Origin of the sequence: Youngiibacter multivorans, from assembly GCF_017873395.1 — a bacterium.
Lineage (GTDB): Bacteria > Bacillota > Clostridia > Clostridiales > Clostridiaceae > Youngiibacter > Youngiibacter multivorans.
Window position 1 is genome coordinate 114,237 of the sequence record NZ_JAGGKC010000002.1, and the last position, 82,501, is coordinate 196,737.

Annotated in this window: 83 protein-coding genes (1 of these 83 running past the window's edge); 35 read left to right on the top strand and 48 right to left on the bottom strand. The window is 46.0% G+C overall.

All coding sequences use genetic code 11. The features are described 5' to 3' along the window. On the bottom strand, positions 1-594 hold the 5' portion of the coding sequence (zupT, locus tag J2Z34_RS02140; RefSeq protein WP_209458206.1) for a zinc transporter ZupT. Its footprint begins 219 nt before the window's first position; the window shows 594 of its 813 coding nt (coding positions 1-594); it begins with the start codon at positions 592-594; its stop codon lies beyond the left edge, outside the window. Positions 595-914: 320 nt separating this feature from the next. On the opposite strand from zupT, the gene J2Z34_RS02145 reads away from it, so the two are divergent. Next, the gene (locus J2Z34_RS02145) at positions 915-3,005 is read left to right on the top strand and encodes a glutamine synthetase III family protein (RefSeq protein ID WP_209458207.1); all 2,091 of its coding nucleotides are present in this window, start codon (positions 915-917) and stop codon (positions 3,003-3,005) included. Between the two features lie 135 nt (positions 3,006-3,140). Beyond that, entirely contained in the window at positions 3,141-4,169 is a 1,029-nt protein-coding gene (locus J2Z34_RS02150) for an AI-2E family transporter (RefSeq protein ID WP_209458208.1), read from the top strand. A gap of 57 nt (positions 4,170-4,226) precedes the next feature. Here the strand turns inward: J2Z34_RS02150 and J2Z34_RS02155 are convergent, their stop codons facing one another. Genes J2Z34_RS02155 through J2Z34_RS02170 form a run of 4 tightly spaced genes read right to left on the bottom strand, consistent with a single transcriptional unit; the run spans position 4,227 to position 8,111 of the window. After that, positions 4,227-4,907 (bottom strand): ABC transporter ATP-binding protein, encoded by a 681-nt coding sequence (locus J2Z34_RS02155; RefSeq protein WP_245250467.1) that lies wholly within the window; start codon positions 4,905-4,907, stop codon positions 4,227-4,229. Between the two features lie 15 nt (positions 4,908-4,922). Beyond that, positions 4,923-5,435: a hypothetical protein gene (locus J2Z34_RS02160; RefSeq protein WP_209458209.1), complete on the bottom strand. Its 513-nt coding sequence runs from the start codon at positions 5,433-5,435 to the stop codon at positions 4,923-4,925. A gap of 28 nt (positions 5,436-5,463) precedes the next feature. Continuing rightward, entirely contained in the window at positions 5,464-6,708 is a 1,245-nt protein-coding gene (locus J2Z34_RS02165) for an ABC transporter permease (RefSeq protein WP_209458210.1), read from the bottom strand. Continuing rightward, the gene (locus tag J2Z34_RS02170) at positions 6,705-8,111 is read right to left on the bottom strand and encodes a permuted SH3 domain-containing protein (RefSeq protein ID WP_209458211.1); all 1,407 of its coding nucleotides are present in this window, start codon (positions 8,109-8,111) and stop codon (positions 6,705-6,707) included. Before J2Z34_RS02170 ends, J2Z34_RS02165 begins: the two co-directional genes overlap by 4 nt. Before the next feature lie 301 nt (positions 8,112-8,412). On the opposite strand from J2Z34_RS02170, the gene J2Z34_RS02175 reads away from it, so the two are divergent. From J2Z34_RS02175 to J2Z34_RS02190, 4 genes are all read left to right on the top strand, one after another. Continuing rightward, complete coding sequence (locus tag J2Z34_RS02175) at positions 8,413-8,865, top strand: DUF2975 domain-containing protein (RefSeq protein ID WP_209458212.1); 453 nt, start codon at positions 8,413-8,415, stop codon at positions 8,863-8,865. A 10-nt stretch (positions 8,866-8,875) separates the two neighbouring features. Further along, a complete protein-coding gene (locus J2Z34_RS02180) occupies positions 8,876-9,085 on the top strand; it encodes a helix-turn-helix domain-containing protein (RefSeq protein ID WP_209458285.1) in 210 nt (69 codons plus the stop codon). 89 nt (positions 9,086-9,174) lie between these two features. Further along, entirely contained in the window at positions 9,175-10,155 is a 981-nt protein-coding gene (locus J2Z34_RS02185) for an SH3 domain-containing protein (protein WP_209458213.1), read from the top strand. Between the two features lie 206 nt (positions 10,156-10,361). After that, on the top strand, positions 10,362-10,856 hold the full coding sequence (locus tag J2Z34_RS02190) for a ferritin-like domain-containing protein (RefSeq protein WP_209458214.1): 495 nt from the start codon (positions 10,362-10,364) through the stop codon (positions 10,854-10,856). 100 nt (positions 10,857-10,956) lie between these two features. Here the strand turns inward: J2Z34_RS02190 and J2Z34_RS02195 are convergent, their stop codons facing one another. The 9 genes from J2Z34_RS02195 to J2Z34_RS02235 all read right to left on the bottom strand — a co-directional run bounded on the left by J2Z34_RS02195 (position 10,957) and on the right by J2Z34_RS02235 (position 20,220). Beyond that, the gene (locus tag J2Z34_RS02195) at positions 10,957-11,874 is read right to left on the bottom strand and encodes an SDR family NAD(P)-dependent oxidoreductase (RefSeq protein WP_209458215.1); all 918 of its coding nucleotides are present in this window, start codon (positions 11,872-11,874) and stop codon (positions 10,957-10,959) included. Positions 11,875-11,888: 14 nt separating this feature from the next. Beyond that, positions 11,889-12,365 carry a nuclear transport factor 2 family protein gene (locus tag J2Z34_RS02200; RefSeq protein ID WP_209458216.1) on the bottom strand — a complete coding sequence of 159 codons (477 nt, stop codon included), beginning with the start codon at positions 12,363-12,365 and terminating at the stop codon, positions 11,889-11,891. Beyond that, positions 12,365-14,110 (bottom strand): phytoene desaturase family protein, encoded by a 1,746-nt coding sequence (locus J2Z34_RS02205; RefSeq protein ID WP_209458217.1) that lies wholly within the window; start codon positions 14,108-14,110, stop codon positions 12,365-12,367. The genes J2Z34_RS02200 and J2Z34_RS02205 overlap by 1 nt, the downstream gene beginning before the upstream one ends. Positions 14,111-14,284: 174 nt before the next feature. Beyond that, on the bottom strand, positions 14,285-15,877 hold the full coding sequence (locus J2Z34_RS02210) for a ClC family H(+)/Cl(-) exchange transporter (protein WP_245250468.1): 1,593 nt from the start codon (positions 15,875-15,877) through the stop codon (positions 14,285-14,287). 218 nt (positions 15,878-16,095) lie between these two features. Beyond that, entirely contained in the window at positions 16,096-17,169 is a 1,074-nt protein-coding gene (locus J2Z34_RS02215) for an oxidoreductase (protein ID WP_209458218.1), read from the bottom strand. Beyond that, positions 17,166-18,023 carry a polyamine aminopropyltransferase gene (gene speE, locus J2Z34_RS02220; RefSeq protein WP_209458219.1) on the bottom strand — a complete coding sequence of 286 codons (858 nt, stop codon included), beginning with the start codon at positions 18,021-18,023 and terminating at the stop codon, positions 17,166-17,168. The genes J2Z34_RS02215 and speE overlap by 4 nt, the downstream gene beginning before the upstream one ends. 20 nt (positions 18,024-18,043) lie before the next feature. Further along, a complete protein-coding gene (speD, locus tag J2Z34_RS02225; RefSeq protein ID WP_209458220.1) occupies positions 18,044-18,856 on the bottom strand; it encodes an adenosylmethionine decarboxylase in 813 nt (270 codons plus the stop codon). 96 nt (positions 18,857-18,952) lie between these two features. After that, on the bottom strand, positions 18,953-19,345 hold the full coding sequence (locus J2Z34_RS02230) for an MTH938/NDUFAF3 family protein (RefSeq protein ID WP_209458221.1): 393 nt from the start codon (positions 19,343-19,345) through the stop codon (positions 18,953-18,955). Further along, on the bottom strand, positions 19,345-20,220 hold the full coding sequence (locus J2Z34_RS02235) for an aldo/keto reductase (protein WP_209458222.1): 876 nt from the start codon (positions 20,218-20,220) through the stop codon (positions 19,345-19,347). The genes J2Z34_RS02230 and J2Z34_RS02235 overlap by 1 nt, the downstream gene beginning before the upstream one ends. Positions 20,221-20,378: 158 nt before the next feature. On the opposite strand from J2Z34_RS02235, the gene J2Z34_RS02240 reads away from it, so the two are divergent. From J2Z34_RS02240 to J2Z34_RS02260, 5 genes are read left to right on the top strand one after another with little or no spacing between them, the layout of a single operon-like run. Continuing rightward, on the top strand, positions 20,379-21,263 hold the full coding sequence (locus J2Z34_RS02240; RefSeq protein WP_209458223.1) for an efflux RND transporter periplasmic adaptor subunit: 885 nt from the start codon (positions 20,379-20,381) through the stop codon (positions 21,261-21,263). Next, positions 21,263-21,946: an ABC transporter ATP-binding protein gene (locus J2Z34_RS02245; protein ID WP_245250469.1), complete on the top strand. Its 684-nt coding sequence runs from the start codon at positions 21,263-21,265 to the stop codon at positions 21,944-21,946. Before J2Z34_RS02240 ends, J2Z34_RS02245 begins: the two co-directional genes overlap by 1 nt. Then, entirely contained in the window at positions 21,946-23,118 is a 1,173-nt protein-coding gene (locus J2Z34_RS02250) for an ABC transporter permease (protein ID WP_209458224.1), read from the top strand. Before J2Z34_RS02245 ends, J2Z34_RS02250 begins: the two co-directional genes overlap by 1 nt. A gap of 22 nt (positions 23,119-23,140) precedes the next feature. Further along, entirely contained in the window at positions 23,141-23,815 is a 675-nt protein-coding gene (locus tag J2Z34_RS02255; RefSeq protein WP_209458225.1) for a response regulator transcription factor, read from the top strand. Then, on the top strand, positions 23,812-24,873 hold the full coding sequence (locus J2Z34_RS02260; protein WP_209458226.1) for a HAMP domain-containing sensor histidine kinase: 1,062 nt from the start codon (positions 23,812-23,814) through the stop codon (positions 24,871-24,873). Before J2Z34_RS02255 ends, J2Z34_RS02260 begins: the two co-directional genes overlap by 4 nt. 56 nt (positions 24,874-24,929) lie before the next feature. Here the strand turns inward: J2Z34_RS02260 and J2Z34_RS02265 are convergent, their stop codons facing one another. The 3 genes from J2Z34_RS02265 to J2Z34_RS02275 all read right to left on the bottom strand — a co-directional run bounded on the left by J2Z34_RS02265 (position 24,930) and on the right by J2Z34_RS02275 (position 28,306). Continuing rightward, on the bottom strand, positions 24,930-26,999 hold the full coding sequence (locus J2Z34_RS02265) for an oxidoreductase (RefSeq protein ID WP_245250470.1): 2,070 nt from the start codon (positions 26,997-26,999) through the stop codon (positions 24,930-24,932). Between the two features lie 276 nt (positions 27,000-27,275). Beyond that, positions 27,276-27,611, bottom strand: a complete 336-nt coding sequence (locus J2Z34_RS02270) for a branched-chain amino acid transporter permease (RefSeq protein WP_209458227.1) — start codon at positions 27,609-27,611, stop codon at positions 27,276-27,278. Next, a complete protein-coding gene (locus J2Z34_RS02275; protein WP_245250471.1) occupies positions 27,608-28,306 on the bottom strand; it encodes an AzlC family ABC transporter permease in 699 nt (232 codons plus the stop codon). The genes J2Z34_RS02270 and J2Z34_RS02275 overlap by 4 nt, the downstream gene beginning before the upstream one ends. A 263-nt stretch (positions 28,307-28,569) precedes the next feature. Here J2Z34_RS02275 and J2Z34_RS02280 point away from each other — a divergent pair, with 263 nt between their 5' ends. Then, entirely contained in the window at positions 28,570-30,627 is a 2,058-nt protein-coding gene (locus J2Z34_RS02280; RefSeq protein ID WP_209458229.1) for a DUF2079 domain-containing protein, read from the top strand. Positions 30,628-30,712: 85 nt separating this feature from the next. Here the strand turns inward: J2Z34_RS02280 and J2Z34_RS02285 are convergent, their stop codons facing one another. Further along, positions 30,713-31,783, bottom strand: coding sequence for a branched-chain amino acid aminotransferase (locus tag J2Z34_RS02285; RefSeq protein ID WP_425348032.1), 1,071 nt, complete (start codon positions 31,781-31,783; stop codon positions 30,713-30,715). A gap of 475 nt (positions 31,784-32,258) precedes the next feature. Between J2Z34_RS02285 and J2Z34_RS02290 the strand changes: the two genes are divergently transcribed. Both J2Z34_RS02290 and J2Z34_RS02295 read left to right on the top strand, forming a co-directional pair. Continuing rightward, on the top strand, positions 32,259-32,822 hold the full coding sequence (locus J2Z34_RS02290; RefSeq protein ID WP_209458230.1) for a M15 family metallopeptidase: 564 nt from the start codon (positions 32,259-32,261) through the stop codon (positions 32,820-32,822). A 94-nt stretch (positions 32,823-32,916) separates the two neighbouring features. After that, complete coding sequence (locus tag J2Z34_RS02295) at positions 32,917-33,717, top strand: EFR1 family ferrodoxin (protein WP_209458231.1); 801 nt, start codon at positions 32,917-32,919, stop codon at positions 33,715-33,717. Positions 33,718-33,799: 82 nt separating this feature from the next. Here J2Z34_RS02295 and J2Z34_RS02300 read toward each other — a convergent pair whose 3' ends face one another. Continuing rightward, positions 33,800-34,489, bottom strand: a complete 690-nt coding sequence (locus J2Z34_RS02300) for a response regulator (protein ID WP_209458232.1) — start codon at positions 34,487-34,489, stop codon at positions 33,800-33,802. After that, positions 34,490-35,965 (bottom strand): ATP-binding protein, encoded by a 1,476-nt coding sequence (locus J2Z34_RS02305; RefSeq protein WP_209458233.1) that lies wholly within the window; start codon positions 35,963-35,965, stop codon positions 34,490-34,492. It abuts the gene before it with no gap. 218 nt (positions 35,966-36,183) lie between these two features. On the opposite strand from J2Z34_RS02305, the gene J2Z34_RS02310 reads away from it, so the two are divergent. The 5 genes from J2Z34_RS02310 (at position 36,184) to J2Z34_RS02330 (ending at position 40,046) form a co-directional block, all read left to right on the top strand. Next, positions 36,184-36,573, top strand: coding sequence for a tetratricopeptide repeat protein (locus J2Z34_RS02310; protein WP_209458234.1), 390 nt, complete (start codon positions 36,184-36,186; stop codon positions 36,571-36,573). A gap of 18 nt (positions 36,574-36,591) precedes the next feature. Then, on the top strand, positions 36,592-37,245 hold the full coding sequence (locus J2Z34_RS02315) for a potassium channel family protein (RefSeq protein ID WP_209458235.1): 654 nt from the start codon (positions 36,592-36,594) through the stop codon (positions 37,243-37,245). After that, positions 37,242-37,922, top strand: a complete 681-nt coding sequence (locus tag J2Z34_RS02320; RefSeq protein ID WP_209458236.1) for a potassium channel family protein — start codon at positions 37,242-37,244, stop codon at positions 37,920-37,922. The genes J2Z34_RS02315 and J2Z34_RS02320 overlap by 4 nt, the downstream gene beginning before the upstream one ends. 91 nt (positions 37,923-38,013) lie before the next feature. Beyond that, complete coding sequence (locus J2Z34_RS02325; protein WP_209458237.1) at positions 38,014-39,561, top strand: TrkH family potassium uptake protein; 1,548 nt, start codon at positions 38,014-38,016, stop codon at positions 39,559-39,561. Continuing rightward, entirely contained in the window at positions 39,525-40,046 is a 522-nt protein-coding gene (locus J2Z34_RS02330) for a hypothetical protein (protein ID WP_209458238.1), read from the top strand. Before J2Z34_RS02325 ends, J2Z34_RS02330 begins: the two co-directional genes overlap by 37 nt. Before the next feature lie 69 nt (positions 40,047-40,115). Here the strand turns inward: J2Z34_RS02330 and J2Z34_RS02335 are convergent, their stop codons facing one another. The 8 genes from J2Z34_RS02335 to J2Z34_RS02370 form a co-directional block, all read right to left on the bottom strand. After that, the gene (locus J2Z34_RS02335) at positions 40,116-40,952 is read right to left on the bottom strand and encodes a hypothetical protein (RefSeq protein WP_209458239.1); all 837 of its coding nucleotides are present in this window, start codon (positions 40,950-40,952) and stop codon (positions 40,116-40,118) included. A gap of 409 nt (positions 40,953-41,361) precedes the next feature. Beyond that, the gene (locus J2Z34_RS02340) at positions 41,362-41,856 is read right to left on the bottom strand and encodes an HD domain-containing protein (RefSeq protein ID WP_209458240.1); all 495 of its coding nucleotides are present in this window, start codon (positions 41,854-41,856) and stop codon (positions 41,362-41,364) included. Between the two features lie 102 nt (positions 41,857-41,958). Next, the gene (locus J2Z34_RS02345) at positions 41,959-42,153 is read right to left on the bottom strand and encodes a hypothetical protein (protein ID WP_209458241.1); all 195 of its coding nucleotides are present in this window, start codon (positions 42,151-42,153) and stop codon (positions 41,959-41,961) included. Positions 42,154-42,282: 129 nt separating this feature from the next. Continuing rightward, positions 42,283-42,615, bottom strand: a complete 333-nt coding sequence (locus J2Z34_RS02350; protein ID WP_209458242.1) for a nucleoside triphosphate pyrophosphohydrolase — start codon at positions 42,613-42,615, stop codon at positions 42,283-42,285. Positions 42,616-42,619: 4 nt separating this feature from the next. Beyond that, positions 42,620-45,106, bottom strand: a complete 2,487-nt coding sequence (locus tag J2Z34_RS02355) for a DEAD/DEAH box helicase family protein (RefSeq protein ID WP_209458243.1) — start codon at positions 45,104-45,106, stop codon at positions 42,620-42,622. A gap of 269 nt (positions 45,107-45,375) precedes the next feature. Further along, positions 45,376-45,933: a DUF6155 family protein gene (locus tag J2Z34_RS02360; protein ID WP_209458244.1), complete on the bottom strand. Its 558-nt coding sequence runs from the start codon at positions 45,931-45,933 to the stop codon at positions 45,376-45,378. Between the two features lie 220 nt (positions 45,934-46,153). Beyond that, entirely contained in the window at positions 46,154-46,438 is a 285-nt protein-coding gene (locus J2Z34_RS02365; protein ID WP_209458245.1) for a toxin-antitoxin system YwqK family antitoxin, read from the bottom strand. Between the two features lie 38 nt (positions 46,439-46,476). Continuing rightward, complete coding sequence (locus tag J2Z34_RS02370; RefSeq protein WP_209458246.1) at positions 46,477-47,349, bottom strand: AraC family transcriptional regulator; 873 nt, start codon at positions 47,347-47,349, stop codon at positions 46,477-46,479. Between the two features lie 188 nt (positions 47,350-47,537). On the opposite strand from J2Z34_RS02370, the gene J2Z34_RS02375 reads away from it, so the two are divergent. Then, positions 47,538-48,779 carry a M48 family metallopeptidase gene (locus J2Z34_RS02375; protein WP_209458247.1) on the top strand — a complete coding sequence of 414 codons (1,242 nt, stop codon included), beginning with the start codon at positions 47,538-47,540 and terminating at the stop codon, positions 48,777-48,779. Positions 48,780-48,902: 123 nt separating this feature from the next. Here J2Z34_RS02375 and J2Z34_RS02380 read toward each other — a convergent pair whose 3' ends face one another. Next, positions 48,903-49,889: a DUF4003 family protein gene (locus J2Z34_RS02380; protein WP_209458248.1), complete on the bottom strand. Its 987-nt coding sequence runs from the start codon at positions 49,887-49,889 to the stop codon at positions 48,903-48,905. Positions 49,890-50,074: 185 nt separating this feature from the next. Then, on the bottom strand, positions 50,075-50,815 hold the full coding sequence (locus tag J2Z34_RS02385; RefSeq protein ID WP_209458249.1) for an alpha/beta fold hydrolase: 741 nt from the start codon (positions 50,813-50,815) through the stop codon (positions 50,075-50,077). A 192-nt stretch (positions 50,816-51,007) separates the two neighbouring features. On the opposite strand from J2Z34_RS02385, the gene nadA reads away from it, so the two are divergent. The 4 genes from nadA to J2Z34_RS02405 are packed head-to-tail and all read left to right on the top strand — an operon-like array spanning position 51,008 to position 54,536. Beyond that, a complete protein-coding gene (nadA, locus tag J2Z34_RS02390; RefSeq protein ID WP_209458250.1) occupies positions 51,008-51,934 on the top strand; it encodes a quinolinate synthase NadA in 927 nt (308 codons plus the stop codon). Next, the gene (locus J2Z34_RS02395) at positions 51,921-53,204 is read left to right on the top strand and encodes an L-aspartate oxidase (RefSeq protein ID WP_209458251.1); all 1,284 of its coding nucleotides are present in this window, start codon (positions 51,921-51,923) and stop codon (positions 53,202-53,204) included. Before nadA ends, J2Z34_RS02395 begins: the two co-directional genes overlap by 14 nt. Continuing rightward, positions 53,188-54,033 (top strand): carboxylating nicotinate-nucleotide diphosphorylase, encoded by an 846-nt coding sequence (nadC, locus tag J2Z34_RS02400; protein ID WP_209458252.1) that lies wholly within the window; start codon positions 53,188-53,190, stop codon positions 54,031-54,033. The genes J2Z34_RS02395 and nadC overlap by 17 nt, the downstream gene beginning before the upstream one ends. Then, a complete protein-coding gene (locus J2Z34_RS02405) occupies positions 54,030-54,536 on the top strand; it encodes a transcription repressor NadR (RefSeq protein WP_209458253.1) in 507 nt (168 codons plus the stop codon). Before nadC ends, J2Z34_RS02405 begins: the two co-directional genes overlap by 4 nt. 88 nt (positions 54,537-54,624) lie before the next feature. On the opposite strand, the gene J2Z34_RS02410 is transcribed toward J2Z34_RS02405, so the two are convergent. After that, positions 54,625-55,095, bottom strand: coding sequence for a flavodoxin family protein (locus J2Z34_RS02410; RefSeq protein ID WP_209458254.1), 471 nt, complete (start codon positions 55,093-55,095; stop codon positions 54,625-54,627). 147 nt (positions 55,096-55,242) lie between these two features. Between J2Z34_RS02410 and J2Z34_RS02415 the strand changes: the two genes are divergently transcribed. Further along, positions 55,243-55,719, top strand: a complete 477-nt coding sequence (locus J2Z34_RS02415; RefSeq protein WP_209458255.1) for a glutathione peroxidase — start codon at positions 55,243-55,245, stop codon at positions 55,717-55,719. 126 nt (positions 55,720-55,845) lie between these two features. Here the strand turns inward: J2Z34_RS02415 and J2Z34_RS02420 are convergent, their stop codons facing one another. The 3 genes from J2Z34_RS02420 to J2Z34_RS02430 all read right to left on the bottom strand — a co-directional run bounded on the left by J2Z34_RS02420 (position 55,846) and on the right by J2Z34_RS02430 (position 59,880). Then, complete coding sequence (locus J2Z34_RS02420; RefSeq protein WP_209458256.1) at positions 55,846-56,955, bottom strand: anaerobic sulfatase maturase; 1,110 nt, start codon at positions 56,953-56,955, stop codon at positions 55,846-55,848. Between the two features lie 77 nt (positions 56,956-57,032). Continuing rightward, on the bottom strand, positions 57,033-58,529 hold the full coding sequence (locus J2Z34_RS02425; protein WP_209458257.1) for a sulfatase family protein: 1,497 nt from the start codon (positions 58,527-58,529) through the stop codon (positions 57,033-57,035). 37 nt (positions 58,530-58,566) lie between these two features. After that, on the bottom strand, positions 58,567-59,880 hold the full coding sequence (locus tag J2Z34_RS02430) for a PTS sugar transporter subunit IIC (protein WP_209458258.1): 1,314 nt from the start codon (positions 59,878-59,880) through the stop codon (positions 58,567-58,569). A 510-nt stretch (positions 59,881-60,390) separates the two neighbouring features. Here J2Z34_RS02430 and J2Z34_RS02435 point away from each other — a divergent pair. After that, positions 60,391-61,176, top strand: a complete 786-nt coding sequence (locus J2Z34_RS02435) for a MurR/RpiR family transcriptional regulator (protein ID WP_209458259.1) — start codon at positions 60,391-60,393, stop codon at positions 61,174-61,176. A 285-nt stretch (positions 61,177-61,461) separates the two neighbouring features. Next, positions 61,462-63,204, top strand: coding sequence for an ammonium transporter (locus J2Z34_RS02440; RefSeq protein ID WP_209458260.1), 1,743 nt, complete (start codon positions 61,462-61,464; stop codon positions 63,202-63,204). Positions 63,205-63,319: 115 nt separating this feature from the next. On the opposite strand, the gene J2Z34_RS02445 is transcribed toward J2Z34_RS02440, so the two are convergent. The 8 genes from J2Z34_RS02445 to tnpA form a co-directional block, all read right to left on the bottom strand. Continuing rightward, positions 63,320-64,240 carry an immunoglobulin-like domain-containing protein gene (locus J2Z34_RS02445; RefSeq protein ID WP_209458261.1) on the bottom strand — a complete coding sequence of 307 codons (921 nt, stop codon included), beginning with the start codon at positions 64,238-64,240 and terminating at the stop codon, positions 63,320-63,322. A 133-nt stretch (positions 64,241-64,373) separates the two neighbouring features. Beyond that, positions 64,374-64,913, bottom strand: coding sequence for a hypothetical protein (locus tag J2Z34_RS02450; RefSeq protein ID WP_209458262.1), 540 nt, complete (start codon positions 64,911-64,913; stop codon positions 64,374-64,376). 80 nt (positions 64,914-64,993) lie between these two features. After that, the gene (locus tag J2Z34_RS02455) at positions 64,994-65,614 is read right to left on the bottom strand and encodes a YdeI/OmpD-associated family protein (protein ID WP_209458263.1); all 621 of its coding nucleotides are present in this window, start codon (positions 65,612-65,614) and stop codon (positions 64,994-64,996) included. Positions 65,615-65,626: 12 nt separating this feature from the next. Further along, entirely contained in the window at positions 65,627-66,235 is a 609-nt protein-coding gene (locus J2Z34_RS02460) for a sugar O-acetyltransferase (RefSeq protein ID WP_209458264.1), read from the bottom strand. Positions 66,236-66,253: 18 nt separating this feature from the next. Then, positions 66,254-66,637, bottom strand: coding sequence for an iron chaperone (locus tag J2Z34_RS02465; protein ID WP_209458265.1), 384 nt, complete (start codon positions 66,635-66,637; stop codon positions 66,254-66,256). An 88-nt stretch (positions 66,638-66,725) separates the two neighbouring features. After that, positions 66,726-67,832, bottom strand: coding sequence for an SLC13 family permease (locus J2Z34_RS02470; RefSeq protein ID WP_209458266.1), 1,107 nt, complete (start codon positions 67,830-67,832; stop codon positions 66,726-66,728). Positions 67,833-68,139: 307 nt separating this feature from the next. After that, positions 68,140-69,288: an IS200/IS605 family element RNA-guided endonuclease TnpB gene (tnpB, locus tag J2Z34_RS02475; RefSeq protein ID WP_209458267.1), complete on the bottom strand. Its 1,149-nt coding sequence runs from the start codon at positions 69,286-69,288 to the stop codon at positions 68,140-68,142. A 37-nt stretch (positions 69,289-69,325) separates the two neighbouring features. Continuing rightward, the gene (gene tnpA, locus J2Z34_RS02480) at positions 69,326-69,727 is read right to left on the bottom strand and encodes an IS200/IS605 family transposase (RefSeq protein WP_209458268.1); all 402 of its coding nucleotides are present in this window, start codon (positions 69,725-69,727) and stop codon (positions 69,326-69,328) included. A gap of 226 nt (positions 69,728-69,953) precedes the next feature. Between tnpA and J2Z34_RS02485 the strand changes: the two genes are divergently transcribed. After that, on the top strand, positions 69,954-71,018 hold the full coding sequence (locus J2Z34_RS02485) for a DUF5050 domain-containing protein (RefSeq protein ID WP_209458269.1): 1,065 nt from the start codon (positions 69,954-69,956) through the stop codon (positions 71,016-71,018). Positions 71,019-71,122: 104 nt separating this feature from the next. Here the strand turns inward: J2Z34_RS02485 and J2Z34_RS02490 are convergent, their stop codons facing one another. Beyond that, positions 71,123-72,901, bottom strand: a complete 1,779-nt coding sequence (locus tag J2Z34_RS02490; RefSeq protein ID WP_209458270.1) for an SH3 domain-containing protein — start codon at positions 72,899-72,901, stop codon at positions 71,123-71,125. A gap of 238 nt (positions 72,902-73,139) precedes the next feature. Next, entirely contained in the window at positions 73,140-74,120 is a 981-nt protein-coding gene (locus tag J2Z34_RS02495) for an aromatic ring-hydroxylating oxygenase subunit alpha (RefSeq protein WP_209458271.1), read from the bottom strand. Between the two features lie 346 nt (positions 74,121-74,466). Between J2Z34_RS02495 and J2Z34_RS02500 the strand changes: the two genes are divergently transcribed. The 6 genes from J2Z34_RS02500 to J2Z34_RS02525 all read left to right on the top strand — a co-directional run bounded on the left by J2Z34_RS02500 (position 74,467) and on the right by J2Z34_RS02525 (position 78,531). Beyond that, complete coding sequence (locus J2Z34_RS02500) at positions 74,467-74,829, top strand: Na-translocating system protein MpsC family protein (protein ID WP_209458272.1); 363 nt, start codon at positions 74,467-74,469, stop codon at positions 74,827-74,829. A gap of 155 nt (positions 74,830-74,984) precedes the next feature. Beyond that, positions 74,985-76,247, top strand: a complete 1,263-nt coding sequence (locus J2Z34_RS02505) for an OFA family MFS transporter (protein ID WP_245250473.1) — start codon at positions 74,985-74,987, stop codon at positions 76,245-76,247. A gap of 165 nt (positions 76,248-76,412) precedes the next feature. Next, complete coding sequence (locus J2Z34_RS02510; RefSeq protein WP_209458273.1) at positions 76,413-76,901, top strand: GNAT family N-acetyltransferase; 489 nt, start codon at positions 76,413-76,415, stop codon at positions 76,899-76,901. Positions 76,902-76,982: 81 nt separating this feature from the next. Further along, positions 76,983-77,486: a hypothetical protein gene (locus J2Z34_RS02515; RefSeq protein WP_209458274.1), complete on the top strand. Its 504-nt coding sequence runs from the start codon at positions 76,983-76,985 to the stop codon at positions 77,484-77,486. Between the two features lie 22 nt (positions 77,487-77,508). After that, entirely contained in the window at positions 77,509-77,946 is a 438-nt protein-coding gene (locus tag J2Z34_RS02520) for a hypothetical protein (RefSeq protein ID WP_209458275.1), read from the top strand. Positions 77,947-78,003: 57 nt separating this feature from the next. After that, on the top strand, positions 78,004-78,531 hold the full coding sequence (locus J2Z34_RS02525) for a chromate transporter (protein WP_209458276.1): 528 nt from the start codon (positions 78,004-78,006) through the stop codon (positions 78,529-78,531). 117 nt (positions 78,532-78,648) lie between these two features. Here J2Z34_RS02525 and J2Z34_RS02530 read toward each other — a convergent pair whose 3' ends face one another. The 4 genes from J2Z34_RS02530 to J2Z34_RS02545 all read right to left on the bottom strand — a co-directional run bounded on the left by J2Z34_RS02530 (position 78,649) and on the right by J2Z34_RS02545 (position 81,365). Next, entirely contained in the window at positions 78,649-79,446 is a 798-nt protein-coding gene (locus J2Z34_RS02530; RefSeq protein ID WP_209458277.1) for an ABC transporter permease subunit, read from the bottom strand. Further along, complete coding sequence (locus J2Z34_RS02535; RefSeq protein ID WP_245250474.1) at positions 79,447-80,334, bottom strand: ABC transporter ATP-binding protein; 888 nt, start codon at positions 80,332-80,334, stop codon at positions 79,447-79,449. A gap of 241 nt (positions 80,335-80,575) precedes the next feature. Further along, on the bottom strand, positions 80,576-80,878 hold the full coding sequence (locus J2Z34_RS02540) for a hypothetical protein (RefSeq protein WP_209458278.1): 303 nt from the start codon (positions 80,876-80,878) through the stop codon (positions 80,576-80,578). 16 nt (positions 80,879-80,894) lie between these two features. Further along, complete coding sequence (locus J2Z34_RS02545; protein ID WP_209458279.1) at positions 80,895-81,365, bottom strand: universal stress protein; 471 nt, start codon at positions 81,363-81,365, stop codon at positions 80,895-80,897. Between the two features lie 297 nt (positions 81,366-81,662). Between J2Z34_RS02545 and J2Z34_RS02550 the strand changes: the two genes are divergently transcribed. Then, the gene (locus tag J2Z34_RS02550) at positions 81,663-82,379 is read left to right on the top strand and encodes a hypothetical protein (protein ID WP_209458280.1); all 717 of its coding nucleotides are present in this window, start codon (positions 81,663-81,665) and stop codon (positions 82,377-82,379) included. The last annotated feature ends 122 nt before the right edge of the window (positions 82,380-82,501 follow it).

The following is an 82,501-nucleotide window of genomic DNA, read 5'->3' on the forward strand; positions in this document are numbered from 1 at the left end:
GGTGAGTCCTGATGCAAAGGACATCGCAACTGCCTTTCTCTTGCTTCCTGTCGCGCAGTGAACTGGCACAGCAATGGCTATCCCTTCCGGTATGTTGTGTATTGCGACAGCAAGGGCTATGGGAATTCCAGTAGCAGGATTCTGCATTGCTGATATGAATGTGGCTATGCCTTCAGGGAAGTTGTGCGCGGCTATGACAAGTGCAGTCACCGCTCCGACCCTCAGGAGCTTCCTGTCGCTATGCTTCGGGTCGCAGGAATCCAGATCCTCGATGGTTATCGCCTCATGTGGATTCTCATAAGATGGAATGAGCTTGTCAATTATAGCTATCAGCAGCATTCCTCCGAAAAAGGACGAAACGTTGATTATGCCTCCAACATTCGGACCGTACGCAGCAGATAGAAGATCTCCCGACTGGGCGAAAAGCTCAACGAAGGAAACATAAATCATGACACCGGCTGAAAGTCCCAGTGCATAAGAAAGAAGCTTCTTGTTGGTGCTTTTGAAGAATATGGTGAATAGACCCCCGATGCCCGTTGAAAGTCCTGCAAAAAGTGCAAGGCCTACAGCCAGAACCAGATTGTTGCCTGTCATAAAAGCCACCTCCTTCCTCTAATTCAATTGTGCCCCGTTGTGGTTCAATGTCAAGTGGGCTTGGCGTGAAATGAGAATAAAATTCAATGTGAAGTCTCATAAAAGTTGCTCAGCAGACTACGCTAGGTTCCGGATTCCCTATTATTCGAATCAGCTTCAAATTTATTTTCAAATTTATTTTTTCACGAAAGTTGAAAAAATTGTTGACATTAACCTTCGTCCTAAATATAATATCGAGTATACAAGCAACGGCGCTTGAAGACAGTAGTCTTCGAGCGCCTTTTTTTTGCTTGCAACAGAAATCAAAGGAGTTGTGTATTATGTGCAGAGTACCGGAATTATTTGGGAGCATGGTCTTTAACGACACAGTAATGAAAGAGAGGCTTACCAATGACACTTACGTATCGCTTAAGAAGACAGTACAGGATGGAAAGACGCTGGACCTTACCGTAGCAAATGCAGTAGCTGCAGCAATGAAGGACTGGGCAGTAGAAAAGGGAGTCACCCATTTCACGCACTGGTTCCAGCCAATGACAGGAATAACAGCAGAGAAGCATGACAGCTTCATAACTCCGGTTGATGGCGGAAAGGTCATGATGGAGTTCTCAGGCAAGGAGCTCATCAAGGGCGAGCCTGATGCATCATCATTCCCTTCAGGCGGACTGAGAGCAACATTCGAGGCAAGAGGATATACCGCATGGGATCCTACATCATTCGCATTCATCAAGGACAATGTCCTTTGCATACCTTCAGTCTTCTGCTCATATACAGGCGAAGTGCTGGACAAGAAGACACCGCTTCTCAGGTCGATCGAAGTCATGAACATCCAGTCTTTAAGGATACTGAAGCTATTCGGAGACATGGAGGCAACTAGGGTCATTACAACAGTCGGACCTGAGCAGGAATACTTCCTCGTTGACAAGGCCCTCTTTGAAAAGAGGAAGGACCTCAAGTATACAGGAAGGACACTCTTCGGAGCTAAGCCACCCAAGGGCCAGGAGCTCGAAGACCATTATTTCGGATCCATAAAGCCAAGAGTCGCAGCCTTCATGGAGGACCTGGACAAGGAGCTCTGGAAGCTTGGAATACTGGCAAAGACCGAGCACAACGAGGTCGCGCCTGCGCAGCATGAGCTGGCTCCAATATTCACAGACACAAACCTTGCCAGCGACCACAACCAGCTGACTATGGACACTATGAAAAAGGTCGCTCTGCAGCACGGACTCGTCTGCCTGCTTCATGAGAAGCCATTTGCAGGAGTCAACGGTTCAGGAAAGCACAACAACTGGTCGATATCTACAAACACAGGCAGGAACCTTCTTGACCCAGGTCATACACCGCACCAGAACGCTCAGTTCCTCCTGTTCCTCTCGGCTGTAATCAAGGCCGTTGACGAGTATCAGGACCTCCTGAGGGTATCAATAGCATCCGCGGCAAACGACCACAGGCTTGGAGCCAATGAGGCGCCGCCTGCAATAGTATCCATATTCCTTGGCGACGAGCTTACAGCGATAATGGATGCCATAGATTCAGGAAACCTCTACAAGCACAGGGAAAGGACCCAGATGACAGTAGGAGTTGATGTTCTCCCATCCTTCCCGAAGGATACGACAGACAGGAACAGGACTTCACCTTTCGCCTTCACAGGCAACAAGTTCGAGTTCAGGATGCTCGGTTCGTCACAGTCGATATCAGGACCGAACATAATACTTAACACAATAGTCGCTGAGGAGCTCAGGCAGTTCGCAGATATCCTGGAGGCAGCACCTGACTTCACGAAGGCTATGGATGCCCTGGTCAAGAAGACCATAAGGGATCACAAGAGGATCATATTCAACGGAAACGGATATGAGGACGCCTGGGTTGTCGAGGCTGAAAAGAGAGGACTACTTAACCTCAAGTCAACACCTGAAGCTCTCCAGACCTTCATAGCAGAAAAGAACCTTGACCTTTTCAACAGGCACAAGATATTCTCGGACGAAGAGACCCATGCAAGGTACGAGATAACCATGGAGACATACACGAAGACCCTTAATATAGAAGCTCTTACCATGATAGACATGGTCAAGAAGGAGATCCTTCCAGCTGCAAACACCTACATCAAGGAGCTGAGCAAGACAGCAATCGCAGTCAGGACCCTCATACCAGACATGGCATGCGAAAGCCAGCTCAACATGATATCAGAGCTTTCAGCCCTTACAGACAGCGTATACGCAAGGACCAACGCCCTTGAGAGCGCACTTGATTCAGCAAAGGACTGCAAGGATGCCGCTGATTGTGCATTCTACTTCAGGGAGAACGTATTCCCTGCCATGGTAAGCCTAAGGGAGGCAGCCGACGAAATAGAGATACTCGCCGGAGAGAAATATTGGCCATACCCGACCTACGGAACACTGCTGTTCAGCGTATAGCGCTTGAGCATATAACACACAAACTGGAGCGGCTTTATCCTACCCCAAAGGGAAGGAGCCGCTCCCTCCTTTTTTCTTCCCGCTATGATATATATGTTGTATACTTAGAAAAGAAGAACGAAAAGGGGCGATAAGATGTCAAATGCCAAACTTCTTGCGATATCAGTAGTCTGCCTGATTTTAGGGTGGATTCTCATACAGGCTTCACCGGCACTCGTAACGGTTGTAATCGCCATTGTCACAGCTTATCTCCTTAACCCTCTGGTTGACGCTTTGGAGAAAAGGCTCAAAGGAAAACGGAAGCTCGCCATAGGGCTTGTCCTTATAGCATTCCTTCTCATAATGGCACTTATCATAAACCTTATACTGCCTCCTGTGATAAACCAGGCATCACAGTTCGTGAATGAGTATGATACCATAAGCGCGAATCTTGGAAATGCAATCGCAGGAGCTCTGGAATTCCTGAAGGACAGCGGCATCCCAGAATCAGTGCTTGCTGAGGTACAGAACGTCCTGGCTTCGCTTCTTTCATGGCTCGGCTCACAGATAGCAGCAGGTATCTCCAAGGCTCTCGGGTACATATTCGGGATAGTTGACTTGGTACTTGTGGTTATAATGGCGGTTTACTTCCTGTCATCAGGAAAATCAATGGTTAGGAACCTTTACGGCTCATCACCTGAATGGCTTAAGCCAACTCTCAGGAACCTAAGGACCGAGACCCATACCATAATTTGGAGCTATGCCAAGACGCAGCTCATCATAGCAGTAGTGGTAGGAATAGTGTCCACCATAGCATTCATGGTAATCGGGGTGCGTTACTCAGTACTCCTCGGACTACTGAATGGAATCCTGAACTTCATACCGCTCTTCGGGTCCCTTATAGCAGGAGCATTCGCCACAGTCGTCTCTTTGGTTACCGGAGGCCTAACCCAGGCAATCATAACCCTGGGTGCAGTGCTTGTTATACAGCAGACTGAAGGCAACCTCATTACTCCAAAGCTTCAGGGAAAATCCACAGGATTACACCCGGTGTTCATCATGATAATAATCCTTGTTGCAAACGAGATGTGGGGAGTCGCGGGTATGTTCATTGCAGTCCCCCTATTCGGACTAGCAAGGCTCTTCTTCAAGGAAGCTGTCTCCCTCATCGGACAAATGAAATAGGATCAGCAGTTTAAAGAGCCGCTTCTTCCATTGGACATGGAGGAAACGGCTCTTGTTCTATGATTGATATGGATCTATCATGCCATCCTCAACCCTGATTACCCTTTTTGCCCTGGTAGCAATTCCCGGGTCATGGGTAATCATCACGATGGTCTTGCCCTCGTTGTTAAGCTCCATGAAGAAATCCAATATTTCCTCACCCGTCTTCTTGTCCAGGGCACCCGTGGGTTCATCCGCAAGTATCAGCGGACAGCTTCCAACTAGGGCTCTCGCTATAGCCACCCTCTGCTGCTGTCCTCCGGACAGCTGGTTTGGACGGTGATGCTGCCTGTTGCCAAGGCCCACCTTCTCAAGAGTCAATACGGCAGCCTTCTTTGCATCCCTATAGCTCATCCCCCTGTGGAGAAGCGGCAGCGCCACATTATGCAGCGCGTTGTATTTCGCTATCAGGTTGAACTTCTGGAACACAAATCCGATCTTTTCATTCCTGAGCCTTGAGTATACTCTATCAGGCTGGTTGTGGGCGCTTGTACCGTCAATGTAGTATGTCCCGCTGTCGGGCTTGTCAATAAGGCCTATGATATTCATAAGCGTTGTCTTACCGGATCCCGAGGGTCCAAGTATTGCAATGAATTCACCCGGATAGACTGTCAGGGAAACATCCTTCAAGGCGAAAACCTTGTTCTCACCCTTGCCGTAGGTCTTGCTGACATGGCTCATCTCAATTATCGGTTCCATAAGAATACCTCCACATCAGTTCCTTGGTGGCTGGACGATTATCTTCTCAATATTTGTTGTGTTCTCGTAGTAGAATATCTTCAGTGTAGAGCCTTTTGAAAGTTCCTTTAGCGATACCTCTGTCTCAACCGGACCTGTACCAGTGCCTGTGCCAGTCTCCCCTGTACCGCTCTGGGGAACCCTTTTGACCATTGGAGTACCCACCGGTATGAGTATTGTCTTCTCCTCACCTGTATACTCCCTGACTACATCCGCTCCTCCGTTTCCTCTTCTCATCCCGGTGCCTGCTTCTGCTTCTGATTGAATCTCCAAGAGAAGCAAGGTGACCTCATTGCCTGCGATGTCCTTGATCTCTCCGAACAATCCCGGTATCCCGGTGTTGCCAAGGCCCAGCGTCTCTCCTGTAGGGGCCTCAGTAGCAGCAGGTGCTGCAATTCCAACAGGGGCTGCCGGAGCTTCACTGCTGGAACAGCCTGCAGCAATCATTGCGAACGCTGCCAATACAAGTATCATTGATTTATATTTCATGATAATTTCACTCCCATCTTTTATTTATCTATTCGTAGTTAAGTGCGTCTATGGGTTCCAGACCCGAGGCTTTCGCTGCAGGATAGAAGCCGAAGAATATGCCTGTTATCACTGAAAATCCTATACCAAGCAATATTCCATCGATTGATGGCTCAAATGCAAGGTCGGTCATAGACAGAAGCGACGGTGCCGCAAGGCTAAGGACAGCTCCCAGCATGCCTCCGAATACGCTTATCATGGCAGCCTCCAGAAGGAATTCGACCATTATGGTCCTCCTTGATGCGCCGATGCTCTTAAGGATGCCTATTTCCCTGGTTCTTTCCTTTACAGCCACCAGAAGCACATTCATGATTCCTATGCCGCTGACCACCAGCACTATTACTGCTACTGCAAGCAGCAGCGACGACAGTGTCTTTGCTGTTGCCTGGGCAGACTCAAGCACGTTGCCTGCATCAGTCACTGTGTATGCCTCACTCGTTCCTATAGTCTCAAGGATATATTCCTTGATCTCGCTGATAGCAGCATCCACGCTGTTTATGTCCTCAGCCAGGGCTATGTAGCTTACCTGGTTTGCGCTTGAGGCAGTGTTCCTGCTGGTCGTTCCCGATGTGTACTTCACTGCTACATCGTATGGGATGAAGGCCATATCATCCACTGAACCTGAATCAGCCTGGGAGGTAGCTGTCACTCCACCTGAGCCTCCCACCCTGTCGAGAACTCCTATCACCTCGAAGGAGGATCCCTTGATCATGACAGTATCTCCTACAGAACCTTCGATGTCCCCGTCAAACAGGTCACTGGCAATGTTGTTTCCAAGCACCACATACCTTGACCTCATCTGAGAGTCCTCATTTGTTATCATGACTCCGTACAAGACTCTAAGCCTCGTAATTTCGGCATACTCCTCGGTTATCCCCTGGATAGTTATTGAACTGGACATTCCGTTTGCTGCAACATCAGCTACCACCCTTGTAGCCACACCAACGCTCCTTACGTTCATAAGGACCTCCGGCATCATCAGCGCATCATCCTTGGACAGTATTGCAGTCGTTGCGGATGACTGTCCCATGCCTCTGGCTCTTGCTATAGTGATGCTTTCCACAGATAGCCTGCTATACTGCTCTGATACTGCAGTCTCTCCAGCTTTTCCAATACCAACCACCAGGATTATCGTCAGGGTTCCTATTATGATTCCAAGAGAAGTCAAAAATACCCTGAATTTGTTGGAAGAAATGCTGAGAAGGACAGATCTCAATATCTCAAGCGGTCTCATTTCACTATACCGCTGGTAACTACTGTCTCACCGACTTCAAGCCCATCAACAACTTCACTTTGCGAACCATTTGTGAGCCCGGCTGTGATGGACCGTTTTTCAATGGTACCGTCCTCTTTCCTGACCTGCACATACTGCTTTCCTTCCTCAATGAATATGGCCTTGTTCGATATGAGAAGGACATTGGTCTTTTCCTTCTTTATGAATGTCACGAACGCGCTCATGCCGTCATAAATTCTTTCATTCGGCTTGTCAAGAACCGAAGTGACCGTGTAAGAAACTATCCCGCTATTGTCTATTTTCGGAACTTCACCTAGCCCGCTTACCTTTCCTTCAAGTCCTATCAGACCCAGAGCTTCGATATTTGCCTTTATAGACTGTCCGGCCTCTAGGTCGGAGATATCTCCCTCGTTGATACTGGCAGTAATGCTCATGACTGAGGTATCTGTTATGGTTATGAAGGCTGAAGCAGAGCTTGTTCCTGATGAGTCTCCAGTCCTTCCGCTTACGAAATCACCTGCCTTGCCGTTGACCAGCACAACCTTCCCTGATATGGGAGAATAAAGCCTGGCCTTTTCAAGGTTTGCATTGGCAGAATCAAGTTTTGACTGGGCGGTGCTCACTCCATATTCCGCATTAGTTACAGAAAGTGATGAAGCTGCAATGCTGTCGTATTTAAGCTTCTGCAGGTCATAGCTCTCCTTAGTGGCTGCCTTTTCAACAAGATATTTTGAATATGCGCTGTCATAGGCTTTTTGAGCTGAAGATAGTGAGGCCTCCGCTGAAAGCCTCGCATTTTCTGCAGCTTCAACCTGTTTCTGTGCTTCTGCCAGCTCAGGCCCTGAAGCTCCAGCAGCAACAGCTTCATCATATGCTGAAGTTGCAGTCAAATGTTCAGCTGACTTTTCATCCAGCCTTGCCTGAGCCGCATCAAGTGCTTCCTTTAACTCGGCATCATCAAACGGTGCCTTGTATTTCGAATACAAGGAATCGAGCTTAATCTTTTCCGATGAAAGCGAGTACTTCCGGCTGCTCACCGCATCATTATAAGTCGCCCTGGCCTTGTCAAGGTCCCTCCTTGCACTTGCAACAGCATCACTTAACTCCGACTCGTCAAGCACCGCAAGGAGCTCTCCTGCCTGAACTGTCTGTCCTGCTACGACCTTCACCTCTGTCAGCTTTCCAGAAATCTCAAAGCTAAGGTTTGCTGATGACATTGCAACCCTTCCGTCGGCATATGAACCAACAACAAGGTTTCCAAGCTTTACCTCCTGTGTGCTTATCTTTGCAGCTGCAGCAACATCATCCGACTTGGTACAGCCTGAAAATACCAGCATAGCTGCAAATGCGGCAATAAGCATTATCTTTTTGGGATTACTCTTTTCCTCAATTAAACTATCCATAAAATGACCACCCTCCACGACCTTTATAACCTTTATTATCATTCTATTGAAAATCAGGATGCTTTGTGTGGGATTTCTGTGGCAATAAAGACATTTGTAACAAATGAATTGCATATTGTCGCTGTTAACTGATTTTTCTCATCTCAAGCGCCTGATAAAGCACTAAGCCATGCTTACAATCAGAGGACTCGCTTAGTTCACAGAAATAATTTATTGATAATCGATAAACTTGTGGTATCCTATATTTAGAAATTAAAAGTGATTTGAAACGAGAAATTCTGATCACAGCGAGGTGCTAAACTTGAAAAAATATTCAACATTATTCCTAAAATCAGCAGTTGTTCTGATGAGCTTGCCTGTACTTGCCCTTTGCGTACTCTGGCTACCTTCATCAGCAGATTATTTCCATTATCCGGTACTCTTCGGACTTTACCTGACTGCATTGTTCTACTTCATTGCCCTCTATCAGACCATGAAGCTTCTTGGATACATCGACAGGAACCTGGCCTTTTCAGACCTGTCCGTAAATGCCCTTAAGAACATAAAGCATTGTGCGGCAGCGATCGCCGTAACCTACTCAGTCATGCTGCCCCTTATTTATCCGATAGCAGATGCTGACGATGCCCCGGGAGTCCTTGCGATTGCGATAATATTCGTATTCGCTTCAGCAGCTGTTGCGGTTTTTTCAGCGGTACTCCAGAGGCTTCTTCGGGATGCCATAGACATCAAGTCAGAAAATGACCTGACGGTTTGAGGTGATAATGATGGCAATAATAATCAACATAGATGTAATGCTGGCGAAAAGGAAGATGAGCGTCACGGAGCTTACAGAGAAGGTCGGTATAACCATGTCCAACCTTTCCATACTCAAAAACGGCAAGGCCAGGGCAATCCGGTTCTCAACCCTTGAGGCAATCTGCAGGGCACTGGACTGCCAGCCTGGAGACATATTGGAATACAGGAAAGAGGACTGAAGATTGTTCACACAATTGCAATCGCTTTGTTATACTGATGTGCAAACCAGATGGTACATTATAGGTGAGAAAACAAAGAAGGTGTGAATATGGTTAGAAAGAGATATATGCTTATTGCATCGCTCGCACTGTCGCTTATATTTGCTGCATCCTGTGCCAACTCACCAGAGCCGAAGCCAACTGATGGAACCCCCACTGAGACAGTGCCATCTGCAACAGTACCTTCGGTCACTGAACCATCCAAAGAGATTCCAATTCTGGAACCTCTGGAGAATCCTGGTGAAAACACATACGACGATATGATTACTGAAGGTACTATAACCACTCTATCCAAGCATTTCGATCTGGACAGTGACGGGACAAAGGAAAAGATAATCCTCGTTGCCCGTGACACCAGACCAGATGCTGCAAGCTCCGAGGTTGTCATGTACTCAGAATTTGAGCTTAAAGTAAATGAATTGATCAGCGTCATGAAGTCTGACGCAATGACCATAGACCTTTTCGAACCTAGGTTCAACATAACAGATATCGATGACACCGACCCTTATAGGGAGATTGCGGTCAGCTGGTACGGGGAGGATGTCTATTCAGGCACCGTCTTCTACAGGTATGATGGAAATAGCCTCACAGAGCTTGGACAAATAGGCGGTTTCTTCGGTAAGTGGTTCGTTGGCGGTGCTGTCGATGATGGTGCAGTTAAGATTGACGGTTCCGGCATAGTCAGGACAATATCACTGAGTTCAATCCTCATGCCATGGTTCTACGATGACGAATATTCTGTTGAGTCTGGTAAACTTGTTCGAATACAGAAGGACATCTACCCGCTTGAGCACAGTGTCACTGTCATAAAGGACCTGACGCTAAGGAACTCAAGGACTGACAATTCTGACGGGATAACTCTCAAGGCAGGTGAATCCTGTGTGATCACTGGTTCAGACAACAAGGAGTGGTTCTCAATAAAGAACAGTTCAGGCGAAACCGGATGGTTCGCTGTAGATGACTACCATATGATAAGAGGAACAGGTCTTCCAGCTGAAGATTACTTCAGCGGGCTTATCAATGCAGGTTAGGAACTTCAATGGCAAGGTTACTGATAAAGTATAGATCTCAAAATTCAAAGGTTTATCTTAATGTGGTATGATGATATTAAGTAATTCATGAAAGAATCCGAATGACTTTCAATCATCATTATTTCAACCTTCAACAAAAGATAGTGCAGGAGTTAATATGTTGCTCCTGACCAAATAGAACTAATTGCTGCGATTAGGAGGGAATTATGGAAAAGGATGAGCAAAGGATCATAGCACAGGCCATACTCAACGAGGTGGAAGGCAATGAATTCTACAGGATGGCCGCAAATGCCACTAAGTCTGAAGAGACTAAAGAGACATTCCTTAGGCTTGCTGCAGAGGAACTGAGCCATGTAAAATACCTTACCGACCTCAGAAAGAAGCTTGGAGAAGGCCTCGACCCATCAATTGAACAGATCATGGACATAGGGCCAGTCCCATCCCCAGACATCTATAAATGGGGAAAAGTAACGGTTGAGGATTCATCGCTTGCACTTTCCGCACTCAGCATAGGCATGAAGCTTGAAAAGGATTCTGTGGATTTCTACAGGGAAGCTAAAGAGAAATCCGAATCAAAGGCAGGCAAGGCCATTTTCGACAAGCTGGTCGAGTGGGAGACCATTCACCTGAATATCCTGGAGCTCCAGCATAAGGCAGTCCAGACCTTCTGGTGGGCAGACCAGGGATTCGCACCATTCTAGAACAAAATTACAAGGCGGCTCGATGAGCCGCCTTTTGCTTTGCCTTTATTTTATTCAGAAGGTTTCATACATTCAGATTGTCCAGGTCTTTAGGTTAACCCTACTTCAGGCCAGTCAGCTGCTTGCTTAACCCATACATCAGCTTTCCCTTTTCACGGTCCATTGCATGCCTGGCAGGTGTCTCCTCCACTGTAAGATGGAAGAATTTGCCGCTTACATCACTCATGGCCGGATCAGCGACAAGGTAATATATAGATTCGCCTGATACCTGAGGGTCACTCAGGAAGGGCCTTATGAAATGGCGGTTGAAGAAGCGATAGAGCCAGCCGTTGCTCATGCCGATATTAGTCTTCACATCCCCTGGATGCATTGCATTTATCGTAACCTTGGTACCCTTAAGCTCATCGTTCATCTCCCAGAGTGTCATCAGCTGAGCTGTCTTTGACGCTCCATAACCCCTGAGCCCGGTATATATTCGCTTTTTCCACCCAAGGTCATCAATATCAAGACCATTGAAGCGGTGGCCTTCCGAATTCACCTGAAGGATCCTTGAGGGAGCACTTTCCTTCATACGTTCAAGCAGAAGGTTTGTCAGAAGGAAGGATGCCAGATGGTTGACGCAAAAGACCTTTTCAAAGCCATCACTGGTATAGGTTGCCTTCGTTGAATGCATACCCGCACAATTTATCAGCACATCAATTCGTGGGTATACCTGAAGTATTCTTTCTGCTGCCCTTCTTACATCCTCCAGGTCACAAAGGTCAGCTACATAGGCATCTGATTGCACACCATAGTCAGATTGCAGCTTAAGCTTAAGCCTTGCCAGTTTTTCAGCATTTCGACTGACCATGACTACATGTGCTTTCCCCTGTGCCAAGCGCTTTACGGCTTCAAGGCCTACACCTGATGTGGCACCGGTGATAACAACGACCTTACCTTCCATCATGGCAGAGCTCTGCTTTTGCGGCAGCTTCCTGTTTTTTAGGAACATCAGTTCATCAGGCAATTCAAAACTCATGGCAGAGAGCCCCCCTATCCAAATTTCCTGGCAAGAAACCTTCGGTACATCTTGTTGAAGCGGGGTATGTTATTGAAAATGTCGCCCCACATATCGTAGTAGTCACGCTGCTCAGCTATCAGCCCCTTGTCATTCAGAGTAAGCCTGGTGCTTCCATATAGGGGCGTGCTCGGATATTTCTTGAACGACATGGTCATGATCCACTCAATCATTATGATATTGTCGCTTTTAAGCACATTCTTAAGCTCCATGCTCAGGCTTTCACACCGTGTTGTAAGTCTCTGACACATGGATTTGAATTCCACAATGCCTTCTACCCTCTGTATCGAATCCTGAAACACAATATTCTCGTCATAGTATGGAAAAAGGTGCGACCAGTCTGTCTTACCCTGTGTATTGTAGGTTTTTGACCAAAGCTGGTAGACGGAATCCACAGACAATGGCTCAAGCGAATTCGATTCCAGGTAGTCCTTGTCATAGTCGATTTCCATCAGACTTCCTCCTTCGGCTTTTTCTTTTTCAGGTCCTTGATTACGGCGTCAGCTGCCAGCTTTCCGGTAAGTATCGCTACAGGGACTCCCGCAGGATTGAATGCCCATTGTCCTGCCTGCTTTATCGTGTCAATCGGTGTCAATACCGACTTGCTGACCTTGAGGAAACGGTATTCTGCAGGAAATGGATTGTTTGCAAAAGACCATCCTGTAAGGGAGCCCTGGGTATTGTTAGTCTTTCCTTCTATGGTAAGTGGTGTGGTAACCACAGTCTTGACTACATGTCCCGAAAGCTCCGGGAAATAACCATCCAGTTCAGCCAATACCATTTCAGTGATTACCTTCTTGAGGTTATCATGGGAATCAAGCTCTGCAATATGCTTAGCCAAACCATAGTCAAACAGGATTGACACTATAAGTGCTGTCTCTCCTGGTGGAGACAAGGATGGATCCCTTAATGCCGGTATTGATATCTCAAAGGTGTTCTGTCTGACATAGGATTTCAGCCAGCTGTAGATTCTTTCCAGATCATCTGTGAAGCGGCCCTTTCCATCTAAGAGGTCTGACAGGGATATACCTGATAACCCTTCTGGAGAAGGTGTATAGAATACATGGGGACCGCTTATGGGCTTGAACCTTTCAGGGCTTTGGTCTGCTATGAAGTATATCGTCAGAACAGAGTCAGCACCCTTCTTTGTGCTGAGGAACTCCTGTTTCTTTGTGACCTCATCCTTCAGCGGAGATTCCGGCCAATTTCCTGCATCTAAGCACTTGTACAGAAGATTGGAATCAGCTGCCCATATCATCTGGTCATATGTGTATTCATTACCTTCTTTGAGCCTGATCTTCCTGTTGTCAGCATCAATATGGACTACTTCCTGTCCGTTAGCGATTTCCCCGTTGTTTTTCCTGATCAGGTCTACCATCTTGTCTACTACGACCTGAGTCGATCCCTTCGGATACTGGTAATCAAGGTAAAGAGAAAAATATGATAACGCGAAAAAGGTCGGTGTGCTTTCAAAAAAGTGCTGTGTTATGATCTGCACCAGCGATTCATTCGAAGTGATCCTTCGGAGATGGTCATTTATCGGCTCAAGCAGCTTCATCGCCTTGCGGATGTTATAAACGAACCTGACAGTCCAGGGCAGAAGCGTCTTGAGCATATACTCATAGTCATAGGGCTTTGACATGAACAGGGGATTCTCAATGCCATACAATACATCCATGTATTCCATGACCTTCTTGATTTCCTTAAGGATAATGTCAATTTCAGGGAGATTTCCTGGATAGGTTTTTTTCAAAAGGTTCCCATAGTCTTCTATGCTTGACTTGTCCTTGAAATCCACATGACTGTCCCCTATGGCGAGCCTTACTGGATTAGGAAGAAACTCTATTTCGAAGCCAAGCTGCTTCATCATGGGCGCAAAAATACCTGAATCGATGATACCCCTTGCACCCTGGTCAACCTGATGCCCATCAATCATGAAAGAACCAAGCAGGCCTCCGTTCTTATTATGCTTTTCGACCAATAGGACCCTGAAGCCGCTTTGGGTCAGGTATGCCGCTGATGTCAGCCCTGCCATCCCAGCCCCGACAATTATGACATTAAAGTGATTATCAGCCAATGCTACCACCTCTTCTGACATGGCAAAGCCTGCAAAAAGCTGCGCCATTCCATTCTGTCTGTCACACTTTTCCATTTCGCCTGTATCTGCCTCAACCGGCAGTTTTGCACGAAATTTCACTAATAATTCAATTATAGATGATATGTGGTTTTTTGTCATGGATAGCAATAAGTTAGGACAGAATCCCATGAATTTTCCACTCGTGAATTTTCCTATGCTGGGTTTTGAGAAAAGAAAGGCAGCAATAAGCCTGGATAGTCCAGTGCTTACTGCTGCCCTGCTGCTGATTTCAAATCATTCATGGAATATTTGCTCACCGCTGCTTCCCCCAAGGATCTTCAATTTTTCCTTCACCTCTGATGCAGAGGTTTCCTCAACAAGCAATGTGATGCAGTCACCGGAATGCAGCAACGTATCCCCTCTCGGAATGATGTCATGTCCTCCCCTTCCAACATTTACGATAAGGCAATTGGGCTCAAGCCCCATATCCCTTATATGCATTCCATCAAGCCTTGAATCCATGAACACCGGGATCTCAATCATCACCTTGTTCTTCTTGTTTCCGGTGAAGGTCTGCCCGCCCTTCTTCAGAAGCCTTTCAAGGAGCGACTCGTATATTGGCTCGGATCTCATGAGGTCAGCAACGACATATGCTGTAAGCGAAATTACGCTGAGTGAAAGCAGATGCGTGAACGACCCCGTCATCTCAGTTATAAGGATGCTTCCGGTAATAGGTGCCCTCACGATTGCAGTGAAATAACCGGCCATGGCAAGTATCACGAAGTTCTTAATGAAAACAGGTTCGACACCCAGTAAATCAGAAAGAAGATTTCCATATGCTCCGCCTGTAAGTGCTCCAAGGACAAGAAGAGGAAAGAATATACCTCCAGGTGCCCCTGAGCCGTAGCATACCATGGTGAAAAGATACTTTATGGCAAGTGCCAGGAGTATGGCATTCACCGTCATGCTGCCTTCCATGAGTGAGTCAAAGATCCCATGACCTCCGCCCAGTGCGGCAGGATAAAGAAACGCCAGTATTCCAGCGAGAATGAATGGTATAAGTATCCTGAAGTTTTTTGGTATGAAGCTCATTTTTCCGTAAGCATCCTGTGACATCAGGATAGACCTGTTGAAAATTACACCGAATACCGCAACTATTATTCCAAGTATTATTATGTACCCGTAATATTCCAGCGGCAGGGCGGTTACCTCGCCAACATGGAAAACAGGAGACAGTCCGAAGAACCTTGCCGAAACAAGGTCTGCTGTCAGTGCTGCCGACATGGCGGAAAGAAGTACAAGCGGTGAGAAATGCCTGTGTACCTCCTCAAGCGAAAACATGACTCCGGCCAGCGGAGCGTTGAACGCTGCCGCAAGACCTGCACTTGCACCGCTTGTTATTAGGTACTTCTCCTCGGTCCTCGTCCTCTTGAAAATCCTTCCAAGCCCCTGTCCTGCTGCAGCTCCAAGCTGGATCGAAGGACCTTCCCTTCCAAGGGACAGTCCGGCGCCTATTGCTACTGCTCCTCCGATGAACTTTCTTGTCACGACCGAAACCCAGTCCATGTCGATCTTTCTTGCAAGCACTGCCTCAACCTGAGGTATGCCGCTTCCGCTTATAAGAGGCTCCCGCCTTATTAGATGCCCTGTAAAAAGCCCTGCAGCAACCAGAGCTAAAAACCAAAGTGCCGATACGGTAAGATTTCCCGATGCTGCTCCAAGGACAAGCTTCCTGAAATCCTCAGCCCTTTCAAGTGCTATCCTGTAAAGTACGACAACCAGGCCCGATGAGACTCCGACTGCTATACCCTGCGCCAGCAGCCTCAGCCTGATGTTCTTCCACATACCAAGTATTCCGCCTGGACTGTTCTTTTCTTCTCTCTCCAAATGAATCACCTTCTCACAATTTTCTCATATGTATAAACACAACATTTATATTATAGACCCATATCCTTCATCCTGCAAAAACCCAATTCATATCCACCCTCACATCATATACATCATCCTTCAAAAGCCCACAGCGCCGCAGGATGCAGAAGGACCCGGTCCCCCGGGTCCTTATTGAAAATATATTTTATATGCATAACACTTACTGGTCTTATTGACTAAATGATTCCGGCCATCTCCGGAAGTCTCCTGAATGCCTTTATAACGAATGGAGCTTCTTCGCTGAAGGCCTTCTCAAGGATCAGGATATCCGTAAGGATCTCCTGCCTTGTGAGATAAGGCTTTGCGCCATGAAGTATGGTCTCACGCATGTGGTCGTATACCCTTCCATAGTCGCCTTCTACAGTGGGGACCCTCTCTTCAGCAGCATTTTCGCCCTCGTAAGTCCTTAGGATTCCGAAGTCCTCAAGACTGTCTTCCCCGAAGCCTTCAGATCCGGGCATGATGTATTCCTTCAGGAACCTTTCCTGCCTGTCTATTTCCTGCTTCACGAAGCTTCCCTTTGTTCCATGTAAAGTCAGCCTTGGATAGGGAATGCCGACAAGGTGGCTGGTCTTGACGACAGCCTTTATCTTCCCGTAGTAAAGTGTAATTTCGAAGGAATCCTCTGGATTCCTCTCCTCCCTCAGGCTCCTTCTCTCATAGATCACAGAGTCAGGAATCCCGAAAAGCATGGTCATCTGGTCCACTGTATGTATGCCAAGTCCGAACAGAGCTCCATCTATATACCAGGTGCCAGGCCTGTAGTCCTCATGCGGCCTGTAATAGTCAAAATGAGACTCAATCTCCACTATCTCTCCAAGCTTTCCAGATTCAATGACGCTCTTTGCTGTAAGTATGTCGCTGTCGAATCTCCTGTTCTGGAATGGCATGGCAACTAGACCCTTTTCCTTTGCAAGCTCCAGCAGCGTCCAGGCTTCATCGAAGCTGGAGCAGAACGGCTTGTCCACAAGCACGTGCTTCCCGGAATGGAGCGCCCTTGTAGCCATGCAGAAGTGAGTATCGGATGGAGTCGCAACCACTACCATGTCAATCTCAGGATCCTCGAGCATCACCAGCTCATCCTCCGTGAATATGATATCAGGATAAGCCTTTATCTCTTCAGCACGCTTTTTGATGCTAGGCAGGACTATGGTCTTGACCCTTATGCCTTCCCTTATGGCAAGATATGGCAGATGATACCTCTGGGCGCTTTTCCCGAAGCCGTAGAAACCTACTACCAGCTCTTTCATATGTTCCTCCCGCCTTCGAGCAGCTCCTTCACATAGTTCGGAAGAGCGAAGGCTCCTCTGTGTATTTCTGTGTTGTAGTATCCTGTCTTAAGACCCAGCCTGTTCCAGCTGTCTGCATCAAGATCCCTTACAGGGTCCAGCTTCTTTGATGCGAAGCCGAACAGCCAGTGTCCTGAAGCATAGGTCGGAATATGGGCCTGGTAGACCGAGGCTATTGGAAAGAACTCAGTGATCCTTGCATGCGCCCTCTGCATCTGCTTCGCATACTCCGGATAGAACGGGCTTTCATGCTGATTTACAAGTATCCCGTCTTCCTTTAGTGCCTTGTGGCAGTTGCCGTAGAACTCCCTGGTGAACAGGCCTTCGCCTGGTCCTATCGGGTCTGTGCTGTCAACTATGATGAGGTCGTACTCATTGACCTTGTCCCTTACGAAGGCAAGTCCGTCCTCAAAGTACAGGTTAACCCTCTTGTCATCAAGGCCTGAAGTTGAGTTCGGAAAATATTCCCTGCATACGTCGACAACAAGCTTGTCGATTTCCACCATGTCTATCCTCTTTATTCCCTTGTACCTTGTGAGCTCCCTCACTGTCCCACCGTCTCCGGCACCGATGACGAGGACGTTCTCGACCTTCGGATTTGTAGCCATGGGCACATGGACGATCATGTCATGGTATATGAACTCATCCTTTTCAGTTATCATTATGAACCCGTCTAAAGTGAAGAACCTGCCAAGGCCCGGGCTCTCAAAGACCTCTATCTTCTGGAAATCACTCTTCCCTGAATATAGCTGCCTGTCTATCCTTACTGAGAATTTGACATCCTCGCTGTGAAATTCTGAAAACCAAAGTTCCATTGTTACCTCCGCTATTTTTTCTAATCCCTTATCTCAAGGTTCTGTCCCATGTATATTTCAATCATCTCTTTCCTCAGACTTTTAACAATATTCTGCTTCTCCTCTTCGGTGAAGTCAGATTCCTTCCTGCTGAAAAGATAGTCGTTAAGGTCAGGCTTCTTCACCATCATCTTGGTGTGGAAGATGTTCTCACCCTTTATATTTACGTCAAGTGTCTCATAGGAGTTTAAAGTATCCTTATCTATGAAGTCCCTTATCGATTCTATGCTGTGGTCTATGAATATCTTCCTTCCGTCCTCAGCCCTGGTAAATCCCCTTACCCTGTAGTCTATAGTTATTATGTCAGAATCAAAGCTTCCGATGAGGTAGTCCAGAGCCTTAAGCGGTGATATGGTTCCGCAGGTCGATACGTCGATATCCACCCTGAAGGTTGAAATGTTATGGTCCGGATGATACTCAGGGTACGTATGCACCGTAAGGTGGCTCTTGTCAAGGTGGCCGGCAACTGATGTCCTTTTTCCGTAGACACCAAGACCTCTGTTGCAGGTCTCATCCACGAGACTCTCCTCCACAGGCTCCTCTGAGATGAGCACGGTTACGCTTGCTCCCTGAGGATCATAGTCCTGCTTTGAAATATTAAGGACATGGGCACCTATTATCCCTGTCACGTTCTCAAGTATCCTCGTCAGTCTTTCAGAATTGAACCACTCGTCAACGTAGCTCAGATAATCAATCTGCTCCTTCTCACTTGACGTGTAGCACACGTCGTATATGTTGAAGCTTAAGGTCTTTGTAAGATTATTGAATCCGAAGAGTTTCAGCTTTCCTGCCATTTGCGCCTCCCATTGTGTAGAATTGCAGCATTTACTCAATTTAACTGCCAAATATGATTATAGGGTATAGAGTCTAAAAAACAAACACGAATCGAACTAGCAGGTCCCGTGCGCAAGAAGCGCAACATCAAGTCCATTCCTGAAGAGCTCATTGTAGGCCCTGCAGGCATCAGGTGTCTTAAGTACCATTACCCTGGCGACGCCGTTATCATTCAGGTAGTCGATGACTGTATCAGGCACTTCAAGCGCCCCATCTGCCCCGTTTCCGATGACAAGTACATCACAGCCGCAATCAAGTACCCTTTCAACCATGGACTCGGTCAAAATATGTCCATGCCTCTCCTTCCATCTCCGTACATCACCAGATATTATCATGATGTCCTTGCCCTTGCCTTTTCTATCGTTTCCACTTCCGGAGTGCTCCTCTCCCTGAACCAAGAACCTGCCCCAAGAATAGTGCTCGATTGGTCCCCTGGGATCGTCAAACATCATTCTCCCTCCCGCTTTTTGGGCCATATTGGGTAGTATTCGAGCTTCCTCGCATGAATCTTGAGGAATTCCTTGTCATCATCCGACATCGGGTATTTCCTAAGGTCATCTATCCTCTCCAGCATGAACCTGAAATGGTCAATGTCTCCCGGAGGTATAAGAGTATGCACACCTTTTTCAATGGCATATTTCATTGCAAGCCTGCCAAGCCTCTCCTCATCCCATATGGTCTTAACCCAGGACTTCGGGAAATCCTTGGTCTCATCCTCGAGATACCTTCTCTTCGCCAGGCTCTTGATTCCTAAGAAACCCTTGTAGGTCTCCTTCACAGCCTCTGAAATCCTATCTCCCCAGCCTGTATTGATCCCCATTGCCCAGTTCATTGGGAACATTACAGTGTCAAAGTCATACATTTCGATTGCCTTCAGGGCAATCTCCTCGCTGTGTGCTGAGAAGCCGATGTTCCTTATCAGACCGTCACGCTTTGCAATCAGAAGAGCTTCCATGACTCCACCAGGTCCGAATGCCTCCTCCAGATCCTCCATCTTTGACAGGGCATGGAGCTGATAGACATCAAACCAGTCAGTCTTGAGTGCCTTGAGTGATAACAGGAGCTCCTCCTGAGCGCCTTCATAATCCCTTTTCATTGTCTTGCAGGCAAGGAACACATCCTTCCTGTATGGTCTTAAGGCAGGTCCAAGTCTCTCCTGAGCTATACCATAGGAGGGAGCGACATCGAAATAGTTGACCTCTCTGTCTATTCCAAAGCTAACATATTCATTGGCTTTCTCCTGCGTCTCACCGTCTACGATTATCCCGCCAAATACAACCGGGCTGACCATAAGGCCTGTCCTTCCAAGCTTATCCCTCTCCATTCACGATCTCCTCCTATAAGAGTAAAAATTCAACTTCCTTATACCCTACATTATAGCATCATGGCCTTATGTTCGGCACCCATGCCAAAAGTTCATCCACAGTTCACACTGACATCCTATACTTTGCCATGTTAATAGAATTTAGGAGGAATCAGATTTTGGATAAGAAGAAAAAGAAGAGATTGAGGAACTGGCTGCTTGTCGCAGCAGGAGCGGCGATAGTGATATTTGTCGGAAGCAGGCTGCTTGCACAGAAGCCTCTGACATATGAGTCGGTCGTTGCAGAGTCAAAGGACATAACCACCTGGTATTCATTCGCAGGCAATATTGAGGCCAACAGCAGGGAAACCATACTGTCTGAAAGGTCTTCAACCATTGACGATATCTTTGTAGCTGAGGGCGAGCTTGTAGCAGAAGGCAAGGACCTTATAAACCCAAGCTCCGGAGACAACCCTGAAGCAGGCATGGATGGGGAGATTGCTGAAATATACGTAGAAGAAAACCAGACCGTATCTCCAGGAACAAAGCTAATGACAATCGTTGACTACACTGACCTTGAGGTAAGCGTGAAGGTTGATGAATATGAGCTTTCTTCCGTAACTGCGGGCAAGGAGGTAAAGGTTTCGGTAAGCGCCATAGACAAGGAGTTTAAAGGAGTCATTGAAAGCATCTCCAAGGAAGGGTCCATAATAAATGGAGTGACCTATTTTCTTGCTGTTGTTAAGCTTGACTATGATGAAGCCCTTAAGGTAGGCATGTCTGCAGAAGTCACCCTTCTGAAGGATGAAGTTAATAATGTCGTCACCCTCCCAATGACAGCCATACAGTTCAATGACGACAATACCGCTTTCGTACTTAAGCAAGGAGCTGAAGGCATCGCAGTTGAGAGCCAGATAACAACCGGTATCAACGACGGAATCCTTGTCGAAATAGTAAGCGGAGTTTCTGACGGTGAAAAGATACTGCTTGGAGAAACAGCAAAAGCCGGAGGCTTCGGTATAGGCAGTGGAATAGGACGAGGGCTTCAGGACGGTGAAAACTGATGAATGAGATTTTAAACATGGAGAACATATCCAAAAGCTACAGCATGGGAGACGAGGATATCGAGGTTCTTCACGGAGTTGACCTAAAGGTTGAGAGAGGAGAGTTCCTTTCCATCCTCGGTCCCTCAGGCTCAGGCAAATCCACGCTCATGAACATAATCGGATGCCTTGATGTACCGTCATCAGGAAAATACACTCTCGCTGGCAATGACACCGGAGAGCTTGACGAGACTGAGCTCTCAAAGGTGAGAAACAGGGAGATCGGCTTCATATTCCAGAGCTTCCAACTTCTTCCGAGGATGACTGCCCTTCAGAATGTTGAGCTTCCGCTCATCTACTCAAGGGTTTCCCTTTCCGAAAGGAAAAGGAGGGCGAAGGCTGTCCTCATCAAGGTCGGACTTGGAGACAAGCTCACAAGCCTTCCAAACCAGCTTTCAGGCGGTCAGCAGCAAAGGGTGGCAATTGCAAGGGCACTTGTGACCGAGCCCTCCATACTTCTGGCAGATGAGCCCACAGGAGCCCTTGACCAGAAAACCGGAACACAGGTAATGGAGCTCTTCGAGGAACTGAATTCGGAAGGCAGCACTATAGTCATGATCACACACGATGTGCATATAGCAAGACATGCGAAGAGAGTGGTCAATATCCTGGACGGTTATCTGTCCGAAGGGAGCATGGTATAATGATATTCGAGAGCATGAGAATGTCCTTTGAGAACATAATAGCTAACAAGCTCCGCTCTTTCCTGACCATGCTTGGCATAGTCATAGGAGTGGCTGCGATAATCGCCCTAATAACCATAGTCCAGGGTGCCACAAGCAGCATTACGGACCAGGTGACGAGCCTGGGTGTGAACAAGGTGACTGTAAACGCCATGGGTACTGCTGTAAAGAAAGGCCTTAACGATGAGGATGTAGGCAGGATAGCGGCACTTTCAAACATTTCAGGAGTGTCCCCCACTGTTTCAAGGAAAATGAGCGTTGCACACGACAGCACCATATTGGATGATGTAATCGTTCAGGGAAACAACGAGGTCTATTTCAAGAATGACGATGGCCTGCTAAAATCAGGCAGGGCGATAAACATACTGGACCTGGAGTCCGGTAACCAGGTGGCTGTCATCGGCTCTGACATAACAAATGAGCTTTTCTATGGGACAAGCCCCATAGGACAGGAGCTCCTCATCGGAGGCAGGACCTACTCCATAATCGGGACCCTGGCACCAGCAAGTGCATTCGGGGCAAGCTCCGTCAACTCCTCGGTCATCATTCCGTACACAACGGCAATGAGGTCCATGGGTATAAGGAACATAACAAGCCTTGACGCTTTTCTTATCGATACTTTGAAAGCTGATGAGACTGTCGTGGAAATCGAAGGTGTACTTGATGCATCCTTCAACTACAAGGAAAATGCATTCAGCGTCTTCAATATGGGCGACATGATAAGCTCGTTCGAGAGCATAACCAGCATGATGACACTGCTTCTGGCAGGAATAGCAGCCATATCCCTTGTAGTAGGCGGCATAGGAATCATGAACATGATGCTGGTTTCCGTAACTGAAAGAAGGTCCGAGATAGGACTGAGGAAGGCACTTGGAGCCACCCCTCTTACCATACAGGCTCAATTCATAATTGAATCCATATTCCTGTCACTTATCGGAGGAGCTGCCGGTCTTGTTGTTGGAGCCCTTATAGCATATCTTGCTGCCGGCTTCATAGGAACAGGCTTCACAATTGCTCCAACCACTGTATATATAGCTCTCGGATTCTCCGCTGCTGTTGGAATACTGTTCGGCTTCATGCCCGCAAGAAAGGCAAGCAGGCTGAATCCTATCGACGCGCTGAGGAGCCTGTGATGATAAAGGTCGGGTGAAAATAATGGTCAACATACTTGTTGCAGAGGACAATGAAAATATAAGGAAGCTGATCGTTACATACCTTGAGTCTGACGGCTACGAGGTACTATCCGCAGCCGACGGGCTGGAGGCCCTCAAGACAATGGACACCGAGTCCATTGACCTTCTTGTCGCTGACATAATGATGCCGGGCATGGATGGTTACGAACTGGTCAAAAGCCTTAGGGACAGCGGCTACACTCTGCCGGTCCTCATGATAACGGCAAAGGATGAATTTGACGACATGAAGCAGGGTTTCGCCTCAGGAACAGACGACTACATGGTGAAGCCCATAGACCTTGATGAGATGCTCCTAAGGGTATCAGCCCTTTTAAGGCGTGCACGGATATCAACTGAGAAGAAGATAACCATCGGAGGCCTGACAGCAGACAGCGAGACGCTTTCAGTATATGGCAGGGAAAAGACTGTAACCCTACCCCTTAAGGAATTCATGCTTCTCTTCAAACTTATGAGCTACCCTGGCAAGATATTCACAAGGCAGGACCTTATGGAAAAGATCTGGGGTCTGGACAACGATACAGAGGAACGCACGGTTGATGTGCATATCAAGAGATTAAGGGAAAAATTCGAGGAAACCCCTGAATTCAGCATCGTGACAGTAAGAGGCCTCGGATACAAGCTGGTAAAGAACGTATGAGAAAATTATTCAGGTTCAAATCTATCTACACCAAGTTTACCCTTCTATTCCTGTTCGTCTGGTGGTTCCTTAATTCCATCACCTTCGCTGTCGTAGCCATGTTCATGAGAAGAACGACCTTCTATGACATGACGAAGGTTCTGCCGGGTCAGTTCCAGGAATTCAGGGAGCTGCATTCCAAGATGAACATAGTCTTCCTCATAAGCGTAGTGATAGGCTCAGGCATAATACTCCTTGCCGTCAAGAGCATCGTGAAGCCGATACAGAAATTATCAGGGGCATCCAAAGAGGTCGCTTCAGGTAACTTCGACATTCAGATGAAGGTGGAAAGCCAGGACGAAATAGGAAGGCTTACTGAAGACTTTAACCTTATGGTTACAGAGCTCAGGAACATTGAACACCTCAGGACTGATTTCGTATCGAACGTATCCCACGAATTCAGGACACCCATAACATCAATAAGAGGCTATGCGAAGCTGATCAAGAACAGGGACCTGAGCAAGGATAAGCATGACGAATATGCGGACATCATAATAAGTGAAAGCGACAGGCTGTCTCAGCTATCATCGAATCTGCTCAAGCTTTCCAGCCTTGATTCAAAGGCCATACCTTCCCAAAGGACGTTGTTCTCCCTTGACGAGGAGATCAGGAAAGTTATACTCCTCTTGGAACCGGAATGGTCCAGGAAGGAACTTGACCTGGATGTGGACCTAGATGACATGAACATAACCGGTGACCGACACCTTCTTTACGAGGTATGGCTGAATCTCATACAGAACGCAGTCAAATTCACCGACAAGGGCGGCAAAATGTCCGTAACTCTGAAAAGGGAAAATGGCAGGGTAATATTCAAGACCCTGAACAAAGGACCTTCCTTTAACAATGAAGAGCTTAAGAGAATATTCGAGCGCTTCTACAAGGGAGACACCTCCCACTCATCAGAGGGCAGCGGACTTGGACTTGCAATTGCCCGTAAGATAATCGAGACACATAACGGCACCATCAAAGCGGACAGCAGGGATGGATTTGTCACATTCACTGTGGAGCTTGAAGAATGATAAAACTGAAGCCAGGAAGAGTCAAAAGAGACTCCCCTGGCTTCATTCATTTAGTATCAGATCATTCTCGCAGCGTCGTATGCATCCCAGACTGCCTTCATTACATTTTCAGGCTTAACCGCATCCCCTATGATATGGACATTATCGGCCTTGATCTCCTCATAAAGGCTGTTGTCGCTAACGTACCCGACTGAGACTATGACATGGTCAGCCTTTACCTGTGACGGCACAGGCATCCCTCCCGGTCCTGCCGCAAACATCAGCTTCGCCCTGTTGTTTATGTTCGGGTAGTTTTTGACAGTTGTGACCACATCTGCAATTCCATTCTCATACTTCGTCACGACAGTTGACTTCATGACATTGACTTTATACAAGTCAATCATTTCCATCAGCATGTTGTAGTTTGCAGCAGAAAGCCCGAAGGAATTGAGTATCGTATCCTGAGCCTCAACCACAGTAACCTTTTTGCCCTTCTTTCCCAGGTCGCAGGCTATCTCTATACCGGTCAGTCCTCCGCCTACTATAAGGATATTCTCTCCCTCAATGTTTCCGTTCATCAGCGTATCTATAGTATAGGTCACGTTCTTCTGGTCGAATCCTTCAGTTGCAAGCTTCTTCTCAAAGGCTCCCGTGGCTACGAATATTTCATCATATCCTGAAGCTTTAATTAGATCCTTGTCAGCATATGAATTAAGGTGGACGTTGACACCAGTATCTTTAACCTGCTTCTCATACCATGTGAGGAGCCTCCTGTCGTCTTCCTTATAGTCAAAGGCTGATGCAGGAATGAACTGTCCTCCGAGCCTTCCTGTCTTCTCATACAGGTCAACCTGGTGTCCTCTAAGCGCACATACCCTTGCTGCCTCCATGCCGCCGATACCACCGCCTACAACCAGTACCTTCTTTGCCTTGTCAGCCTTGCCGATGTCATAGGTGAGCTCCCTGCCGCAGGCTGGGTTCACGGCGCAGGAAATGTCCTTCATCTGGAATATCCTTGACAGGCAGCCGTTGTGACAGCCTATGCATGGCCTGATGTCAGCTTCTTCTCCTGCAAGGAATTTGTTCGCCATGTACGGGTCAGCAAGAAGAGGTCTTCCCATTCCCATCATGTCTATTCCGCCCTCTGCTATCTCCTTGTCAGCAAGAGAGGGATCGTCAAACTTTCCAGCGCAGATCACCGGTATGGAAACGTGCTTCCTCAGGAACTTGACATCCTCAAGGTTGCAGGCCTTGGGCATATATACAGGCGGATGAGGCCAGTACCAGCTGTCGTAGGAGCCGTTGTCGCAGTTCAGCGCATCATACCCGGCATCAGCAAGCATGTTAGCGACCACTATGCTCTCCTCATAATCCCTTCCGAACTCAGTGAATGTCTCTCCTGGCAGAGCTCCCCTGTTGAAGCCCTTCATGTAGCTCTTTACGCTGTACCTTACGGTAACCGGGAAGTCGTTTCCGCATTTAGCCTTAATTGCCTTCACTATCTCAGTCGGGAACCTCAGCCTGTTCTCCAGGCTTCCGCCGTACTCATCTGTCCTGTGGTTGGTATTCTCCATTGTGAACTGGTCCAGGAGATATCCTTCGTGGACAGCATGGACCTCTACTCCATCTATTCCTGCCATCTTGTTGGCAAGTGCTGCATTCGCGAACATCTCGATATAGTCCTTGATCTCAGCTATAGTCATCTCCCTGTTATTATGGGTAGGATCCCATACATTGGGAAGCTCGCTCGGCGCAGGATCCGTATGGTGCATGCTGGACCTGCCTGAAAGTGCTGTGATCTGTACTATTACCTTTGAGCCATACTTGTGGATGCCATCTGCAAGGTACTTCTGCTGCTCGATGTACTTGTAGAAGCCTTCACCCACGTCACCGGGACCATGGCCCTTTGGCAGCCATGCTACAGGCAGAAGTCCCGTTATGATGAGTCCGGTACCGCCCTTTGCGCGTTCGATGTAGTAATCAGCACCATCCTTGGTATAGGCTCCGTTTGGTCCCATGAGCCTTGGGGAAAATACTCCCATGGGCATCATGGCTATGCGGTTTTTCACCTCCATGGAGCCGATCTTTACAGGAGAAAACAATGCAGGATACTTTGACATGATTTCGCCTCTCTTCATATTTCTCATTTCAAACCGATTCGCCGAACTGGTTTGATGAATCCACATAAAGTATACCGCTGCATGTAAAGGTATTCAATCTACCTGATAAACATTTATCAATAATGAGTTATTTCCTCACTCCACATCAATAATTAAGATTTTCACATACCAAAAACTCATTCTTGGCAATATGTTTGTTCTGCAAAAATGTATAAAGCCATGGCTTGAGTTCTTCCTCAGGCCATGGCTTTAGCTCAAATATTCTTCTGACAGATACTCTGTACTTTATTGCAGTCAGGTTTTTCAGGCAAATACCACCTGAACCAGAAACATATACAGCACAGTTCCTCCAGCCATGCTTATGAGGACATTCCTCTTCCACACATGTAGGATTGCAACCAGCGCTGCAGATACAAGCTCAGGTACAAATGTTCCAAATGTTCCGAACTTTATCCCCTTCAGGCAATATATGACCAGAGTGGCTATTATTGCAGGAGGAAGTATCTTTCCAAGGTAGTCTATGGATTTCGGCATTTCCTTATGTCTTCCGAAAAGGATGAAGGGAAGCGCTCTTACTGCAATGGTAACTGCTCCAACAACTGCAATTATCGCAACTGATTGATTGAACCCTGTAGTCATCTTTTTCCACCCTCCATTGCATGCATCACTTTCTTCTTACCCGCCATCAGTATGAACACCGTGGCAATGAGGCTTGGCAGGATGAACCTGTCAGGGCCAAGGACCACCAGGAAAAAGACTGAGGACAATATTCCGGCTATAGCAGGGAAATGAGACTTGTAGCCCATCCACTGCTCGATGAATATGACAGTGAAAAGTGCAGTCATGGAAAAGTCGATTCCTGTGAAGTCGAAAGGTATCAGCTGACCTGCTATTGCTCCGATTACGCTGCCAGTTATCCAGTATGACTGGTTCATTGCTGATATAAGGAAGGATGCCTTCTTCTCATCCACTCCTTCAGGGACATCAAGGGCGCAGAGCAGCGAATAGGTCTCATCAGTAAGCGAGAATATCATGTAGAAATACTTTCTGCCCATCCTCTTGAACTTGTCCACGAAGGATATCCCGTAGAACAGGTGCCTGCTGTTGATAAGGAGCGTCATTGCGGCAACTACCCCAAGAGGAGTCCCTTCCCTCAGGAATGAGACCAGCACGAACTGCATGGAGCCTGCATATACGGTGAGGCTTATAAAGAACGCCCAGATAACGCCATAACCTGCCTGCTGCAGGAGTATCCCAAATGCCATGCCCAGGAATACATATCCAAGCAGCACCGGCACTGACTGTAGAAACGAATATTTCAAGGTCTTGTCCAAAAATATCTCTCCCATCAAAAAAGCTATAGAAACCATTTTACCACAAAATCACCATTTTGACCGATGAAAATGCATATTCATGCAGCTAAGTGATGATAAGTCACCATTAGCTTCCAAGCTCCTGCTAAGATTGAAAGTAGAATTATTTCAATAAAAACCTGAACGATTACAACGAATATCAAAGTATGTAATGTATAATAGCAATATGCATATGACGCAATGTCAGCATAAAAAACGGACTTCCCCAGTTGAAAGGATTTTATATGGATACATTTGAATCCCGGAAGAAATCACTGTCCACCGCAAATCAGAAGCTTTTGACAATCATCGCATCATGGCTGCTCGCAAGCACCTTGATGAACTGGATATACAGGAATACCCCGACATATTTTTCCGTAAAGCATGCCGGACTTGATGGGCTGTTGCCTTTAACTCTATCCTGGCTCACCTTCACAGGATTATTTCTGCTGATAATAAATAAAGCATCGAAGATAGCTGATGGTAAAGACCTGGCAGGCCGCCTTCTTTTCATGTCTTGGCTCCTATTCTCTTCTTCTGTGATGCTTCGCCTGAAATTCACCATACCCGCAGCTACATTATTGATCGTTAACCTGACTTCCCTGATATTGGCAAGGGACATATTCTTTTCCGCCATAAGGACAAGCTGGCTGCCAGACAAGTTGCTGAGCATTTCAGGTATTGCAATGGTCTCCTTCAATCTTTATGTCATCCCCTGGGAGGACACGAAAAACAGGCTATTCTCAGGATCTGAAGCTGGCACATTAGTCCCTTTGCTCTTAGTGTACATCGCCATTATACTGGCGCTCATGATCGTGTTTAATATGAAATCATCCTTTTTGAATAATGACCGCACAGTTGTTGCAGTTGTCATTATTGCTATGCTCCTCCAGATATTCCTAAGCGGCCGCATACTTTATGCGAGATACGAGACCCTGTCCACACCGACATATGACTTCAACCTCTTTGCCCAGATGTTCCACAGCATGGCTGAGAAGCTCCAGCCGATAACCACCCTGGAGCGGAATATGCCGCTGTCTCACTTCAGTATTCATCTGTCACCGGTCTATTACCTGATGCTTCCATTTTACCTGTTATTCAGGACTCCAGCCACACTGAACGTCCTGCAGGCGATCATTGTCGGTTCAGGAATGATACCCATGGTTCTTATCGCCAGACACTTCAGGTTGAAATCAAATTTACAGACAGCCCTCTCCCTGATCTATCTGTTCTCCGCAGCCCTTATGACTTCAGGCTTCTATGATCTTCATGAGAACTGTTTTCTTGTGCCCTTCCTTCTCTGGCTCATATTGTCAATAGAGAAGAAGAACAGCCTTGGAATGACTGTATTCACCCTACTCACCCTCTCAGTCAAGGAGGATGCCGCACTCTACATATGGGCGCTTGCAGCCTTCATCATCTTCGACAGGAAGATGGTGAAGCAGGGACTGGCAATGCTTTTTGCTTCTGGTGCATATTTTATTGGTGCTATCAGGTATCTGAACAATTCCGGGGAAGGAGCAATGACCGGACGATTCGAAGGCCTCATCGGAGTGCCGGAGTGGTCGCTGCTTTCCGTTCCCTATTCAGTGATCAGGAACCCCGGCTTCATACTGTCAAAGGTCTTTGCAGAAGAAAAATTGGCTTACATCATCCAGATGATGTCTCCCCTTGCATTCATGCCCCTTCTTTCAAGAAAGCTGACAAGGTGGATACTCCTTATCCCATTTCTTCTCATGAACCTCATGGTGGATTACCAGTACCAGTATGACATGAGGTTCCAGTACAATTACGGCTCCTACATACTCCTGTTCTATATGGCACTTCTGTTCGTGAAGGACCATACTGATACCGAACAGATGTCAGGAGTAGAAAAGACCATCAGGAAACCAACCTGCCGCAATATGGCTATAAGCAGCCTGCTTGCAATTGCCATGACCTCAGGCATTCTCATATCAGCAGCTCATCTTGCTCAGTATGAGCATTACCCTAGAAAGCTTGAAGCAAGTAAAGCTTCACTTGACTCAATGAAGAATGTAATGGACCAGATTCCTGATGAAAGTTCTGTGCTCGCGACATGTTTCCTGACCGGATACCTTTCAGGCCGTGATACACTTTATGACATTGACTATAACCTTGTAGATGGCACGTATTTCCGGGCAGACTACATCGTCATGGACCTGAGGCCTGACTACAAAGGTGACCATGAGACACTACTTCCCATGTTCATTTCTGACGGATATGAACTGATGATAATGAATGAAGATGAGATACTACTTTTGAAACGATCAGACGTGCCCTGATAACGTGAACCTCAAGAATATACTTCCTGCAAATTGAAACACCCCCTCGCTCCATATTCCAGGATCGAGGGGGTGAATTATTCTGCTATTCTACTGGAACAGTCCAGCCTAAAGTGTCTGGAACCTTTCCCCACTGTATTCCGGTAAGTCCGTCGTACAGCTTCTGTGTAAGCTTGCCTATCTGGCCGCCGCCTATCTCGAAGGTCTTGTCCTTGTAGGTCAGCCAGCCGACCGGTGAAACTACCGCTGCGGTTCCGGTTCCCCAGACCTCTTCAAGCGTGCCATTTTCAGCTGCAGCCACCACTTCATCAACAGATATCAACCTCTCTGAGACATTTATACCCCAGGTCTTCATGAGCTCTATGCATGACTTCCTTGTTATTCCCGCAAGCACAGCTCCGGTAAGGCTCGGTGTAAGCACCTCTCCGTTTATCTTGAACATGATGTTCATGCTTCCGACTTCCTCGATGTACTTTCTCTCGACTCCATCAAGCCAAAGTACCTGGGAGTAGCCCTTGTATTCGGCCAATTGGCTCGCCCTTAGTGATGCGGCGTAGTTTCCTCCGCACTTGGCGATTCCTGTTCCGCCCCTTACTGCCCTGACATCCTGGCTCTCGATCATGATCTTTATAGGATTGAGTCCTTCAGGATAGTAGCTGCCGACAGGACAGGTTATTATGCAGAATATGTAGGTCTTTGATGCATGAACGCCAAGACCCACATCTGTTGCTATCATGAACGGTCTGATATAGAGGGATGTCGCTTCCTCAGAAGGGACCCACTCAGCGTCAATTTCAAGCAGCTTCTTGAGTGCTGCGAGGAACATGTCCTCGTCAACCGCAGGCATGACTAGTCTCTCTCCTGATATTGCCATTCTCCTTATGTTCTCTGTAGGCCTGAACAGCTGTACCTTACCTTCAGAGGTCCTGTATGCCTTCATGCCCTCGAATATCTCCTGGCCGTAATGGAATACCATGGTCGCCATATCCATCTCTACAGGTCCGTACGGAACAATCCTTGGATCAAACCAGCCCTTGCCTTCCTCATAGTTCATGAGGAACATATGGTCTGAGAAAGACTTCCCGAACTTTACCGTCTTCATGTCAGGCTTTACTCTCTTGTTCTTTGTCAGTTCTACTCTGATATCCTGTACCACTTAAAACACCTCGCGTTTTTTCTTATGTCAGGTGATTTCCACTGTCACCTGACTGATTCTAATCTTCAATCATTATAACACTATTCTTCCCTTTCTTCACAAACACTCGAAAAATGTAATCGTTTGAATGCAAAAAACAGGCAAAATTTACCTGTTTCTATAGTGCAATATGTGAATCTTTGATGATTTTATGGCTACCTGTCTTGTCTGTATGCGGTAATCCCTTTATCAGGCAGGATCGCACGCATCTATTCTATAAGAGCGATCATCAGTTGTATCATACAAAAACTGATTTTCATTAGTCTTTTTATTTTTCAAGATATCTGACTGTTTATTATAATTCCTGATGTTCCCTGATATCCTTATTACTGTTCAGGGAATGTTAGATATTACAGAAAAATACGACCAAATTAAGAAATGTCTAAAGCCAGGTTCAGCATTTATCAGGATACTACTTGAATAGGCAGGTGATAAGATGACATCCTCAAGGAGTGCAGGACCTGTACGAAAGAGAAGAAGAACAAGATATAAGGCAAGGTTCTTTGTAATAATGATTGTTCTGATCGTATTTATAGGCTATGTCACATTCAGGGCATTCACCAGTCTCCCCGATACAAGGACATATGGCAATCCTTATGCGAGGATAGACAGCCTTGACGAGCTTGATGAAAATACTAAGGAAGCTGCTGTCCTATTTTTGGAAATCGCTGAAGACCAGGGACTTGACGTCATGGTGACTGAGACATACAGGACACAGGAAAGGCAGGATTACCTATACGCCAAAGGAAGGACCGCTCCTGGGAGTATCGTGACCTGGACAAAGAATTCAAGGCATACAAAGAGGAATGCGTTTGATATTGCGAAAAACCTGACAGGTCATGAGTACGATGATCCTGAATTCTTCAGGAAGTGCGCTGAGATCGCAAAAGGCATCGGCCTCACATCTGGCTATTATTGGGAAACCAATCAGGATATGCCTCACTTTGAGACTGATATCTTCACCAGGATCAGATACCCGGATGGGTATGAGAAGCCATAAAATAAGATAATTCCTGGAATATTGCCAATGTCATGATGTATACTTTAAGTTATGATAGAAAATCTAAGTAGCGAAGCGGACCAGGAGGCATAGCATGGCAAGGAAGCTGACACTGATATATTTCAGCCCCACAGGAACAACAAGAAAGATAGTAACAGCAATCGCCGAGGGCACCGGACTTGAATATGATTCGGCGGACCTTACAATGCCTTCAGCAAGGAGCCAGACACTTGCCTTTGGACCTGAAGATATTATCATTGCGGGAGTTCCAGTTTATGGAGGAAGGGTTCCCTCACTCCTTCTTGAATGTCTCGGATCCATCCAAGCAGAAGGTGCTCTTGCCATTCCCGTAGTTGTCTACGGCAACAGGCATTATGACGATTCCCTACTTGAGCTGAAGGATATCCTTGAAGCTAAAGGTGCTGCCTGCATAGCTGCAGCTGCATTCATAGGAGAGCACTCCTATACAAGGAAGGTGGCATTTGACAGGCCTGACACCGAGGACCTCGAATCTGCAAGGCAATTCGGCTATGAAGTCATGAGGCTACTTAATTCAGATATCTTTTCGAACATTGAACTCAATGTTCCCGGAAAGCTCCCCTACAAGGAGAGGAAACCAGCTAAACCAGCTTCACCTGTTACTAGTGATGCCTGCATAGAGTGCGGTATCTGTGCTCGAGCCTGCCCTACGGGAGCCATAGATTTTAAAGATTTCAGGACTTCTGACCCCACACTCTGCATCAAGTGCTGCAGCTGCATTAAAAAGTGCCCGACAGACGCGAAGTCCTTCACGGATGATACAGTAGCAAATTTTGCAGTCTGGCTTGAAGCTAACTGTTCCGATCGAAAGCTTCCTGAGTTTTTCACGAGAGAATCGGCGCAGAAAGTAACCTAACACAAGAGCTATGCAACCAAATACAATAGCATTAAAGGGAGGAGCGCAGGCTCCTCCCTTCTCAATTATCGCTTATTCCTTTCTACTCATCAGCAAACCGATATCCTATTCCCACTTCTGTAAGTATGTACCTTGGCTTGGTCGGATTCTGCTCAAGCTTGCGCCTTATGTTAGCCATGAAGACCCTGACGCTTTGCATGTCGCTTTCAAGGTCAGAACCCCAAACCTCCCTGAGTATATACTTATGGGTCAGGACCTTTCCTGCGTTCCTGACAAGAAGTGTAAGCACCGCATACTCCATGGGAGTGAAGTGTATCTCCTTACCCTCCAGGGTCACCTTGTGCTTTTCCATGTCTATTTCAAGGTCCCCTACCTTGTATACGGCAGGGATATCCTTTTTTGTGACGTCAAAATGCCTGAAGATCACCCTGATCCTTGCAAGCAGCTCCTTTATTGAGAAGGGCTTGGTCAGATAGTCATCTGCTCCCGCGTCAAGAGCCTCGACCTTATCATGGTCCTGGTCATGGGCTGATACTACGATTATCGGAATATCTGAGAAGCTCCTGACCTTCCTTATGATCTCCATGCCGCTCATGTCAGGCAGACCAAGGTCGAGTATTATCGCAGACAGGTTATGGGTGGCGATGATGTCCATCGCATCTTTCCCGTTCACAGCCTCAGTGCACTCATAGCCCTGAGATGTAAGGGAAAAATTGATGAAGTTCCTGATTTGCTTGTCATCCTCTACGATCAGAAGCAGTGGATTTATCATCTATTCACCATCTCCTTTCAGATAGAATTTAACAGTAGCTCCACCATTTGTATTGTTCTCAGCAAATATCCTTCCGCCATGGAATTCGACTATAGCCTTGCAGATTGCAAGGCCAAGTCCAAGTCCCTGCTTTTCACTGGTCCGTCTGTTGGTGGATACGAAGAACATGTCGAAGATCTTCGGGATGTCGTCCTCTATGAATCCGCAGCCGTTGTCAGATACCTGAAACCAAACCCTTCCGTCCTCTGGCCAGGCTGTAAGCCTGATCTCGTTCTCAGGCGTAGTATGCTCGCATGCATTGCCTATCAGGTTGATCAGCACCTGTACGATAAGCTTCCCGTTCATTGGCACGAACAGGACTCTTTCAGGAACAGCGATGCTGATTTTATGATTCGGGTAATATCTTGTGCAGAGCTCTACAACCTCAGAGAATATCTCGTCGACAGCTTCACTCTGGATCTTTATTGACAGGTTTCCTTCATGAACCCTCGTGAAGCTAAGTATGTTTTCTACAAGCCTTGCAAGCCACAGGGAGTCATTATACACTTCGCTGGCGAGCTCAGCGTCTTCCTTGTCCTTCAGCTTTCCTGCCAGCATTTCGGATGTTCCGGTTATCCTGGTCAGGGGTGTCCTAAGGTCATGGGATATGGCCCTCAGAAGGTTGCTCTTGAACCTTTCCATCTCCGCCTCTGACCTTGCCATCTCCCTTTCCTTTATGAGGAGCACCCTCTCCATTGATATTGTAATCTGCATAATTATGGATGAAACCAGCTGGCGGTTGTCCTCATCAAGATCCTCAACCTCTTCCGGTAGCCTGAAATAGCATATGTTGTTGCCCTTAACTTCAATCGGAAAGGTGTAGCTGTTCATCATCCTATCCTTTATGACAGAAGGTCCGACCAGCTCCGCTGCCCTTTTGATGTTTCTGTCAGGAGAGGCAGTTATAAGTGAAGCCATGGTGCCGGCTTTGATGTAGCATTCCACCTCAGAATCCAGGAAGCCTGCAAGATACCTCGCTGAAACTTCCGCAGTTTCCTGTATCTCGCTTGTATCGGCCAAGGCACCAGTCACCACAGACAGGGTCCTTGATTGCCTTTCCCTTGAGTCTGACAGCTGCTTCGAGTTAATGAGCTTGCTTGTGAGTGCGCTTGTGGTTATAGCAGCCATGAGCATCACGAAGAAGGTCACGAAATACGAGCTGTCGTCGACCTTGAAGGTATAGACAGGATCCGTGAAGAAGAAGTTGAAGGAAAGCATTGAGGCTACTGCAGCAAAAATCCCATATGCGTATCCCTTGGTATACCTTGACACCATGAGGACCGATAGAATGTAAATTACTACAATGTTCGTCTCCTCGAAACCCACATGGTTGATGAGGTATGAGACAAGGGTGGTGCCGATGCTTATCCCTGCTGTCACAAGAACATTCCTCATGACCTGCCTGTCATTTTTCTTTCTGCCTGTCCTGTCAGTCATAACAGCGCCTCCCATAATTTGGCTCACATTATCTACCACTTCAATTATATGCCCATACCTGTATTTTATCAGCATTGAAAGCCTCCATTGAAATCTTTATACGAAATTTATACGGCGCCTTCCGTCTTAACACCATGTTTATACGAAAACTGCTAATATTAGTCTGTAAAAAGGGACCCGCAGAGTGGTTATTGCTGATCCCTATGGAGGAAAAATCAATGAACATAAGAATAGAACCTTCGACAACCTATACAAGTAAAATAGGTTCTGCAGCAACAGCAATCAAGCTTGGAGACTACGACCGTGCCAGAGTGCTTTTAGGACAGGCTGCCCAGGAGGACCAGAATCAACCGGAATACCACAACCTTCTCGGTATAATCGCGGAGCTTAAACGCGACCTTGCACTTGCCTGCAGGCACTACAGGGCTGCATATGCCCTCGATCCGTCCTACGAGCCGGCTAGCAGGAACCTGTCAAGAATCACTTCATACAGCTGCGCAAGGAATACTGGAGCTCCTGATTATGGCGATGCCTGTAAAATAGAAGAGCTTCCTGCCTCCTTCGCTTATGCAGAGTACAAGTCGAGAAACCAAAGAAAAAGAATATAGGATTAGAGGTCGGTAACGATGTACATAATCATAATAGGCTGCGGAAGGCTTGGAAGCACACTTGCCAAGGAGCTTTCCGATAATGGCCACGACATATGCATACTTGACAGGGATGATGATAACCTTGAAAGGCTTGGCTCAGGCTTCAACGGATTGCGGATAAAGGGAGTGGAATACGACAACGACAAGCTGATGGAGGCTGGAATCGACAAGGCTGACGCACTTCTCGCTGTCACCCATGACGACAACGTAAACATCACTGTGTCGATGATAGCAGACAGGGTCCACAAGGTACCGAAGGTCATCGCAAGGGTCAACGAGCCAAACAAAAAGTTCATTTATGAGACCATAGGCATAGATACTATAAATCCTGTCCAGTCAGGTGTAGATGTTCTTAAGTCCAAGCTTCTCGTTGAGAGGTTTGACATTCTGGCTGAGCTTTGGTCGGAGCATGAGATAGTTGAGCTTCTCGTAGACAGACAGGTGACAGCGACTGTAGGTGAAATCGAGTCAAAATGCTCATGTCTTTTAAGCGGCCTCATAAGGGGTTGCGAGATGAGCCTCCCCAAGAAGGATGATACTGTTACAAAGGGCGACAGGCTTATCGCTACCATAAGGTCGGAAGACAAGAAAAAACTGATGGGCCTTCTGACCAAGGAGATGTTTGTATGAGAGCATTAATAATTGGAGGAGGAAAGGTCGGCTACAACCTCTTCAGGACTCTGCACGAGAGAGGCCACTGCGCCACTCTTGTCGAACGAGACAAGGATGCCTGCATGAGGGCAGCTGATGCAATCGGCGCTGATGTCATTCAGGGAGACGGAACAGATCCGGAAGTCTTAAAGGATGCAGGCATAGACAACGCCGAGATAGTAGCTGCAGTCACAGGCTCCGATGAGGAGAACCTGGTAATATGCCAGATAGCAAAGCTTACCTTCAACATCAACAAGACCATTGCCAGGGTTAACAATCCGAAGAACATGGAGATGTTCAGGCTTCTTGGCATCGATACGACAGTATGCAGCACAGCTGTAATTGCAACACTGATTGAAAACGAGCTGAACAGGGACGACATAAAGATAGTATCTACCTTCGAAAGAGGCTCAATGGTACTGGCCGAGGTAGCCCTTAACAAGAAAATGGTCTGGGACGGCAAAAGGATAGCAGATTTGACGCTTCCTGAGGAATGCGTCTTCGCATCTGTCCTTCGAGGCAGTACGGTAATATATCCCAAGGGGGATACTGTATTGTGCTCAGGTGACCGTGCACTTCTTGTGACAAATACTGATACGATGTCGATCCTATCCAAAGAAATATATGGTGGTGTAAAAAAATGGAAATTGATCTGAATGAGATAAAGGGAATAATCGCTGAACTGCTGACTGTAGGCTTCTTCATTGCTATGACTATTGGGGCTTCAGCATTGCTGATGAAATGAACATGAACACCGTGAAAAAGGCATCTAATGCCGAGGTAATAAGCTATTACACGGGGTACATCGTCACAAGCGTTTCTGCTTTGATGGTGATCCCCCTTTTGACGTCTCTGTTCTTCAGGGAATGGGAACCTGCGCTTGATTTTCTCATAGGTATTTCGACCTCTTCCATAGTAGGAATTGGAATGATAATGCTGGGGAAAAGGGTCAAGGCAGGAAAATCGGATCTTCAGTGGAAGCATGGCTTCATCATTGCATCACTGTCATGGATCCTTCTTACATTCCTGTGTGCCATTCCATACAGGCTAAGCGGTCATAATCCTTCGCTGCTTGACTCGATGTTCGATGTCATGAGCGGATTCACTACAACTGGCCTTGTGCTTACACTTGACATCGACCATATCTCAAACGGGCTGAACATGTGGAGGCACATACTGACCTTCATCGGAGGTCAGGGTATGGTTGTTCTAGCTCTAACATTCCTGGTAAGGGAAACAGGCGGAGCATACAAGATGTATGTTGGCGAGGGAAAGGATATTGAGCTGCTTCCGAACGTCAAGGGAACTGCACGGCAGATTTGGAAGATAAGTATGGTATATCTGGCAATCGGTACCGCCGGACTATGGATAACAGGAATTGCAATCGGACTCAGGCCTTTGTCTTCGCTTCTCCACGCCCTCTACATGTTCGAGTCATCATGGAGCACCGGCGGCTTTGCGCCTAATTCTCAGAACATCATGTACTACCACAGCATCACATATGAGACTGTTGCTATGGTGATATTCATACTAGGTTCCTTCAACTTCGGTCTGCATTATGCGATGTGGCATGGAAAAAAGAAGGAACTGGTGAAAAACATCGAAACACAGAGCTTCTTCGTAACCGCATTCACCTCAACAGTCCTGGCACTCGCCGGACTTGCAAGGCTTGGTGTTTATCCTGATGCTGTGTCAGCATTCAGACGAGTTGTGTTCAACGTCCTTTCAGCCCATACTACAACTGGGTTCGGCTCAGTATATGCAAGACAGTTCGCACTTGAATGGGGTGACTTCGCCATACTCATCATGATAGTGGTAATGCTCATAGGAGGCTCGGCATGCTCAACAGCAGGCGGCTTCAAGGGACTGAGGGTAGGCGTTGTCTTCAAGGGAATTATGATAGATGTACGGAAGCTTCTGACATCTGAGAGGATAGTCAAGGTTAACAAGTTCCACCACATAAAGGAACAAGTCCTTGACGACAGCCTTGTAAAATCATCAGCACTGGTCATCCTGCTTTACATCGTGATGTTCGGAGCCGGCACGCTGCTTGGAACCTACTACGGCTATCCATTGTCACATTCTGCATTTGAAGCAGCCTCAGTTACCGGAAATGTCGGACTTTCAATTGGCATAACGACTCCGGCCATGCCTGCAGCAATGAAGGTATACTATATCGTTGCCATGTACCTGGGAAGGCTTGAATTCCTGTCGGTATTCGCACTCATCGGCTATATGGGAGGAGGATTGAAGAGATTATGGAAAAATACATCCGCGCGGTCATATTCAGCCTGATTCTTCTTTTCCCATCCACATCAGCTGATGCAGCAGTCTCATATTCAATAAATGACCTGATTGAGAATGCGATTTCCCTGGATGGTGAAAAAGTTACGATAACCGCCGAAGCGATTGGTGAGAAAATGGAAAGGTCAGAAGGCACCTGGGTAAACGTCAACGATGGAACGAACGCCATCGGCGTATGGATGGACAAGCTGACAGCAGATAGGATTGGATACTTCGGTGACTACAGCCACAAGGGCGACACGCTTAGAATAACAGGTACCTACAGCAGGGCATGCCTTGAGCATGGCGGAGAGCCGGACATTCATGCAGAAACGCTTGAGATCATAAAGTCTGGAGAAGCGATCAGTCACCGCCCAAGTCCGGCAAAAGCATTATGGGCATCAATACTTTCAGTTGCAGCAGCCCCGTTTGCCATCTATTTCATACGACAGTCAAGCCTGAGGAAAAAGCATAATGTCAGGCACCTTGATGCCTGAATGAACAAAAAAAGAGAAGCGTGCCAAGGTTACCTGGCACACTTCTCTTTTTTGAACGATCAAATATACTCAGTCAGCCTTAATCTTCCTGAAAATCAGCACTGAAAGTATCGCTGAAACTGCAGTAAGCGTTATGAATATTGCAGTCATGGCCATGTCCTGCGGAAACCCGAAGAAAGGCTTTATGAATTCACCGAGTCCTACAGAAAGGCACAGGGTAAAGACCTTGACAAGGGCTGCGGCAGTCAGCAGGTCAAAGGCAGCGTTGTTTCTGAGTAGGTTCAACGCAATTATTCCAAATGCCGGAAATACAACAGCAAGATCGAGGACGAATACTCCATACAGCTCGCCAGGTGCTCTGTTTGCAATGTCCGGCTGCATCCTCATTATCCATACCGGTGCAAGAACAGCGAGAATAAGCAGAAGGAAACCTGCTATCCCTCGCCTGAGTCCTCTTGGAACTTCAGTGCGGCTGGACCTATGGATCAGCCTTGGCACAATGAACATAAGTCCATAGGCAGAGGCTCCGAATATCACAAGATAAACAAGGTACAGCCTTGTATACTGTCCTTGTATCGAATAAAGTGCATAGCCATAAAATATGTATGAAACAAGACCTGCCATGGCTGTGAGAACCCTTCTGTCACCAACGCGGATGTATAGGAAGGATAAGATGAATAAGGCAATGGACACCGGTACCGTTATGATATCCTGGACTACTGACCCAAGGATCAGGTACTCCGTTATGGCTTTTGTAGTAATCAGTTCGCGATATACTTCACTTGAAAAAATGCCGGCAAGTGCAGCTAAGAGTGCAAGCAGCGAGGTCAGCATTAAAAGTATTGATGTCCCCTTCAGTTCAGAAGGTTCTGCCTTGAGCTTTCCATTGATCAGGTCACTTTCCATTACATGCCTCCAATATTATGCATAACAATTGTGCGAGAGACATCATTGCCGCCAGTAAATGACGGAAGTAATCCTTTGTATCTTATAAAGACTATGTTCAATTGCTTTAGCCTATACTCTTCGTATCTCGATACCACCCCTCAGCTGCCTTGTGTCAATTGATCTTCAGTGATGATTTTAATATGAATCACGTTTAATATTAATAATATACGTTTCTCATATTTACATTCACATATACTGTATACCAAATCCCTTCTATTATCCAGTACCGTTTCATTCTAAAATTATTATAGTCTGCAACAGTACGAATTCACTTATGAAAACAGCTATAATCACTAATAATTGCAGTTTTTATGAATAATATTAACTTCAAACTGCCAATCAGGATAATGACCGAATTACCCTAGCCTCAGTCGATAATTCCGTAGAGCCTTTCAAGGAACCTCTTCCCGGTCTCAGTCCTGAACACCTTGTCCCTGAAGCTCCTGACTGCTGTTTCTGGCAGAGTGTCCTCGAAAGCATTGACAAGGAAATCAGCCTCGACGAGTATCTGATAGTCAATGCCCTGGATGTCCTTATAGGTATGGTGCCTTGAGATTATGAAGCATACTCTATCGATTACCTCATCCTCGTAGCCAAGTCCCTCAAGGAGCTTCCTTGCTTCAGGAGGCCCTTCGACCTGCTGATGCGAGCCTGAGCAATTCCCGTATTTCTCCTCGCTAAGCTTGATTCCAATATCATGAGTTGCTGCAGTAATCTCAAGAATCTCCTGTGTCCTGTCATCCAGCCCTTCCATCTCACCAATGGCCTTTGAGAAGCCGTAAACCTTAAGGAAATGGTTTATTCTCCTCGCGTCACCAGAATAATAACCTATCATTGCATCGATAACCTTGCCTGTCCTCATATTGTCACTCTCCTTAGAATCGAAATACATATGTACGCCTTTATGCTACACCACAAATTATATTATAAAAAGAGCCATTCCGCATTGGAATGGCAATCACTTCTATGATCTGCAGGAAAATAATCCTTTGCAGCACTTCTCTTCATCCGGATTATCTTCTTCTGTTTTCTCTGCATCAGTTTTTTCCGCATCCTGTTTCTTTTTCCAGTTCAGCAGGCAGTATAGAGATATCGAATCTACCAGCATTCCGCCAATAATCAGCCAGAACCACCATTTCTTATAGATTGGCTTTTTCATTTAATCGCCTCCTCGTATAGTCTAATGGTACACCATTGCAGTATCAGAATAGCGACGAATATGTGAACATTCATTGAATCGTGAAAATACCTTTTAACTTTTTGGCTTTATGTATGAATTGTATGATTTTTACTTGCTCTCAATCCTGACTTCCTTCAGGAAAAGCCTCTTTTTGAAACCTCCTCTGTCAGCTTCCTTTTCTGCTCTCAGCATTTCGAATTCTTCTCTGCTCGTTCCATTAAGGTCCACCAGTGCGTATATTACCTCAAGTATGTCAGCAAGCTCCTCAATATTTCCACTCTCAAGGTATTCTTTTAGCTCTTCCCCAAGCTTCTCGTTGAGGCACCTTCTGTATTCAGAATCTCTCAGTATTTCTATTTCAGCTGTCTTCCCATCAGCTTCGATAATCTCCGGGATCCTGTCTCTAACCAGCTTATCATATCTAATTATCCTTACTGTCATGTTCCTAATCTCCTCCGTATTGTTTCTCCAGCTTTTCCAGCCTCTCCTTATAGAATTTTCTTGTTTTGAAGCTTATTACGTCACCAAATTGCCTGGTGAATTCCTCATCATCAAGATATTGCCATAGTTCCTGGTTGAGGCAGAATCCATCCTCACAGGTATTAAAGAACTCAGGCGATGTCTTCTGAAGGAATTGGAGCGGATTCTTTCTTGCAAGATCTACATATTCCTTTCTGCCCCAATCCATGTATCCAGCTGTACCCTTGTCCCTCAGCATATCCACTCTGTTTGCTCCATGCGTGTAGAACTCCCTGAAGCTCTCATAAATATCATCATCAGTGATTTTCGCCCTGACCTTCCCTCCATTATGGAATGCGAGAAGAACCGGCATCTTGTATAGCTTGGACATGCTTGTGTTTTCCATTTCCCTGATGAACAGATGGGCCTTAGTCCCAATAAGTGACCTCTCGGACTCCGCAGCCTCCCCAACGCTGTCCAGGAAGGATAGGTAGTCCCTGAAGATATTAAGCTCTTTCTTCGACCTTATAAGTGAACTTACAGCATCATCGAGATAAGTGAACATCTGGAGTCTTGATGGCCGTTCGCCAATTTGCTCCTTGATCCTGAAATACTCGTCAACTATCCTTCCGAAGGCATCCTTCTGCTCTGCTTCAAGCTTTCTGAAGAGGTCTATCAGCCTTAAGTCGAAGTTGACGAAGCATCCTTCAGGATAATCCTCCTCATCGGGTATGAGTGGCTTCCTGCGTGCTGTATCCCCTGCCTGTCCGCTTCCTGTCAGGAAAAACGGGACCAGGTTCGCTTTCCTATAGTTTCCGATGAAATCAAGGACATTGACGTACTTCTTTCCTATGCTTTTTCTGAGGCCTCTGCCAAGCTGCTGAAGGAAAACAGTCGGTGACTCTGTAGGCCTCAATAGCATGACCATGTCTACGTCAGGGACATCCAGTCCTTCGTTGAACATGTCAACTGAAAACAGCACATTGACCTCGCCCTTCCTGAACTTTCGTATGGCCTCGCTTCTCTCCATGGCATGCGCTGATGCTGCATCTCCGCTTACTACTGCACATGCCTTTATCCCATTCCTTGAAAAATATTCTGCCATGTAGACTGCATGCTTTCTCCCTGCACAGAAGCCAAGAGCCCTGCTGCTTCTGTATCTTCCGTAATTTTCAAGGACAAGCCCAGCTCTCTTGTTTATGCTGAGGGCTTCCTCAAGCTGCTTTTCGTCATATTTGCCCTGCCTGCAGCTGATACCAGAATAGTCAGTCTCATCGAAGATCCCGTAGTATCTGAACGGTGAAAGCCATCCCTTGTTGATGGCTTCCTTCAGCCTTGCTTCATAGATCACGTTATAGTCGCAAAGTGCGAAGACATCCTGGTTATCTAGCCTTTCAGGCGTGGCTGTTAGGCCGAGAAGAAATTTCGGCTTGAAGTATCCGATGATATTCTGGTAGTTTTCAGAAACAGCATGATGGAACTCATCAATGACGATATAGTCAAACTCGGTCTCACTGAAGCTTCTGCCTGTAAGATATTCTTTCCTGCCTAAAGTCTGTACCGAAGCGAAAAGGACATCGGAGTCCATGTCCTTCGTATCACCCTTGAAGAATCCGGTTTTGACATCAGGTCTCGCATTCCTGAAGGTCCTCTCAGACTGGGATAGGATCTCTTCCCTGTGTGCCACGAAAAGTATCTTCCTGAACTCCCTTGAATCGAAGGCGGCAAGGTAGGTTTTACCAAGGCCAGTAGCCGCAACCACGAGCCCTTTGTCCCAGCCTTCACTCCTTGACCTCTTCAGCTCATACAGCGCTTCAATCTGTGCCCCTACAGGGCTCGGGAATTCGACTATGACATTCTCAGGTACATCGGTCTCATCCCCAAGCCTTTCAATGTCCTCATAGACCTTCGGTCTCTTCCACTGCCTGGAGTATCTCTTCATCTCGTTATCATCTATGATGCGGGACCGGTTAAGGAACAGGTCCTCGAAGGTCTCCTTGAAATGGGTGAAGTCATCAGGTTCATGAATTGAATCAAACCTGTAGTTCCACTCAATCCCATCAGTAAGGGCAGTCCTTGAGATGTTCGACGAGCCCACGAAAATCTCACCCAAGCCATCGCTTTCAAAGATGTATGCCTTTGGATGGAAGGACTTCCTCTCAACATCATAGAACCTCAGGTCCACCCCGTCGCCCAAAGTGCCCTTAAGCAAGTACAGAGCCTGCGGCTGCGTTATGTTCAGGTAGTTACCGCAGAGGATTCTGATCCTTGCACCTCGCTTCGCAGCTTCAGCAAGGTCGTCAGAGATCATCCTAACTCCTGACTCCATGAGGAAAGATACGATGATGCTTATCTTGGACGCCTTCGAGATCGACTCCCTGAGCCGGCCATACAAGTGGTCATCTCCACCGGTTATGCAGTTCAGGCTGGCCGGCATTCTTGCAGTATCAGTCAATCCCTTCACCTCCGCCATTAATCAGAAAAGCTATCGGATATCACCAAAAGTAAGCAGTTATAATATTCTCACAAATCTCATTTAATATTAACATATACCACCAATGAATATAAGCGGTTCACCGTCAAATTTCCTTACTATGGGATGCTATTATTACTTTTTTCAACATTGAAAAAGCTCGAAAGGCTGTTGCCTTATCGAGCTTCAGTTCATATCCTGCAATACATTCCTTGAAAATCGTGCAGATTCAATTGTCCAATTCCCAACTAGTTTTCTGACGCTGATTATCAGTCTTCTTCGTCTTCATCATATTTATATATATCAGCATAGATCTCAAAGATAGCTTCACTGTAACCCCAGCCAATTCCTGAAGCATTGTGAACAAGCTTCCTTATCCTCTTCTTCAAGGTCTCATAGTTTTCTTTCGTGCCATTAACATTAAGCTGGTGTGCAAACTCCTCAAACATTCTTACCATGTCTTGATAGAACTTAGCATCCATATCTCCAAAGGTATTGGTGAATTCAGTTCCGCATTCCACATAGTATAGTGTCAGGTCCATGACCATTTCGTCAGGCCCGATCTTCTTGAAATCAGACACATAGGATTTTGCAGCCTTCAATGAAGGCATCTTCCTCATATTTTTCGGAAAAAATTCACTCATTAATTTCTGTTTGTAAGCTTCGAGCACCTCAGCCTGATATCCTTCACCTGAGAACCGGCTGTTCAGGATTTCCTTTACCATTCCATTTGCCTTGTAAAGGCCTGAAATGAGGTCTATAAGTTCAGGTTGCTCCATACCCTTAAGTCTCTTCTTCAGTTCTGTCACCGTCATCTGCTTAGTCATTCAATCCTCCTGAAATTTATGTACTGTATTAAGGGAACTACCTTAAAAGCGTATAAATGATTTCAACAGTTACCTTTTGTTCAGCTCTTTCGTTTCAATTTCATCCGACAACGCATCATGTACCATTATAAGATTATCTCATCTTTTAGTGAGATTTTAAATCCGGGACATGAAAAACAGAAGCCGGACCATTCTATGAATGTAACATTAATGTAGAGGACTATCCTTTGGACCCCCTTTCAGTGGTCTTGTACCTCTTCCCTTCACTGTCGTAGGTTATCCACTCACAGATAGGATTTCCATTCTCAAAATATCCTGATCTTTTTATGGTCCCATCCGGTCTGTACCATTCCCAGTAGTCTTCAGGCTGATTATTCACCATTTTACCTTTTGACCAGATGGTTTTGTCGCTTGCATGGTATTTTATGGTAAATCTGTCTATTACTTCTATCTTCTTTTCTTTCACACCATTTGGATGAATCAGATCGCAATTCTCATTATCCATACTGCTGTTCCTTTGTAATCTCATGCCATTAGATGGAGTTACCTAACCTTCTTTACCGGTATCCATATTTCGCTCCTGTAGTCCTTCCTGCTTGTGTCAGGACTTTCGTTCCACAGGATTTCAGGTCCTTCAGAAACCTCGTAACCTGAGCCAGGAAACCATTCTGCATATATCTTACCCCAGACCTCCTGAAGTGCAGAAGGAAAATCTCCAATTGCAGTGAATACCGCCCAGGTTGAAGCCTTTACGGGGAGCACAGTCCATTTGTCAGCTGATGTATTGGTCGCGGCTACTCCGATATACTGGTCAAGCTCTGACCCTTCTGCCCTGTCATCAGAGAAGTTGGCTGAAGCCAGGACTATTCCCTTAGGCTCCACATCAGACAGCCTCTTCAGCTCCATGATGTCTTCCATGGTGAGACTTGCCCACATGGAGTCCATCCCTCTGTTAACACCTTCGTAGACAAGGGGTATCCTCTTCTTGATTCCGATAATATTGAAGTCTTCCTTTTCAACGATCCGATAGTCCATTTCTGTTCCTCCTTGTATTTTGAGCTGGAAGGTCATGGCTGAGAATGCCTTCAAGGGCATGTCCCCTCTCCTCGCCTGAGTTGGAGTAACTCCATGCATGTTCTGGAAGGCTCTCGAAAATGCATCAGGAGACTCGTATCCAAGCTCCACTGCTATATCGATGATCTTCACCTCGCTGGTCCTTAGCATCGATGCAGCCATGGTCAGCCGCCTTTTCCGTATGTATTCACCAAGTGATGTTTCTGAAAGGAATGAGAACATCCTTCTGAAGTGATATTCGGAACACCCGGCTATTCTTGCCATCCTTTCAAAATCTATCGTACCTGCAAGATTTTCCTCCAGATACCTCATGGCAGCATTCATATTTCCAAGATTATCCATAGCAATGACCTCCCTCCGAAGAAATGATACCAGACACACCTTTATTCTACCCGACTTTTAAGGTGCGGTGTTAGTTGTCAGACACAATTCCAGGTGGTGTGAAAAGAACAATCCATTCGACTTGCCCTCTTAATTGGTGCTACTATGGAAATAACCATTCAACGGACATTCCAGCATTAGGAGGCAACATGCAACAAATAACTATTGCAATCATACTATTGATCTTTTTATTGGAAGTGACTCTTTCAGCCCTTAACTACAGGAACAGGCTCAAGCCAATACCAGAGAATGTAAGTGATGTATATGACAAGGAGGAATACAGGAAGTGGCTTGACTACACCATGGAGAGCCACAGGCTGTCGATGATAGCACGAGTCATCGATACCTCTGTCCTTATAGCATTCCTCCTGTCAGGCTTCTTCCCATACATTGCAAATATCGCGTCCTCTGTAACCTCAGACCTGAAGCTTCAGACACTTGCCTTCTTTGGCATATATATGACAGTCAGCTACATTATCGGAATCGGATTCAGGGTATACCAGACCTTCAGCATTGAAGAGCGGTATGGCTTCAACAAATCTACTGTCAGGACATTCATCCTTGACCAGATTAAGTCACTTACCCTTGCAATAGTGATTGGCGGCCCTCTAGGTTATCTTCTGCTTTCCATGTACCTGGGTATGGGAAATGAGTTCATACTCTATTCCTGGCTGCTCTTCATGGCCCTCTCGCTAATCATAAACCTACTCTATACCAGGGTGTTCATCCGGCTTTTCAACAAGCTGACTCCTCTTCCAGATGGGGAACTCAAGGAAAAGATAGAAGCTCTGGCCAGGAAGACAGGCTATGGTATTAAAGGGATAAGCGTCATGGATGCTTCGAAGAGGTCCTCAAGGCTAAACGCATTCTTCTCAGGTTTTGGCAGGTTCAAGCAGATAGTCCTGTTTGACACTCTCATCGGGAAGCTCAGTGCAGATGAGACCGTGGCGGTCCTGGCCCATGAGATTGGACATGCGAAGCACAAGGATGTTTTGAAGAATTTTATTCTTTCAGCTTTGCAGACTGCTGTCTTCCTCGCCCTACTTACCTTCTTCCTGTCTTCAGGCGACTTTTCCATGGCCTTCGGATTTTCTGATGTCCATCTGGGTTTTGCCATAATACTTTTCGGAATCCTAATGGAACCTCTCGGCATAATCCTTGGGGTCCCGCTATCGGCAATCTCCAGGAAAGCTGAATACAAGGCTGACAGGTTCTCGGCGGAAAGCTGTGGCAAAGAGCCAATGACAAAGGCTCTCAAGGTTCTTGCGAAGGAAAATTTCTCAAACCTAACGCCTCACCCGCTTGTAGTAATGATGACCTACTCCCATCCGCCAATAAGTGACAGGATTGCAGCTATAACAACTGTTGAAAGAAAAGATATCCCAGAATAAAGAAAGATGCAGCTAATGGAAGCTTTCTGCTCCCATTAGCTGCATCTTTTGATTTAAATTGAAGTGGTAATGACATTACAGCCCTCAGCTGCATATGCAGTCTCTTATTTCAGCTGCGTATGTTCAGCTGCTTGTGCTTGATGATGCCGAGGTTGCTGCGATGATGGCTATGACAGCCACCTGCTCAGCTATGATAAGGCTTGTGACGCTGTTTACAAGCGATGCCTTTATAGCACTCGATAGGCCGCTCTTCTTGTAACCATTGGCTGTAAGGAAGCTTGCATACATTAACCTCTGGGCCTTTCCTGTGCCGAAGGTACCAAAACCCTTGACTGTTGTGAGATGCTGGTCAAGAGCCGCCACGTCTTCTACTATCGTATCAATATCGCTTCCGGACAAGGAGAGCATACCTAGAGTTGCAAGCTCAGGACCTGTTCCGTATTTGCAGCCCTTTTCCTTCAGCTTTTCGTATATCTCAAGTGTCCTTGCGACCTTTTCCTCAGATGTGTCAGCACCCATAGCCAGAGCATGGCTCAGTGCCTGAACTGAATCACTGGAGAAGAATCTGCCCTTGAGCAGGGAATAGCATTCCTCAGCCCTTCTGATAGCTTCATCCTCTTCAATATCTGACAGGGCAAACAGCACTGCAAAACCAGCGTCCTCACTGGAAGTAAGGAACGGATGCTTCTCCTTCATCTTCTTGTATATCCGTTTCGCCTTGTCAACTATGCCCTCATAGTTGAAGCTGTCCGCCATATCCGCAATCATGAATGCCGAAAGAGGAAGGTACGGAGAAGAATGGAATTCTTTTCTGAGAGCTGCATAACTTTCAGTTACCTGATGGAACTTACCCTCAGGATCTGTTTCAAAGGATAGTATCGTGGCTAAAGCCAGAAGCACTGTCCCCTTGAATTCGGATAAGAGACCCGTATTCTCCTTTATTATTTCCTTGCATGCCCTTATCTTTTCAGGGTCAGCCTCAATGTCCCTCTCGGCGCAAAGGGATGCACATAGTGGATGCATCTGTGAACTGTCCCATTTGAAGTTTACTTTAAGTATGTCCCTGTTGGTTACAAATAGCTCGCAGTTCTTTAGAAGTGATTCTGTCATCGCGACCCCTCCCGATAGTGTTCTTTAATGTCCCTATATTAACTTTACACCAAACCAGCAATTTTTGAAATGAAGCTGGCGTTAATTTGATGAAATAGCTTGTGCAAACTCGTGACTTCAGTCATGAGTGGTTCAAGGATGTTTGCATTTTGTATGATGTCTTTGGATTGACAATCATAATACTGTCATCCTTTGAATTCCTTTTTCAGCTCCGAAAGCCACTTTTCCGGCTGAGTATCCATAAGCTGCCCATGACCCGAAGCCTCGAAAACCCTTATCTTCATGTCCGGCAGATACCTCCTCAGGTTCTTTGCAGATTTAAATGCAAATGGCTCCTCGCTGCCCTGCCAGAAAATGACCTCTGTATTCGTCATGAGAAGCCTCGGCGGTATCTGGAACCTGTGACATTCCAGTATGCTTCTTCTCATGCTCCTTCCTGTGATCCCGTCAAAAAGAACCTTAGATGTTGAATCCCTTATTCCAGTAATCTTCTTCATAAGAGGAACCCCTGCCCCACCCTTCTTCATCGCCGCAATCTGCAGAGCCAGCATCCTTGAGGTCACTTGCGCAAATATGCCCATAGGAACGCAATAAGGAGATTCCAGCACGGCCTTCCCGACCCTGATCCTTCCTCTTGCAAGGATTACGATAAGGATGTTTCCTCCCATCGAGCCTCCATGAGCAAATTGAACATTGCCACTATGGTTCAGCATGACGTACTCCTCAATCTTTACCGCTTCTTCTTCTAGTGAAAGGAATTCAGACTTAATTTCAGGGTCATGCCCGTCAAGAACAGGTATAATCAGCCTGTAATTTTTCGACAGTTCTTCAATAACCGGAGCGAACTTCAGATTCCAGGAAGTGCCTGCACCGTGTATGAGAAGGAGACCTGGATTTTCAATATCCCCAAATTCAATGAACCTCATGATAATCACCCCTTCTTTCATCATCTCATAAAGCTTTCGCTCCTTAAGAAACAAAGGGTAAACACTTTATTAACCTAACATGTTCCTCGTCTGAATATTAATTATTTCTTATGTCTTTACACCTGTATTGACAGCTGTATACCAAAGTCTTAATCTATTGTCATAACAATGTCGAAAAGGAGAACTCAAACGATGGAAATAAGGGAAAAGATACTTAAGCTAAAGGCTGAGAAGGATGCTGTAATCCTCGCCCATTACTATGTGCCGGGAGATGTGCAGGAGGTCGCCGACTTTGTCGGAGACTCTTATTATCTGAGCAAAGTGGCATCCGAGGCTAAGGAAAGCGTGATCGTATTCTGCGGAGTCAATTTCATGGGAGAAAGCGCCAAGATGCTGAATCCAGACAAGAAGGTAATAATGCCTGACCTGAAGGCTGACTGCCCGATGGCTCATATGGCTACAGTGGAAGGCATCGAGGCAGCAAGAAGAAATCATGAGGACCTGGCAGTGGTATGCTACATCAATTCGACTGCGGAAATCAAGGCCCACTCAGATGTCTGTGTTACCTCCTCCAATGCATTGTCAGTTGTCAGTGCTCTTCCTCAGAAGAACATATACTTCATACCGGACCAGAACCTCGGAAGATACATTTCAAGGCTTGTCCCTGAGAAAAACTTCATATTCAACGACGGTTACTGCCACGTCCATACTTCGATAAAGAAGGATGACCTGCTGAAGAAAAAGGCGGAGTTGCCAAAAGCAAAGGTAGCTTCCCATCCTGAATGCAGGGAGGAGATACTTGAACTATCTGACTTCGTTGGAAGCACCTCGGATATCATCAAATATGTCGAAAAGACAGATGCCGAGGACTTTCTCATATGCACAGAAACAGGAATATTCCATGCGCTTGAAAAAGTAGGCAAGGGTAAAAGGTTCCATGCAGTATCAGGAAGCCAAATTTGTCCTGACATGAAGCTGAACACTCTGGAAAAGTTGCTTCACGCGCTTGAAACGCTTGATAACGAGCTTCACATGGATGAAGCACTCATGAAGAAAGGCCTTCAGCCCCTTGAACTTATGCTGAAGCTTGCAGACAGGAAGAAAAATGAAGGAGTATGATGTCATAATTGTAGGCACTGGAGTATCAGGTCTCTTTGCGGCACTCAACCTCTCAAGGGACAGGAAGATACTTATCATAACAAAAGGCAAAATGGACCAGAGCGATTCTAACCTTGCCCAGGGTGGAATCTGCGTCCAGCTGGATGACGAGGATCACGACATCTTCATGGAGGATACACTGAAGGCAGGTCACTACGAGAACAGCCGGGAAGCTGTTGATGTCATGATAAGGGGTTCCAGGGAGGTTATTGACGACCTTGTGAGGCTTGGAGTCGAATTTGACAAGGAAGATGGTATATATTCCTATACAAGGGAAGGCGCTCACAGCAGGGCAAGGATACTGCACTGCAAGGATACGACAGGAAGGGAGATCAACAGCACTCTGCTTGAAAAAGTGCTTGGACTTAAGAATGTTGAGATACTTGAGGACACTACACTTGTTGACATACTGGCAAAGGATGGCAGGTGCTACGGCATAGTAGCGAGGACATCAGACCAGATACTCAGGAACATTTATGCGCAGGTCACTATCCTGGCTACCGGAGGCATAGGAGGCCTATTCAAGAAGTCCACCAATTATCCTCATCTGACAGGAGATGCCGTGGCTATCGCTCTAAAGCATGGGATAGTCGTCAAGGACATAGACTACATACAGATACACCCTACCGCCCTCTACACTGACAAGCCTGGCAGGGCATTCCTCATCTCAGAATCTGTCAGAGGTGAAGGTGCGGTACTTTTAAACAAGAGCGGTGAACGGTTCACTGACGAACTTCAGCCAAGGGATGTGGTGACAAAGAAGATACTCGAGCAGATGGAGAAGGATGACATGCCATATGTGAGGCTTTGCCTGAAGGACCATGTCAAGGCAGATATCAGGGAAAGGTTCCCGAACATATACGAGCATTGCCTGAAGGAGGGCTTCGACATTACCAGGGAGTGCATTCCCGTGGTCCCGGCCCAGCACTACTTCATGGGCGGGCTTGAGGTAAACCTTGATTCCAGGACCTCCATGGCTAATCTCTACGCTGTCGGAGAGACTAGCTGCAACGGTGTTCATGGCAGAAACCGCCTTGCCAGCAACTCACTGCTTGAAAGCCTGGTATTCAGCAAGAGGGCAGCACTTGACATCGAAAAAAACTGGAAAATGACAGACCACCCTGATTTTCCTGAGCCTAAATATCCTGAAAAGAACAGGATGGCAGAGGATGACAAAAGGATGATACTAGAGGAGATACGAAAGGAAGAGGAAAATGCAGAAGAACATTGATGACCTTATTCTTGCAGCACTAAAGGAGGACATACCCTCCGAAGACATTTCGACCAATTCAGTGATAAAAAGATATACGCGGGGAAAAGCCTCCCTAATCTGCAAGCAGGACGGGATAATCGCAGGCCTCAAGGTTTTTGAAAGGGTATTCGCTCTTCTGGACGGCACCACAAGATGCAAATTTACTGTAAATGACGGTGACAAGGTCAGCAAAGGTCAGACATTGGGAGAAGTAGAGGGAGACATCCGGGTCATACTTTCCGGCGAAAGGACAGCTCTCAATTACCTTCAGAGGATGAGCGGCATAGCAACACATACCAGGAAGATCGCTGACCTTCTGAAGGGAAGCAAAATTAAGCTTCTTGACACCAGAAAGACCACTCCCAACAACAGGATTTTCGAGAAATATGCCGTGAAGGTCGGAGGAGGCTACAACCATAGGTTCAGCCTTTCAGACGGTGTAATGCTCAAGGATAACCACATCGCAGCTGCTGGCGGAGTGAAGAATGCTGTGGAAATGGCCAGGGAGTATGCATCCTTTGTCCACAGGATAGAGGTAGAGGTCGAAAATTTCGAAATGCTTGCAGAAGCACTTGAAGCCGGAGCAGACATCATCATGCTTGACAACATGAGCCCCGAGGACATGAAAAAGGCAGTCGGGATTGTCAATGGCCGGGCACTGATCGAAAGCTCCGGAAACCTCACAGAGGAAAACATACCGAATCTCATTAATCTTGGCGTAGATTTCATTTCCTCTGGCGCTCTCACCTATTCTTCGTCTATACTTGACTTATCACTAAAGAACCTTGAAAGGATACCATTAAAATGAATGGAGAAGATAGAAGAAAAAGTATCATCGAGCATCTGAAGTCTAGCAGCGAACCCCTTTCAGGCTCGCAGCTGGCAAAGCTCCTCGATGTCAGCCGCCAGGTCATTGTTCAGGATATGGCTCTGCTTCGCGCGACAAACCATGAAATCATCGCGACAAGCACGGGTTATGTGCTGCAGGCAGGAGGCAGGTATCAGAGGATCATACATGTGGCTCATCATGACGACAGCATCCTGGATGAGCTCTATGCCATAGTTGACCTGGGCGGGCGGGTCCTGGACGTGAGGGTTGAACATAAGGTATACGGAAGCATATCAGCCGAGCTCTCCATAAAGTCCAGGAAGGACGCAAAGAAGCTCATGGACGACATTGCTTCAGGAAAAAGTTCCCCATTAAAGAACCTAACCCATGATGACCACTACCACCTGATCGAGGCAGACAGTGAAGAGGACCTTGATGCAATAGTAAATGAGCTCAAGGCAAAGGGATATCTGATGGACTGAAAGAAGGCAATCGTGCGATTGCCTTCTTTCAATGCTTATTCCATTATTTCAGCTTTAACGTAAAAATGTGCTGATTTAGGTACTTCTCCTAAAGCTTGCTGACAATCTCCTCAGCCCAGGCCTTTGCCCTTTCTGTCTCCCCAGGGAGGACAGGTCCTTCCTTTCCTTGAACCATGAAGGTCTCCCCTGCCAGGATCCTGGCACCCTTCTTCTCAAGCGCTTCTGCAAGCTTCGGTGAAGCATGTCCGAAGAATTTTACAACTTTTTTGGTTATGAAGCCCTGCCCTTCTTCAGGCATGCTTGTGTCAAATACCGCAGCATCGAGTCCTGAAAGCGATCCCTCAGGAAGCCTTTCCAGAAGCTCCTTGAACTCTTCTGTATATCTGCCTCCATGGGTGGGCGTCCCGAAAAATACAAGATCAGCCCCTTCGAGGTCATGAAGATTGAGCTCTGATGCCCTCATCAGTCTCTCATCATGTCCGGCAACAGCTTCACGCAGAGCAAATGCAATCTTCTCAGTATTTCCATAGACTGAATCGTAGACAATAAGTATCCTCATACCAGGCCTCCAGATTCGATAGATTTTGTTAATCTAAATATACCACAAAATAAGATATTTTTTTAATTTGTATAAAATTCAATTTGACAAAATTGTTTTTCTTGGTTATATTGTTATTAAGATAAAAATTAAGCAAGAGGTGCAAGAATGAACGTACATGATTTCAGCGCAATAGACATAGACGGAGTTAACCAGGACCTTTCACAGTACAAGGGAAAGGTAATGCTTATAGTCAATACAGCAAGCAAATGCGGATTCACACCGCAGTATGAGGGTCTTGAAAAGCTCTATACAAAGCATGAGGATAAAGGACTAGTCATACTCGGTTTCCCATGCAACCAGTTCAAGAGCCAGGAACCGGGTGATGAGAAGGACATAAAGAACTTCTGCGAAATCAACTATGGAGTATCCTTCCCCATGTTTGCAAAGGTAGATGTCAACGGCGACGATACCCATGAACTTTTCAAATACCTTAAAAGCGAGACTAAGGGACTTCTTGGAGAATCAGTCAAATGGAATTTCACCAAGTTCCTGGTTGACAAGGATGGCCGCGTGATAAGAAGATATGCCCCTACAGTAGAACCGCTTTCAATAGAGAACGATATACTGGAGCTGCTTGGCTAGTTAAGCAAACTGGCACTCCTTCAATCGAATAAATTCCATCAGAACATAAACAGACCACGTGTGAAAGAATATGAATTCTTATACACGTGGTCTTTATGATTCTCTTAAATAGAACTTAAGGTGATGTCATATGAGCCTTCCTGAAATCTCGAGAAGCCTATCGTAGGTTCTTGCGAAGAACTCCTTGTTGGCATCGCAATAATAATTCAGAGGCGCATCCCCATCCTGATGAACCCGATCCCGCCTGCAGCCGTTTCTGCAGAGTAAATGGAACCTACAGCTCCTGCATTTATCAGGGACAATCGCAGAGCTTGTTATGAATGTCTGGCAATTTCCAGATTCAAACATCTCCTTTAGAGAATCCGTGCATATGTTTCCAAGCCTATGACTGTCAAGCACATAGAAATCGCATGGGTAGACTTCTCCATCACCCTCGATCACATACTGGCAGGTGCATGCTCCAGACATACTGCATGATTCGGGTGAATGCCCCTTTATCATACCGACCAGGTTCTCAAAGTATCTTATGCTAACATAATCATCTCTTATCAGATCCCTGTACCAGAGGTCAAAAAGATTTGACAAGAAAATCGAGTAATTGAGTGGAGAGAGGTTGTCATTTGAACTTCCTTTTTCACTTCCTTGCGGTTCCAGGTAAGGTATGAACTGAAGATGCCTGAATCCCTGTCTTTTAAGAAACTCGTAGTTCTTCGTAACATGCCTTGCTGAGGGGCCTGTCACAACGCTCAGAATGTTGAAGTCGACTCTATATTCCTTAAGAAATCTTGCAGCCTTCATGACAGCATTAAATGTCGGTTTCCCGAAATTGTCAATCCTGTTTTGGTTGTGCACCTCACTGCAACCATCTATAGATAATCCAACCAAAAAGCTATTTTTGTAGAAAAACTCTGCCCACTCCTTGTCAATCACGTAACCATTGGTCTGGATAGAGCATGAGACCCTGATGTTCCTGGTATTGTATCTCTTCACAAGTTCGATGAAATGTCTGTAGTAGTCAAGTCCGGCTAGCGTTGGTTCCCCACCCTGGAATGCGAAGCCACATGCCGATTCAGCCGCATCCAGCACCTTCCTTACAACGCATTCCAGCGTTTCATATGACATCATCCCGGTGAAAGGCGTTTCCCTCGAAGCAGATACGCTTTTGTAGAAACAGTATTTGCAATCCATGTTACAGGCTGAGGAAGCAGGCTTCAAAAGTACGTTTATTGATCTCATGGTATCTCCAATCGAATTTTCATGGCCGCCAAGTAATCATCCTATGGCGGCCAATTTCACTCTTATCTTTCAGTTCCTTACCTTGCGTCCCTCTTCACCGGAACGAAGTCACCTGTCTCCATGTAGTATTGTAGTAGACGTGCCTTCATTTCAGTGAGCCTTTCAGAATATGCAGGGTCATCTATGGCATTTCTTAGCTCCATAGGGTCTTTGTCAAGGTCATAAAGTTCATCCTTCTCATAAAGCCGGTATGTGTACTTCAGGTTACCCATTCGTATCATGCATGCCTTCGTGTGCTGCGGACCCTCCTCGCATTGGGTGCTAAGCCTGGGCCAGTAATGCGACTTGGGTCCGTGCCCGCCTTCCATCGCCTGCACCTCACCATGCAGCCTTCCACCCTCGCAGAATACAGCGTCCTTGTGTTCGTCATCACCATTGAAGGTATGAATAAGCGACTTCCCGAATTGCGTATATCCAAGGTCTATACCCGCTATTTCAGAAATCGTTGCAGGCAGGTCAAGAAGCTCTACCAATGCCGGTGATATCCTGGATTTTACATTGTAGCTTGCTGATGGTTTCACAATCAGTGGGATGTTCGATATTGGGTCTTCAAAACAGTTCTGCACCTTCTCGACTATTCCATAGTCTCCTGTGTAATCTCCGTGGTCACTGAACACAAAGATGCTCGTTTCATCATAAAGTCCTGAAGCCTTCAGTTTGTCGCTTATAATGCCGTAGTGCTCGTCAAATTGCGAAACCATGGCAAGGTATGTGGCTCTCAGCTCGTCGTACTTCTGATCTGTCCAGCTCTTGAGCTCTTGTTTCTCCCTAATTCCATAGAGCATACCCGGCTTGTCCTTCAGCTTTTCTACATCTGGACGTTTTTCTGGCAACTTCGTCCTGTCAATCATGCTGTACCACGGATCACTGCATACATACGGCGGATGCGGATAGATCAGCGATATATAAAGCAGGAAAGGCTTCTCGCTTCCCTCCTTTGTCCTTCTGTCAATGTAGTCAAGGGCGCTCTGAATACAGTTGTAGTCAAACCCCTGTTCGGCAAGCTCAGAATCCTGTCTTCCGAGATAGAATGAATATGGTGAAACATCCTTCATGAATTCCGGTCTTGTGAAACCTTTCATGTAGTCCCCTGACTGCTTGAAGAAGGAGCTCTCACTCAAACCTTCGGGATTCACCCTGTTCAACTGGTCCAGCCCGTTATAGAATTCATCGCAGTACTCTGTTTTTGGCATTCCAGATGGCAGGACATCATTCCTGCCTATCCATATGACCTCATATCCGTTCTGTTTCATCTTCCTCAGGATGTTCTCCTCATCCTCGCGCTGCAAGAAATGCATTGTTCTGTGACCAGTGGTATGAGGGTAAAGGCCTGTAAGGAAGCTGCACCTTGATGGGACACATACAGGATTCTGACAATATGCGTTCTCGAAGGAAATCCCCTCTTTCGCAAGCTTGTCAAGGTTTGGAGTTATTGATGCCGTGTTCCCCATATGCGCCAGTGAATCACTTCTCATCTGGTCGGCTACGAAGAGCACGATGTTTTTCTTGTTCATGTTTCCTCCTTGGTTTTGCTTCGGTTATTATTCCAGCCTATACTGTTACCTCAGCTTCCTCTTCCATTTCAACGCTCTCCGCCTTCAGCGCTTCTGCATCAAGAACTTTGAAGAAAGGAAGGTAGATTATGAATTGCACACCTACAAGCACTATCTGCCAGAGTGCCACCTTCCAGCCACCAGATAGGAATCCTGACATTATTACAGGGGTGCCAAGTGGTATTGCCATCCCATTAAGCCTTGGAAGTATCCCTGCAACAGTAAGCGCATATGAGAGTCCGAAGGTAGCAATAGGCACGAGTATCATCGGAATCAAGGTTATGGTATTGAGCACATATGGCAGGCCGAAGGTTATCGGCTCATTGATGCTGCAGAGTACACCTGGCAATGAAAGCTTCCCAAGGGTTCTGTACCTTTTGCTTCTGGCTACAAATGCCAGGCAAAGTGCTAATCCTATGCTCCCTCCTACACCACCAAGCGATGCGTATGTCAGCCACACCGACGGGGAGATTATGTTAGGAAGTGCAGTTCCTGCCGCAAATGCCGCAAGGTTCTCCAGGCCGGACTGTGCGTAGAGTATTGTTATGAATGGACCTACAACCATTCCTCCATGTATTCCGAAGAACCAAAGCGTGCTGCTCAAAAATATTAGAACAAAGAAGGTCATAGGGCTGGCACCCAACTTCATGAGCGGAGACTTTAGTAGTCCATATATGAACGAGTTGAAATCCCCGTACTTGGTTATTGAGAAAAGGAACCTTACTACTGCAAAAAGAAAGCCAATGCAGAAGGCAGGTACAATCGCTGAAAACGACCTGGATATCATAGGAGGTACGCTTTCAGGCATCTTGATGCCGATATTCCTGCTTATGAATATTCCATATATCGAAGGTACTACAAGTCCGAGAATCATTGCGCTGAAAAGGCCGGGAGCTCCGAGGTAGGTGGTAGGCAGAACCAATGAAGAAGCACCTGAATCGTTTTTCATAATCACCAGAGGGATCATGAGTAGAAACACCAACAGTGTCAGTATTCCGACTGTTACTGATTCCTTCGTATAACCCTTCTCATCTGCAAGGGCTCTGGCGATTGCAAATGAGGTGTACACTGCGAACATGTTGGTAGAAACGGCAGGTATGAGCATGAATATCGTCTTAAGACCAGTAGAGGTCACAAATTGCTGGTATGCCGGAATGTTAAAGCTTCCGATAAGCGTAAACAAAGCGCCTATGATAAGTACGGGGAGCAGTTCAGAGAACCCTCTTGTTATTGCTTTCAGATAAATGTTGTTTGATATTTTCACTGCGAATGGCAACAAATTTTCTTCTATGAATGCGGTCAATTTTTTCATTATTGATTTCCTCTCCATTCTTCTTCTGAAGTAAATACAGTGCGTTCATATTGTTGTGTAGCAACAGCAAATTTTACAGCTTGAATCTTATCTGAACCGGAACTATTCAATCCGGAAAGCAAGGTATGAACCATTTACCGGACCGATGACCAAAGGTTTCAGCGATTCGGATTTTTTCAGATATCTGGCCGGAGATTCTAATGGTGTTCAGACTATCTTTAGAAGAATAGTTAATCTTCTATCAATACCTGCATTGGAATCCTTTACTCAGTTATATCATCGACCGGAATTTTTTGCAATAGTTTAATGGATAATTTTCCGTTATTTGATGCCAATATATTCCAATTCATCCATTCCCACTCTGTCCCAATGCTTTTCGAGGCATATCATGATTTTTTCACATCATCAGGACATCCAAAGATTCAGAATGTATGATAGGATATATAATATACGTGATGTATTGTCTGTGAATTCTGCTATGCGTTACAGAAATGTGAGAGGATGAAGAAAATGGAGAATCCCCTTGAATTAATCAAATCAATACAGAAGCCTACAAAGTCGGATAGTTTGATTTCTGAATATATTTTGGAAAACCCTGTCGAAGTAGTGCGCCAGAACCTTTCCAGCCTTGCAAAGAGCACAAAGACATCCAACACCGCAATAATGCGATTCTGCCAGAAAATCGGCTACCAAGGCTTCAGTGAGTTTAAGTATGACCTGTCAAGATATATACTATCAGGCGAATCAAGTTCTACTCAGAACAGCGAAAATCCTGCTGACATCAGTGATAGGATAGGGCATATCACCGACAAGTATGTCCAATATCTCAACAGGCTGAATGCTGAACTTGATATTGACGAAACAAAGGCGCTTGTGAAAAGCATTTGCACATCGAAAAGAATTGTCATCCTTGGTTTCAACAGAACAGGTCTTTCTGCAAAGCAGCTATCGCTGAGGCTCGGGAAGATTGGCATATCGTCGCAGTCAATAGTTGATTACCCTGTCATGGTTGATTATTCTAACATCCTAAGCAAGGATGACCTTGTGGTAGTTTTTTCCATCTCAGCGGCATCGATGTACAAGGATGTATGCAAACAGATGAAGCAATCTGGATGCAACGTAGTACTAATAACCATGACCCCACAGAGCAATTTGAAGAATAATGTGACGTCAACCATTGTACTTCCCAGGATTTCACGATCCGGAGACATAAGCTTCCTGGATGACCAGGCGATTTTTTTCGTCCTTATTGAAATCCTTGTAGGTGAAACAGCTGTCTATCTAAGGAAGTCATAAACCAGACTACAGCGCTTCAGAGCCAGTTTCCTCCTATTTTGCTATTGACATTATACGAGAATCGGAAACGCATGTAACGCTGGTTTTTTAATCAAAATGGAGGTATCCGCCAAATTAATCTCAAATCTTTCAAAGAAAGTGAATTATTTTTAAACAAATACTATTGACGTACATTACCTCTGTATGTATAATCCTAGTATCAGCAGCAAAGGTGTTGCGAGTAAATTTACTCGCAACGCCTTTTTTGTTTTTATAGATAATCAAAACATTCAGGAGGTAGGTATCATGTATTCATCTTCAAGCACTCTATGGGTATTGATCGCAACAGCACTCGTATTTTTCATGCAGGCAGGCTTCGCAATGGTCGAGGGCGGACTTACCAGGGCTAAGAACGCAGGAAACATAATAATGAAGAACCTGATGGACTTTGCAATAGGAACTCCAATTTACTGGCTTTTCGGATTCGGCATAATGTTTGCAACCAATAATGCATTCATCGGTGCAATTGACTTCCTTAGCCAGGGAGCATACACTGACATACTTCCCGCAGGAGTCCCAAAATATGCATTCTTCATATTCCAGACAGTATTCTGTGCTACAGCGGCTACAATAGTGTCCGGAGCAATGGCTGAAAGGACTAAGTTCCTCGCATACTGCATGTACAGTGCAGCCATAAGCGCTGTGGTTTATCCGATATCCGGTCACTGGATATGGGGAGGCGGCTGGCTTGCACAGCTCGGATTCCATGATTTCGCAGGATCCACTGCAGTACATATGGTCGGAGGCGTAGCTTCATTCGTTGGAGCAAAGATACTCGGACCAAGAATTGGAAAATACGATGAGAACGGCAAGTCCAGGGCGATACCGGGACACAACCTTACAAATGCAGCACTCGGCGTATTCATACTCTGGTTCTGCTGGTTCGGATTCAACGGCGGTTCAACCGTATCTGCTGAGGGAGATGCTACCCTAGCAACTCTTGGAAGCATATTCTTCACGACAAATCTCGCAGCAGCTACAGCTACAGTGGCGGTAATGATAATAACATGGGTCAGGTACAAGAAGCCTGATGTATCTATGACACTGAACGGATCACTTGCAGGGCTTGTCGCCATAACAGCAGGAACCGATCTCGTTACTCCTGTAGGAGCAGCTGCGATAGGCATAATAGCTGGCTTCATAGTGGTATTCGGAATTGAGTTCATAGACAAGGTACTTAAGGTTGACGACCCAGTAGGTGCAATCGGAGTCCACGGCATGTGCGGAGCAGCCGGAACCCTCATGGTCGGTCTCTTCTCTGCTACAGAGTATTCCTACGCTGGGGGAACAATGCCAAAAGGCCTCTTCTATGGTGGCGGATTACAGCTTCTCGGAGTTGAAGCAATCGGAGTATTCTCAGTAATCGCATGGGTCACAGTGTCAATGACCATCATATTCACACTTATCAACAAGACAATAGGACTCAGGGCATCCAGGGAAGACGAGATCATGGGCCTTGACATATCGGAGCACGGACTTGAAACTGCTTATGCAGACTTCGTAAGCTCTGACTATGTTAACACCTTTGCTTTAACAGCAACTGGCAAAGAAGAGCCTGTTACAGGTACTGTTCCTATCGACAAGGCTCTCCCGGTACAGATACTTACAGCCAAGACATCTACAGCTTCCGACATCAAGTTCACGAAGATTGAGATAATCATGAAGCAGAACAAGTTCGAAGCGCTCAAGAATGCGCTCGATAAGGTCGGCATAACAGGAATGACAGTTTCCAACGTCCTTGGCTACGGGCTACAGGGAGGCAGGACAGAATTCTACAGGGGAATTGAAGTCGAGACCCATCTCCTTCCTAAGGTTAAGGTCGAGATAGTTGTCAGCAAGATACCTGTAAGGACAGTAATTGACATAGTGAAGAAAGTGCTCTACACAGGAAACATCGGAGACGGCAAGATATTCATCTACGACGTAGAGAACATCGTAAAGGTCCGAACAGGAGAAGAAGGCTACGAAGCCCTTCAGGATGTGGAGTAAATAAGAAAGCTACCCCTTTTCTACCAATACATATAGACAAGAAAAGAAGGCGTTTGCAGATGCCTTCTTTTCGTTTGTCCATATGTTTCAAATGAGCTTCATATTTCAGCCTGACTTAGTACCTTCCGTAGGATAGAACACCCTCAGCACCTGCAGTGAAATATATGTTGAGTACAAGTATTCCTCCGCCGTCCTGGATGTAGTCCCTGGCTATCCTGTACCTGCCCGGAACAAGCATTTCTATTTGTGACATGTCAATCTCTGAAGTGTTTGTCTCATCAGGCTTTAGAAGCAGTGCAATCTTTATGAAAGCCAAGCCATCAGTCAAAGATGTCTTCTCCCAAAGATTCTTCTCTTCGTTCCACCTGTCTATGGTAAAGCTGAGTCCATATACGAGATCTTTATCAGTTGTGTTCCTGGCAGTGAATACAATCTTGTGCTGCTTATCAGGAATCTCAGCCTTTTCAAGCAGATCCTCATATGTCGCAGGCTTTTCATTGATTCCTCTCACCGAAATTGCACCATCCCAGTCAACGTCAAAGCTAACAAGAGGAACATGGACAGGAGCTCCCGCCATCTCTCCTGCAGTATACTCTCTTACTATATAATACGAGCCTTTGGCAATTTCCTTACCTATCAGGTTGAAGTCAACTGTGTCAGTCAGCTCCTTACCCGCACCAAGGCTCCAAAGAGCCATGTCGAACGCCAGCTCATCGTCATATTCAGTCTCCACAAGTTTTCCTGTGTTGAAGTCCAGCTTAAGTATCCTGAACGGCGATCCGTAAGTCAGGTCCTTGTCCAGAGCATTCGCGACAGTATATGTTATCTTCTTTCCTGCAGGGTCATATTTTATCGATGTAAGCAGTATGGAATCAGAGAATACGATTTTACCATCATCAGGTTTAACAGGACCACTCGTCGGAGGTCCGCCTGTACCATTGCCATTGCCGTTCTCCATCTTGTAGGCGCATCCCGATGCTGAAAGCATCGATGCGACCATGATGACAGAAACCACTTTCCTGCCAATTCTAAGCACTTGTCTTCACCATCCCTTTCATCCTTCTGATACCAGTCTATAGAATAATCCGGTAAAAGTTATAACGAAACGGAAACTGAAAATGGAAAATTTGGTGACAATTGAATAAGGAGCTGTCACCAGCCCCTATGTCTCACCTATTCTTGTTTCTAGATGAAAGATATTCAATAATCTCTTCCTCTGTAAGATACGGATAATTCTCATTAAGTCCAAGCTTCAGCACCTCAAGGTACTTTTCACCAGGTTCATTAGCCGGCCTTACTCCGCTGTTCGTAAGTGTCATCACCGGAATCCCATCGAACTCCCCCACCTTGATTGCAAGATCGTACCAGGGAGATCCTTGGTATGGTTCAGGCATTTTCCCTCCATTCTCCTGTATGCAGATATGGTCGAACTGTTCCCTTGTTATGAGGTAAGCTACACTGTAGGCTTTTCCGGGTCTTGTCACGTCGAGGAAAGACACGCCCTTTCCCTCCCATGAGCCCGATGAATTCCCGAAATACATGTCATAAGGAAGTTCATATAGAAGTCTTGCCCTTGGAGGAGCAGTATCATTAAATCGAGCTGCAGGATGCCCTCCCCTGAAGCTTCCGCCCTTCAGATAAGTCATGAATCTCTCGTAAAGGAGGTTCGATCCATATACGGCATACCAGACCATTTTACTCCTGTCCATCATCTTCTCCTCCATGGCTGCAGTTCCAGTGGGACATGGCTTTCCGGTCCGACTTCGTGCAGATCACCTTCAGAGATTCATTAACTGTCTCCATTCTTCCCGCCTCCAGTCAGATACGATGTATCCAGCTTCTTCGAATCATGTGCGCACTCTACTATGATTCTTATCCTCTTCTCCCTGGTTTCCTTCCTCTTTGCCTGTTTTACCCAAAAAACAACAATTGACTTGTCACTGTTGTTCCAGCCTGAAAAGTTTGCAGCAGCCTCCTCATCCCTATTCAGCTCTTCAACAAGGTCATCAGGCAGAACAGGAGCCACCTTGGATGAATATGCTTCATCCCAAAGTCCGTTCGCTTTAGCTTCCTCTATTGCCTTGTAGCCAGTCTCGGTCATAAGTCCCTGTTCGATGAGAACTAAAGCCCTGTCCTTGTTGACCTTCGACCACAGGCTTCCCTTACGTCTAGGCGTCACCCTTAGAAGGTAGCTCACTTCATCAAGGCTCATTGCCCTGCCATCAATCCATCCGAAACAGAGCGCCTCGGAAACGGCTTCAGCCAGGAGAACACCTGGGATTCCAGTTCCCGACTTCCATATCCTAAGCCAGACTAACTGCTCCTTGTCGTGGTTCTTTTCAAGCCACTCCCGCCATTCCTTCCGATTCTTCACTTCAAGCCAATTTTCAGGATTCTCCTTCTTTGCCATGGATTCACCCCGCTAATAGTCGTCTACGTCGAACACCCTGTCCCTATAGTAATACTTCCTGTCCTCTTCGGTAATCTCCCTCACTGGTCTGCATGGATTCCCCACAGCTATCATGTTGTCAGGAATATCCTTCGTAACCACGCTTCCCGCACCGATTATCACATTGTCACCTATCCTGACACCCGGATTTATGACGACATTGCCGCCTATCCAGACATTGTTGCCGATGGTAATGGGGATGCCATACTCATAACCTGAATTCCTGGATTCAGGATGAACAGGATGTCCTGCGGTATAAATGGCGACATTCGGAGCTATCATGACATTGTTCCCGATGATTACCTTTGCGACATCAAGAATCACCAGGTTGAAGTTGGCGTAGAAATTCTCTCCCACCTCTATATTGTTGCCATAGTCGCATAGAAATGGAGCTTCAATGAATAGCTGCCTGCCTGTCTTTCCAAGTATCTCCCTTATAAGCACGTCTCTTCTTTCCTTGTCGTCAGGGTCAAGCCTATTGTATTCCCTGGTCTTTACTCTCACTGCCTTCCTTTCTTCCGGGAGCCCGTCAAGCCATGACTTGTACGGAAGCCCTGCAAGCATCCTTTCCTTCTGATTCATCATTTCACCTCTTCAGTCTTAGCTTTTTTTCCTGGCTTTCTTTTCCTCATTCGCCTTTACATTCTCCTCAACCCTGAACTTCACTATCCGTTCAATAAGTTCAATTGGAAGTGGCTTGTCCTTCGGGAACTGTATCGCTCCCTTGGAACCCTTGTATTTTGAAAGGTCCTCCTTGAAGGCTTCGATTCCAGTCGGAGCAGGATAGAAGCCATAATGCCCCTTGAATGCTGCAAAGTGCACAAGATTCCCATGCAGATAGAATGTTGGCATCTGGTAACTTATCTTCTCGGTAGCCTCAGGAGCTGCCTCGTGGATCACTCTCCTGAATTCCATAAGGGCTTCCCTGTCCTCTTCCTCTGCCATTGCAATGTATTCGTCAATTGTAGTGATGCTGTTGTCCATATTAGCCTCCCGTTATGTTTATTTGTATCCTTACCTTTTCAATTCTGACAATGCTCATATTTGTTTCAACTATCCGTTTCCTGTAGCTTCAGAACCAGAAAACAGCGAATATGCTGAGAATGGAAAGGGCTGCCGCGTTGAGCAGACTGAATTTCTTCAGATATGCAAACGGCTTGGCACCCTCCGACCTGGAATAGAGCTTGTATGAAATCAGGCTTGCCAGGGATGCCACCAAAGTTCCCAGTCCTCCTATGTTCGTGCCTGCGATAAGCATCCTGTAGTTCTCAGTGAATGATGAAAGCATTATGGCTGCAGGAACGTTTGAAATTACCTGTGACAGGACCACAGAGGAGAAAAGCTCCCTTCCCCTGATAAGTGAACCCAGGCTTTCAACCACAGCTCCCATCCGTCCCACATTCCCTACGATGATGAAGAAGAACACGAATGTCAGAAGTAATGCATAATCCACCTTCTTGAGTACTCCTCCGGAAGTTAACGCAATTCCTGCTGTCACTGCTGCAAGCATGACGATATGGTCCACGAATCCAAATACCGAAAGCAGGCACACGATAAAAAGAATAATGTAAAAGGCAATCCTTCTCTTGTCTTCAAGTATTCTCATATTGGTAAGTTCAAATGATACGGTGTCATTGCCTGAAGTCAAGGTCAATCCCGTCACCAGAATGAAGCTTACTATGACAAGTGGTATTGATATGCTGAAGAATTCTACTGCAGACACCCCGAACCTTGAGTATAGGTAAAGGTTCTGAGGATTGCCGATTGGAGTGAGCATGCTCCCGAGGTTTGCAGCGATCGTCTGCATGGTCACCACAAATATAAGGTTTCCCTTCCCTGCTCTTCTCAGGACTTCAATCGCCAGCGGTACAAAGGTTATGAGAGCAACATCATTCGTTATCAGCATAGACGAGAAGAATGCAAGCATGACAAGAGCCAGAGACATGCTTCTCACGCTTCCGGTCCATTTCAGAAGGCTGCCCGCTACAACCTCGAATACACCCATCTCCCTAATGGCAGCTATTACAGCCATCAGCGAGAACAGTACCGCAAGGACCTTGAAGTCAATGTACGAAAAGTATTCCAATGAGGGTGGTATTACAAAACTTGTTGCTAAAGCTATTAACCCTGACACCACAAGGACGGTGTCCTTTTTTAGAATTCTTATGATTTTATCCATAGTTCACGATCCGTTCCATATATTCAAGGCCAGGCCTTCCACTAACATTCCATTGGACTTGAAAAGTGCAATGACAAATTGTTCTTTTGCTCCTCTTCTTCCTGTATTATTGCCACGAAAACAGATTCCGATTAATTGAAACTGACATGTTTAATTCTCGAAAACTTCATTGAAACTCTCATGACTAAAGTCACGAGATTCTTGGGAACAGAGCATACTTACCGGCTTATTTCTTTGCCGGCAGAGGTTTCTCTTGTTTACCAAGCTACCCCCGCAATTCCTGCGGTTCCTGTTTGCTTCTGTATTGCTAAGACCCCGGAGTCAGAGCTCTTATCCTGAGTCCCTCAGCCAGTATATTTCTTGCTGCATTGACGTCACGGTCATGGTGGGCATGACAAACAGGACAGGTCCACTCCCTTACATGGAGAGGCTTCTTCCTGTCCTTGTGGCCGCACTCTGAGCATATCTGACTTGACGGAAACCATCTGCTTATCCTGATGACTTCTTTTCCATACCAGGAAGCCTTGTACTGCAGTTTCGATACAAGGCTCGTCCATGATACATCAGAGATGCTTTTTGCCAGTTTATGATTGCGCATCATGCCCTTAACGTTAAGGTCCTCGATACAGATGATATCGTGGTTTTTGACTATCTCTGTACTGAGTTTGTTAAGATATTCTTTTCGCTGGTTTGCAACCTTTTCATAAAGTCTCGCTACCTTCCGCCTTTGCTTCTGATAGTTCCTGGCTTCAGAAAGGGAAATGCCCCTTTTCTCCGCAGCAAGTGCACGCCTTGCAAGCTTTCGCTGCTCCCGTCTAAGCCTTTCTTCCATTTGCCTGGTAAAATGATTGTTGTCATGCCTGCTTCCGTCTGACATAACCGCAAAGTCAATGATTCCGAGGTCAATTCCGACAGATGAGTCAGTCTTTGGCAATTCACAGATCTCCTCTTCGCATAGGATCGATACGAAGAATTTCCCGCTCGATTTCCTTCGTACTGTGGCATTCAGTATACGGCCTTTCATCTCCCTACTGTCTGCAAACTTGACAAGGCCCAGCTTAGGCAGCTTCAGACAATTTCCGGAAACTGCGATGTTGTTGTTCGTATATTGTGTCGTGTAGCTTTGCCTCGGGCTCTTCTTGCTCTTGAACTGGGGATGCTCGTTCTGTCCTTTGAAAAAGCGGGAGAAGGCGTCCGACAGGTTACGAAGCGAATTCTGGAGCGAGAACTTATCCACTTCACAAAGCCATACTGTTTCCGGGTCCCTCTTAAGCTTTGTCAGAAGTTTGGAGCATGCGTAATAAGTCAGACCTTTTCCGGTCTCCTCATATTCCTTGTTCCAAAGTTCCAGGAAATGGTTGTATACATACCTTGAACTGCCTATTGTCTTGGCAATCAGTGTTTCCTGCTTCTTATCTGGATAGATACGGTATTCATAGGCTTTATGCTGCAGCAATGCACTCACCTCCACCATTGTCAAAGCTTGAACTGTCTCATTTCTTTTTCTGACTCCGTATGTACCTGCGGATTTGCTCCTCGGTGTTTTCACTGACTGTGGCAACAAAGTAACTGGGATTCCACAGATGACCGCCCCATAGCCGCTTCTTCAGTTCAGGGTGCTTCTTGAACAATAACCTTGCTGATACCCCTTTTAGTGCTTTCACAACATTTGGGATATAGTGCTGAGGTTTGCAGTCAATCAGCAGATGTATGTGGTCATTATGCGACTCCATCTCCAGGATATTCACATAATTATCTGAAGCAATCAGATTTAACAAATCCTTCACATCATCATCCACTTGCCCATTAAGTATATCGTGCCGGTACTTTACGCACCAGACCAAATGATACTGGATTGTATAGACATATCCGCGTCCATAATGTATTTCAGACATAAAAACACCTCTAGCCGATCTTAACATATGTGTAAAGCTAAAGCCATTAAAATATGTGTTTTATGGTAATTATCACTTGATATATGCTAATAATCTAGTTACTGTTTAGTCCTTGACTTCGCCTGCTAACTCACGACTGAAGTCACGAGTTTGCGCAAGCTTTCTCATCAATTTACACATCATAGGGTTACTATAAGGATATAGAACTGATTCGGGGGTGAATACCGTGAGAAGACTCATGTCTGTATTTCTTGCCCTGCTCTTTGTTTCAGCTGTACTTTCAGGCTGTGGTGCAAAGACTCCAACATCCCCCTCTTCAACTGCGTCGCCATCAGAATCATCGCCTGCAGCAACAGAGCCAGTACCGACATTGACACCCACTGTTGAACCTGAACCACCAGCTAAGGAAGGTTACCTAACAGGCAACAGCAATTCGAACCTCAACAGAGGAGGAATAATAGTCAAACAGGATGACTGGATATACTTCAGCGGCTTATATGACGGATTTTACAAAAGCAAGATAGATGGCTCCGAAAAGACCAAGCTCACTGACAGCGTAGCGTTCTATATTAATATTGTTGATGACTGGCTCTATTACTGCACAATGGATAAGCAAGGCAACCCAGGACCAACCAAGAAGATCAAGACTGACGGTACCGGGGAAACTGATTTGGGAGACATAAAAGCAAGCTACCTGAACATTGTAGGTGACTGGATATACTATAAGTCAGTAAGTGGAGCGCCCGCTGAAAATTGGGATGACCCGCTTTTCAGGATGAAATATGATGGCACTGAAAAATCCCTGGTTTTCGATGACAAGTCCATGAATGTCTTTATACTTGATGAATGGATTTATTATTCTAACCAGAATGACAAACCAATCTTTACAAAAGTAAAGACTGATGGTACTGACAAAACAGAAATCGCAGACGGAGGATTTCATTGGGTACATGTCGATGACAATTACATATACTACATCTCCTGGATTGATGGCACTTATTTTTTATTCAAGATGAAGCCGGACGGGAATGATAAAACTAAGATAGCTGAGTTTTACTCAAATGAGTTAACAATATCTGAACCCTGGATCTATTATGAGAACGAAAGTGACAGCGACAAGATATACAGGATCAGGACTGATGGAAGCGGAAAAGAAAAGATTTGCGACTGTAATACTAATCAGATTTATGTAGTCGATGACCTTCTCTACTGCTGGCTCGTCTCCGACCCTCCAAGCAACAACCTATTCCTGATAGATACTGATGGAAAAGGGACAACAGAAATCAAGTAAACTCTATTGGGTACCTAGACATCAATAATCAGCCCGAATATAAAATCCTGTTCGCTAAATTGATCATGCCACTAAAAAAAAGCTGCTCGCGCAGCTTTTTTTAGTTATCTTACAGTTATAGCATGATGCCTTATGTTGTATGAATATGCGAAGCTGGATACAGTGACCCATCGCTCGTATCTCGTTCCATCCCACGACCATGGATCAGTAAGCCTTAGCTTGTTGTTCTCGGAGTCATAACCTGTTACCAGAACCACATGGTTGTTCTTAAGAAGTGACTGCGATTCACCGTCTACAATGTAGGTCGCATAAACCGGAGCCTCAAGCCTTGTTGTTAAGTATACAATAACAGGATTCCCTGAAAGGATTTCCTTCTTGATGTCTTCAACTGTAGCACCTGAAATATCTACCGCCCTTCCACCTGCATAGGTATTCGCATAGTCTGTCAGAGGCTTCGGATAGATTGTGGTCCTTATGCTTGAGTCCTGAACATATGGTGACCCTGCAAATCCAAGGGCCGGATTAGTATCAGACTTCGGCATTGCATCGAGGAAATCCTTGTAGGAAATGTCAGTCAGGCCCTTGGCCTTAAGTGCCATTAGCATTGAAGCAGGCTCGCAGCCTACAGGTGCATATGTCGGATTGAGCTGGCTGACATATGGAACATCAAGCAACTTGTACACAGCCTGAAGCTCTGTAGTCATATAGTTCCCGGAGCACCATCCTATGCTTCCGCCATAGCTGACCTTGTTCCAGTAGCCTGAAATCTCAAGCACTTCAAGCACTGTTCCTCTGGGAATGACTGCAATTGCAGGATACTCAGTGCCCGGGCCTGTCCTGAAGTTAAGGCTCGATGTGGTCTTCTTCAATAGAGGCGCTGGTGCCGGCTCAGCTGGAGGAGCTACAGGTTCAACTGGAGGTTGAACTGGCTCTGCTGGTGGCACGACAGGTTCTGCTGGAGTCGGCTGTACAGGCTCTGCAGGTGGCACAACTGGCTCTACTGGAGGTACTACAGGGGCTGGTGCCGCAACTGGTGTAAGGTAGTTTCCCGAGCACCATCCCGTAAGGCCCTCATTTACTACATTCTTCCAGTAGCTGGAACTTCCGATCACCTCGACTAAAGTTCCATTTGGAATGACCTTGATTATCCCGTATCCGGTACCGGCACCTGACCTCATGTTGAGGTTAGCCGTCGTCTTCATATAAGTCTTTTCTGCAGGCGCAGTTACTACTGGCGCAGGCGCAGTTACTACTGGCGCAGGCGCAGGAGCGACCGGAGCAGGTGCTGAAGCTGCTGTCAGATAGCTTCCTGAACACCAGCCGGTGTATGAACCATATACAACCTTCTTCCAGGTTCCCGATGTCCCGATAATCTCAACAGCAGTACCTTTTGGAATTGTCTTTACTATGCCATAACTTGTGCTTGGTCCCGACCTCATGTTGAGATTTACCGTTGTAGTCATGTAGACTTTCGACTGAACTTCAGGTGCTGGAGCCGGTGCAGGCACTGGTTCATCGGGCGCAGGTGCAGGAGCAGGTGTTGGTTCTGGTGGTGCAGCAGGAGCTGGATTCTGTGCAGGGTTAATCCATATTCCAGGCACTCCGGCAGTCCTTGTGATGTTCACCATACCATTGTAGATCTTGTATATGCTGTAGCTTCCAGCTGCATAGGTTGTTACAGGATTGGTCTTTGTCAGAGCGCTGTAGCTGTCTCTGTAGCCCGGTATGCTAACGTAAACTGTGTATGTTCCACCTACCTGCAGGGATTCCACAGATACAGGAATCGGTTCGGCAAGTGCAATGCTATAAGGCAGGGAAATTTGGCTTCCAAGTAATGTTGCGCAGAGCAGCAGTGACAATCTCGCAGACATATATCTCTTCATAATATCCCCCAAATCAAGATCCAGATATTCAATCCAGATACCGTAATATCACAATATAGAATCAGTAAAAATACTGATGTCACCTATTATTATATACCACCTTTGTAAACAATTCCATAACCGGTACTACCAATTATCGAATCTATAGGCTTTTCAATCTGAGCATAGTCTATGCTTTGGATGAATATTAGAAAAATGAAGGAATGACCGTGTTAACGGCATTCCTTCACTGCTAAATCTATTTTCCTGTATTTCCCAGCCCTTTGAGTTCTTCCCTCATCCTGCGATAAGCTATTATAGGTCCGTCACCTGTAAGAAGCTTTTCACCACCCTTTAGTGATGATGACTTCGGTTTCTGTGTCACTACCACCCTCTTGTCCTGCCTCTCAATGATGAGGTTCGCATACTTTCCAGCAAAGGCTATTGCCCTGTCAGCGATTCCATTGCCCGTTATCCTGTGATAGAACCTGATGTAGAGTATGGTATTCTCCTCATCCACCGGAGCAAAATATATTATAACCTTTATTTTCTTGCTTATGTGGTTCATCCAGATGTTCGGGAAAATGAAGTTGAGGTAAGTGTCCTTGATTACGCATTCATCAGCAGGTTTTGGCTTTTGTCCGGTATCTACCTCATTGTTTGCACTGGTCGTGAGCATGCCGTTCTCAAATATTACCTTGGGCCCGTTGATCAGGGTCTTGTTCCCTCTTCCTATGGTATTGTGGTGGACTATCGGAACGTGTACCACATCCAGCTGATTTTCAATGCATCTGGAATAATGTGAATTCCAGAGGTCTTCCACCTCGCTGAACACATAGCTTCGATCTACGAATCCGTGGAAGAATGGAAGCTTATCTGTCACCTTGTCTTCATCGCCATACCAGAGATAGATTATGCTGTTCTCCTCCCTGACAATGTACCTCTTCACATTGTATCTGCTCAAATCCTTAACTGATGATTTCCCATATGAAGGAACATATCTGCAGGCTCCGTTATTATCGAACTCCAGTCCATGGAACGGGCACATGACGCAATCACCCTTCACCTTGCCGCCGCTAAGGGCAGCTCCCCTGTGTGAGCATTTATCCTCAACACATGCTGCATTTCCCTTCCCGTTTCTGAAGAATGCCAATTCCAGTCCCATCCTCTTTGCTGCAAGTATCTTTCCGGATTTGATGGCCGTGGATGGCAGAACTGCATACCACTGATTCCAGATCATTCAAAACATCTCCATTTCACAATAATTAGGTTCAACATATCTATATATTATACTAAAACTATCATTATAGCAATCCACACAGCTTTGGAATCCTCACTTCTGTAGATAGATCTTGACTGGCACATCAATAATTCTGATTTAATGGATATATCGTCATATTTTTGCATATACATGAATTGAACACATATGACAGTTATGACTGGGCTGAGATTCAATTCCTTCATTTCTGGATTTTCACGTTGTTATTGCCCCCAATCTGCTAATGTGCTATAATTTCAAAAATGCCGCGGTGAACTATATGCCAAAACTGTTAAGGCATTTTAATACATGAGTCTGGAGGCTGTTCATGACAAAAGGGCAAATTGAGTCGAAGATTAGCGAAGCGATAAGCAAGTTTGAAATTGAGCAGATGGGCAGAGGACCTGAGAAGATTAGGACAACAATCATGCAGGACCTCATCCTCATAAGGCTTCAGGGCTTCCTTAGCAATTCTGAGAAGAACCTTGCACAAAACAGAGAAGGAATAGACCTCATCAAGAAGGTCAGGACAGCTCTCTTTGAAAATGCTCGCGAAAGCCTGGAGGCTGCTGTAAGGTCCGTACTTGATGTCAATGTAATAAGCACATATTCAGATGTCAGCACAAGGACTGGCGAGAAGATAATAGTCATTGTCGTAGACTGCGACATTGAAGATAAGCTCATAAGATAATATTTCGGAAGACGATTCGGAGGGCACATGCCAGCCGCAAGTAAGCCAATGGAAAATCCAGAAATGGAGTTTTTCTATTGGCTTTTTTATTTGCCTATTTAACTTTATTTATCATCAGCATGCAATTCATGAAATAAGAACCGGGAGTGTGGAAATTGACGAAAACAGTAAAAGGCATACTTACAGAGAATAATAGAAGCAAATGGATCTACCTTATTTTCGGCGTCCTCATCATGATGTGCCTTGGTACGGTATATTCCTACAGCGTACTGAGGCTATCAGTTGAAAGACAGTACGGTGTAGGGTCAATGCTGGGAGGACTTCCTTATATGACGTCGCTCGCCTTCTACGCGATATTCATGTTCATTGCAGGAAGGCACCTTGAAAGGTTTGATCCGAGGATGGTACTGATTACAGGAGGGCTTCTAGTTTCACTTGGCTGGATACTGTCAGCATTTGCTCCAAGCATCTATGCGCTTACATTGACCTACGGAGTCATAAGCGGAGCAGGTGTAGGGATTGCTTATGGCGTACCGATGACCGCAGTGTCGAAATGGTTCCCCGAAAGAAAGGGACTTTTCGTAGGGCTTGTACTTGTAGGCTTCGGCTTGTCTCCGGTAGTCACAGCACCGCTTCTAAGGCAGATGGTTGAAGTCTTTGGACTTCATTCAACGTTCCTTGCGATTGGAGCTTCCTTCGGCGTACTTATCCCGCTCCTTTCCCTGCCATTCAGATATCCGCAGTTGGAAAACAGGAAGATCGAAGCTGCTGCAAGCATCACAAATCCTGATTCCGATACGAGGGATATGGTCAGGTCAAAAGGCTTCAAGGCCTTGTACCTTAACTTTTTTATAGGTTCCATGATAGGACTGATGATGGTAGGAATGACAACGACAGCAGGTACTGTATTTATAGGTCTTACACCATCAGAGGTGACCAGCCTTATAATTCTGTTTGCTCTGTTCAACGGTGCAGGAAGACCGGTATTCGGATTCCTCACCGACAGGTTCTCCTCTAGAAAGGCTATGCTTCTCTCCTACTCGCTGATATTAGTTGCATCACTTATCATGCTTACTGCGAAAGAAGGCGACAACTTGAAGTATGCTGTTTCATTTTCAATTTTCTGGTTCAATCTAGGCGGATGGCTTGCAATTGCGCCGGCATCAACCTCAGCCATGTTTGGCTCCAGAAGCTACAGCAGGAACTACGGAGTTGTCTTCACAGCATATGGAATAGGAGCTATAGCTGGAGTACTGGCATCAGGCCTTCTATTGGATATATTCGGAAATCTTACCAACATATTCTATTTTGTTGCTTCACTTTGCATGTTCGGTATGATCCTCACTCTCCGTCTTTTTGCACCTGCAGTGATGAAAGCATCAGGTGCCCCCATTGTACTTGAGTTAAAGGATATTTAGTCTTCAATATTCATGTGCTATACTGCAGGACAGCCCGAGTATTTACTCCCGGGCTGTCCTGTTAATTGTTGCGGCAAATCGACTATCAATTCTGCATATTTGTTATAATATAGGCAAATAGAGATGCAGTTTTAAACTAATTATGACGGATTGTGAGGATAGACAATGGACAAGGATATCGACAACAGTATCATAGAATTCAAAGATGTTGAAGGCAGGAATCACCTTGATGATGCAAAGGAGCTGTTTGTAGAATATTCCAGGTCAATAGGTGTAAGCCTTTGCTTCCAGGGCTTCGATGAGGAGCTTGACAGTTTGCCGGGAAAATATTCACCTCCGAAAGGTTCACTGATACTTGCATACGTCGATGGAAGTGCAGCAGCCTGCGCTGCACTCAGGTATATTTCAGATGAAATATGCGAGCTGAAAAGAGTTTACGTCAGGGAAGAGATCCGTGGACTTGGCCTCGGCAGGGAAATCGTAGTCAGGATGATTGAAGAAGCTAAAGCCCTGGGTTACGGATACATGAGGCTCGACACGCTTCCTTCCATGACGTCAGCCCGTAAGCTATACTTTTCCCTAGGCTTCCATGAGATTGAGCCCTACATATTCAACCCCCACGAAGGTACACTCTATATGGAGCTGAAGCTTTGATGAGATTCATGGGATATGCGGCATATTGCCAGTGGTAAGTTTCAATTAAATATCAGACAAAATATAAAGGAGGTTTCAGAAATGCATGAAGGAAACATCTATAGCGAAATCAGCATCAAGACCGTTCCGAGGATGAAGGTCGCTAGATATGTTATCATAAGCCCTGACCCCGAAGAAATGGTCATAGGTTATATGGACAGGTGGGCAGAAAAAAGCGGGGTTCTTAATCTTCCCGGATATGTGAAAAAGATGATCGGCTGGGACTTCCCTTACGTTACAAAAGAGCAGCAGGAAAAATTCGGACTGAGGGGCTATGTGGCGGCACTGGTTATTCCTGCGGATTTTGAGCCATCGGCAGGTGGCGCTGAAATAGCATGGATCGAGGAAGATACCTATGCCACGCTTACCATAAGGGATCCTCACAGCGATTCGTTCAACAATATTCCAAAAGCCTTCCAGATTCTCCTTGAATACATAAACAGTGGTGAATACAGGACACTGTCCTGGGAAGGCAGGATTGCCTTCGAGGAAGAGTACGACAGGGACGGGATTCACTACATGGATGTATATGTGCCTGTGAAATAGATTGGCTACAGGGGGTGAAAGGATGGACAGATGGAAAAGGAAAGCATACGCCGCAGTTGACCTATACGCTGCATTCCTTCTGCTCTATTCAGGCGTAAGGCTGACCTCAGCCTATGGAGCTTTGCCTGGAAATATTGGAGCTTACGGAATTTCAATCTTCATGGTAAAATCGGCCGGTAAGGGCATACTTATTGCGGCCTTCCTCATTTCAGTCATTCTTTTTGCAGCCCTTGCATCATATGCCAGGATAAAACGTGATCCTGCCTACTGGATAGTAGCCTCAAAGCTCCTTTCTGCATCGATTCTCCCGCTGATCAATGAGAGGACTGTAAAGGCAATCTATGGTGCATCAGGAGTCTACACTTACCTTGAGGGATTCCTCGGATGGACTGCAGCTGCGGTGCTTGCAGCTATACTTGCATCAGTCATTTTCAGGATGTATCTTAAGAAAGCCAAATAAACAAGGAAAGCCGCAGTGTACTGATGTATCTGCCATATTCCTGTAAAGAGGTTACTTATGTTCAAAATACTCATCGAGTTGTTTGTCGCATTCTTCAAGGTCGGACTCCTGTCATTTGGCGGGGGCTATACGCTTATTCCCCTGATCCAGCATCAGGTTGTCGAGGTCAACAGCTGGGCCACCCAGGATGAGTTCCTGAAGGTCCTCGGTGCGTCACAGGCGATTCCGGGAGCCATATCCATTAAGTTTGCTACCTACATTGGATACAAGGAAGCCGGGATACCAGGTGTCATCTCCACAATAACCGGCAGCTTCATAGTTCCGATTGCTGCCATACTGATCCTTTTCAATGGACTTAAGTATGCTGAGACGATACCCGTTGCTGAGCGGTTCCTTAAAGGTATAAAGAGCGCAACCTGGGGCCTCATAATAGGCTTCGGTGTACAGTCCCTTATGGGCACCAGCATGGATTTCAGGAATATCGCCATAGGCATAGGGGCACTTGTTGCAATAGCCGGCTTTGACCTGAGCCCTGCTATAGTCATAATTGTTGCAGGCATATTGGGAATAATTCTTTACAGATGATATCTGCTATTTTTCAAGACTATCCAATCCACTCATTGCACTGCATCACATTCCTTTTTCATAAGAAAAACGGTTCATCCATTTGGCTGAACCGTTTTTCTATTTAGCCTTATCTTTCTAAAGTGGCAGTCGCTTTCTGCTGAATACCGTGACTCCGCCTGCAAACAGGACAAGTATCATCGCAATGTAAATGAGGTTTACACCAACCATGCTCTCTCCTGTTACCAGCTTCACCGGATCATAGAATCCGTAGATGGAAGCATTCTTGATCATACCGCCGTTCTCTGATACGCCGCCCAGCATCTTCATCAGAAGGAAGACAATGGGTATGCCAGCTCCGAACAGGAGAGAGAACCTTGTTTCATTGAAAAGGCATGAGAAGAAGAAGCTGATCATCATAACTGTCATGTTGACGAGCATGGTCGTCACATTGAGCCTCAGGAACTGGCCTGTATCAAGCAATCCAGGGAATACCACAGCACTTAGGAGTACCCCGACTCCGAACATGAATGTCATGAGCGCTGCAACAGATGCAAGTGCATAAATGCCCTGGGTTACAATTATCTTCACCCTTGAATTAGGTGTGGATAGAAGATAGGCAAAGGAGCTGTTGTCGACCATCTTCGCTACCAGCCTGTTTCCAAGTATGACACAGTACACGAGGGGGAATCCAAGTATCAAAAGCCCATAGAGCCAACTTGCAAGGTATCCGGTAAGGTCGGTCACTATACTTTCAAATCCCATGGCTTTCATAAGATCAGGAGGAAAAAGATTTATCATGGAGCTTAAGGTCTCCATATCATCCGGGTTGTACATGGACATCATGATGGTCATGTACATGCTTAACACTCCAAGGAAAATGGCCAGAAGCACCCAGTTCCTCTTAAATGTATTCTTGAAAAGAGTAACGCTCATTTATCTCCCCTCCTTTCCATAATACTGCATGAAGATATCCTCAAGGGACTGGTTCCTGACATCGAAGGCCAGCACCTTAAACCTAGCACAGGTCTTGATAAGTGAGTCAACATTTTCTCCTGTAACGATGACCTCCAACCTGTCCTTGTCGACAAGTGAAGCCTCGAAGCCTGCTAATTTAAGCTGTCCCGCAAGCTCTGCGCCTTCAGAGCATCTGATTGAAAAGCCCTTTCTCTGTGAGTCCTTGAGAGTCTGGACATCCGCCTGTTTTACTATCTTACCGTCCTTGATGATAAGAACATTATCGCAGACCTTCTCGACCTCCTCGAATATGTGGCTGGACATGAGGATAGTCTTTCCTTTAGCCTTCTCCTCGGCCATGACCTCAAGGAACCTGTTCTGCATCAGAGGATCAAGTCCGCTTGTCGGCTCGTCCAGAATCAGGACCTCCGGGTCGTGCATAAGCGCTGTTACAATCGCCAGCTTCTGCTTCATGCCTTTCGAGAATTTCCTTATCTTACCTTTTGGGTCGAGCTCAAACATTTCAAGCAGCTGTTTCTGCCTCTTGTTGCCCTTCGTACCCCTCATCTCTCCCATGAACCTCAGGAATTCATCCCCGCTCATGTCTTCCAGGAATGTTATTTCACCAGGGATATATCCCAGCGTCTTTTGTATCGCTGTAGCTTCTTTGGTGCAATCAAGTCCTCCAATCGAACATGAGCCCATATCAGGATGCATGAATCCAAGAAGAGCCCTTATGGTAGTTGTTTTCCCCGCCCCATTCGGACCAAGGTATCCCATGAGGATCCCTTCCTCCACCTTGAAATCAAGGTCGAAGACACCCTTGCCGCTTGGATAAGTAAGTGTAAGCCCCTTTACCTCAATCATAGCGATCCCCTTTCATGCAAATGTATAGAATATTCCATACCATCCAATCGTGTCTGCATATACTAATCCTATACCTATTCTGCAGTTCATGATAGCTAATTGCAGAGCATACCAATTAATTTTCCGTTAATTTGAAAATTCTATAATAGACAGGATCATATGACTTATACCTATACACAATGAACAGCCGCAAGCATTTGAACTTGTGGCTGCTATTTAAGTCTACACTGAAATTCTGATATCAGCCTGAAACGAACAGGCTGTGGAAAATGATATAAAGAACTGCTGCAGCACCAACAAGTGTTGAGATCAAGACAGCTGGTGTCCTGTCCTTTTTCCTGTAAATGGCATATAAACCGAAGATAAGACCGGCAATCCCTGCGATGAATATGAAGACTGTAATATCCCACCAGGCATCATCGAAATTAAGGATTCCAAGACCCTTTACAAGTAGTAGAGATACTGCAATCACAATTACGAATGCTGCCTCCATATAGAATGAGACTTCACCTGGTCTTGAATCAGGTTTGAATTTCGACTCCATGATTTTTGAGCTCCAATCAGTATTCGGTTTCCGAATGTATGACCAATACGGGGCATTTAGCTTCTGAAATTACCCTTTGGGCTACGGAGCCAAGAAAAAACCTCTTGATTTTAGAGAAACCCCTGTTCCCGATTATTATCACATCTGCCATTTCCTTCTCAGCATCCTCAAGTATCCTGATATGCGGCTCACCCAGAAGAACCTCTCTTTCAGCTCTGATACCATTGAAATCCAGCTTCTCGACTATTGCATCCAGCAACTTGTATGAGCTTTCTTCCATCCTCACTACCGCTCCTGAGTTCTCCTCTATCCTTTTCCTGTCCACGTGGGACCAGAGTTCGTCATTTCTCATGAAACGCAGATAATGGTCTGGATCCACAACTGTAATAAGCTTGATATCTGCTCCATATTTCCTGGCAATCTCCAGTGCCTTTTTCACAGCATTTATTGATGCAGCTGATCCGTCCACTGGTACAAGCAGCTTCATGACGATCCCTCCCTTAAATGAAGGTTACCCTGAATCATTAATTATCATAATTTTCTGATTATATTATAGCATGCTTCATTACTAGATTAAATCACGTCAGTGATGTGCTGCTAATATATACCGGTTTATTTATCTTGTTATTTTTTTAACCTCCATGTTACCAGGTTGTGATTTATTCGAAACAGGATAGAAGTATAATAATATTGCAAAAAAATGGCCTGTACATTTCATGCAGAATTTATCCATATGGGTAATCTGCCTGGATATGAGGCAAAGGCGCGCCTGAAAGGAGTGCATATGAGAAGTGGAAAGAAGCTATTGTGTCTCCTTGTCACAGCTCTGCTTCTTGCATCTGGCTGCGGTGAAAAAGAAAATGACTCTCCGTTCAAGATAAGCATCCTGCCGCAGGAGCTAAAGGGATTCTCTATATCAGGTCAAAGCATACATTACCTTGTGACTGTCAGCGATGAAGCAAAGAAGGATGCTGTTACGGTATCAGCGATGTCTTCAGGTGCTGATGTTACAGTAGTGAATAAGGATATACTTGAGGGAAAGGTTGCTGAAGTCATAGTTGTTCCGAAACCTGAAAGCGCCGGCAAAACCGTGACGGTGGATATCGAAGGGAAACGAGGCAGTGTAACAGATAAAAAGTCAGTCACGTTTGATGTCATCGAAGGTGAAGATGACAGGAAAGCTTATGCTGAGGAGCTTCTACAGATGTTCATCCCTTACCTGGCAGAAGAACATCCTGAGTACAAGATCACAGCCGACACCAAATGGTCAGGCACCATGGTCAGCCCTCAGTGGCTCGTTGTCTCACATTACCTGTTCTTCTCAGATGAATGGGAGCTGCACCTTGAATGGCATGTCATGATCGCCCCAAGTGACTGGGTAAGGATTGACTTAAGGCAGAGAGCAAATGAAACCAAACCATCGTCGGCATTTGAAATCTCATCAGTAAGCGGCAAGACTACGCCTATACCTATTGAAGTACCTTCAGAAATCTGGAGATGAAAATACGGCTCCCCTGAGGGGAGCCGCCAGACTGTAGACAAATCGACGAATCTTAACTTAAGGTTCGTCGATTTTGCTATTGTTATACCTATTTTGGAGCAAAAGTTAGGATATGGGACTCC

Coding starts and splice junctions, on each gene's coding strand:
- J2Z34_RS02385 (WP_209458249.1), bottom strand. CDS start 50,815: ATGAGGTTCATTGAATTTGGGGATATTGAAAATCCAGGTCTCCTTCTC.
- J2Z34_RS02200 (WP_209458216.1), bottom strand. CDS start 12,365: ATGGAAATCGACTATGACAAGGACTACCTGGAATCGAATTCGCTTGAG.
- J2Z34_RS02265 (WP_245250470.1), bottom strand. CDS start 26,999: ATGAGAAATATGAAGAGAGGCGAAATCATGTCAAAGTATCCTGCATTG.
- J2Z34_RS02315 (WP_209458235.1), top strand. CDS start 36,592: ATGTACATAATCATAATAGGCTGCGGAAGGCTTGGAAGCACACTTGCC.
- J2Z34_RS02160 (WP_209458209.1), bottom strand. CDS start 5,435: ATGAAATATAAATCAATGATACTTGTATTGGCAGCGTTCGCAATGATT.
- J2Z34_RS02145 (WP_209458207.1), top strand. CDS start 915: ATGTGCAGAGTACCGGAATTATTTGGGAGCATGGTCTTTAACGACACA.
- J2Z34_RS02320 (WP_209458236.1), top strand. CDS start 37,242: ATGAGAGCATTAATAATTGGAGGAGGAAAGGTCGGCTACAACCTCTTC.
- J2Z34_RS02235 (WP_209458222.1), bottom strand. CDS start 20,220: ATGGAGAGGGATAAGCTTGGAAGGACAGGCCTTATGGTCAGCCCGGTT.
- J2Z34_RS02365 (WP_209458245.1), bottom strand. CDS start 46,438: ATGGATAATGAGAATTGCGATCTGATTCATCCAAATGGTGTGAAAGAA.
- J2Z34_RS02550 (WP_209458280.1), top strand. CDS start 81,663: ATGAGAAGTGGAAAGAAGCTATTGTGTCTCCTTGTCACAGCTCTGCTT.
- J2Z34_RS02545 (WP_209458279.1), bottom strand. CDS start 81,365: ATGAAGCTGCTTGTACCAGTGGACGGATCAGCTGCATCAATAAATGCT.
- J2Z34_RS02495 (WP_209458271.1), bottom strand. CDS start 74,120: ATGATCTGGAATCAGTGGTATGCAGTTCTGCCATCCACGGCCATCAAA.
- J2Z34_RS02510 (WP_209458273.1), top strand. CDS start 76,413: ATGGACAAGGATATCGACAACAGTATCATAGAATTCAAAGATGTTGAA.
- J2Z34_RS02195 (WP_209458215.1), bottom strand. CDS start 11,874: ATGAGTTTTGAATTGCCTGATGAACTGATGTTCCTAAAAAACAGGAAG.
- J2Z34_RS02540 (WP_209458278.1), bottom strand. CDS start 80,878: ATGGAGTCGAAATTCAAACCTGATTCAAGACCAGGTGAAGTCTCATTC.
- J2Z34_RS02155 (WP_245250467.1), bottom strand. CDS start 4,907: ATGGAACCGATAATTGAGATGAGCCATGTCAGCAAGACCTACGGCAAG.
- J2Z34_RS02375 (WP_209458247.1), top strand. CDS start 47,538: ATGCAACAAATAACTATTGCAATCATACTATTGATCTTTTTATTGGAA.
- J2Z34_RS02185 (WP_209458213.1), top strand. CDS start 9,175: ATGGTTAGAAAGAGATATATGCTTATTGCATCGCTCGCACTGTCGCTT.
- J2Z34_RS02415 (WP_209458255.1), top strand. CDS start 55,243: ATGAACGTACATGATTTCAGCGCAATAGACATAGACGGAGTTAACCAG.
- J2Z34_RS02515 (WP_209458274.1), top strand. CDS start 76,983: ATGCATGAAGGAAACATCTATAGCGAAATCAGCATCAAGACCGTTCCG.
- J2Z34_RS02490 (WP_209458270.1), bottom strand. CDS start 72,901: ATGAAGAGATATATGTCTGCGAGATTGTCACTGCTGCTCTGCGCAACA.
- J2Z34_RS02260 (WP_209458226.1), top strand. CDS start 23,812: ATGAGAAAATTATTCAGGTTCAAATCTATCTACACCAAGTTTACCCTT.
- J2Z34_RS02280 (WP_209458229.1), top strand. CDS start 28,570: ATGGATACATTTGAATCCCGGAAGAAATCACTGTCCACCGCAAATCAG.
- J2Z34_RS02295 (WP_209458231.1), top strand. CDS start 32,917: ATGGCAAGGAAGCTGACACTGATATATTTCAGCCCCACAGGAACAACA.
- J2Z34_RS02290 (WP_209458230.1), top strand. CDS start 32,259: ATGACATCCTCAAGGAGTGCAGGACCTGTACGAAAGAGAAGAAGAACA.
- J2Z34_RS02325 (WP_209458237.1), top strand. CDS start 38,014: ATGAACACCGTGAAAAAGGCATCTAATGCCGAGGTAATAAGCTATTAC.
- J2Z34_RS02535 (WP_245250474.1), bottom strand. CDS start 80,334: ATGATTGAGGTAAAGGGGCTTACACTTACTTATCCAAGCGGCAAGGGT.
- J2Z34_RS02405 (WP_209458253.1), top strand. CDS start 54,030: ATGAATGGAGAAGATAGAAGAAAAAGTATCATCGAGCATCTGAAGTCT.
- J2Z34_RS02170 (WP_209458211.1), bottom strand. CDS start 8,111: ATGGATAGTTTAATTGAGGAAAAGAGTAATCCCAAAAAGATAATGCTT.
- J2Z34_RS02455 (WP_209458263.1), bottom strand. CDS start 65,614: ATGGCAAAGAAGGAGAATCCTGAAAATTGGCTTGAAGTGAAGAATCGG.
- J2Z34_RS02345 (WP_209458241.1), bottom strand. CDS start 42,153: ATGAAAAAGCCAATCTATAAGAAATGGTGGTTCTGGCTGATTATTGGC.
- J2Z34_RS02410 (WP_209458254.1), bottom strand. CDS start 55,095: ATGAGGATACTTATTGTCTACGATTCAGTCTATGGAAATACTGAGAAG.
- J2Z34_RS02335 (WP_209458239.1), bottom strand. CDS start 40,952: ATGGAAAGTGACCTGATCAATGGAAAGCTCAAGGCAGAACCTTCTGAA.
- J2Z34_RS02360 (WP_209458244.1), bottom strand. CDS start 45,933: ATGACTAAGCAGATGACGGTGACAGAACTGAAGAAGAGACTTAAGGGT.
- J2Z34_RS02500 (WP_209458272.1), top strand. CDS start 74,467: ATGACAAAAGGGCAAATTGAGTCGAAGATTAGCGAAGCGATAAGCAAG.
- J2Z34_RS02435 (WP_209458259.1), top strand. CDS start 60,391: ATGGAGAATCCCCTTGAATTAATCAAATCAATACAGAAGCCTACAAAG.
- J2Z34_RS02245 (WP_245250469.1), top strand. CDS start 21,263: ATGAATGAGATTTTAAACATGGAGAACATATCCAAAAGCTACAGCATG.
- J2Z34_RS02340 (WP_209458240.1), bottom strand. CDS start 41,856: ATGAGGACAGGCAAGGTTATCGATGCAATGATAGGTTATTATTCTGGT.
- J2Z34_RS02395 (WP_209458251.1), top strand. CDS start 51,921: ATGAAGGAGTATGATGTCATAATTGTAGGCACTGGAGTATCAGGTCTC.
- J2Z34_RS02270 (WP_209458227.1), bottom strand. CDS start 27,611: ATGACTACAGGGTTCAATCAATCAGTTGCGATAATTGCAGTTGTTGGA.
- J2Z34_RS02520 (WP_209458275.1), top strand. CDS start 77,509: ATGGACAGATGGAAAAGGAAAGCATACGCCGCAGTTGACCTATACGCT.
- J2Z34_RS02525 (WP_209458276.1), top strand. CDS start 78,004: ATGTTCAAAATACTCATCGAGTTGTTTGTCGCATTCTTCAAGGTCGGA.
- J2Z34_RS02310 (WP_209458234.1), top strand. CDS start 36,184: ATGAACATAAGAATAGAACCTTCGACAACCTATACAAGTAAAATAGGT.
- J2Z34_RS02470 (WP_209458266.1), bottom strand. CDS start 67,832: ATGGATAAAATCATAAGAATTCTAAAAAAGGACACCGTCCTTGTGGTG.
- J2Z34_RS02420 (WP_209458256.1), bottom strand. CDS start 56,955: ATGAGATCAATAAACGTACTTTTGAAGCCTGCTTCCTCAGCCTGTAAC.
- J2Z34_RS02215 (WP_209458218.1), bottom strand. CDS start 17,169: ATGAAAGAGCTGGTAGTAGGTTTCTACGGCTTCGGGAAAAGCGCCCAG.
- J2Z34_RS02330 (WP_209458238.1), top strand. CDS start 39,525: ATGGAAAAATACATCCGCGCGGTCATATTCAGCCTGATTCTTCTTTTC.
- nadC (WP_209458252.1), top strand. CDS start 53,188: ATGCAGAAGAACATTGATGACCTTATTCTTGCAGCACTAAAGGAGGAC.
- J2Z34_RS02150 (WP_209458208.1), top strand. CDS start 3,141: ATGTCAAATGCCAAACTTCTTGCGATATCAGTAGTCTGCCTGATTTTA.
- J2Z34_RS02350 (WP_209458242.1), bottom strand. CDS start 42,615: ATGACAGTAAGGATAATTAGATATGATAAGCTGGTTAGAGACAGGATC.
- J2Z34_RS02430 (WP_209458258.1), bottom strand. CDS start 59,880: ATGAAAAAATTGACCGCATTCATAGAAGAAAATTTGTTGCCATTCGCA.
- J2Z34_RS02165 (WP_209458210.1), bottom strand. CDS start 6,708: ATGAGACCGCTTGAGATATTGAGATCTGTCCTTCTCAGCATTTCTTCC.
- J2Z34_RS02380 (WP_209458248.1), bottom strand. CDS start 49,889: ATGACAGAATCACTTCTAAAGAACTGCGAGCTATTTGTAACCAACAGG.
- J2Z34_RS02355 (WP_209458243.1), bottom strand. CDS start 45,106: ATGGCGGAGGTGAAGGGATTGACTGATACTGCAAGAATGCCGGCCAGC.
- J2Z34_RS02180 (WP_209458285.1), top strand. CDS start 8,876: ATGGCAATAATAATCAACATAGATGTAATGCTGGCGAAAAGGAAGATG.
- speD (WP_209458220.1), bottom strand. CDS start 18,856: ATGGCAGGAAAGCTGAAACTCTTCGGATTCAATAATCTTACAAAGACC.
- J2Z34_RS02450 (WP_209458262.1), bottom strand. CDS start 64,913: ATGGACAGGAGTAAAATGGTCTGGTATGCCGTATATGGATCGAACCTC.
- J2Z34_RS02460 (WP_209458264.1), bottom strand. CDS start 66,235: ATGAATCAGAAGGAAAGGATGCTTGCAGGGCTTCCGTACAAGTCATGG.
- J2Z34_RS02465 (WP_209458265.1), bottom strand. CDS start 66,637: ATGGACAACAGCATCACTACAATTGACGAATACATTGCAATGGCAGAG.
- nadA (WP_209458250.1), top strand. CDS start 51,008: ATGGAAATAAGGGAAAAGATACTTAAGCTAAAGGCTGAGAAGGATGCT.
- tnpA (WP_209458268.1), bottom strand. CDS start 69,727: ATGTCTGAAATACATTATGGACGCGGATATGTCTATACAATCCAGTAT.
- J2Z34_RS02425 (WP_209458257.1), bottom strand. CDS start 58,529: ATGAACAAGAAAAACATCGTGCTCTTCGTAGCCGACCAGATGAGAAGT.
- J2Z34_RS02300 (WP_209458232.1), bottom strand. CDS start 34,489: ATGATAAATCCACTGCTTCTGATCGTAGAGGATGACAAGCAAATCAGG.
- J2Z34_RS02370 (WP_209458246.1), bottom strand. CDS start 47,349: ATGGATAATCTTGGAAATATGAATGCTGCCATGAGGTATCTGGAGGAA.
- J2Z34_RS02440 (WP_209458260.1), top strand. CDS start 61,462: ATGTATTCATCTTCAAGCACTCTATGGGTATTGATCGCAACAGCACTC.
- J2Z34_RS02250 (WP_209458224.1), top strand. CDS start 21,946: ATGATATTCGAGAGCATGAGAATGTCCTTTGAGAACATAATAGCTAAC.
- J2Z34_RS02305 (WP_209458233.1), bottom strand. CDS start 35,965: ATGACTGACAGGACAGGCAGAAAGAAAAATGACAGGCAGGTCATGAGG.
- J2Z34_RS02230 (WP_209458221.1), bottom strand. CDS start 19,345: ATGTTTGACGATCCCAGGGGACCAATCGAGCACTATTCTTGGGGCAGG.
- J2Z34_RS02530 (WP_209458277.1), bottom strand. CDS start 79,446: ATGAGCGTTACTCTTTTCAAGAATACATTTAAGAGGAACTGGGTGCTT.
- J2Z34_RS02255 (WP_209458225.1), top strand. CDS start 23,141: ATGGTCAACATACTTGTTGCAGAGGACAATGAAAATATAAGGAAGCTG.
- J2Z34_RS02190 (WP_209458214.1), top strand. CDS start 10,362: ATGGAAAAGGATGAGCAAAGGATCATAGCACAGGCCATACTCAACGAG.
- speE (WP_209458219.1), bottom strand. CDS start 18,023: ATGGAACTTTGGTTTTCAGAATTTCACAGCGAGGATGTCAAATTCTCA.